Raw genomic sequence first — 115343 nt, 5'->3', positions numbered from 1 at the left:
ACCAGTCGGCATCATCCTTGCGCTGTTCCATCTTATCGCGATAGATGCTCCCATCTGCGCCGGCTTCCTGCCAGAACTCCTTGTCGGAGCCGAAACTGCAGACGAAGGAATCCAGCCTGAATTTCAGCGCCCGCTCGAAATGACCGTTCAGGTCGATTTTCTTATAATGGATATCCATGGGTTTCGGCTTTCTGTGGCCAGATCTTGAACCAGCCATGGCAACAGATTACCCCTGGCTGCGGATTCGGTAAAGAGTAAGGCTCAGAAGAACGGATCGGGAATATGGCCGGTCGACCGGTAGGCATGCCGCATCTGGCTCCTGGTCAACGCTTCATCGATCATTGCTCTGACGAGCACGAAATCCTGCCATCGTCCCAGCGCCACGTAGTGGATATCGTCCAGTCTCCTGAACACCAGCCCCAGGATCTCCTTGAAATCATTGGCCTTGCGCACTTTCCCGGCAAGGGCGACCACCTTCGACGCCAGATGCGCGTGCATGGCGGCGGCGCTGGCGCCGCGCAGATACGCCACCCTTGCAATGGTCTCCGCCACCTTGCCATGGAATGCCAGGTTGCCGTTGATCGGCGAAAATAATCCCTTGACGAAAAATGTCGCCGACTGCTGCAAAGCCTCGCTGCGTGCGTGATCGAAGGCTTCGGAAAATCGGCATTTGACAGCGGATCCGCAAAAAAAGACATTCTGGTCAGCCGAGCTCAGCACCGCCAGCACAAAGGGCAACCGGTCATCCGTGGTGTAGTAGGAAATGTAATAACCGTTGTCCAGGTATTCCGTCGCATCCAGCTGCACCAGCGGCCGTTCTGCGTACCACATCGACAGCAATACATGCTGTTCCACCAGTTCCAGGGCGGCGTGCTCGACGGCGGTCGTGAGATCGCGATGCAGCCCGAGGCCACTGGCGGCTGCTTCCGTATCTTTTTCTTTCAACAATAATTGTTGCGCAAAATAAGGGCCAGCCTGGCCCTGGCGAAACAGATAGTGCCCCATGAAACCGCCGGCAATTTGCTTTTCGCTGAATAGTGAGTGCGCTGCCAGCATTCTTTCGAGTATTTCGCAGCACGAGACAAACACGGCGGCATCCATGTCGTTCCTTGCCGAATGCCCGAAATAGGCATGTTCTTCATGGCCGAAGCTGGTGAACCTGACGGCGCTTTCCACACAATGCAATTGCATATCAAGAGGATGCGGGAAGGAGGTGCTGTGCACAGGTATGCCGAAGAACTCATGTTGCAGGACTTCAAAGCGGGATTCGGTCAACTCAGGCAGCATATTATTCGATGACTCCCGAATCGTTCAGCAATTTCCATGCGGGCGCGCCGCATGAGGCCGACTTGTCTTTCTAGTCACGTAGGGGTATCTAAAACAGAATATCAGCCACGCTTTCATGAAACAACTGGCAATTTTGATAGTTGTACGCAGCGTGCAATTCTCAAATCGACCGATGAATCTGAGGACAATGAAAAAAGGGCCTACTTTGGATAGGCCCTTTTTGCTGCAGCATGTTGTCTCACCCGCCCGTCGCAGGCGCGGTTGCGGTTACCCCTGCCCGGTTCAGGTCAGCGCCATCGCCGGATCGCTGACGCTGTGGGCGCCGGTTTCCATACGACCGGCAAAGCGCCGGACGAAGCCGCCAACAGGCACTGTCGCGGTGAAGTCATACCAGCAACCCTGGCTACCGACCGGCCAGTGCTGGTCAAGCTGCATGCCAGCTGGAACGTGGAAGGTCCATGGTCCGGCCTGGCGGTATGCATTGGGCTTGACTGTCACGACGCAGGATTTTTCGCCGCGGTTCATCATGGTCAGGCAGATCCGCTTGCTGAACAGGTCGTAGCTCAGTTTGACTTCCGGTACGGCCGTGTCTTCCGCATCCAGCACGGAGAGATTGCCCTGGAAGGCGCGGTGGAAGCCGTTCGGTCCGAGCACCCACAAATCGTAAGCGCCGCGATCCGCGCTCAGATCCCAGTTGTCCTGCCATTCCTTGCCTGCTTCCAGCGCGTAGCGGCGCGGCACACGGTCGAGGTGCAGGCGGTCGTAGACATGGAATACCGCTGCCGCTCTGCCGGTGTTACGGAAAGTCAGCACGATATCGTTGCGCCGGACGTGGGTGCGGGCATTGACGTGCAACTCATAAGGCAAGGCACGCGACGGCCGCACGCCTGCAGCCTGCATCGGCCACACCTGGGTGCCTTCGGACGGCAACGCCACTTGTTTCAGCTTCTCCTGCGCAGCGCGCACGGCATCTGCTTCTGCCTTGCTGCGTTTCGGCAGCGTCGGCAACACTTCATTGTTAGGATTGATAAAGTTGAAGGCAGACAGCAAGTCGCCGCAGACCGCTTTGCGGTAAGGACTGATGTTTTCTTCCCTGACGTGAAAGCGTGCTTCCAGGAAGCGCAGGATCGAGGTATGGTCGAACACTTGCGAGTTGACCCAGCCGCCGCGGCTCCACGGCGACACGACATACATCGGCACCCGCGGACCCGGGCCGTAGGGACGATTCTCGAACGTGGCGGACGCCTTGCTTGAAAAATATTCGCCGTCTGTGGAGATGGTGGAATGGCCTGCCAGTTCGCCATCCTGGTAACCAGGTGCGCATGGTGGCGGCACGTGATCGAAGAAGCCGTCGTTTTCATCGAAATTGATCAGCAGGACGGTCTTGCTCCATACCGCCGGATTGGCCGTCAGCGCATTCAACACTTCCTGCACATACCAGCCGCCTTGCACCGGGCTGGACGGTCCGGGATGTTCGCTATAGGTGGCGGGCGCCACGATCCAGGATACCTGCGGCAAGGTGCCGGCGCCGATGTCTTCCTTCAACGACGCCAGGAAGCCGCCATCCGGCATGGTGTTGCCGATACCCTTGAACAGCGGATTCGTGCTGTCGTCGCTCGCCTGCCAGGCCGGATAAGGCGCACCTGCGTTGTCGCCGCTGGCGACGTTGCCGCGCAGTTCATTGGCCTTGCGATAAGCGACGAAACCGGCCAGCGGATTGTCTGTGAAGTTGTCCGGCATGTTTTGGTAAACCTTCCACGACACGCCTTGCTTTTGCAGCCGTTCCGGATAGGTTTTCCAGCTATAGCTGGTTGGCGCGGTCGACACATCCAGTTGCTCTTGCGAGTTGTCGATGGCAGGACCACCCTTGTCGCCCGCAGGATTGTTGGTGCCTGACCAGTGGAACAGCCGATTGGTATTGGTGCCGCCGTGGAACGAGCAATGGTAGGCGTCGCACACTGTGAAGGCATTCGCCAGCGCAAACTGGAAATCCAGTTCGACCGATGTGTAATAACCCATCGACTGCGTCTGCTTGTAAGTCGGCCAGCTGTTCATGCGCCCCAGATCCCATGCTTCTTGCGCATTGTCATAGGTATGCGGCGTGCCGTTGACGCGCTGGGCGTTACCGAGCTTGCTATCCAGATGGTAAGGCAGGATCACCCGCGATTGCTTGCTGCTGTTGGTATAGGTCTGCTGCATCACGTTGCGATTGCCGGCCAGCGGAATCGGAAAGCGATCGGCAAAACCGCGCACGCCATGCAATGTGCCGAAGTAGTGATCGAAAGAACGGTTTTCCTGCATCAGGATGACCACGTGCTCGACGTCGCGGATCGTGCCGGTCTTGTTGTTGGCTGGGATCGCCAGCGCCTTGCGGATGGCTTCCGGAAAGGCCGCATTGGCGCCGGCAGAGTAAGCAGTGGCGGCAATGGTGGCGCCGGCGGTGCGTAAGAAATGGCGGCGGTTCTTGATGGTCATGGTTGTCCTGTTCTTTCCTGATATACGTATCTCTGGGTAGGGAATTGACGAGGCAATGCGGTGCTCGCTACTACTGTTGGTGCTGCTGAACGGTGATGCGGATGGAAAAACACATGCGATCTTCAGCGGCTTTTCCTGTTTCAAACATGCGATTGGCACTGGAGCAATTTTTGGATGGACGAAGTATCACGTTCAAATATGTCAGGCGTATGAAGGTTCTGTGACCGTTTTGTCACGATACTTGCCAGGTAACCGGAACAATCGCCGTTGCAGCGGCGAGACAGATATGGAAATTTGGTATCGCTACCGCCGAATCACGCGGGATCAGGCCGGAGCATGCAGCCAGGCAGGCATGCATCAATCCGCTGCAAGCCAGCAATGGCGGGGCTTGGCGCGGTGCTGGCGGAAGCACAAGAGCGATGCAGGATTCAATACCTGTGATACGGGATCACAGGATTTTTTGTCGTCTTATATAAGCAGCTGCTTATGTATAGCATTCAACTTTCCCAGGCAGGCGACGACACGCCGGTCCGGAACTGGAGAGCTTCGGACGACGGCCAGCAGCCAGATGCTTGAATCTTTCCCCTTCCCTTTCCCATAAAACAATTAGAAAACCTATCCATGACACCTTCAATCATGCCGATCAATATCGGCAATACGGCATTCATGCTTCTTTGCTCCAGCCTGGTGATGCTGATGACACCTGGACTGGCGTTCTTCTACGGCGGCCTGGTCGGACGCAAGAACGTGCTGGCGATCATGATGCAAAGCTTCATCTCGCTCGGCTGGACCACCGTACTGTGGTTCGCCTTCGGTTACTCGATGTGTTTCGGTCCTTCCTGGCACGGCATCGTCGGCGACCCGACCTACTATGCTTTCCTGCACGGGATCACGCTGTCCAGTATGTACACCGGTAACGATGCCGGTATCCCGCTGATTGTCCATGTCGCCTACCAGATGATGTTCGCGATCATCACGCCGGCGCTGATTACCGGCGCCTTCGCCAACCGCGTCACTTTCAAGGCGTATTTCCTGTTCCTCACCGGCTGGCTGATATTCGTCTACTTCCCGTTTGTCCATATGGTGTGGAGTCCGGACGGTTTGTTTGCGAAATGGGGCGTGCTGGATTATGCCGGCGGCATCGTGGTGCATAACACTGCCGGCTTTGCCGCGCTGGCGTCGGTACTGTATGTCGGCCGCCGTCAGAAAGTCGAACTGAAGCCGCACAACGTACCGCTGATCGCGCTTGGCTCCGGCTTGCTGTGGTTTGGCTGGTACGGTTTCAATGCCGGCTCGGAATTCCGGGTCGATGCGGTCACGGCATCGGCCTTCCTGAACACCGACGTCGCTGCCTCGTTCGGCGCCATTACCTGGTTGTTCATTGAATGGTTCTATCACAAGAAACCGAAATTCATCGGCCTGCTCACCGGCGGCGTCGCCGGCCTGGCGACGATCACACCGGCTGCCGGCTACGTCTCGCTCAGCACCGCCGCCATCATCGGCATTTGCGCTGGCCTGATTTGCTTCTACGCGGTGGCGCTCAAGAACCGGCTCGGCTGGGACGACGCGCTCGACGTCTGGGGCGTGCATGGGGTCGGCGGCATGGCCGGCACTATCCTGCTAGGTGTGTTTGCTTCCAAGGCGTGGAACGCCAACGGCGCGGACGGCCTGCTGCTGGGGAATACCTCATTTTTCTTCGCCCAGTGCGGCGCAGTGATCGTCTCCGGCGTCTGGGCCTTTGCCTTCACCTACGGCATGCTGTGGCTGATCAACCTGTTCACGCCAGTCAAGGTCGGCGCTGAAACACAGGACCGGATGGATGAAGACCTGCATGGCGAGGATGCTTACCTGCACGCCTGAGATTCACGGCTATTAACGAAAAAGCGGCATCCGAATGTTTCCGGATGCCGCTTTTTTTTGGGGAAGAACAGTGATTGCAGCTATTTCAGACGAATGCTACAGACCGGTTTCCAATGCGATCAATTCCGCCACAGTCTGGCGACGCCGTATCAAACGGTGCGCACCGCCCTCGATCAAGACTTCCGCCAGCAAAGGCCGGCTATTGTAGTTGGATGACATGGAAGCGCCGTAAGCACCTGCATCGTGAAACACCAGATAGTCGCCTACCCGCGCTTCCGGCATCGGACGCGGAGCGACAACGCCGCCGTCATGCTGGGTGAAGATATCTCCCGATTCGCACAGCGGACCGGCGACCACCGTCGGCCGCAACGCCGCCGCATCGCTTGAGCGTACGCTTTGCTCAATCACCGAGATGCCATGATAGCTACCGTACATGGCGGGCCGCATCAAATCGTTGAAACCGGCGTCAGCCAGCACGAAATGATTGCCGCCATTGTCCTTGACCGCACGCACTTCGGCGAGCAGAGCGCCCGCTTCTGCAACAAGGAAACGGCCTGGTTCGATTTCCAGCCGGACCGCGTGTCCCAGATGCGCCTCGATCTCTTTGCGCGCAGCGTCCCATAACGAGAAATAGTGCGCGCAATCGATGGGCTGCTCGCCCTCCTTGTAGGGAATCGACAGGCCGCCGCCGGCCGACACCGCCTCCAGCTCGCAGCCAAGCCGCTTGACGGTATCGACCATGGCGCCGCAGACCTGCTTCAGATGGCTGTAGTCGACGCCGGAACCGATATGCATGTGCAGACCGACCAGTTGCAGGCCGTGGTGCTGGATCACCTGCAAGGCGCGCTCCAGGTCTGTATGCCAGATGCCATGTTTGCTGTTCTCGCCGCCAGTGTTGGTTTTGGCGCTGTGGCCGTGGCCGAAACCCGGGTTGATGCGCAACCAGACGCGGTGGCCGGATTTGACTGCGCCAATCTGTTCCAGCATGTCGATCGAGCCTGCGTTGACTTCGATGCCGAGTTCGGTGACGCGCGCCAGGGTCGCCGCATCCAGCAAGTCTGCGGTAAACACCAGCCCCGCAGGCTCTCCCTGCGGGCTATAACCGGCTTGCAAGGCACGCTCGATCTCGCCCAATGACACGGCATCGACCATGACGCCCTGCTCGCGCATCAGCTTCAGGATATGTATATTCGAACAAGCCTTTTGCGCGAAGCGGATAACGTCAAACGCTTTCAGCTGTTGTATGCGGTCGCTGATCATCTGGGCGTCGTAGACCCAGAGCGGCGTGCCATATTGGCGGGCGAGGTCGGGAAACGTCTCTAGCAAAGCGGTATTCATGCCGGTTCTCCAAAAGCAATGAGGAATATGACCGAATGATCCGTTAAAATCATCATTCAATAAAATATCATTTATTTACCTATCTATTCATATTCGATATAGGATGAATATCCAGGGGGTAAGCAAAAATGTCCATCACGCTCAGGCACATCGAAGTATTCCGCGCAGTCATGACCACCGGCAGCGTCACCGCCGCCGCGGCGCTGCTGCGGACATCGCAACCGACTGTCAGCAGGGAACTGGCGCGTTTCGAATCGCTGGTCCGGATCAAATTGTTTGACCGCGTGCGCGGCCGCCTGGTGGCAACCGCCCCTGCGTTGACGCTGTATGAAGAAGTCCGCCGCTCCTACCTCGGACTGGAACGTATCGTCAGCATGGCGGGTTCGATACGGCAATTCGAACATGGCCAGCTGTCCGTGATCTGCCTGCCAACCTTTGCCCAAACGCTGCTGCCGGCCGCCTGCCGCCGCTTCCTGGACAAATTTCCCACAGTCGGACTGAGCATCACGCCCCAGGAATCGCCCTTGCTGGAGGAATCGCTCACCTCCCAGCGCTACGATATCGGCATCACGGAAACCGTCACGGCACCTGCCGCCACCCTGCAGACATTGTTGTTTTCAGGCGATATGGTGTGCGTGCTGCCGGACGGCCATCCGCTCTTGGCCAAACAAAAACTGACGCCCAGGGACTTTTCAGGGCAAAGCTTCATCAACCTGTCGCTGTTCGACGTCTATCGGCAGCAGCTGGACGAGGTATTCGAACGGCATGGCGTCGAGCGCCGCATGGTGATTGAAACCGCGAGTGCGGCATCGGTATGCGCCATGGTGCGGCAAGGCCTGGGGGTCGCCATCGTCAATCCGTTGACCGCCATGGATGAAACTGGCCGAGGCCTTCATTTGCGGCGCTTCTCCGAATCGATACCTTTCAACGTCAGTCTGGTAAGACCGGAACACAGGCCTTCTTCTATGCTGGCAGACGCCTTTGCAGACGCCATACAACAGCACTGCCGATTGCTGGCTGATGCTTTGAAGCGGGTGTTGCGAAAATCAGAATAAATCGGACTTTGATATCATCGCATCTATCAAAGTATCTAAGGCACGCAGCCGTCTAATCCCGCTCACTGACATTATGAAAATTTCATTGCTCTCCGATTTGCATCTGTCCGTGCATCCCATGGCCCCGCCGCAAACCGACGCCGACGTGGTGGTGCTGGCCGGCGATATCTGGCGGCCGGCGGAAGCCGTTGAATGGGCCAGGCAGTTCTCGGCGCCAACGCTTTTTGTCGCCGGCAATCATGAATTCTATGGACGCGACTTGACCGGCGCCGTGGCTGAGCTGCGCACCGCCGCCGCGGCAAGCAACGTGCATATCTTGCAGCAACAGAGCGTTGTGCTGGATGGCGTGCGTTTCCTGGGGTGCACGTTATGGAGCGATTTCAGGTTCTTCAGCAGCGAAGAACAGCGCCAGCTCGGCTTGCAGCAGGCAGTCGAACTGGTCAGGGATTTTTCGCGGATACGGGTAACGCCGGACTCGCCGGAGCCATTCACGCCAGCCGTTTCGCAACGCCTGTTCGACGACAGCGTAACCTGGCTGGAGCAGCAATTTTCACAACCGCACGACGGCCCCACCGTGGTCATCAGCCACCATGCGCCGAGTCCGCAAAGCGTGCATCCGAAATATGCCGGCTCGGCGTTGAATGCGTGCTTCGTTTCCGACCTTGAACAACAGATACTCAAATGGCAGCCGGCGCTCTGGCTGCATGGCCATCTGCACGACAGTTTCGACTATCGCATCGGCGCCACCCGTGTAGTGTGCAATCCGCGCGGTTATGCGCGGGCAGGCAAGCAGGAAAATCCTCTGTTTGATCCCTATCTGTCACTGACTGTCTGACCCCATTCCTCAATCCGAAACTCCCCCTAGCTGCACTGCAACTATTGACAGTAGTTAAATTCTCCGACGTCGGTAGAGTCGATGACAGCTAGGTGTTGCACTTGCCTGGCCAGTCTATCAACTAACTTTTGGAGTTTATGATGGCAGACATTCTTAAATATGGCGACAAGGTCCACCTCCTGAATGGCTATGACAATTGGGATGGCGGTTATCTGGACAGTTACGGCCATGCCGACCTTCCGGGCGCTAAATACGGCGTACTCACCGCTGCTTCGCCGACACGCGGCGAAGGTACTGGAACATGGCGGATAGAATCAGCGGAAGGAAAAGCGATCGGTAGCGAAGTGCTCAGCTGCGACTCTATCTATCTTTTCAATCTGTACCTCGGTGACGGCGGCTATCTTGGCACCTATGGGAATGCTGCAGCGCCTGAGCAATATGGCGTAGTTACTGCCAACAAGGCAGACCGGCCAGATGACGTGTTGACCTGGCGCGTATTTGCCGACTCCACTGACTCATATGACGGCAAGGTCAGAGTAGGCGACGTCGTGCACTTTCTGAACGACTACAACCGGACGCACGGCGGTTTTCTCGATACCTGCAACAAGGCAGGAAAACCTGATACAAAATACAGCGTGTATACCTCGCGCCTGCTAAACCGTGGCCTGAGCAGCGGCGCGACTTATGCCACCGGCGCCTGGAAATTTTCCAAAGCCTGACTTATCGATACGCGATATCGATATCCGATAATCTGACGGTAGAAAAGCGCACTTGCCGCTTGACTGGCCGCTGACGAAAGCTGAACTGGTTCAGGTACAAATAGTAGAAATATTAGCTCAGAAGATGACGTAACAGACTCTCATCCTCTGAGCTATTTAAGTGATCTTTTCGACCGCAATGTCGACCGTGCCTCATTCCTGCGATAGTCCTTCCTGGCTTATTTAGCGATTTCAATCACCACCTTGCCAAAGTGCCCGGCCTGCTCCAGAAGGCTGTAGGCTTCGCGCGTTTTCTGGAACCAAAATACCAGGCCCACCACCAGCCGTATCGCCACGACTTCCAGGAAACAGCTGAGATCTTCAAGCATGCTGCTGCTACCGACAGAAATCCGACAGGCGCTTTTGCAACGGCCGCCTGCGAAAACGGCCGCAGATGAAAGAAAGCTATTTTCCAAGTACGCCGAATTGCCAGGCAAAAAACACCGCCAATCCAACCATGATGGTCAGCAGCTGGCGGCGGGTCGTCGCACACACCACAACAGCGGCAATGGCGGCGATCAATTGCGGATTGCGCCAAGTCAGCTCAAGACCCTTCCCATGCGGCGCCAGCACCATTGGTACGATGATCGCCGTCAGCACTGTCACCGGGACAAAGGCCAGCGCTTCTTTCAGCCAGATTGGAAAAGCAGCACGGTCACCCAGCATAAAAATCGCGGCCTTGATGAAGACGGTGATCAGCGCCATGCCGACGATCATCAATGTGTACATCATGCTTTGCTCCCTTTCTTTGCAGCACTCCTGAGCGCCTGCCAGTGCGATATTCCCAGTCCGACGGCGACGCCGGCCAGGATCGCGGCCATCAAGCCGAGCTTGTACGGCAGATCGCGCAGGAACCAGGCGCACGCGCCGGCAGAGATGGCTGCCGCCAGTTGCGGAAAACGAAACAGCTGCGGCACCACGATGGCGATGAAGGTCGCCACCATGGCAAAGTCCAGGCCCAGCGTTTGCAGTTGCGGAAACGCCTCGCCGAACACCAGGCCGATCAACGTCCATAGCTGCCAGTTGCCATACATGGCCAGGCCGGACCCCAGGAAATACCAATGGCCTTGCGGCGTATGCCCGTGCTTGAGATAGTAGGCGTTCATCACGGCGAAGGTTTCATCGGTCAGCAGGAAACCAAGCAGGAAGCGCCAGCGCGCCGGCAAATGGCTGACATGCGGCAGCAGCGTTGCTGCATAGAGCATGTGGCGTAAGTTGACGATGAAGGTCGCCATCCAGATCACCAGGATTCCGGTCTGCGCCGCCGCCAAGCCCACCGCAATGAACTGGCTGGAGCCGGCGAACACGCTCAGCGACATGAATTGCCCCTGCCATGCCGCCAGCGGGCCGGCGGCGATCAGTGCCCCGAAAATGACGCCGAATGGCGCAGCGCCAACCAGCATGGGAAGACTATCGCGGGCGCCGGCGGAGAAACTTGAAAATCGCTTGGCAGGAGAAGACAGATGCGGCATGGACGATTCCTTTGACAAGCAGGCATCTTAATGTCAAGCGCCACTTTAGGCTAGTATGTTATTGCTACGTAGATGGCGATTGCATCAACCTTCACTATCAGGGAGTTTTCTTGAAAATCATCGGTCTCATTGGCGGTATGAGCTGGGAATCGACCGTTCCCTACTATCGCCAGATCAACGAAACCATCAAAGAGCAGCTAGGCGGCTTGCATTCCGCGAAAATCATCATGTATAGCGTCGATTTCCATGAGATTGAGCGCCTGCAGCATAGCGGCGACTGGGATGCCGCGGGAGCGCTGTTGGCCGATGTCGCGCGCGCACTGGAACGGGCTGGCGCAGATTTCCTGGTGCTGTGCACAAACACCATGCATAAGCTGGCGTCTGAGATTGAAGCTGCAGTTAGCATCCCCTTGTTCCATATCGCCGATCCTACTGCTGACGAAATCAAACAAGCCGGGTTTACCAAGGTGGGTGTACTCGGCACGCGCTTCACCATGGAGCAGGATTTTTACAAGGAACGGCTGCGCGAACGCCACGGCCTGCAAGTGGTGGTGCCAACGCCACAAGATCGTGAGATCGTGCATCGCATCATCTACGAAGAACTATGCCTGGGGAAAATACGCGAGGAATCGCGCGCCGAATATCGTCGTGTAATGACGCAATTGATCACACAAGGTGCGCAGGCAATCATCCTGGGTTGCACCGAGATATCGCTGTTGGTGGGCCCGCAAGATTGCGCGGCACCTCTGTTTGACACTACCAGAATTCATGCTCGCAGGGCGGCGCTTTGGGCGCTTGCCGATACCTGATGCCGGTCGCTGGCGCGCCTGCCTGAATGCAAGATTAGTTGCAAACAGAATCAGTTTTGTGCGCCAGCCAACTTAGCGACGATTTTCGCACAATCGCTGCCCGGCCCCTCCCTGTAAGGCTTTCCAGGCGTTAGCCAGCACTTCGCAGAGGTTTTGTGTGATTGTTGCAAGCGATTGAAACTTTACATTCGCGCTTTTTTGAACAAAAATAAAAACCGTCAGTAATTCACTTTTTAATTTTGATAGTGGTGGTTTTGACATGCTGCTGCTGTCTGACGGAGAAAATATGTTACTCAGACATACACTGATGGTTACAGCATTTACAATGATCGCAGTCGCGGGCTGCAAGAAAGCCGATGATCAGAATGCACCAGCGGCAGCGCCGGCAACACCACCGGCGATGGCGCCGGCACCAGCGCCAGCCCCCGCCCCTTCCACCCCGGCACCTGCGGCGTCAACGCCAGATACCACCGCTCCGGCTGCCAGCAGCTCCGGCAGTTCGGGCAGCTGATGATCCCAATGCGACGGCCGCCTTGTGCGGCCATCGTTGTATTTGCAATTTTGCCATCGCAGAAAAACACCGGCCCGTGTAAGAAATTATTTTTATAGCAATGCATAACTGCGGTGTCAGTGGAATCCTACAGCAGAAGAAGGAATCCGCCGATGCCATAAGCCGCTTTCAGCTGCGACTATGAGTACGTGGAATCACCACCACATCCTCGAAGGAGATGGCGATGGCTTACGTATTGAATAGTTATGTCCGCAGTGAAAAAAGCACTGCAAACAAGAAGGCAGCGGTCATCACCGGCATGCGCGGCGAGAGCAAAGGCGACGTTATCCGGCTTGGCACGCAAAACCTTACCTCCCTCAGAATTGCTGGCCTATATGGCCACAACCCTCTGCAAAACCAACTACTCGCGTCTCTCCCCGCTGACGATTTCAGGCGCTTGCAAGCACATCTCGAATTTGTCGCGATGCCGTTTGGGATAACCGTCTGCGAGGCCGAGAGTCAGATGCGGCATATCTATTTCTTGACCAGCAGCATCGTCTCCTTATTTCACGACATGAAAGACGGTAGCTCTGCAGAAACCGCAATCATCGGCAACGAAGGCGTACTGGGCGTCGCGCTGTTCATGGGCGACGGCAAGAGCATAAACCGGGCGTCCGTAAAGAGCGCCGGATATGGATTCCGTCTGAAGGCAAGCATGCTGATGGAAGAATTCGCACGCGGCGGCGCCTTGCAACTGCAACTGCTGCGCTACACTCAAACGTTGCTTACGCAAATGTCGCAGACCGCCGTCTGCAATCGCCATCACAGCGTGCCGCAGCAATTATGCCGTAGCCTGTTGCTGACGCTGGACCGTTTGCCGGGCAATGAAATCAGCGTTACCCAGAATGCGATTGCCGCCATGCTGGGAGTACGCCGTGAATCGGTCGCAGAAGCGGCCGGCAAGCTGCAGGAAGAAGGATTGATCCAATATACGCGGGGACACCTGACGGTGCTCGACAGAAGCGGCCTCGAAGCCAGGGCATGCGAGTGCTATCACAACCTCAAACATGCTCCTCATGAGATGTTGGCTGAGAAGCAGGCATCGTAAACAGTCTCCGCTCCGGCTTGAAAAAATATTGCCTCGAGAACCCATGAGCCGATAAGACGATGAGCCGATGCGACCGGCATATCAGACTCAGATAATAAAAATCCAGCGGACCTGTCAAGCCGCTGGATTTTTTTAATCGCGCTTATTGCACCAGGCTAGATCGCTGGATCAATTCGCTTCGGGCTTTGTGACGTCGCCGGCAACTGCTTCACCGTCCGGTCCTACATGCATATCCAATACCTTGGTTAGGAATCCCCAGCGATCAGCCACCTCTTCTATCTGTTTCGTGGTCGGCTTGCCTGCGCCATGTCCGGCCTTGGTATCGATCCGTATCAGCACCGGCGCCGCGCCAGCCTGATCGGCCTGCTCGGTCGCGACGAACTTGAAGCTGTGCGCCGGCACCACGCGGTCATCGTGATCGGCAGTAGTCACCAGCGTCGCCGGATAACATGTGCCAGGTTTCAGGTTATGCAACGGCGAATAGGCATACAAGGCCTTGAACTCATCGGCGTTGTCGGACGAACCGTAGTCGGAAGTCCAGCCCCAGCCGATGGTGAATTTATGGAAGCGCAGCATGTCCATCACACCGACTTGCGGAATCGCCGCGGCAAACAGATCCGGCCGTTGCACCATGGTGGCGCCCACCAGCAAACCGCCATTGCTGCCGCCGCCGATGGCCAGCTTTTGCGGCGATGTGTATTTGTTGGCGATAAGCCATTGCGCTGCGCCGATGAAATCATCGAACACATTTTGCTTGTGCAGCTTGGTGCCGGCTTCATGCCAGGCTTTGCCGTACTCGCCTCCACCGCGCAGGTTCGGCAAGGCGTAGACGCCGCCCATTTCCATCCATGCTAGGTTAGCGACGGAAAATGCCGGCGTTAGCGAAATATTGAAGCCGCCGTAACCATACAGATAGGTCGGGTTGCTGCCATCCAGCTTGATGCCTTTTTTCGAGACGATGAACATCGGCACTTTAGTGCCATCCTTGCTGCTGTAGAACACCTGGCGCGTTTCAAAGGCACTCGGATCGAAATCGACTTTCGGCTGGCGGTACAAGCTGCTCTTGCCGCTGGCCAGGTCGTAGCGATAGATGGCCGCAGGCGTGGTGAAACCGGTAAACGAATAGAAGGTTTCCTTGTCGCTACGCTTGCCGCCGAAACCACTGGCCGAACCGATGCCTGGTAAAACGACCTCGCGTATCAGCTTGCCGTCCAAAGAAAATACCTTGATCTGGCTACGTGCGTCTTTCAGGTAATCCAGCACCAGACGCTGGTCGACCAGGTTTGCGCCCTGCAAGGTTTGCTCCGCTTCCGGCACGATCACTTTCCATTTGGCGGCTTGCGGCTGGCGCGTATCGATCGCAATCACACTGCCCTTGGGCGCATCTTTGTTGGAGTTAAAGAAAAACACCGGGCCATCGTTGTCGATGAAATCGTAGGATGCGTCGAAATCGTCGAGCAGCGGCTGCATGGCTGCATTTTTTTTGCTCAGGTCTTTGTAGTACACCCGGTTCTTTTGCTCAGTGCCTTGCGAGATGCTGACGATCAGGTATTTGCCGTCGTCGGTAACATGCCCGGCAAAACCCCATTCCTTCTGGTCCGGTCGGTCATAAACGAGGACGTCGTCGGATTGCGGCGTGCCCATTTTATGAAAATACAATTTCTGGAAATAGTTGACGTCGGCCAGTTTGGTGGCCTCTTTCGGTGCGTCATAGCGACTGTAGAAAAAACCGGAACTATCGTGGGCCCAAGAGGCGCCGGAGAATTTCACCCATTGCAAATGATCGGCCGTATCCTTGCCGCTCTCGATGTCGCGCACCTTCCATTCGTTCCAGTCGGAACCCGAAGCGGCAGTGCCGTAAGCCAGGTATTTACCGTTCGGGCTGACCGCAATGCCGGCCAGCGCCACGGTGCCGTCGGCTGCCAGCTTGTTGGGATCCAGCAGCAGACGCGGCTCGTCGTTGATCTGTTTGACGGTATATAACACTGCCTGGTTTTGCAGGCCGTCGTTACGGCTGTAGAAATAGCGGCCACCTTCTTTGAAAGGCACGCTGAAACGCTCATAGTTCCACAGTTTGGTGAGGCGATCACGGATCGCCTTGCGCGCCGGAATCGTCTCCAGATAACTTTGCGTCAGCTTATTCTGCGCATCGACCCAGGCCTTCGTATCGTCGCCGTTGGCGTTTTCCAGCCAACGATAAGGGTCCGCTACCTTGACGCCATGATAGTCGTCTGTCTGATCGATTTTTTTGCTGGTTGGGTAAGTAAGAGTCTGGGCGCTGGCGGGGCATTGCTGGGCGATACTGGCGCCGCTGGCGAGGAAGGCGGATAAGGCAAGTGCGTGTTTGAGATACATGTTTTGTCCGTTGTGATTTGGGGTGAAATCAGGCTAGCAAAGGGTCATGCCGTTATCAGGGCCTGCTGGTAAGCGGGCGATGATTTTTTTGTACAATTTAAACTTTTCCAAAAGCAACTATGCTATCTTGCAACACCAGTATGTAACATACTGTAGTGCATGTCGATCCGTATTCAACAGACAGTCGTACCTAAACCTTTAGAGACAAAGAAAATACGCCATGAAAACACTGCTGATTTGCTCCCTGATCCTACCTCTTGTAGCCGCTTGCGCCACCGGCCCGGATCAAGACAGCGCCGCCGATGCGAGACAAGAAACTGTGTATAGAACCGGTAGCCTGATACCAACCAAGAAAAATCCGAATCTCGCGGTTGACACGCTTAACAATGAGCAAGCACGCGACATGATTGGCCCGCCCAATGTACCTAAGGCACCTGGCCAGTAAGGACCCTGCTCCAGCGATATGACAAATGCTGGATAACAAAAAAACCGCTCATCGAATGAGCGGTTTTTTTAATCAACATGCCCGTTCAATTTTCCCGCTCACATCAATTGATTGGGTGATTCACTTGCATCACCCATAAGCGCGCCAAGTCGGCGACGCCATCCGTACCTTGCACCGATTTGAAAGTTTGGATCGCCTTGTCTTTCTGTCCGGCCATCTGATAGGCAATTCCCAGATGCAGCTTGGCGTCCTCGCCATGCTTGACGCCGCTCTTCTTGAGCCCGTCTTCCATCAACCCCAGGCCTTTGTCAAACTGACCTGTCGTAACCAATGCATAGCCGAGATTAATCTGGCCTGTACCCTCCTTCGATGCGGATACCGAAGCTTCGCTTTGCGCCATAGTTTTCAAGTCGTCGGCGGCAGCCTTGTTGGCCTGATCGCGCAGACGCTTTTGCTTGGCCGCGTCTGGACCACTTCCCAGCAATCCTGCCTGATAGCCTTGATCCAGAACCCTCTTGGCCTCGGCAGGGAAACCCGCCAGCAGCGCCAGTTGCGCCATATCGGTGTACTCGGTGCTTGTCTGCAGTTGCGTGGTAGCGGCTTTCAGACGATAGACATCGAGTATCAGACGATCAGAAAATCCAGGTTTACTTTGGACGCGGTTAAGTAAATCAGCCCAGTATTCCTTCTTCGGATAATAGGTATTCAGTTTTTCCAAGACCGTAAGATAAGCTGCCTTGTCGTTGGTCTTCAGTGCACAGCTGATCAGTAATTTCAGGTTCAGTTCGCTCGGCGTACGGCCAGCGCTTTCATCTGCGGCAATGTCTGCCTGCAACTCGCTGGTGGCGCGTGGGATGTCGTTGCTCAGATAGTAGGACTGAATCAATAATGTCCGGGTCTGAGGATTGCTGCCGCCTTCTTTCAGCGAGCGCGATAGCCAGGTAATAGCCTTCGGATAATTTTGCGCATCGTAATACATGCTGCCCAGGGCAAGTACGATCTTGGCCTGATCGGCGGGCGCCAGGCGTCCCGAGGCAATCACGGCATTAAAGGATTTCTCAGCAAGATCACCATCTCCGGCGCTTGCTGCGGCCGCGCCGCGCATACGGTCGATAGTGAAGGTTTCAAACGGCGTTTTATCGCCGACAGCATCTGTTTCCGCTATTTTTGCCAGCGCTTCTTTGTATTTTTGCTCTTTGAGCAAGGCCTGCGCCGCCTGCAATGGCAAACCTATCTCAGGACGTACGGTTTCGGCTTTCGCTTTATCTGCATCATCTGCGGCATAAGCCGCCGAAGTCAGTCCGACAACAGGAAGCATGGTGTTGAGCCCGACTGCGGCCAACAGTACCAGCATAGGGGCAAAGCGTAATTTGGACATAGCTATTCTTTCAATCGAAAACGAAAATAGGCAGGTGGAAACCTGCCTATTTTCTATTGCGGAAAACAAGTACTATTTATTACTCCATGAACTGCTCGTTACCGACGATGCCGATCTTGGTGACGCCCAGGCGTTGCGCCGATGCCATCACGGCAGCGACCGACTTGTACTCCACCAGTTTGTTCGGACGCAGGTGGACTTCATCGATATTGCCGCCAGCGACGACTTGCTTCAGCTTGCCTTCCAGCTCGGCCCGGCTTGCCATCGGCGTACCGTTCCACATCACCGTGCCGGTTGGATCGATATCCACCGTATCGACCACTGGCAAAGCCAGTGGCGGCGGCGGATTACCGGTCGGCATGTTCAGCTTGATCGCGTGATTCTGGATCGGAATCGTGATGATCAGCATGATGATCAGCACCAGCATGACGTCAATCAGCGGCGTCATGTTCATTTCCATCATCGGTTCCGGATCATTGGCGTTGCCGCCGGATGAGCCTACATTCATACCCATTTGATGCTCCTCATGTTTGAGACTTCCTGCATGGTCAGTCGGGGACAGCGCATCCATCGCTCTTCAGCGCTTGATGAACTGTCCCGCAATTGATCAGTTGCGTGCAGGCGGTTCGGTAATGAACCCGATCTTGGCGATCCCTGCCCGCTGCGCAGTCAGGATCACCTTGCCGATATATTCATACTTGGTTTGCTGGTCGCCGCGGATATGCAGCTCCGGTTGTGGCACGATAACTGCCACTTCCTTCAGTTTCGCCAGCAACGTCGTGGTGTTCGGCACCAGCTGCTCGTTCCAGAACATGTCGCCTTGCTTATTGACCGCCAGATTGATGTTCTCCGGCTTGGTCTTATAAGGTTCGTCAAATTCGTTCGGCAACTTCACTGGAATCGTATGGGTCACCACCGGGATCGTAATCAGGAAGATGATCAGCAAGACCAGCATGACGTCGACCAGCGGCGTCGTGTTGATCGTGCCGATCACTTCGTCTTCGTCCCCATCAGAGCCGAGTGACATCGCCATGATTAGCCAACCTTTTTATTGATATGCGAAACCTGGACCGCCGAGCTCGAGGACATCACGCCGCTCAGCAGCACCGAGTGCAGGTCGGCGCTGAACGAACGGATTTCTTCCATTGCGCTCTTGTTGCGGCGAACCAGCCAGTTGTAACCCAACACCGCAGGCACAGCCACTGCCAGACCGATTGCGGTCATGATCAGCGCTTCACCCACTGGACCGGCAACTTTGTCGATCGATGCCTGGCCGGCGATACCGATCGCTGTCAGCGCGTGGTAAATACCCCAGACGGTACCGAACAGACCGACGAACGGTGCAGTTGAACCGACGGTTGCCAGGAAGGCCAGGCCGTCTTGCAGGCGGCTTTGTACTTTCTCAACCGAGCGCTGGATCGACATGGTGACCCAGGTGTTCAGGTCGATTTGTTCCAGCAGGGCGCCGTCGTGGTGTTCGGTCGAATTCAAACCGTTTTGCGCGATGAAGCGGTAGGCGCTGTTTGGCTTGAGGCCGTCAACACCGGCTGCAACCGTAGCGGCTTTCCAGAATGTCTTTTTAGCGTTGCTGGCTTGACCCATCAACTTCACTTGCTCGAGCAGCTTGGTGATGATGATGTACCAGCTACCCATCGACATCAGCACCAGGATGATCAGGGTACCGCGGGCAACGAAGTCGCCACCTTTCCACAGGGCGTCCAGGCCGTATGGGTTATTGACTGTTTCGTGATCGGCGGGAGCCGGTGGCGGAACTGGGGTATCTACCAGCGATGCTGCTGCAGCGTCTGCAGCTTTAGGTGCATCGGCGGCCGGTGCGGAGGTAGCGGCAGCAGGTGCAGATGCTGCGGCAGGAGTTTGGGCGATTGCTGCCAGCGGCGAGATCGTCATTGCAGAGATCATCAGGGCTGCAGCCAGGGCGGATAAGCGATTACGAGTGGTAGACATACTAATACTCCAAATTTTATAAATTAGATTGCTAGGATAACGAATAAGGTAGTGGTTCTACACTTTGATTATTCCAGCTTCCAGACATACTGCATCTTTGTCGTTGACTGCACAGGTTTACCGTCGGCCATGGCCGGGGTGAAATGACACAGGCTCCAGGCTTTCACCGTGGCTCTGTCCAGTTCCTTGAAACCACTGCCCTTTTCAACCGAAGAATCAACCACGTTACCATCAGCGCCGATAGTCAGCTTGACAGTTACTGTGCCCTCTTCTTCATTGCGCAATGAAGTTCTTGGATACTCCGGTTTTTCGCAATTTCCAGCAATTTTTGCACTGGTATGCGAAGGTCCTGCCTCACCGGTAGTTGATGGTTGCGCTACGGAAGTAGGCAGATCATTGGTGGGTGGTTTGACGTTTGTGACAGCTGCAATCACATTGTCTGTTGGCGGCGGCGTTACCTTGACCTCTGGTGGAGGTACGAACGGCGGTGGCGGCGCGACCGATTTTGGCGGTGGCGGCACAACCTGCTTCGGTGGTGGTGGTGGCGGTGGCGGCGGTTTGATCTCCTCGATGATCTTGGTTTCGACCGGTTGCTGAATCACTTCAACAACTTTACGGGCGAGCCCAGTAACCAACGCATAAACGAGAGCTACATGCAGAAGAACAACCACGCTGATACCAACCACATTCTTGGAAGGGTTTCTCCCATCCTGCGTGAAATCCATGCCTCTTTCCTCCGATACTACATTATTCAATTGCCAAAACCACATGCAATTCGATGAATGATACTGGCTGGTCAAAGCACTCGCAAAAATCGTGCCCTGGCCCTTTATAGTGCAAATTGGCACGGAAGCAATTTAAGCCTCCGCGCCAGTTTGCGATCACTATATTACAAGCATCGCGACCAAATTAGAACTTATAAGAACCAGTTAAATACAACTGACGTCCAAGTGGGTCGGTATAGCGGGCATCGTAACCAACCTGGTTACCGCCGCCGGCATTGATCAAAGACAATGGTGGGGTACGATCAAACAGGTTTTTGATACCTGCAGTAATCACGAAACCCTTTTTCACTGTCATCTTGGTTTGCCAGTCAAACGTAGTGTAAGACGCCACGTCATGGTTAGGCATCGCCACAAACGCACCGTATGAACCATCAGGATTGACGATACGAACTGCCGCATTGTCAGCTGTATAGCGCTGGTCATGGTAACCGGAACGGTAGTTGACGGCCAGGGAATGGGTCCATGTATCGGACTGTTTCCACGAAGCTGCCAGGCGCGAGATGATGCGGAACACAACCTGTTGATCCGAACCGTACTTGCCGACGTCACTTTGAATACCATTACCTGGGATATTCTGTTCGGCCTTCAGCATATAAGTACCGGTCCATTGCAGGCTCATATCGCCAACCGGCGTTTTGGTCCTGTAGCTATGATCCCAGTCGATACCTTGGTACGAAGCACTGGCCAAGTTGACCGGCGTTTGCAGCAGGGCAACTGTTGGTCCGATAGCTGGATCGTTGTATAGCGTCAGGTAGTTCGAATACGCAGCTGGATTAGCGAACGGCAACGACTCCGGCAGGAACACGATTTGGTTCTTGATATTGACGCGCCACAGATCGAAACCGATCGACAGATTGCGGATCGGCTCCAGACGGAAACCAATCGTGCTCTGAGTCGATGTTTCTGGCTTCAAACCAGCAGAACCAGTTTGGCCATTACCACCTTGCAGCACATCGTACTGAGACGTGCCTTGGCAACCTGCCGCACGTGGGTCAGGTGGGGAAAATGGGCAGTTGTAGGTGCCTGCAGTAACACCAAAAGGCGACAGCGGGTTAGTGATTTGCGACAGGTTAGGAGCCCTGAAGCCTGTGCCGTAGGAACCGCGCAGCAGGAAGGAATCTACAGGCTGCCAACGTGCCGAAATTTTGTACGTGGCTTTGCTTGCAGAGTTGCCTTGCGTTGCCGAAGCAATCGGATTGCCGTTGATATCAAAGTTCGCATTGTTTTTCGCCGCATCATAACTGTCGTAACGCAGCGCGCCTGTCAGGTCCAGGTTCTTCGCCACCGGCACCAGCAATTCGGTGAAGGCGCCGTAGTTCTTGCGGCTTGCATCGATTGGCAGCTGGCCGGCGTTACCGCCAATCATGAAGTCGGTGTAATTAGGCTGGAGCGCATTCGTCCCCATCAAAATCGCACTTGGGCTCAGGCTATACTGCTCTCTTGCAACTTCAGCGCCTAGACCAATCTGCGCTGTGCCTGCCGGCAATGTGAACAAGTCATGCGAAGCATGCAGGTTCAACACATCCAGCTTGGTGGTCGATTTGTTCAGTTCCTGGTGCAGAACGGCTGGGGCCAGTACGCCCGCAGATGATCCGGGAGCCGCGAAAGGATCGAAATTACCTGCCGCAACGATGTTGTTGAACGCATTGTTGCTGAGGTAACCGCCGGTCGCCGTGTCGGTCCAGGTATTTTGCGAATGGGTAAAGGACGCATTGTAATCCCATCCGTAGGCATTACCATCCACCCCGAACGCCATGTGCAAGGCATTTGTCTTGTACTCGTCGGTACGACCGCCAGCATCGACCAGGCGCATGTTCATCGTTGCACCAGTCACATCACCCGGATTGATTCCCAGCTGTCCCAGATAAGGCGTGACGTATTTGTTGTACAAAGCGCTGCCAGGCGTCAGCTGCAAGCCTTGGGCTGCCGGTGCGTATTGCGGATCGATCTTGAAGCTCGAGGCCACCAATTCACCGAACAGTGTGGTATTGCTATTGAGCTTGAAATTACCGGATGCCACAAAGCTGTCGCGTGTCGATTTCGGAATCAGCTCCACTGTCGACGCGTAATTGTATTTGCAATACTGGCCGGACAGGAAAGTGTTCGGCGCGCAATGGCCGGTTTGCAGATAATTGGGCGAGAACTGCGTTACGGTGTTGCCGCCGTTACTTTTCAGCGTCACGCCAGCTGGTGCCGTGTAGCTGCTCAGCTGGTATAGCGAGTATTGCTGGCCGCCTACGCTGAACGGTACCAGGCCGGAATTGGAAAAACTGCGCTGGCTCGCCTCCAGGTTGGCCTGTTCGTCGTGGCTGTAAGACAGCATGACGTTGTAGCCATCCTTGTCCAGATCACCAAAACCTTTGGTAATGCCGACGTTATAGCTCTTGCCGCCAGACTTGAGGGGCGAATTGTAGCCGCCTGTGACTGTAAGGTCGGTCGAGTTCTTTTTCAAAATGAAGTTGACCACGCCGCCAATCGCATCGGAACCGTATAGTGCGGAAGCGCCGTCGGTCAGGATTTCAACACGTTCGACAGCAGACAGCGGGATGCTGGCCAGATTGACCGCGGAATCCTGCGAGCGCGCGATTCGGCGGCCGTTCAGCAGCACCAATGTGTACGCTGAGCCAATGCCGTGGATGGAAGCTGTTTCCAAGCCACCACCGCTACCGTTGACCGAACTCGATTGCGGGACGAAGCCCTGCATCGAAGGTAAAGCCTGGACCAGATCGGCAACGCTGGTGGCGCCAGTCTTTGCGATATCGTCCTGGGTCAGTGTCTGCACTGGCAGCGCACCTTCCTTGTTGATTCGTTTGATTGACGAGCCAGTAATTTCGACCCGTTGTATTTGCTGCGGTGAATCGTCCGTCTTTGTCTCCTGCGCCTGCACTGAGTGGGCCAACAGACCTAGCCCCACAGCTACGCCGCCTGAAAACATCAGTCGCAGCGAACGTGGCAATCCCCGTTCCTTCATCATAACCAAACTCCCTATGGGTAAAAGTTAGAGTTGAAATTTAAGTTTTTGTAGTAAATCTAAGTACGATTTGTTAATCGCCTTCTGAGCGATGCGTCAAAAATCTTTTGCACAACAACGACCAAAAAGCAGATTTTTTTCGCGTGTAAAACATTACTGCACGAGCGTTTCCCTGAACCCAATTTGTGATTGTTTGCCAAGAATATTCTCGCGAACAGCTACAAGCAAAAAATATGCCACAAGTTTTAATGCAGCTAAAATAGTGTATCCTAAAAAAAATAAAAACAGCATTTAATTTGGGCAACGCCTGCGAACTGTTGCTTATATACGCCAAATAACAAATACGCATATGGGTATAAGCAAATACATAGAGGTCGATTTAGCGCGGTATCCAAGCCATTTTCGGCCTAAAATGCGAAACCTTTAGCTGCCGAGAGGCAAGAAAATAGAGACGGGATTATGTGGAACTTTAAGCAAATAAAGCAATCGTGCATTGCACCAATAATGCTCATTAGTTGTATCGCAGGTGCAGCATTTCCTGCTCAAGCTGGCAACAATCCGGCGGATCCGTCCAAAGTGGTGCGTGTGGCGTTGCAGGCTGCGGATGATGGTTTTGATATGGTGCGCACGTATAACGCCTATTCCGCCTGGATAAGCGAAGCCATTTTCGAGCGCTTGCTGACCTATGATTATCTTGCCCGTCCGGCCAAGCTGGTACCAGGAACTGCGGAGGCTATGCCGGAAGTCAGCGATGGCGGCAAGACCTATGTCTTCCACATTAAAAAGGGAATTTATTTCGCTCCTGATCCTGCATTCAAGGGCATTCGTAGAGAGCTGACCGCTCAGGATTACGCCTACACTTTCAAGCGCTTCCTCGATCCAAAGAATCGATCGCCCTCAGCCAACGTCTTGCAAGGCAAGATTCTTGGCATGGATGAATTAATCGCAGCGGCTATGAAAAGCGGCCATTTTGACTACGATGCGCCGCTGGCGGGTTTGAAGACTCCCGACCGCTACACCTTACAGATCACGCTCAAGGAGCCCGACTACAACTTCCTGTACATCATGGCGTTTATTTCATTAGGCGCTCAGGCACACGAAGTCATCGACACCTACGGTGATCGCACACCGGCGCATCCGGTCGGCACCGGCCCTTACATGCTGCAGGAATATGTACCACGCAGTAAAATCGTGCTGGTCGCCAATCCTGAGTACCGCGGCTATATCTGGGATTTCAAATCGTCTGGATCCGCATGGGACGATCAGCTGGTACACGACATGAAGGGCAAGAAAATGCCACAGGTCGGCCGCGTTGAAATCAACATCATCGAAGAAGAACAATCGCGCTGGCTAGCCTTCCAGGGTAAACAACTGGACTTTGACTTCCTGCCGCAGGCTGCGGCGCCAACAGTTTTGGACGGGAACAAACTCAAGCAGTCCTTTATCGATGAAGGCATTCGCCTGGACACCGTGACCGAACCTGGCGTCGTCTATACCTTCTTGAACTTCAAAGATCCCCTGATCGGCGGCACCAGTCTTGAAAAAATTGCTCTGAGGCGCGCAATCGCGATGTCTTACAGCATCAAGGATGAGATAACCCAGGCGCGCCTCGGCTTGGCGGTAAAAGCCGAAATGGCGATCCCGGAAGGCGTCATTGGACATGATCCAAACTACCGCAACAGCATCTCCTACGATCCGGTGCTGGCAAACAAATTGCTAGACCACTTTGGCTATAAGCGTGGCGCCGATGGTTACCGTACCCTGCCAGATGGCAAACCTCTGACCTTGGATATCGCAACAGAAGCAAGCGCGATCAGTACGGTTTTCTCGGAAATATGGAAGCGCGGACTCGACAAGATCGGCATTCGCGCCAATTTCAAGGTAAGCAATTTTGCCGACAACCTGAAGGCGGCAACTGAATGCAAACTGATGATGTGGAACGGATCATGGACAGCGGACTATCCGGAAGGGGATAACTTCATGCAACTGCTTTACGGCCCCAATGTGGGACAGGGGAATAACGGTTGTTATAGTTCGCCCGCTTACGATGCCCTGTACGTCAAGGCTAAGGCTTTGCCGCCAGGACCGGAACGCAACCAGCTATACATTGACATGAGTCGCCAGATGGAAGCCGATACTGCCTGGGTGCTATCAACGTCGCGTTTGCGCAACTGGATGATCCGGCCTTGGATCAAGGGTTTCAAGCGTCATCCAATCCTGCAGGCCGACTGGGAATATCTCGATGTTGAAAAACACTGATAGATTATCTAACGGCGTATCTATCTTTTTGCACGGGATTCTGTAGTATGCCGCCTTAACCTGGAACACAAGGCCGTCAACGGCCGTAAAAGTAGCTAAAACAGGAGACAACCCACATGAACAGGTTTCAATTAGACAGAGCAGGCATACACTATTCAATCTTAATGGATAGCCAAGTATTACCCAGTTAAAAAAGTAAAAGTCGCACATTCGCTACCCGCCATAATGTACGACGTCATTGGAAATGACACTATTTTGAGCTAAAGATAAGCCATCTTAGGCACATATAGAGAATAACTACCTGCTCAAAAGGCAATAAAAAATGCACCGACAATTATCGAATTTAGTCAGCATCAAAAAAGTATTGATAGGACAAATGCTGGTTCTTGCAGCATTTGCGGGCTCCGTCCCCAGCGCGCATGCCGGCACAAATCCAGCAGATCCGACAAAAGTGATACGCAACGCATTTGAAGCTGCCGACGATGGCTTCGACATGGTACGTACACAGAACTTCTATTCGGGCTGGGTCAGCGAAGTCATATTTGAAACCCTGCTTACCTATGACTACCTGGCGCGGCCAGCCAAATTGGTCACCGAGACAGCGGAAGCGATGCCGGAGATCAGCGAGGATGGCAAGACCTATACCTTCCACATCAAAAAGGGCATTTACTTCTCGCCAGATCTTGCTTTCAAGGGCGTACGCAGGGAGCTGACTGCAGAAGATTATATTTACACCTTTAAGCGTGTTCTTGACCCTAAAAACCGCTCTCCGTCTGCGAATTTTATTGCCGGGAAAATAGTCGGACTTGACGAACTGGCCGCACAGGCTCAAAAAACCGGCCATTTCAACTATGAAACCCCGATCGCAGGCCTGCAAGCCCCCGACCGATACACACTGAAAGTGGTCCTGAACGCCAAGGACTACAACTTCTTGAACGTTGTCGCCTACTCCGCCTTCGGCGCAGTAGCCCACGAGGCGATCGATGCTTATGGCCAGCAAACCGGCCAACATCCTGTCGGTACCGGCCCATACATGCTGGAGAAGTATGTCCCGCGCAGCAAAATCATTCTGGCTGCTAATCCGGAGTACCGCGGCTTTACCTGGGACTTCAAATCTTCCGGCGACGCTATCGACCAGAAAATCATCAAAGACATGCAGGGCAAGAGAATGCCGCAGGTGGGTCGGGTCGAAATCAGCATCATCGAAGAGAACCAGTCACGCTGGCTGGCATTCCAAGGCAAGCAGATCGATTTCGATAAAATACCTGAAGTCGCAGCGTTCAGCGCAATAGACGGCGAAAAGCTCAAGCCCGACTATGCCGAGCAAGGCATACAGTTACAACGGGTTATCGACGCCGGCATCACCTACACCGTTCTGAATATGAAAGATCCGGTCATTGGCGGTTATACCAATGACAAAATCGCACTGCGGCGTGCAATAACGATGGCGTATAACAACAAAGAAGAAGCAACGCTGCTGCGCAGCGGGCAGGCTACCAAACTGGAAATGATCATTGCGCCGGGAGTTGGCGGTTACGATCCAAAGTATCGCAGCAGCATTGATTACAATCCCGCGCTCGCAAACAAATTACTTGATCACTTCGGTTACAAACGCGGCGCCGACGGCTATCGGACCATGCCTGACGGTTCGCCCCTGCTCCTGAAATACACCAGCAATCAAGGTGGAATTAACCAGGAAGTATCAGAATTATGGAAACGCGGACTGGACCTGATCGGGATCAAGACAAAATTCATCGTCAGTAATTTTGCAGACAATCTGAAAGCCGCCACCTCCTGCGAACTCATGATGTGGGGTGCGGCTTGGAATGCAGACTACCCTGAAGCGGAAAATTTCCTGCAATTGCTATATGGTCCAAATGCCGGCCACGGCAACCACGGCTGCTATCAATCGCCCGCATATGATGCGCTCTATGTAAAAGCCATGGCCCTACCCCTCGGCCCGGAACGCAATCAGATTTACCAGCAAATGAATCGGCAAGTCGAAGCGGATACCGCCTGGGCATTGAACACCGGCAGAATTCGTAACTGGCTGGTTCGGCCATGGGTCAAGGGTTTCAAGAAGCACCCGATCCTGCACGCCGAATGGCAGTACATCGACGTCGACAAACATTAAGCCGCCTATTTAGCAATTAACAAGACACCCTGCTCCGGCAAGCCCGATCGGCCTGCCGCAGTTCCGATTTAGCTAGAGATTGATGAAGGAGACAAATGGTATGAACTCGCTTTGGTTACGCGGGATATTGGTTGCCTGTTTGACGTGCGCCTTGCCGATGCATGCATCGGCTGCGGCAGCGCCGATTTCGCCAGCTGATCCCGACAAGGTATTGCGCTTTGTGTTCGTGGCGCCGGAAACCGGTTTTGATCCGGCCGTGACGCGCGACCTGTATTCGCAGTTGGTGAATCAATCGGTATTTGAAACACTGTTCGCCTACGAATACCTGGCCCGTCCGGCCAAGCTGATGCCTTCGGCAGCGGCAGCCCTGCCGGAAGTCAGCACCGACGGCATGACTTACACGATCCGCCTGAAAAAAGGCATCTACTTCGCCGATGATCCTGTGTTCAACGGCAAGAAGCGCGAACTGACCATGGCCGATTTCGTCTATTCGTGGAAACGCCTGTTCGACCCGCAACTCGCCTCGCCGCAAACCTGGCTGCTGGAAGGCAAAGTCGTCGGTCTCGACGAAGTAGCGGAGCAAGCCAAGAAAACCGGCCATTTCAACTACGACGCCAATGTCTCCGGCTTCGAACTGCTGGACCGCTACACCTTGCGCATCCATTTGAAGCAGCCTGACTTCAATCTCGGCATGATCCTGGCGCATCAGCCAACCAGCGCAGTGGCTCGTGAAGTGATCGAGAAATACCGCGACGCCCAAGGTACCGTGATGGGCCATCCGGTCGGCACCGGTCCTTACATCCTGAGCCAATGGATTCGCGGCTCGCGCATGGTGTTGACCGCCAATCCCGATTACCGCGGCTATACCTGGGATTTCGCGCCTAGCACCGATCCTGGCGATGCCGCCATCGTCGCCAAGATGAAGGGCAAGCGCATGCCGCAAATCGGCCGCGTTGAAATCAGCGTGATGGTCGAAGACCAGTCGCGCCTGCTGGCGTTCGAAGGCGATGAAGTCGACATCACCGAATTGCAAGGTCCGCTGGCGCCGCAAGTCCTGTCCGGCGGCAAACTGAAACCTGAGTTCGTTAAAAAAGGCGTGCAACTGTCGCGCATCGTCGATCCTGAAATCAGCTATTTCTACTGGAACATGCAAGACCCGATACTGGGCGGCATGAGTAAAGAGAAAATCGCCCTGCGCCGCGCCATCGCCATGGCGCACAATGTCCGCGAAGAACTCAAGGTCGTCTGGAACGACGAAGGCATCCCGCTGGAATACCCGATCCCGCCTGGCGTAGTCGGCTATGACCCGGACTACAAGAGCAGCATCCAGTACGAACCGGAAGTCGCCAACGCCCTGCTCGACAAGTTCGGCTACAAGATCGGCAAGGACGGCTACCGCACCCTGCCGGACGGCAAACCGCTGACGATACGCTACTCGGCCCGCGCCGACTCCAACGGCCAGCAGCAATCGGAAATGTGGAAAAAGACTTACGACACGATCCACATCCGCATGGTCGGCGACCTGAAGACTTTCCCCGACCTGCTCAAGGCGGAAAAAGAGTGCCAGCTGCAAACCCGCACCGCACCATGGATTGCCGACTATCCGGACGGCGACAACTTCATGCAACTGTTCTACGGCCCGAACGTCGGCCAGAACAACAATGGCTGCGTCAAGATTCCTGAATACGACAAGCTCTACGCCGCCTCGCAGAAATTGCCGGCCGGCCCCGAACGCGACCTGCTGTATCACAAGATGGCGCGCATCCTGGAAGTCGACTCACCCTCGCGCATCGGCTATGCCCGCTATCGCAACATGATCGCGCAACCACGTGTCATCGGCTACAAGAAGCATCCGGTCATGCCTACCGAATGGATGTATTTCGATATCGAAAAACGTACTGCAAAATAAAACACAGCGAAAACACTGCGGGGCGGGACAGTCGCCCGCCCGCTTATCCGATAACCGTTAATTTTTACCGAGCCCCTATTTGAGGTAATGCATGAAAACATCATCACTTTTCTTGCCGGTCACCACAGCGTTCTTCACGCTGATGATGAACCAGGCAATCGCCCAAGGTACGCAACGACCGTTGATTCCGCTGCTCAAGGCAGATGAAATCCCTACTCTCTGCAGCAGCACCCTGGACGGCCTGCGCAAGCGTGTCACCATGCTGGAGAAGTTACCGCCGGCGCATGCCAAAGACAGCAAGAAAGTGCTGACCGAATGGAACGACCTGCAAATCGCACTGGAAGACCTGCAAGGCCCGGTCGACATCCTCAACAACGTTTCGCCTGATGCAAAAGTCCGCAGCACCACCGAAGCCTGCCTGATCGAAACCAACAAGTTCGCCACCGACCTGCTGCAAAGCGAAAAGCTGTACGCCCGCTTCAAAGCCATCCAGCCGACCGACCCGATCGAACAAAAACTGCGCCAGGATATCCTCTACAGCTTTGACGACACCGGCGTTTCCCTGCCGCCGGAAAAGCGTGCGCGCATGAAGGAAATCCTCGACAAGCTGGGCGAGCTGAGCCAGGAATTCGCGCGCAACATCCGCGACAACAACCAGAAACTCACATTCACTCCGGCTGAACTGCAAGGCATGCCTGCCGCTTATCTGGCCCGCGCCAAGCGCGACGATAAAGGCAACTACCTGCTCGGATTCGAATACCCGGATTACAAGCCGTTCATGGAATCTGCCGACAACAGCGACGCCCGCCGCCGCTACCAGATTGCCTTCACCAACCACGGTACGCCAAAGAACCTGGACATCCTGAAACAGGCGATGGACCTGCGCCACGAAATGGCCGGCCTGTTCGGCTTGCCAAGCTATGCCGACCTAGTGACCCGACGACGAATGGTCAAGAATCCGCAAACCGTGGAAAAATTCCTGACGGAAGTGCAAACCGCTGTCACCCAGCTGGAACGCAAGGAAATAGAAGAGCTGCGCGTCTTCAAATCCGAAACCCTGAAAACGCCGCTGGCCGATACCAAGCTGGACCGCTGGGATGCAGAATACTGGCAGCAGAAGATCAAGCAGGCACGTTACAACGTCGACCAGGAAGCACTGCGTAAATACTTCCCTAGCGAAGCCGCCGTCCCTTGGATCCTGCATGTCTCCGGCGCCTTGTACGGCGTTGAATTCAAGCGCGTCGAAGTACCGGTCTGGGATCCGGAAGTCCAGTACTACGATGTGATCGATAGCAAGAGCAAAGAACGCATCGCCGGCATCTATCTCGACCTCTATCCGCGCGAAGGCAAATACGGCCACGCCGCTGCCTGGGGCACCCGTGGCGTCAGCACCTTCGCCCACCGCACGCCGATCTCTACCCTGGTCACCAACCTGGATCGCAACGGCTTGAACAGCGACGAACTGGAAACCCTGGTGCATGAATTCGGCCACGTCTTGCACGGCGTGTTGTCGCACACCAAATATGTGGCGCAAGCCGGCACCAACGTCGAACTCGACTTCGTCGAAGCACCTTCGCAAATGTACGAAGAATGGGCTCGCCGCAAAGAATCGCTGACCCTGCTGGCCGGCTTCTGCAAGACCGCCTGCCCAACGATCGACGACGCCTTGCTGGCGCGCCTGACCGCTGCCCACAACTATGGCCGCGGCATACGCTATGCGCGCCAGTTGCTGTACGCGAGCTACGACATGACCATCCACAACGACAAAGCCGACAAGGAACAACCGTTGGCAGTCTGGCAGCAAATGGAAGGCGCAACGCCGCTGGGCTATGTACCCGGTACTGAATTCCCGGGCCAGTTCGGCCATCTGATGGGTGGCTACGCAGCCGGCTACTATGGCTACATGTGGTCGGAAGTGCTGGCGCTGGATATGCTGTCGCGTTATAACGGTAAGCTGATGAACCCTGAAGTCGGCCATCTGTATCGCCAGGACATCTTGTCGCGCGGTGCTGAAAAGCCAGCTGGCGAAATGGTCAGCAGCTTCCTCGGCCGCGAGCCGAACAGCAAGGCATTCTTTGACGAAATCTCAGGCCAGCGCCTGCATTAAGCCTGACTAAGGAACCATCATGACCGCTTATATCCTGCGCCGACTCTGGCAAATGCTGCCGACCATGCTCGGCGTTATCGTACTGGTATTTTTCCTGTTCAACTGGGTCGGGGGCGACCCGGCCTACATCCTGGCCGGGAAGATGTCCAACCCGCAACAGATTGCCAATATCCGTACCCAGCTGGGTATCGACCAGCCGTACTACATCCAGCTGTGGATCTTCATCAAGCAGATCGTCACCTTCAACTTCGGCAACAGCTGGAGTACCGGTGAATCGGTGGCCAACGTCATCCTGACCCGCCTCGGTCCTTCCATGACCGTGCTGATCCCGCTGACCATCCTGGAAACCCTGATCGCGGTGGCGCTGGCGCTGGCCGTGGCCTTCGTGCGCGGCTCCAAGACTGACCGCATGGTGATGGTGGCTTGCACCGTCGGCATGTCGATCAGTATCCTGGTCTACATCATCCTGTTCCAATACTGGTTCGCCTACAAACTTGGCATGTTCCCGGTGCAAGGCTGGGGTAACCATTTCACCGAAAACCTGTTCCACTACTCTCTCCTGCCGATCCTGATCATGCTGGCGGTGAGTATCGCGCCTAGTCTGCGCCTGTACCGCACCTTCGTGCTGGATGAAGTCAACCAGGACTACGTCCGCACCGCACGCGCCAAGGGTGTCAAGGAACGTCGCATCCTGTGGGTGCATGTACTGCGTAATGCTGCGATTCCTATCATCACCAACGTCATGTCGAACCTGCCTGCCTTGCTGATCGGCGCCTTCCTGATCGAGCGCTTCTTCTCGATTCCTGGCATCGGCCGCGAAGTGATTCTTGCTGTTGAACGCAGCGATTTCCCGGTGATCAAGGCGATCACGATTTATGTCGCCGCCGCCACCATGATATTCAACCTGTTGACTGACTTGCTGTACCAAGCTGTCGACCCACGCGTTCAACTGAAGTAGGAGCCGACATGACTCAAAGTATCCATTCGGCCCCTACCCAAGCGGCGCCGGCAACCACAGTAGCACTCAATACCGCCGCAACCGGCGCCCATTCACCCGGCCTGTGGGCCCTGGCCTGGCGCCGTTTGCGCGCCGATCATGTAGCGATGGCGGCGCTGGCCGTAGTCGGCCTGTACCTGGTCATGCTGGCGCTGTCTGCCAGCGGCCTGATCGCCAGCGACTGGTCGAAGGAAGTCGGCGTCAACTATGCGCCGCCAACCTTCATGGGAGCGCAAACCGACGCCGAACGCGGCTTCTCCGACAACGATGCTGTAGTCGAAGCACCCCCGCCTGAAAATCCGGTCGATCCGCTGCGCGACATCCTGCGCGACCTGCGCAAGAGCGGCACCGCGGCAGCGCCACCGCCGGTAGTCGCCAACGACTACGGCATTGCCGATCCACTGGCCGCTGAAATGGCGGAAATCCGCGCCGAGCTGGCAAAGAAAGGCGCCAGCGCCACCCTGATCCGCAAACAGACGCTGCCGTTCGGCGCCGACAAATGGGGACATGACATCATCAAGAAAACCATCAAGGGCGCGGAGACTTCCATCATCGTCGGCCTGGTTTCCGCTTTGCTGGCAGTCGCCTTGGGCACCATTTTCGGCGCAGTATCCGGTTACTTCGGCGGCTGGATCGATGATGCTTTCAACTGGTTCTACAGCATCTTCACCTCGATTCCTTACTTGTTGCTGATCCTGGCGGTGGCCGCAGTGCTGCAGCAAAAGGGCGTGACGGCAATCGTGCTGATTCTCGGCCTGACCGGCTGGACCGGCACCTACCGCCTGATCCGCGCCGAATACATGAAACACAAGTCGCGTGAATACGTGATGGCGGCGGATGCCATTGGCGCCAGCCACTGGAGCAAGATGTTCGGCCATATCTTCCCTAACGTCAGTCACGTCTCGCTGGTGCAGTTGTCGATTTCGGTGGTCGGCTTCATCAAGTCGGAAGTGATCTTGAGCTTCCTCGGTTTCGGCGTGCCGGTCGGCGTCGTCTCCTGGGGCAGCATGCTGAACGAAGCACAAAACGAATTAATTCTGGGCAAATGGTGGCAGCTGGCTGCTGCGAGTATCGCCATGGCGATCCTGGTGACGGCCTTCTCGCTGTTCACCGATGCGCTGCGCGACGCCCTTGATCCGAAGCTGAAATAGGAAACATCATGGATTCTACTAACCAAAACCAACAAGACAACGCACAGCCGCTACTGCGCGTGCGCGACCTGCGCGTCAGTTTCCGCAGCGACAAAAAAACCATGGTGGAAACCGTCAAGGGCATCTCCTTCGACATTCCGCGCAACACCACCGTGGCGCTGGTCGGCGAATCCGGCAGCGGCAAGTCGGTCAGCTCGCTGGCGGTGATGGGTCTGCTGCCAAAGGATAACTCCAGCATCGCGCCTACCAGCGTGATCGAGTTCGAAGGCCGCAACCTGCTAGCCATGTCGCTGGAAGAACGGCGCGACATGTGCGGCAAGGAAATCTCGATGATTTTCCAGGAGCCGATGACCTCGCTCAATCCAGTCTTCACGGTCGGCTTCCAGATCGGCGAAGTGCTGCAACTGCATATGGGCATGAACCCCAAGCAGGCACGGGCCCGCGCGATTGCGCTGCTGGAGGAAGTCGGAATTCCTTCGCCGGCCACCAAGATCGATGCCTACCCAAGCCAAATGTCGGGCGGCCAGCAGCAACGCGTGATGATCGCCATGGCGATCGCTTGCGAGCCGAAGCTGCTGATTGCCGATGAACCAACCACCGCGCTCGACGTCACGATCCAGAAGCAGATCATCGACCTCATCGAAGCGCTGCGCAAACGCCACAAGATGTCGGTGCTGTTCATTACCCATGACCTGGCGCTGGTGGGCGAAATCGCGGACGAAGTCATCGTGATGCGTCATGGCGAAGTGCGTGAAAAAGGCGACGTGCGGCAAATCTTTGAAGCACCGCAAGACCCGTACACCAAGGCCCTGCTGATGTGCCGTCCTTCACTCGATACACGCCCATGGCGCTTGCCGGTCATCAGCGATTACATGAACGGTCATAACGGCGCCGACCTCGATCTGCGCGAGCGCACCCGCGGTTGCAGCGGCCAGGAAGATACCTTGCTGGACGTGCGCAATCTGGGCAAAAGCTTTTACTTCCGGGAAGGCTTGTTCGGCCGCAAGGAATTCAAGGCGGTGCAAGACGTCTCGTTCAAGCTGGCGCGCGGCAAAACCCTGGGCGTGGTCGGCGAATCCGGCTCCGGCAAGACCACCGTCGGCCTGACCCTGATGCGCTTGCACCAGGCCACGGCAGGACAGGCGCTGTTCGAGGGCAAGGACATCATCGGCATGTCCAACAAGGATTTCATGGCCTACAAGCGCCGCATCCAGATCATTTTCCAGAACCCGTACGCGTCGCTCAATCCGCGTTTCACCATCGGCCAGATCTTGCTGGAACCGATGCGGATTCACCAGATCGGCAGCAACGATGAAGAGCGCACCGAAATGGCGATGCAATTGCTGCAAAAGGTCGGCTTGCCGCAACAGGCCTATCATCGCTATCCGCACGAATTCTCCGGCGGCCAGCGGCAACGGATCGCGATTGCCCGTTGCCTGACCTTGCGTCCGGAAATCCTGGTGTGCGACGAGTCGGTATCGGCGCTGGACGTTTCTGTCCAGGCGCAGGTGCTGAACCTGCTGCAAGACTTGCAGGAAGAATTCGGCATGAGCTACGTCTTCATCTCGCATGATTTGTCGGTAGTCAAATACCTGGCCGATCAGGTGATGGTGATGCATCAGGGTAAAGTGGTGGAATTGGCCAACTCGGATGAGCTGTATCACAACCCTACCCATGCCTACACGCGCCAGTTGCTGAGTGCAATTCCGCGCGGTTTGCAGAACTAGGTAAAACCAACCTCTGCCTGAGGCCAAAAAACGGGATACAAGAAGCGCTGCGAAGCGCAACTTGTATCCCGTTCTCGTTTTTACAGCTGCGGCTGCGGTCAGGCTTGACCGCTACCGACCTTGCGCACCTCAGTATCTTCCGGCCCAAGCAAACGGCCATCGTGCGAATGCAACTCCATGTTCTGGACCGGTTTTCCGCTACGACTCTCTACCAACATGGAGTGCGCTTCGCCTTTGCTGAACAGATATTGTTCACCCCACTGCCGCAAACCCACCACCACCATGAATAGTCCCTCGCCTTTGGCAGTCAGCAGATATTCTTGGTAGGACGTGCCGTCAGAGGCCGGAGCAACTTCAAGAATGTTCTCGGCCACCAAGGTTTGCAAACGGTCGGCCAGGATATTGCGCGCCACACCAAGGCTCTTCTGGAATTCGCCGAAGCGGCGCATGCCGTCGAACGCATCGCGGATGATCAATAGCGACCAACGGTCGCCGACTACGTCCAGCGACCTGGCTACCGGACAATTGTCGCCTTTTAAACTCTTTCTCTTGGCCATGGCTTCCTTGCGTGCAGTCCCGTTGATATTTCGGTTGCATTTTAAAACCAGAAAACATAAACTTCAATTGGTTTTAATTTGCAACTAGCTTCAAAAAGGGACTAATTATGGCGCACCAGATACTTCATCGGCGTTCCGGCCAGCACGACAGCCTGGAGCCGAGCTTGGCGGGAATCCCAGCCGTCAACCATGCTTTGCCGCCAACGCTGAATAACGGGCTGGTGCTGCTGTTTGCCATCGCCTGTGCCTTGAGCGTGGCGAACATTTACTATGCACAGCCGCTGCTGGATATGCTGGCTACAGACTTCGGCTTTAACCAGGCCTCGATAGGCTTCGTCATTACTGCGACCCAGATCGGCTGCGCGCTGGCATTGCTATTTATCGTTCCGTTGGGCGACCTGATGAACCGACGCCGCCTGATCATTGCGCAACTTATCCTGCTGTGTACCGTATTGATAGCAATAGCCATGAGCTCCTCTCCTGCCGCTCTGCTGGCAGGCATGCTGGGTGTGGGCTTGCTTGGAACCGCCATGACGCAAGGTTTGATTGCCTATGCGGCAAGCGCGGCAGCACCGACAGAGCGCGGTCGCGTGGTCGGTGTAGCGCAAAGCGGCGTGGTCATCGGATTGTTGTTGGGGCGAACCGTAGCCGGGGTGGCGGCGGATTTGTCCGGCTGGCGCGCCATCTATTTTGCATCTGCGGCCATAACATCGTTGATGCTGCTGGTTTTGTGGCGAGTATTGCCCCTGTCGGCAACGCCAAGCCAGCGCATTCCCTATTTCAGGCTGCTGGGCTCCATGTTTGTCATGCTGGCAAATGAACGCGTGCTGCAAATCCGCGGCGTGATCGCCATGTTGATGTTTGCCGCTTTCAGCATCTTCTGGAGCGCGCTGGTATTACCTTTGAGCGCCCCGCCCTATTCTTTCTCTCATACCGCGATCGGCGCCTTTGGCCTGGTCGGCGTGCTTGGCGCGCTGGCTGCGGCGCGCGCGGGCCAGTGGGCGGATCGCGGCCATGGCCAGCGCACCACCGGCGCCGCCCTGGCGCTAATGCTGCTGTCGTGGCTGGCGCTGGCGTTGCTGCCTTACAGCTTGTGGATGCTGGTACTGGGCATCGTGCTGCTGGACCTGGGCGGACAAGCAATCCATGTCACCAATCAAAGCATGATTTTCCAGAGCCAGCCTGCAGCACATAGCCGCCTGGTTGCCTGCTATATGCTGTTTTATACAGTCGGCAGCGGCGCTGGGGCAATCCTGTCGACCAGCATGTACGCTGCGGCGGGCTGGACCGGCGTCTGCCTGCTCGGTGCGGCTGTCAGCCTTGTCGCAATGATATTCTGGCGACTGACCTTACGCCACGCGAGCGCAATCCAAAGCCGCCAGCCGTAACATCATTCCGCAACAGGTTCCGGCTGTTCTCTAAACAACGCGATGGCAACCAGGATGGTCCAGATAGCCTGCGCAAGAATGATCAGACCGAATCCGTGCGCGCTCATTTGAATGTGCCCGCTTAGCAGGACGATCAAGCTGCACAAGCCGACGACGCCACCGGCAATTCCCAGGTTTCTCGTGGGTTTTCCGAGATGGACCAGCGCGATCGACCACAAGATAAACGCACATGAAGAAGCGGCAACATATACTTTCGCCAGGGCCTGGTTCAGCTGGAAGTTGTAATGCAGCGCCATCATCAGTATCTGCCGCTGGCTGTCGTCGAGCTTGACGGCTTCCTGCACCAGGCTGGGACCGATCAGGCCGTCGGCGACCGCAGCCAGCATGACGGCTATCGCCGCAAAACAATAAATGATGAACGCACTCAGGCCATGGATATTCTTCCAGCCGATCCGGCTGGATATCCCGAACACTCCCAGCACCGTGACGGGAATGCTTGCTAGTCCGAGTACATGGGTCGCGATATTGATATGGTTGATCCGGGTAATGGCTGCTGCCGATGCGTGCAGGTCGATGCCGGTCGGATGGATCGACATGGTGACGATTCCCGCCAGCATGCCGGTCATCAGGGCCAGCGCATGAATACGTTGATTGGTCATGTTTGGCTTTCCAGTTGAACAAAAGAGAACGATGAGATTGCTTTGCGATAACATAGGAGCCACGAGTATTTCGTTAACGCGGCGCGACTTCAATGGACAAAACCAAATTCATGTCGGATACCGAACAGAAATCTGCTTCTGTTCAGGAATCGGTCGATTTACGCTCGCGCCGTACCCGCCACCATATCGATCACGCGCTCACCAAGTTGTTGCTGCGCCGTTCCTATGACGCAATCCGCGTCAGCGATATTACAAAGAAGGCGGAAATAGGCCGCGGTACGTTTTACGCGCATTTTGACAACAAGGACGAACTGCTGCGCAAGCAATTGACAGATGTGTTGAGCCGCTTCATTTCGGTATCGACCGATCAGCTATGCCTGCTCGACGCGACCATGCTGTTCACGCATCTGCGTGACGTGCCGCAGATGTATCAATCGCTGATGAGCGGCGCTTCCGGTCCCGGGGTATTGCGCATGGCGCAGGAAATACTGGAGCAACGGCTACATGCCATCCTGGAAGCCCGCGAGGAACTGCCGCCGAGCCTGCATGCACACTTCGTCTCGGCTTCCTTGTTCACTGTATTGGCATGGTGGACCGAAAACGGCATGCAGCAGTCACCGTCGGAAATGCAGTCTATTTTTGCTGAACTTTCGATATCTGCATTCACAAAAAACCGCGCGTAAGCCGACTCCGCCCCTAACGCGACAGCAGCGACAAGGATTCAACCATGACCCAGTATCTGATTTTTTTACTAGCCTTCGCTGCCTCGGCGGCCTTGCCGGGACCAGAAATCGCCGCCCTGCTTTCTCGCTCCATTTCCGGCGGCCTGCGCAGCAGTTTGCCGCTGGCGACAGGCATCATTATCGGCAAGCTGATCATGCTGAGCGCTGCCGTCATCGGCCTGAGCGCTTTGCTGGCGATCCTCGGACCGGCGTTCGTTACGCTGAAATATGCGGGGGCGGCCTATCTGGTGTGGCTGGGCATAAAGAAATGGCATAAGGCCGGCGAGGCGCTGGCAAACGCAACCGATACACCCGCCGCAAGTATCGGCATCGAAATCGGACTGGGGCTGGCGATGACCATCACCAATCCGCTGGCCATCGCTTTTTACATGGCGCTGTTGCCGGGCGTGATCAATGTCGCCGGCGTCCCCCTCTCCAGCTACCTGATCTTGTGCGCCATCATCGTCGGCGTCATGCTGGCGATCGTCATCGCGTATGGCTTGCTGGCCGAGCTGGCGCGCAAACTGTTCCGCTCTTCCCGCGCCAAAGCCAATCTCGACCGCGTCTCAGGCGGCATGATGGTCGGCGTAGGCGTCATCCTGGCGGCACGCTAAACGTCGGCTGGCACAGATAATGGGCTCCCAGGAAAACCAGGCAATCTATGCCCGCCGCATGCATAAGGTCCAGGAACACATCGACCAGCATCTGGATCAGGTTCTCGAACTGAGCACGCTCGCCGAAGTCGCCCATTTTTCCTCGTTTCACTTCCATCGCCTGTTCGCCGCCTGGATGGGTGAAACCTTCGGCGACTACCTGCGCCGTCGCCGGCTCGAAATGGCCGCAATGCGGCTCATCGCACAGCCGGGCGCGCCAGTCCTGGAGATTGCATTGTCGGTTGGCTTCGGCTCGGCTGAGGCATTTGCACGCGCCTTCAAAAGCCGCTTTGGTTGCACCGCCACCGAGTGGCGCCAAGGTCAGGCCGATCGCTGGGCGAGCCGGCTTGAAGAGATCAGCAAGAAGGAAATTGCACAGAAAAGCAATCCTGGTCAGTCGTTTAGCAAGCAGGATCAGGAAGCCGATGCAGGCTTGGCCGATCATGAGAACTCCCCATCATCCTTTATGGAGATTCCCATGAAAGTCAAAGTCATTCAACGGCCGCCGGTCAAGATCGCCTACATGCGCTACACCGGCCCCTACGGCCAGCCGATCTCGGAGTTCTGGCACAAGGTGGTCAGTCCATGGATGGAAACCAACGACCTGTTCGGCAAACCGCGCTACGGCATCAGCCACGATGATCCGGGCATTACCAGCGCCGACAAATGCCGCTACGATGCCTGCATCGAAGTACCTGCCGATTTTACCGCCACCGGCCCTTGCTTCACCACCGTCATTCCCGGCGGCAGCTACGCGGCGACACGCTACTGCGGCACCGGCGGCGACATCGGCGATAGCTGGACTTACCTGTTGCGCGACTGGCTACCTGCCAGCGGCATGCAACTCGATGCCCGCCCCTGCTTCGAGTATTACCCCATAGACGGCAGCTACGATGCGAAAACCGGCGCCTTCGAGTGCGATCTCTGCATCCCGGTGGTGCCGCTTTAAGGTACATTCCTCAGGGCTGCATGCTTCGCCAGGCATCGAAGCATGCAGGTTGATTTAGAGCCTATACTGTGGATACGGCAAGCCGCAATCGCTGCGGTCACGCTGCCAAACCACAGGAGCCACAGGCATGTCAGCGCAACCGAACATATCCTCTGTCGCCTTCCTCATTGCCGATCCGGCGCGCGCCGCCATGCTGATGACTTTGATCGACGGCTGCGCGTTGCCTGCCGGCGAACTGGCGCGAGCGGCCGGTGTGACGGCGCAAACCGCAAGCGCCCATCTGGCCAAGTTGCTCAACGGAGGCTTGCTCAGCTGCGAGCAGCAAGGCCGGCATCGCTATTATCGCTTGATGGATGGACAGGTCGCAGAAGCAATCGAGCGTCTGGCCGCGATCTGTTCTGCGACAACAGTCAGGCGCAGGCCGTTGAACCGCGCAGCACAGGACCTGCGCTTTGCCCGTTGCTGCTACGATCACCTGGCAGGACAACTCGGCGTTGCAGTGACCCAGGCCTTGCAAGAAAAAAAATTCATCGCGGCTGGCATGGACAAGCAGTATGCCTTGTCAGCGGCCGGCAATCTCTGGTTCACGGCAATCGGCGTCGATATCGCCGCGCTCAAACCGACCCGCCACGGGCTCGCCCGCCAATGCCTGGATTGGACCGAACGCACGCATCATCTCGCCGGTCCGCTTGGGGTGCAGTTGCTAAGTGCACTGTGCGCTGCAGGATGGCTGCGGCGCATCAAGTCATCGCGTGCAATCCAGGTCACGCCGAAGGGATGGGCGGGCCTGAAAACGCAGCTCGGTATCGATGAAAATACGCTTGCGGTGGAAACCACCGGCACGTAACACGATATATAGATCAGATAGTCAGATAGTCAGATAGAAAAGCCTATGCAAAAGGAATACCACATCCGTCCTGCGTTGGAAACCGATGGTCCTATTTTGTGCGCGGCGGAACAGCGCATCGCCGCGATCCCCGGCCGCCTCGTTTCACATCCCGATGAATTGAGAGTTGCCGCATTTGCCGAAAGAATACGCTTGCTCGACGAAATCGGCTGTTATCTGGTGGCAGAAAAAGACGGCGTCATAGTTGGCCACGCGGTGCTGGAACCAGTCGGCTCGCGTAAGGCGCTGGCGCATGTCTTCACGCTCGCCAGCATGGTGGTTCACCCAGGCTCCCAAGGCCAGGGAGTCGGAACCGCGTTGATGCAGGAACTGATGCGATGGGCGCAACAACGGCCGCATGTAGAAAGAATCGAACTGCGCGTACGCGAGCAGAATACGGTGGCCAGGCAGCTATATGAAAAATTCGGCTTTGTGCTCGAAGGCCGCTTCGACAAGCGCGTCAAGCTGGCGGACGGCAGCTATCTGGTCGACCTGATGATGGCCTGGCTGGCGTCAGGGACAGCGTCGGCATCAACACAAGCATCAACGTAAATCACGCCATCGTCACACGCTTGACCGCTTCTTGCACAGCTTGCAACAGCAATTCCTCCAGGCGATTCACCGCTGGTCCAGCTATCGTCTGCGCCCGGTACAACGACAAGCCGATCGACGGCAAGCGCGGCAAGCCCGCTTCTTGCGGATCGATAATGCGCAAGCTGGCAGGCATGCCGATCGGCGTGCGCACTGTCAGGCCCAAGCCGGCCGCCGAGGCAGCCCACAGCGCCGACAAGCTGGCGCTGGTGAACGCATGACGCCAGGCGATGCCAGCGGCGTCCAGGGCATTCGACGCCATATCGCGCAGCAAGCACGGCGCGTCCAACAGTACTAGTGAAACCGGCGCGCCGGCTGCCGTCGCCAGCTCCTGCTCGTCGGCCGGCAGATTCCAGCTGCCGCTGTTGTGCACAGGGCCTATCCAGCACAAGGGCAGATCCGCGACCCTTTCGCCATTCAACGTCGGCGCGACGCATTCCCATAGCAAGGCGAGATCGATACGACCCATCGTCACCCGCTCCCGCAAATCCGTGCTGCGCGCCACGCAGACCTCAATCCGCACCTTCGGATGGGCGCGCATGAAACGTCCCAGCACCGAAGAGAGCAAGGCTTCGCCGAAATCTTCCTGCAAACCCAGCCGGACCTCCCCTTCAAGTTCAACCCCGCGCACAGCGCTGGCGGTTTCGTCGTTCAGTTCCAGCAAGCGCCGGGCATAACCCAGCAAGGTATGGCCAGCCTCCGTCAGCGCCAGGCCGCGTCCGGCTTTACGGAAAATCGGCGCGCCCGCCTGCTCTTCCAGCTTCTTTAACTGCGCACTCACTGCCGACGTAGAACGTCCCAGCCTGTCGGCCGCCTTGGCAAAGCTGCCAAGGTCGATGCCGGTGGTGAAGGTGCGCAGAACATCCAGGTCAAAGCTGATTTGCCGCATGATAATCGTCCTGTTTTTCAAAACTGTTAGTTCAAAACTATCTGATATTCAAAAGTATCGTGCAAAGCGATACTTGTTGCAAGCAGTAAAAACAAATGCCCTTTTTGATGTGCTTGTTGCCTTGCCAGCCCATACCCTTACAGGAGAACTTCGATGTCTCAATCAAGCGCTTTGAGCAATAACCGCCGCCACCGCTGGAAAGTGCTGGGCGTTGGCGTCGCCGCCAACGCCAGTTTTTCAGCCGCTTTCAGTGGCATTCCGACAACTGCCGTCCTGATACGCTCCGGTTACCATTTAGGCAATGCTGAACTGGGCCTGGTATTGGGCCTGATGGGCCTGGGCATCGCGATCAGTGAATTGCCCTGGGGCCTGCTGACCGACCGCTGGGGTGACCGGCCGGTGTTGTTGACCGGCCTTGCCGCCACCGCGGCAGCACTGGCGCTGATGGCGCTTTTCGTCGCGCCGGTCGCCGGCTACGTTCCGGATTTGCCGCTACTCGCCGCCGGCTTGCTGGTGGTCGGCCTGCTGGGCGGCAGCGTCAACGGCTCCAGCGGCCGCGCAGTGATGACCTGGTTCGGCGAAAGCGAACGCGGCATGGCCATGAGCATACGGCAGACCGCCGTGCCGCTGGGCGGCGCCACCGGCGCCCTGATCCTGCCAAGCCTCGCCGCCCATCTCGGCTTTGCCGCGGTGTATGGCGTGCTTGCCCTGTTCTGCATGGTGACCTTGTTTTTCACCTGGCTTTGGCTGCATGAACCCTCTCCAACAATGCTAGATAAAACACCAAGCCACGCAAGCAAACCGCTGCTCCCAGGACCAGCCCCGTTAAAAGATCGCCAGCTGTGGAGTATCGTCATCGCTATCGGCATCCTTTGCGCACCGCAGTTTGCGATACTGTCCTTCGGCACGGTGTTTCTGCACGATTTCAGTCATGCCGGCATCGCCGCCATCACCACCGCCATGGCGACATTGCAAGGCGGCGCGATGATCATGCGAGTCTGGAGCGGCCGCTGGACCGACCGCAACCGTAACCGCCGCGAATTCCTGCGTTTCTGCACCATCTCAGTTGCGGTTGCTTTCGCTGCACTCGCCGCACTAGTAGCGGCAGCTGGCCAGTTGCCTGCGGTTTCTCCGCTCATGGCGACGTTGCTGATCGTGATGCTGGTAATTACCGGCGTTAGCGTGTCTGCCTGGCATGGCGTCGCATATACCGAGCTGGCAACGATAGCCGGCGCCCGCAACGCCGGCACTGCGCTCGGCATGGCGAACACCAGCGTATTTGTCATGTGCTTCCTGACCCCGCTGACGATCCCGCATATCCTGACGCTCGCCAGTTGGTCGGGGGTGTGGTTATTGGGAAGCGTGCTAGCGATGATTGCGCTGCCGTTTTTTCCGAAACCGGTGCAAGCGACGCTGGTTTGCCAGCAGGTTGCTTGAGGAAAAAGCGCAGTCGAGAAATACAGAGGTTGTTTAATTCGGGCTGTATTTCTCAAACGGTACAGGCGGCTTCACCTTACCGCTTTCAACGCGCCGGTTTCCCAAGACAAGCGCATCGGCATTGGGATCATTGCTATTGTTCATGACCCAGTTTTCGCTGATGCGCTTGTAAAAAATCCAGTCATGCATTTTGGGTTCGTAGCGGAATGTTATGTAGTCGGTCCAATGCGCGCCGCAAGCGACGCTGTTTTGTACAGTGAAATAATGATTCTTGATTGCCAGGCCATCTTCGCCATCTTCAAACGGATCGCACTGCCCTCCGTCGTTAACGGCGAAAATGACGTGATCGTTACGCTTGGCTAGCGTGTAGCTGCCATCGGCATTCTGGACAAACAACATGAGCGGGCGACGCGGGGCTTTGCCTGTTTTATCGGCGATGGCTTTTTCATCGGCTTTATGTACCGCCACCAGGAAGTCTTCCAGCTTATCGTCATTCAGCTCCCCACCCTTGAAAGAAAGCACGGAATATCCAGTCGGGATTTGCTTGAGGATGTTGTCCGGCAAAGATCCGGCCCGGGCAGTGGCTAGCACCACAAATAGCGCGGCGAAAAGAAAAGCATGTTTTGTGCAAGTCATGAGCAAGAGCCTAGCTTTCGTTGATATTGATAACCGCCTCGATCCTATGGCCATCCGGATCCACCAGGAAAGCCGCATAGTAGTTGTCGCCATATTCCGGGCGCAAACCGGGCGCACCGTTATCAAACCCGCCAGCCCGCAATGCAGCAGCATGAAAAACATCGACGGCGGAGCGTGACGACGCGGAAAACGCCAGGTGAAAGCCTGGCCCTGGAGGCGCAGCATCTGGGTGAAGCTTGAGGCAAAGCAGATCCTGGCCATCGATCAGGCCATAACCTACAGCGGTCTCATCCTCGAACACGCGGCGGAAACCCAGCGCGCTAAGGGCTGCGTCATAGAATGCGCTTGCATGCGCAAGATCGCGAACGCCCAGTGAAATATGATGAAGCATGTTTGGCCCATGTAAAATATGCAAGCTCGATTTGTGTGCTTGCCTGCACGATGATCTTAACCTGCCGCGCCTACTAATATTTGATTCATATCGTGATATCCATCCGCCCGTCCCGACCAAGCGATTTCCCGCGTACCTTCGACATCTGGCATAGCGCCGTCAAAGCTACGCACGACTTTCTTTCTGAGGCAGATTTTCGGGCACTGGCCGTCATTGTCAGAGACAGATATCTTCCCGAGGCCGAGCTCTGGATTGCTACGAACGACCAAGATCAGGCTATGGGTTTTATGGGAATAACAGAAAAGAATATCGATACATTATTTGTTCACGCCGAAGGACGCGGAGCGGGGTTTGGAAAGGCGCTAATACAACATGCTATTTCTCTGCAACCGGAACTGACCGTCGATGTCAATGAACAAAACAGTGCGGCACGCGGTTTCTATCTGCACATGGGTTTTGTTCAGATGGGCCGGTCGGACCTTGACAGCGAAGGCCGCCCCTATCCGTTGTTGCATCTTCGCAGCTCTGCGTCAAAGAATTATTGATGTTGCACTCGCAGCCAATGAGAGAAGCTACGCAGGCGCTTAACAAATTCATCAGGAATACCATGCGTACCGTTCGCTTCAGCTAGAAAATAGCTGATGGAATCCGCCATGGCCGGATACGACTTCAAAAATAAATCCACATAACTGTTCAAATTCTGCGGCCAGGATTGTTCGCTGTCTGATCGTAAGATATTCGTCGCTCGAATCAGCTTTCGTGCTGCAGCCCGCTTCAAATGTTGAACTTCGATCTGATCGGACGCGTTTTCAATTTGCCCGGCGTAGCCATTCAGCACTTCATCGAAATCGCCATTGACAGCCAATGCAATCGCTTTGGACGGCTTGAATAGCGCGAAGCTGGATGCCAGATCGGTTCCCCAAATGCAGCGGCAATGATGTTTGAGCCAGTATCCCCAGCTATCCGCCATATGGGGAGCAGTAACGTTTGCCAGAACGCCTATGTCGAAATCTATTTTGACGACCTCGGGATGGACATCTTGCAGAATTCGACGCATGGATTTGATCAGCCGATCCTCGTCGACTGACGCCGCCTGAAACAGCACTATTGTCACGTCAAGATCGGCGCTGCGAATAACCGCGTCGCCATGGGCAATGCTGCCGTACAAATAGATGCTATGGATTGAATTTCCGATTTGGCTACTTAGCGTCGCGATCACATCGTCGACCAAAGCCTGGAACTCTGGCTGGACCGTCTCATTCCTCACAGTCAGGATGAACCCGAGTTCGTCAACGCCCTCATGCTTCAACACTTGACACCTCCGACGCGACAAAAGCTCAGTGTGCCAAGATTATCAATATCTGCCAAGGGCAGCTTTACCGTTTTCAGCTAGCTTGCGGACCTGTTTTGTGCCGATGATAAGTAAGCGCCGCAGCGATACATAGCTCCAGTACGTCAACCGGAACGACATCATTTTCTTCGAAGTAGATACAGCGGTTTCCTTCGAACTTGAAATCGTCCGGGAACGCTGTACGAAACGAAGCAATCAGATCAGTCTGGCAGTGGAAGTAGATCCCGTATTGCGTTGGGTTGGATTTTTTCCAGGCAAGCCGAATCGTAGTCCCGCTCTTGCTCTGGCTGGTGAGATAGGCAGGCTCGCCCCACCTAAGGGTCTCTTCAAGTTCGCCAACGCCTTCCGCATTTGCCGCCGTATCGAAAATAAGCTGGCGCAATGCCAAAAGTTTGCGCCGCATTATCTGTGGATAGGTATCAAAGGTCCGCGCTACAGCAACGTTCTCGATCGGCTTCATGGGTATCCCAGAATTCCAGATACAAATAGTTTAACGACAGGCAGACAACAAGTCGGCCAGCTGCTGTTAAAGCACCGCAGCACCCACCAAACCGCTCACCACGCCTACCAGCACAGTCAGCAACGCCACCACCACCAACACCTTGCCATCAAAGTCCTTGCGCAGCATCAGCAGCGACGGCAGGCTGACGCTCGGCAAGGTCATCAGCAATGCCACTGCAGGCGCCATCCCCATGCCCAGCGAGAGCATGGTCTGCACGATAGGAATTTCAGCCGCCGTCGGAATCACGAACAGCATGCCGACAATCGCCATCGGCACTAGCCAGAGCAAGCCGTTGCCCATGGTGCCGTCGACATGGGGGAACAACCAGACCCGCGCTGCGCCCAGCACCAGCACCGCCAAGACATAAACCGGAATCGTGCTCCAGAACAGTTGCCACAAGGTGCGCGTCCAGCGTGTCAGAAAATCTGTCTGATCCGTTACACTCGCAGCGGCCACGGCGTCCAAAGCTGCCTCAGGTACTTGCTCCGGACGGGAAATGCGCTGGGCGATCATGGAAACGCCTAGCACCAGCACAACGCCTGAGACCAGGCGCAAGGCGACGAACCCCCAACCCAGGACGAAGCCCATGAACAGCAGCGTCGCCGGGTTCAGCACCGGATTGGCGATCCAGAAGGCCAGCGCGGCGCCTACCGAAACCTGCTGGCGCCGCATGCCGGCGGCTAGCGGCGCGGCGCAGCAGGTGCACATCATTCCGGGCAAGGCAAACAGGCCGCCGCGCAAGACCGAACCGAAGCTACTGCCGCCGAACAGGCGCAGCAGCCAGTCGCGCGGGATCAGCACTTGCAGCAGTGAACCCAGGATCACGCCCAGCACCGCAGCTTTCCATATCGCCAGGAAATATACTTTGGAGTAGCTCAGCGCGGCAGTGAGCGGCGCGCCGGGACTATCGTTAAGAATCGAGGCACCTATACTGTGCTTATCGGCGGCGACAAAAGACTTTAAATAGTACGGCGACCATTTGACGTAATACAGGCCGACAACAGCGACCAGTACAAACAAGGCCGGCTTCCACCAGAACGACCAGCCTCTTGCGGGTGATGGAGAAGAAAGAGTGTTCATGGCGAAGTCATGGGTAGTTGAAAATAACAGCGCATCATAACTCAAGGTAACTATACCCAGCATAACTATGCCAGGCTTCCGTTTGCAACCAGTATCGCCTCCCCGGCCGAACGGTTCAAGCGGCGCACAAGGCCGTGACGAACTCCAGGAATGCAACCACCTTGGCTGGCGGCAAATGACGCGATGGATACAAGGCGTACAGAGGGAACTGTTCATCGCGCCAATCCGGGAACAGTTCGACCAGCCGCCCTTCCTGCAAAGAGCGCTCGACCCCGAGTTCAAACACCTGCGCAATCCCGTGCCCTGCTTCGCACACGCTATACAGCGTTCCGGCATCGTTGACGGTGAGCCGGCCTTTGCCGGCGAGCGTGATGCGTGCGGCGCCGCGATGGAACTCCCAGGGAAACGGGCGGCCCGATATAGAATCGCGGAATTGAATGCAAACGTGCTGGCCACCATCCAGTTCAGCCGGCGTCTGCGGCCGGCCATGCCGTTGCAGATAAGCCGGCGCGGCAACCGTCACCACCCGAGTCTGCAGCAACTTCCGGGCGACCAGCGACGACGAGGCCGGATGGCCGAATCGCAACGCCAGATCGACGCCATCCGCAACCAGGTCACCGAGCTGGTTGCTGGTGAACAATTCCAGTTGCAGATCTGGATAGCGCGTCATGAACCGGTCCAGCGCGGGACCGAGGATGAGGCGGGAGAAATACGGATCGATATTCACCCGCAAGCGCCCGCGCACCGATTTGGCGCTACCGGCAGCGTCATCGGCAGCCTGCTCCAGACTGGCCAGCAAAGGCGCAATCTCTTGATACAGACGACGCCCTTCGTCAGTGAGCGTGACCGAGCGCGTAGTGCGGTCGAACAGGCGGATGCCCAAGCGTTTTTCCAGACGGCTAATCGCGCGGCTGACGCCAGAGGGCGTCATGGCCAGCGTCTCGGCGGCTTGCACGAAACTGCCACCATCCACCACCGCCGACAACACCGCCATGCCGCCGACCAGATGTCCATCGAAACTCATTGATGACTCCGCGTCATTTATCCAGTGATACTCATGCTATCGGAGAATGACATCCCGCGCTGCATAATTCTCCTCAACACGACAAACGTCGTCTTCACCATGAAACAGGAGAGAGAACATGTATGCAATCACCGGTATCAGCGGCCAGGTCGGCGGCGCGGTAGCCCGTACTTTATTAGCAGGGGAACATGCCGTACGCGCCGTGGTGCGTAACGCCGACAAGAGTGCGCCTTGGGCAGAACGTGGCTGTGCGGTCGCATTGGCGGATATGCACGATGCAGCGGCGCTGCAAGCGGCGTTCACCGGCGTCGAGGGAGTATTCGTCCTGTTGCCGCCGAACTTTGCGCCCACGCCCGGATTTCCGGAGGTGCGCCGCATCCTGACCGCCGTGCAGCAAGCGCTGGCGGCGGCCCGGCCCGCCAAGGTGGTGTGTCTGTCGACTATCGGGGCTCAGGCAAGCCAGCCAAACTTGCTGAACCAACTGCAAATCATGGAACAGGAATTGAGCCAACTGGACCTTCCCATGACATTCCTGCGACCAGCCTGGTTCATGGAAAACTCCTTGTGGGACGTGGCCCCGGCGCGTGACAGCGGCGTAATCCCGAGCTTTTTGCAACCGCTGGACAAACCGGTGCCGATGATCGCTACTGCCGATGTGGGGCAAGTTGCAGCCGAGTTGCTGCTGGAACAATGGCAGGGCAAGCGCATCGTTGAACTGGAAGGACCGGAACGGATCACGCCAAATCAGATTGCCGCCGGCTTTGCCAAGCTCTTGGGCAAGCCGGTGCGCATGGAAGCGGTGCCGCGTGAAAATTGGCGCGCGATCTTCAGCGCCCAAAATCCTGCAGATCCTGAACCGCGTATGCAAATGCTGGACGGCTTTAATGAGGGCTGGATCGAGTTCGCCGGAACTGCGCGCAAAGGCACGGTAAGGCTGGAGACAGTTTTGAAGGATTTGCTGGCTGCACAAGCCGGATAAATTGACCGGTGATTTGCCCGGGCAAAAAAAAACCCGCCTGACCTTGCGGTAGCGGGTTGAATCCAAACCTTAGGAGGTGTTGGAGGAGACAGGTGTAACTATATGGCAGTGCAGCATCCATGTCTGCTTTATTATTTATATAACAGATATAGATTAATCACATATCTTCCAGGAAAATCAAATCGGCCCGCGATCGATCCGCTTACTGAGAATGATCGAGGTCGAAGTATGCCGCACGCCTTCCATGGTGCCGATCTGGTCCAGCAAGCGATCCAGTTCATCGGTCGACTGGCAGCGCAAGGTCAGCATATAGTCGATCACGCCGCTGACCGCGCATAAGGTCTCCACCTGCGACATTTTCTGCAACTGTTGCACCAAAAGTGGTGCATTGCGGGAATCAATCGAGATGCCGACATAAGCGCGCACCGCCGGCTGATACAGCTCAAGGTCCAGACGCACGCCGTAACCGGCAATCACGCCCTTCTTTTCCATCGCCGCCAGACGTGCTATCGCCGTAGTGCGGGCGATGCCGACGCGCTTGGCGACTGTGGCCATGGAAAGCCGCGCATCGTCCATCAGCAAGGCCAGGATTTTATGATCGACTTCGTCGAGTTTCTCTCTCATTGCGACAATCCATCTCAAATGTTCGTCAAATTGTATCGTTATTATACATTTTGACGACTATCTACACTCTATTATCTGACTTTGCTTAAATTTACAATGGTTGCAGCAGAACAGCAGCGGCATTAACCATATATGACTAGGACTTACGCAAAATTTCGCCAGCAAGGCATGCCGACGAAGATAGTACGAAGGTACAGCTAGGAGGCATAACGCCGCTGGCGGAATTTTGCGTAAGTCCTAATAACCAAGAGCGAGCGACGACATGACTACCAAACTGATACTTCTAGGCGCCGGCAAAATCGGCGATGCCATCCTCAACCTGTTGTCGCATACCGGCGACTATATCCTGACCGTCGCCGACCGCGATCCGCAACGCCTGGAATATGTAAAGCAAGCCGGCTTTCCCAACGTTACGACTATTTTGGCGGACATCTCGCACGCGCCTACCGTGACCAAACTGATCAGCGGCCATGACGTGACCCTGTCGGCCTGCCCTTACTTCTTGACCCCGGTCATCGCAGCAGCGGCAAAGGCGGCGCATTCGCACTATTTCGACCTGACCGAAGATGTCGAAAGCACCCGTTTCGTGAAGTCGATCGCCGATGATTCGACGACTGCCTTTGTACCGCAATGCGGCCTGGCGCCAGGTTTCATTTCAATCGTAGCAAACGATGTGGCGAACCGCTTCGAGACTTTGCATGATGTGAAAATGCGCGTAGGCGCCCTGCCGACCTTCCCAAGCAATGCGCTCAAATACAATCTGACCTGGAGCACCGACGGCCTGATCAATGAGTACTGCAATCCTTGCGAAGCAATTGTCGACGGCACCTTGCGCGAAACCTCACCGCTGGAAGAACTGGAGCATTTCTCGCTGGACGGCATCGATTACGAAGCCTTCAACACCTCGGGCGGCCTCGGCACCTTGTGCGAAACCTGGCAAGGCCGGATCCAGAACCTGGATTACAAGACCGTGCGTTATCCCGGGCATCGCGACATCGTCAAGATCCTGGTGCGCGACCTGCAACTGGGCAAGCTGGAACGTCGTCCGATCCTGAAGGAGGTATTGGAAACGTCGATCCCGATCACCAAGCAAGACGTGGTGTTGACTTTCGTTAGCGTCAGCGGCATGCGCGATGGTCGTCTTGAGCAAGAAACCTATGCCAAGAAGACTTACAGCCAATACGTGAACGGCCAGTTGCTGTCGGCAATCCAGCTGACCACTGCAGCAGGCATTTGCGCGATGGTGGACCTGGTAGTGACAGGCGTGTTGCCGCAAAGCGGTTTCGTGCGTCAGGAACAAGCGACCCTGGCCGATTTCCTGGGTAATCGTTTCGGCCAGTACTATGCCAGCCACGTCCCTGCACATGGCGGCTTTGCACCAGCCAGCAATACCGATTTCAAGCAATTGAAAGCGGTTGCTTAAGCTAGTCGCACATCAAGGTATTTAGTAAAAAGGCCGGTATGACTCATAAGAGTCATACCGGCCTTTCGTTTAACAGTCGGATAGATTAAAAAGCCATCCGAGCGCCAACCGAGAACACATTGTTGACCACGCCACCTTTCCCGAATTGCGCATCGTAATTGCCGTACCAACTCCACTTGTTGCTCACCGTAGTGGTCATGCCGATACCAGCCCAACCGCTATTACGCGGCAGGCCGATGCCTTGCACGGTGAATCCGGCGGTCGGCGCCGCGACGAAAGCGGCGTTGAAATCCAGGTTGCCGCTGTTGAAGCCATGCTGCCAGGCGCCGTAGGCTTGCAGGTTGCTATGGCCGCCGAACCAGTCAAACCTGGTATCGCCACGCAAACCCAGCACGCTCGCGGTTTGTTGATAGATGCTGCTGCCTGCGGTCAGGCCGAATGCGCTGCCTGCCTCGGTAAAACCACCACGCTTGAGACGATCGTAGCTGATGCCGGCAAACGGCGTCAGCGTCGATGTCGGCGACAGCTGACGCACATAACCGGTTTCGGCATAGGCGGAAATCATGTTGTCGGTGTGGCTGGCGGAGAGGCTGTCGGTTTCGCTGCCAAGGAGTGCCGTGCGATTGATTTTGCTGGTGATGCTGGCAATGCCGGCGCGGCCGGATACATAAACGCCGTCATTGGTCAGCGCATAGCGCCCATACAAGGAAAGGCTGGTGTTCTGGCTGTCAGAGGCGCCGCCAAAACGATTGAAATTGGCCTTGCTTTCCGAATAGGACATTGCCGCGCCGACGATCGCCTTGTCATTCAAATGCTTATCGAAGCCGAACTGGCCACCCCAGGTTGAGGTGTCGGCAGAAGCATAGCCGGATTGACCAAGCTTGCCGGTGGCGCCAATCACGCTGGCCCACAAACCGGCCTTGGCGCCGCTTGAAATAGGACTGCCCAGCAACGACAAGCGGTTCGACAAATCGCGATTGATTGCTTGCGATTGCTGGAAAGTCAGTGCTTGCGAAGAAGCATAGATCTGCCCGGACAAGCTATCCAGCACCTGACCGGCGGCGGCAATATCCGGAGTAGCTTGCAACGCCGCGGCGCTGTTCAGAAAGGCTGCATTATTGCCGCCGGTGTTGCCGCTGGCGACCATCGCGTCAGCCGCCTTCAACCCTTGTTCGACGTTAGCCGCACTGCTGGTGCGCGTAGGGTCGGCGGCAAAAGCTTTGGCTGCTACAGCCTGCACATTATTACGGGCAATGGTCAGGTCGACCTCGTTCGCCGTGTAGCCCAGCGTCGCGCTGAGAAAAGTACCAGGATTGAAAGCGGTGCCATCGTGTTCGAACGAAACATCCTGGAATACGCCGGTGACGCCATTGGCTGCAGTCAGCACTTTGCCTTTGACGCCGACCTGCTGCGCCACGTAGCCGGACGGATCGCTGCTGCCGGCCGGTGTTGTAGCGACCAGATGCGAATTGCCGAGCGCCGCATTGCCGCCCACAGTCAAGGTTGAATTGAACTGATTGGCCAACACCGAACTGGCGGTCGCCGTGTAATTGCCGTTGATCGTCATGCCGGCGCCTGTGTTGCTGAGACGGCCGTAGTTGAACACGCTACCGCCGACGCGGCCACCGGCGCCGGACAAGATTCCGGCGGCGTCGATGGTAACCGCAGTCGCCACCGCGCCGGTGACATTGAGCGTGCCGTTCAAAATCTCAGTGACGCCGCTGTAAGTGTTATTGCCGGCCAGGGTCAGCGTACCGGTACCGTCCTTCAGCAAGCCTGCGTTGCCGCCGATATCGTTGCCGAAGGTGGAACTGACCGCATCAAACTTGGCGGTAAAATTACCGCCCAGCGTCAGCCGGGTGTCGAACAGGGCCGGGCCGCTGGCGGCCTTGCTAGCGTTCAGCAAACCCCAACCGTAGGTCGCGGTGTCGCCCATGCTGGTGGCGGTCGACAAGATAGTTTGACGGATCTGGTCGGCGCTCATCCAAGGAAACGATTGCTGCACCAGGGCTGCCGCGCCGGTTACCGCCGGCGTCGCAAACGAGGTGCCGTAGACACGGCCGCCGGTAGTCGCCGAGATGAAATCGCCAGGCGCCGCCAGGCACCAGTTGGCAGCTTCGCCGCAACGGTTCGAATAACTGGAAATTACGCCAGGTGTGGTATCGCTGCTGCTATACCCCTGCGCACCGCCGGCGGCGTTCACCGCCACAACCGCCAGCCAGCCTTTTTGCAAATCCGGATACAAGGACGGCAAACCGGCGGTCAGACTTGGATGGGCGCTGCTGTCGTTGCCGGCGGCCCAAATGAACAAGCCGCCTTGCGATACAAAAGGCTGATAGATATTGTAGAAGGTCGGACCGTTGCCGGCCGGTGTGGCGATCGACCCGAAGGCATTCGACTGGTTGAAGATGCGTGCGCCCTTGTTGTACAAATCCTGATAAACCGGACTGGTGAAAGACACGTTATCGCCGCCGGTGCCGACTGCGGCGCCCAGCATGCTGACCGATGGCGCCACGCCATAACTGCTGCCGCCCAAGGCTTCCGCCACTTCGGTGCCATGCGGATTGCCGGCGCCACCACTGCTATATACGGTCTTTGTCAGGCGTCCACTCAAATCCGGATCCGAGGCATTGAAATCGGTATCGACTATCGCCACAGTGACGCCGGCGCCGGTGATGCCGCGCGCATGGGCTGCGCTGGCATTGCTCGGGTCACTTGGATTAAGGGGCGTCGCCGCTGCCGGCGTACTAGTCGCCGGACTTGGCGTGGTCGACACCGGCGGCTGCCCGCCGCCGGGATTACTTGAACCGCCGCCACCGCCGCCACAGGCGGATAGCATGGTCATGACGGCGATAGAAACGACCGACAAAGGAAAACGGCTTGTGTGTTTGCTTGTGTGTTTGCGATCCATGGATTTCACTCGAGGTATTAACTTACGGCAAACACAGTATGAAAACAGCCGTACTCTCAGTGTTTTGCGCCAAATTACTTGATCAAAAAGTGTTTGCACAATACCGGCGGCGCAACGTCGATACAATGCAAGGCTGGCATTAAATGCTAAAAAAATGAGCAGTCGTTACAAAAAAACAGTATGCAAGATCGTCATCTTTAGCCAAAAATAGCAAGTAGTTATCAATAAATAGATGCAACTTGGCAATTGAATGTTAATTTTGATTTTTTTACCTAGCTTGGTTATCTCTTTTACCAATAAAAAAGCCGGCGTCATTTTCAGCAATGCAGCTACCGAAAATGACGCCGACTTCTTTTCACTACTTGACCTGATGCACAGGGCCGATTTCGAACACACATCAATGCGCGCCGCGATCAACCTGTCAAAACCGCCTTCCAGGCCGCAGCCTGCCCAAGAAAATGTCCGACATCCAGCACTTCCATTTTTCCACCACGCTGCAACGCAAAAGTAGGAAAACCCTGGCCACCCATCTGGTTCAACAACGCCCGGCTGTCCGCGATATGGGCTGCAGTAGCCGCCCCACTGAGCTCTGCATACCGGCCATCGAACGCAGTTGCATCAAGGCCTGCGTCAGACGCCAGACCACGCAACACCGCAACATCAGCCACTCGCAAGCCTTGCACATAATGCGCAATCTGAATCCGATCCAGCATTTCCAAAGCCCGCCCCGCCAATGCCTCAGCCGCCAGGATCGCGGTAATCGGCGGCGCGGAATCGAATATCGCCGTGGTATCCAGCAACAGACCGTTAAAGTAGCCGTCGCCAAAAACCTGCCCGGTCATCGCCGCAATCCGGTGATCGTGCTGCATCACGTAGTCGCGCAATTGCGCGCTGACTTGCCGGCGACTGCTGCCGGTCATCATGCCACCGCCATGCAACTTGATGGCAACGCCGTCGATTTCCCGCGCCGCCTTCAGCAACGGTGCAGCGCCGTAACACCAGCCGCATAGCGGATCGTAGATGTAGTGCAGCACCGTACCGCTAGTTGCTGCCAGCGGCACGACATCTGCGCCTTCGGCAACGCCGGGAAGCGAGCAACTGGCGTCGTCGCAACCGTCGCCTTTCATCCGTTTCTCTACCATTTCATTTCACCTTTGCTGACCTTGGCGCCCAGTTCCAGCGAAGAAACGCCATCCAGATTCGGATAATGCTTTTTCATCGCGTCGATCAGCGCCGCGGAATCCTTGGCCTTGCCGGTTTCGGCTTCATAAGTTTTCAGGTAGTCCTTGGTGAAACGCACCGATTCGATGTTTTGCGGCGCACCAGCGCTGAAATGGCCTGGCACCACGACTTTCGGATGCAGGGCAGCGATCTTGTCGAGCATCTTGATCCATTGCTGACGCGAAGCCAGGGTCTGGGTATCGGCAGTCCAGACATGTTCATTGCCAACCACCAGCACGCCGCCGACCACGGCTTTCAGGGAAGGAATCCAGACAAAAGTACGGTCCGGGCTGGCGCCGTCAAGGCCGATGACTTCCAGCTTGCGGCCTTCCAGCGTCAAGGTGCTGCCCTCCAACGGCTCCGGCACGATCAGTTGCTTGGGCGCGTTTGCGCCTAGTTTAGGACCCCAGAACGCCAGCTTGCCTTCCATGGTGGCCTTGATATGGGCAACCACCGGCGCCGGCGCTAGGACCTTGGCGTCCGGATAGGCTGCCTTCAGCACTTCCAGGCCAAAGTAGTAATCAGGATCGCCATGGCTGATGTAGATAGTGGTCAGTTTCTTGCCGCTGTCTTGTACCTTCTTCAGCAATTGCTCTGCATTGGCGCGGTCGAACTGGGCATCGATAACGATGGCGTCGGTATTGCCGGTAATCAGCTCGGAAGACACAGGGAAAATACCGTTAGCGCCCGGATTGTAGATTTCAAGTTTCAAGGGCTGCGGCGCTGCGGCGGCGGCAGAGCCAGCGATCATCAGGCCAGCGGTAGTTGCCAGTAGCGAACGGATAAAAGTGCGTTTCAGCATTGCAATCTCCAGAGTGAAGTGAAAGAACCGCTACTATAGTTGCTTGAAACGATGCAAAAAACCCCATAATAGTGCATAGTTAGTTGCAAAAATCGATCGAATCGTCGATCAAATGCATTGGGGAAGCCATGGATAGATTGATCGCAATGCAAGTGTTTGTCGAGGTCGCCGATCAAGGCAGCCTGACCGCCGCCGCCGACAAACTGGACATGTCGCGCGCCATGGTGTCGCGCTATCTGGCGGAACTGGAAGAATGGATCGGCGCGCGGCTGCTACATCGCACCACGCGCAAGCTCAGCTTGACCTCGGCCGGCAGCGACACCTTGCCGCGTTGCCGCCAGATGCTGGAGATGGCCGGCGATATCCAGTCCTCGGCAGCAGCCCCCGAGAATGCGCCGCACGGAACATTGCGCCTTACTTGCAGCATGTCGCTTGGACAAACCTGCCTGGCGCCGTTGCTGACAAAATTCCTGAAGCGCTACCCGGGCACTGCCGTGGACATGCTGATGGTGGACCGTACCGTCAACCTGGTCGAAGAAAGGATCGACCTGGCGATCCGCATCACCAATGCGCTGGACCCCAACCTGATCGCGCGCAAGCTGGCAGTGTGTCGTTCGGTGGTAGTGGCCGCACCCGTCTACCTTGAGGAACATGGCACGCCGAAAACCGCGGAAGACCTGGCCTTGCATAACTGCCTGACCTATTCCTACTTCGGTAAAAGCCTGTGGGAATTCGAGAAGGACGGTGCACCGGTAGCGGTGCCGGTGGGCGGCAACATGAGCGCCAATGAATCGTCGGTATTGCTTGAAGCTGCAGTCTGCGGAGCGGGGATTGCGTTGCAACCGGTGCACGCCGCCTCAGGATTGCTGCATAGTGGTAAACTACGCGCGCTGCTCAGTGAATATCGTCCGCGCGAAATGTGTATTTATGGCGTCTACGCTTCGCGCCGCCAAATGCCCGCCATCCTGCGCGCCATGCTTGATTTTCTGGTCGAAGAATTCAGCACAAGCCCTGACTGGGAAACACCGGTCAAATAATTTCTTCAGGCAATTTTGCCCAACAACCTCGTTCGCTGACACTTCGCGTGTTGCACCGTCGCCGTTCCATCGGCATTTAGCAAGCCAGCCGCCGCGGCTTTGCGCAATACGTTCTCGCTTGCCTCACAGATGTACGCCGTTTTTATCCGCTTAACAAAAAATGCAAAAAATTTCTACGCTTACCCGCAATACCCTGATGTTCCCGCTGGCGTTGGTGCTGTTTGAGTTTTCGGTCTACATCGCCAACGACATGATCCAGCCGGGCATGCTGACCGTGACCCGGGAGTTTGGCGCCAGCGCCGCCTGGATGGCGTCCGCCATGACCGCCTTCCTGGCCGGCGGCGCAATATTCCAATGGCTGTTCGGACCGCTGTCGGACCGCATCGGCCGCCGCCCGGTGATGTTGGGCGGCACTGTCTTTTTTATCCTGGCTTGCCTGGCGACGCTATTCTCCCGCAGCATAGAAAGCTTCATCGTCCTGCGCGTGCTGCAAGGCGTGGGCTTGTGCTTTATCTCGTCGGTCGGCTACGCCGTGGTGCAAGAAGCATTTGAAGAAAAAGCGGCGATCCGGGTGACGGCGCTGATGGCCAACGTCGCCTTGATCGCGCCGCTGATCGGACCGGTTGCGGGCGCCTTCATGATTGAAGTACTGCCTTGGCGCATGGTGTTTGTGTTTATCGCTGCGATCGCTACCATTTCCCTGATCGGCCTTGCCCGCCACATGCCGGAAACCGTCAAGGAGCGCAAAGAGAAATTGCCACTGGTGCAGATCTGGCACGATTACCGCGCAGTGGTAGGTAACCGCCACTTCCTCAAAGCCAGCATGTGCATGCCTTTGCTGGCGATTCCACTGATCGGCTGGATCGCCATGTCGCCGGAGATTCTGGTCGCCGACGGCCATCTGAGCGTGGTTGAATACGGTTATTGGCAAATCCCGGTGTTCGGCTGCCTGATCGCCGGTAATCTGGTGCTGGCACGGCAAGTGGATCGCTGGCGTCTGGGCAGCTCGATCAAGCTGGCCTTGTATCCGATCGCTGCCGGGATTGCGATCATGTTGCTGGGCGCGGCTTTCCTCGACAAACCATATTTCCTGGTAGCAGCAATCAGCGTCATTGCGTTTGGCGAAGGCTTGTCAGCAGCGGTCATGATCCGTTTCACGCTGACTGAAAGCAACGTCTCCAAGGCGACGGTAGCGGCGACTATGGGCATGATCAACATGACCTTGTACGGTGTCGGCATCGAGCTATACAAGGTGTTTTACTTGCACGCCGGAATGATGGGATTTGCGCTGTTCTCGACAGCTGTGATCGCACTTTATTGGTATCTGTCGCGCAGCGTTGTAGCGCGCGCCATGCAAGCCCGGGTGACCGGCCATGCCGATCAGGATGCTACCTTGATCTGAAACCGGTACTGCGCCGGCGCCGGTGGCGGCGTCAGCGCATCTGCAAAAAACCTACAGGACTTCCGCAAAATCGTCCAGGCAAGATGCATCGACGAAAACAGTACGAATGTACGGCTAGAATGTACAGCTAGGAAATGCAACGCAGTCAGGGCGGTTTTGCGTAAGTCCTGCCCTAGACTTATTCGCTGCTTATTCGCTGCGCTTCTGGCCGATAATGCTCATGAATTCACGCCGCGTCGACGGATCATCGCGGAACGCGCCCAGCATGCGGCTGGTGACCAGGCTGGTGCCAGGCTTATGGATCCCACGCGTGGTCATGCAGCCATGTGAAGCTTCAATCACGACAGCAACCCCCTTAGGCAGCAATACCTGCTGCAACGTATCGGCGATCTGCACCGTCATTTTTTCCTGGATCTGCAAGCGCTTGGCATAGATATCGACCAGGCGCGCCAGTTTCGAAATACCCACCACACGCCGGTCCGGCAGATACGCCACATGCGCCTTGCCGATAATCGGCGCCATGTGATGTTCGCAATGACTTTCGAAACGGATATTGGTCAGCACCACCATCTCGTCATAGCCTTCTACTTCGGAAAACGTGGTGGAAAGAATTTCCACCGGATCCTTGCTGTAGCCGGCAAAAAACTCTTCGTAGGCGCGTGCTACGCGTGCCGGCGTATCCAGCAAGCCTTCGCGGTCAGGATCGTCGCCGGCCCAGCGCAGCAAGGTACGAATCGCCGACTCTGCTTCAGCTCTGCTAGGACGTTCGGACAAGGCTGGCAACGCCGCCGCTGATGATGAATCTGTTGAGGCCATCTGAGTACCTTTTTTAATAATAAATATTCACTTCCAGCTTTCTTCACCCAGGGGCGAATAAAACCGGTTAATGGGTTAATGGGTTAATGGCGACAGTTTAATTCAGCTCTTGCAATGCTGCATTGCATTCGTCAAACCAATGCTTTTCAGCATCATTGCAAGACAACCGATATTGCGCAGCGCAACATCGAAAGTTGCGCAGGTAATAGCCAGTTATTACCTGCGCAAAGCACGCTGTTCCATACTCTTCTCTCAGTAACGGCTCCCGGTAACGGAACCCGATATCAGCCTCCTCTGTCCTGCAGTAACTTCACTGAAAGATCCATCATGAGCGCAAAGAAAATCCTGATTCTCGCTGGCGACTACGTTGAAGACTATGAATTGATGGTGCCGTTCCAGGCGCTACAAATGGTCGGCCATCAAGTCGACGTGGTATGCCCTGACAAAGCGGCTGGCGCCCAGATCCGCACCGCCATCCATGACTTCGAAGGCGACCAGACCTATAGCGAAAAGCCCGGCCACAACTTCACCTTGAACGCGGCATTCAGCGATGTCGACGTCGGCCATTACGACGGCTTGCTGATCCCCGGAGGCCGCGCGCCGGAATACCTGCGCCTGAATCCGCGCGTCATCGAGATCGTCCAGCAATTCCATGCCGCCGACAAGCCTATTGCAGCAGTGTGCCACGGTCCGCAATTGCTGGCGGCGGCTGGCGTGCTGGAAGGGAAAACCTGTTCCGCCTATCCCGCCTGCGCACCGGAAGTCAGGCTGGCTGGCGGCAAGTACGCGGAAATCGATGTGACAGCTGCGCACCGTGACGGCAACCTGGTGACGGCGCCTGCATGGCCGGCCCATCCCGCATGGCTAGCCTTGTTCCTGACGGCGCTGGGCACGCGTATCGAACTGTAAGTATCGAACCGTCATGCTGCAACTATGATGTAATAGCATGCGGCCGGTAGCCAGCCGGCCGCATTCAACCCGCGAGGTATCCAATGTGCCAGATCTACGCCCAAGCCGACCCCATACTTTATGAGTCGCGCGCCCGTTCGGTGCGCATCATGGGCGTCATCACCACCATCAAGCTGGAAAACCTGTTCTGGCAAACCCTGGCAGAGCTGGCTGCGGATAACGACCTGACTACCAATCAGCTGATCGCCAAGCTGCACGATGAAGTCACCACGCACCTTGGCGAAGCCAGCAACTTTGCATCGTTCCTGCGCGTCACCTGCCTGCGTTACCAGTCGCTGAAAACCCATGCCGGATTCGCAACCAGCGCCGCCACCGCGGCCACCAAAGTCGGCGCTTCGGCGTAGATTTCATCGTCAGCTTGCGGTTGATAATTTCAAGCCGATCAACCCAAGCACAATCAAGCTGACGCTGGCGATGCGCGCCACGCTTGCCACCTCGCCCAGCAACACGATACCGGCGATGAACGATCCTACAGCGCCGATCCCGGTCCATACCGCGTAGGCGGTGCCAAGCGGCAGAGTACGCATGGCAATCGCCAGCAGCCAGATGCTGATAGCCATGCCGACGCAGGTAATGACCGAAGGCCAGGTACGGGTAAAACCTTCCGAGTATTTCAGGCCGACGGCCCAGATGACTTCAGCGATACCGGCAAGAAAGAGAATGATCCAGGCCATGCGACCTCCAGAAAATGGGGTCGTCCCCGGTTGAAATAAAATGGAATCCGGCGCCAGGTCGTCCTGAGGCCGGATGAAATGCGACAATGCCGCCAATTATAATTTTTTTCAGCCATGGCTACAGGCGCCGCCGCCTTTTCAACCAGACCTGGCTGCCTTGATATGACAAAAACCTTTGCCCTCTTCCTCCTGACCGCCATCGCCGAGCTGCTGGGCTGCTATTTGCCGATGCTGTGGCTGAATGGCAAAGGCTCTGTCTGGCTGCTACTGCCGGCGGCAGCCAGTCTGCTGGCCTTCGTCTGGCTGCTGACTTTGCATCCAGCCGCCAGCGGCCGCGTGTATGCCGCCTATGGCGCGGTCTACATCGCCACTGCCATTTTCTGGCTGTGGAGCGTCGATGGCGTCACCCCAAGGTGGAGCGATCTGCTGGGAGCCGGGCTGGCGCTTTCAGGCGCGGCGGTGATCGCCATGGGCGCGCGCGCCTGACGAACTTCACGCCGTTAGTGCACGCCTATCCATCCCAGACCTGCGGCAAACACTACGTACAACAAACCGAACAGCGCCAGGATGCGGCCGCTCAGCATGCCCTTGCGCAGCAAGGCATACAACCCGAACATCGAGAACATCGTTACTGCGGCAGCCCAGATCAGCGCCGGGCTCAGCATCCATGGCGTAAAAATCAGCACCAGCGCAGTAGGAATCGTGGCCTGGATCATCATCGCGCCGCTGATATTGCTCAAAGCCAGTATTTGCTTGCCTTGCCTGACCCAGATCACGGCGTTCAGAATTTCCGGCAACTCGGTAGCGATCGGGCTCAGCAGCAGCGCCGTCAATTGCGGCGAGATACCCAACCAGGGCGAAATTTCACCAAGCTGATGCACGAACAGTTGCGAGCTCAAGAAAATCACCACCAGCGCCACCAATGTTTGCAGCAAGGCCCAGCCCAGCCCCGGCTGCGGATCGTGCGGACGGAATTTCAATGGTTCCAGATCATGGATCTCGGCGTCGGCATCCTCTTCCTTGTGCATTTCTCCCCAGATGTACACGCCATAGGCCAACAAGAAAAACACGCCCAGCCAAGGCTTGATGGCGAACGCCACCAGCCCCAGTCCGACCTTGACCACGAATATTCCGATGAACCAGGCTTGGTCCCGGCTCAATCGCGCGGCGGCGCTGGCCGAGAGCAGGATGTTGCCAAGTTTTTTACTGTTCAGGATGAACATCAGGCCAACCACCGCATAAGCGATAGTCGCCAGCACCAGTGGTCCGCCCAATGCCGCGCCGACGCCGATTTCGCGGTGCGCTGCGTCCCGGCCGAACACTACGGCGACAAAGGTCACCACGCTTTCAGGTAACGCCGTACCAAACGCCGCCAGCACCGTACCGACCGCACTCTGGGCAATACCCAGCCGGCGTCCGACCCATTCAATACTGTTGACGAAATACTCACATGACAGGTAAATGACGATGGCCGAGCCGAGCAGCAGAGCGAAGGCGAGCATCATGGGTACGCCCCTGCCAGGAACATAGGAAAGACGAACGGGAGAGAAGCAGACTTGGCAAAACTGGCTATGGCAGCACGTTGGCGCAACCAGCGGCGGTAAATAAGCATGAGGATATCCTGAGGGCCGGGCACTGACGAATGGAGCAACGCCTTCGCCCGGCCGGGTAAAGGGAAGCACCATAGGTCTTGCCAAACCGTGCGGTCGCGCATGCCATGGCGTAAATGTGGTACAGCGCCAAGTATGTTGACATGCGCTCTTCGAAAGACTCGAAGGCGGCTACTCCCCTAAGGAGGCGCAATTTTATCATTGAAATATTACAGGCGGCAATGATCGCAGTATTGTCCTCACACATTCTCTTGTGCAATAGATCAGATTAACAATCAAGGCGAGATAACAGATATCTGGCGCAAAAGAGATAAAATGGCGGCTTATTTGTAACGGAGCACATTTTTATGAAATGGGCAGTAGTCAGTTTTTTTCTTTTGTCAGTGTTGTACGTTCACTTTCGCGGCAAGGCGCGCCTACCGTTTTTCCGGCAACTGTTCGACCATTCGTCGATCATGGCGCCGCTCAACATCTTCATGTACATGTTCTCGAAGGTGCCGACCAACACGCCTTACCTGCCGACCAGCACTTTCGCCGACCTGAAGATCCTCGAAGACAACTGGGAAACCATCCGCGATGAAGCACAAGGCCTGATCGGCCTGGAAAAAATCCGTGCTGCGGAAAAGAACGACGACGCCGGCTTCAACTCCTTCTTCAAGGCTGGCTGGAAACGGTTTTACCTGAAATGGTATGACGCCAGCCACCCGTCAGCAGAACAGTTCTGCCCGAAGACCGTGGCGCTGCTGCGCCGTACGCCTAGCGTCAAGGCAGCGATGTTTGCTGAACTGGCGCCGGGCGGCACTCTGAACCCGCACCGCGATCCGTTTGCCGGTTCGCTGCGTTATCACCTTGGATTGGTGACGCCTAACGACGATCGCTGCTTTATCGAAGTCAACCAGCAACGCTACAGCTGGCGCGACGGCCAGGGCGTGGTGTTCGATGAAACCTATATCCACTGGGCGCAAAACGGTTGCGACAGTAACCGCATCATCATCTTCTGCGACATCGAGCGGCCTATGCGTTACCGCTGGGCGCAGGCTATCAACCGCTGGCTGGGACGCCACATGATGAGCGCCGCGGCTTCGCCTAACGAAACCGGCGACGAGACCGGCGGCATCAACAAGCTGTTCCGTTTTGTCTGGGCAGCCGGCCAGTACCGGCGTCGCCTGAAGAAATTCAGCAAGCCGCTGTACATGTGTATCAAGTTCGGCTTGATTATCGGTGTCGTACTGGCGATCATTTATCTCTGATCCCCAAAAAAAGGATGCCGACGGCATCCTTTTTAATCTCCCCCTTTTGATCAGCTTCGCGCCGGCAGGATTTTCCCACTGACCACGCCGAAGCCAATCCGGTAGCCATTACCCTGGCACCAGCCGGTCATCCCCACTTCGTCGCCATCCTGGATAAAGCTGCGCTGGCTGCCATCCGCCAGCGTCAATGGATTCTTACCGTTCCAAGTCAATTCCAGCAAACTGCCGAATGCATCCGGCGTGTTGCCGCTGATGGTGCCCGAGCCCATCAGATCGCCAATGCGCGTATTGCAGCCGGATACTGTGTGATGCGCCAGCTGCTGCACCATGGTCCAGTACATCGCCTTGAAGTTGGTGCGGCAAATGGTTTGCGGCTGGGCTTTTTCACCCGGCGTCAAAGTGACTTCCAGGTTGATGTCGTAGCCGTTCTTGCCGCTTTGCTGCAAATACGGCAACGGTTGCGGCTGCTGTTCCGGGCTGGCGACACGGAACGGTTCCAGCGCATCCATCGTCACTACCCACGGCGAAATGGAAGTAGCGAACGACTTGCTGTTGAACGGGCCCAACGGCACGTATTCCCATTGCTGCAAATCGCGCGCACTCCAGTCATTCAGCAAGACCATGCCGAAGATATGCTGTTCCGCATTGGCGATATCGATAGGCTCGCCAAGGGCGTTCGGCTGGCCGATGATGAAACCGGTTTCCAGTTCGAAATCCAGTTTGCGGCATGCGCCAAATACCGGCGCGTCGGCGTCCGGCAGTTTCAGCTGGCCATTCGGCCGCTGCAACGGCGTACCGCTGACCACCACGGAACTGGCGCGGCCGTTATAACCGATCGGGATATGCAGCCAGTTTGGCAGCAGCGCATTGGCCGGATCGCGGAACATCGAACCGACATTGGTCGCATGTTCTTTCGATGAGTAGAAATCGGTATAGCCAGGAATCTCCAGCGGCAGGTGCAGCGTCACCTGGTCTTGCGCAACGAAGACCTTGTCGCGCAATGCCTGGTTGTCGCGCAGCTTCAGATTATCGTGACGCAGCAGTTCGCTAATACTGGCGCGCGTGCTGCGCCAGGTTTGCCGGCCCAGCGCGATGAAAGCGTTGAGCGTCGGCTGGCGAAATACCTCCGGACTCACGATCAGCAGGCCGGACTCGGCCAGCGCGGCCAGGTCCAGCACCTGGTCGCCGATGGCGACGCCAACGCGCAGCGCCGGGTTGGCGGCATTGCTGAACACGCCGAAAGGCAGGTTCTGGATAGGAAAATGCGACTCCGACGGAGTCGGGATAAACGATTTCAGTGCGGGATCATTTGCTTGCATCATGTTTTTCTTCCTTCGTATTCTCTTAAGGTTGTCCGTTGAAATTCTTTTTCAATCCGTGCCAGCATTGCAGATAATCCTTTTGCAGATGCGGCGTCGCCAGGGCATAGCGGGTCGGATGAATCACATAGCGGCTTTCAAACATGAAAGCCATTGTATTGTCGATACGGTGCGGCGCCAGTTCCGCATTCGATGCCTTGTCGAAAGTGGCGGCGTCCGGGCCATGGCCGCTCATGCAATTGTGCAGGCTGCCGCCGCCCGGCGTAAAGCCGTCGGCCTTGGCATCATACGCGCCATGGATCAAACCCATGTATTCGCTCATGACGTTGCGATGGAACCATGGCGGCCGGAAAGTGTGTTCGGCCACCATCCAGCGCGGCGGGAAGATCACGAAATCGACATTGGCCGTGCCAGCGGTATCCGAGGGCGACGTCAGCACCGTAAAGATGGAGGGATCGGGATGATCGAAGCTGACGGTATTGATCGTATTGAAGCGGCTCAGATCGTATTTGTAAGGCGTGTAATTGCCATGCCACGCCACCACGTCCAACGGTGAATGGTCTATGCGCGCCGCCCACAGCCGGCCGCCGAATTTGGCCAGCAGCTGGAAATCGCCTTCGCGTTCTTCATAGGTCGCAACCGGCGCCTGGAAATCGCGCACGTTGGCCAGGCCATTGGCGCCGATCGGCCCCAGTTCCGGCAATTGGAATGCTGCACCATAGTTTTCGCAGATATAGCCGCGCGCTACACCGTCCGGCAGTTCAACGCAGAAACGCACGCCGCGCGGAATCACCAGAATTTCACCGGGACTTGCTTCAAGCACGCCCAGCTCGGTCCGCGCCAGCAGACGTCCCTGCTGTGGCACGATCAGCAGTTCGCCATCGGCATCGTAGAAGAAACGGTCATGCATGGAACGGTTTGCCACATACAAATGGATGGCAATCCCAACCTGAGCCGCAGCATCGCCGTTACCCGCGACAGTGATCAGGCCATCGATAAAATCGGTGGGCTGGTCGTCGGCCGGGATCGGTTGCGGATTCCAGCGTAGCTGGTTGGGTGGCGTGTCGACCTGGTTGAACGGCCCGCTGGCCAGCAAAGGCTGATCGAGTTTTTCAAACGCATGATGCATCGCGCCGGGACGAATCCGATACAGCCAGCTACGCCGGTTGTGCGCGCGCGGCGCCGTGAAAGCGGTGCCGGACAGTTGTTCCGCATACAGGCCGTAAGGTGCTTTCTGCGGTGAATTCTGCGTAGCCGGCAAAGCGCCGGGCAAGGCTTCAGTGGCGAAATCGTTGCAGAATCCAGACTGGTAATGCAAGCCATCATTCGGCGGTGAAATTTTCATCTTTTTATCCTCGCTTGTTTCAAGCTTCGTTCTCAAGATTGATGTTGAAGTTCAATTTACTCAGTAACAGACCCAGTGACAAATGCGGATCTTAATGCACGGCGGCAGCTGCTGCGTCTTTCGGGGTGGAAGCCCCCTGCATCAACATCAGCATCGCCGCCGACACCAGCGCCGGCACCGCCAGCACTAGAAAAATACTGCTGTTGGGCCAGTTCAGGCGAATCAGCTCGCCGCCCAGCACCGGCCCTATAATCGAGCCAATCCGCCCCACCCCGAGACTCCAGCCGATGCCGGTTGAACGCAAGGTGGTCGGATAATAAGTACCCGCCAGCGCATTCACCGCCGGCTGGCCACCAACTATACAAAAACCGGCGACGAAGATGCTGGCGAACAGGAATAACAGCGATATCTCGGGTCTGCCGATCAGCGCTACCGCCACTCCGGCGATGAGAAATACTGGAATCAGCACACGACGGAAACTGGAACGGTCGATCAACTGGCCCATGATCAAGGTGCCCAGCGTGCCGCCGATCTGCAACGTGGTGCCGGCCATGACCGCCATGGCGGTCGACAGGCCGGCGTCCTTGGCGATGGTCGGCAACCAGTTGGACAGGAAATACAGGTTGACCAGGTTCATGAAATTAATGATCCACAACAGGATCGTGACCTTGGCCCGTCCCTCCTGGAACAATTGCATCACCGGTGCACCCTTGCCGGCCTTTTCGTTGACCACATAACGCGTATGCTGGTCGACCACCATTGTCGGATCTATGCGGCGTAGCCATTTACCGACCTGCTCCAGCCGCTTGCCGCGCAATACCAGGAACTGCATCGATTCCGGCAACAGGAAGAACATCAGGACGCCGATCACCAGCGGCACCGCGCCGCCGACATGAAATACCGATTGCCAGCCAAAGCGCGGAATCAGCGCCGCCGACAACAGGCCGCCAAGCACCGCACCCAGCGTAAAGCCGCAGGAAACCAGCATCATCAGGGTCACGCGCTTGCGTAGCGGACTGTATTCGCCGGCCAGCGCCATCGCATTAGGCATGATCGCACCCAGCCCGAGGCCGGTGATGAAACGTAGCGCAATCAACTGGTCCACAGTGCCTGCCAGCGGCGTCAGTAGCATGCAGGCGGCAAAGAACAGCGTGGCGGCGATCAGGACCGGACGGCGGCCGATACGGTCAGCCAGGATGCTGAAGGTCAGCGATCCCAGCAGCATGCCGAACAGGCCGGCGCCGAACACCGGACCCAGGTTGGCCTTGTCTATGCCCCACTCCTGGATGATGGCAGGCGCCACGTAGCCCATGGCCTGGACATCGAAACCGTCGATGATCAGGCAAATGCCGCACAGGATTAGCATGACCACCTGGAAAGCGCTGATGCGGCTGCGGTCGATCAGAGCTGGAATGTCTATCGGATTGTGGCTGATTGCAATGGTCATCTATCTGTGTCTCCTGACAATGATGAATGCCAAGTCTGGACTGGCTTTATGCATTATCATCCTTTTCGATAAACAGAAAAATAGGCGACAATTAAAATCATTTTTTAAATATCCTAAATAATATTAAAAAATCATCATGGATAGACTGGAATCGTTACGGGTATTTTGCCAGGTGGTGGAACTGAACAGCTTCAGCCGTGCAGCTGAGCAGCTGGAAATGTCGAACGCTACCATCACCAACCATATAGCCAGCCTGGAGCGGCATTTCGGCGTGCGGCTGCTGAACCGCACCACCCGCAAGATCTCCCTGACCGACGATGGCCATAGTTGCTACCAGCGTGCCGAGCGCCTGATCGGCGACATGACAGAACTGGAAGATGCGCTGCAAGGCCGGCGCATGACGCCGCAAGGCATCTTGCGGGTCGACGTGCCGACCGCGATCGCCCGGATCTACCTGGCGCCGGCGCTGGCGCGATTTAGTGAACTGTATCCCGAACTGTCGATCAGACTGAACGTCGGCGACCGCATGGTGGATATGGTAGAGGGCCGTGGCGATGTGTGGATCCGCATCGGCGAGTTAAAGGATTCGAGCATGATTGCACGCCGTATCTACCAGACCCGCAACCTGTGCTGCGCGTCTCCGGAATTCCTGGCGCAGCACGGCATGCCGCAAACCCCGCAAGAGCTGCAGGATTTCCGCTGCCTGGCGTTCATCCATCCGAACAGCGGCCAGAACGTGCCTTGGACCTTCAGTAAAGGCAAACAGGAATTCAGTTGGGCGCCGCCCGGAAATATCGCCATCAATCACGCCGAGACCTTGATCCATGCGGCCAATAGCGGCGCCGGCATCGTCCAGCTGTTGACCTTGTCGCTGAATCCGCAGATTCGCGCCAGCCAGCTAGTACCGGTGCTGGCGGACTGGGCTACGCCGGGGCCGCCGGTATCGGTGGTGTATCACCAGAGTCACCAGTTGTCGGCCAAGGTACGGGTATTTGTCGATTTCGTTACAGAGTTGTTCGCCGCAATCGATTAGAGTCGGCTTATCCAGCCGTATCTGTCGTAGACGTTTTGTTTATACGCGCTTTATTTGCGCGCATTTTATTTTTTAGCCGGGAGAAATCATGCATTGGGTATATCTGTTGATCGCCATTGTCGCCGAAGTCATCGCCACCAGCGCCTTGAAAGCCAGCGCCGAATTTACCCGGCTGATTCCATCGGTGGTGGTGGTGGCCGGCTACCTGACCGCCTTCTACTTCCTGTCACTGACCTTGCGCACTTTGCCGGTGGCGATTGTGTATGCGATGTGGTCCGGCATCGGGATTGCGCTGATTGCACTGGTAGGCTGGCTGTTTTTGAAGCAAAGCCTGGATGCGGCGGCCTTGATCGGCATCGGCATGATCGTGTCCGGCGTGCTGGTGCTGAATGTTTTCTCCAAGACCGTAGCGCACTAAATTTCTAGCGCCGGCGAGATTGCACAATCCCGCCGGCGCTTCATCATGACTGCCACAGCGGCGGTTCATCCATCAACGCAATCTGCTCGCGTAATTCCAACACCCGGTCCTGCCAGTAGCGCTGCGTATTGAACCAGGGAAAAGCCACGGCAAACGCCGGATCGTCCCAGCGCCGGGCGATCCACGCTGCATAGTGAATCAAACGCAAAGTGCGCAGCGCCTCGATCAGGTATAGCTCGCGCGTATCGAAATCGCAGAAATCCTCGTAGCCGGCCAACAAGGAACCCATCTGTCGCACCATGTCCCGGCGCTCACCGGACAACAGCATCCACAGATCCTGCACCGCCGGTCCCATACGGCTATCGTCGAAATCGACGAAGTGCGGCCCGGCGTCGGTCCACAAGACATTGCTGCCGTGGCAATCACCATGCAGACGCAATGTGCCAACGCTGCCGGCGCGCTCAAAGCAGCGACGCGCGCCTTCCAGCGCCTGGGTTACAGTGCTCCGGTAAGCCTCCAGCAAATCTTCCGGGATGAAGTTGTTGGCCAGCAGGAAAGCGCTGGGCTCTTCGCCGAAACTGACGATATCCAGCGTCGGCCGATGCGCGTACTTGCGCAAGCCGCCTATCGCATGGATGCGACCCAGGAAACGGCCCAGCCATTCGAGGGTGGCGTCGTCCTCCAGCTCTGGCGCACGGCCGCCATGACGCGGAAACACGGCAAAACGAAAGCCGTCGAATTGATGCAGTGTCTGTCCGTCTTGGGTAGCCCATGCCGCAACCACGGGAATTTCGCGTTCGACCAGTTCCTGCACGAAGCCGTGCTCTTCCAGGATTGCCGCATCGCTCCAGCGCTGTGGCCGGTAAAACTTGGCGACCAGCGGCGGCCCCTCTTCCATGCCGATCTGATAAACCCGGTTTTCATAGCTGTTGAGAGCCAGCAGGCGGCCGTCGCCATGCAAGCCGATGCTGTCGAGCGCGTCCAGCACGGTATCGGGGGTCAAGGTAGAGAATGATGCGGGGGGCGAAATATTCATCCGCCCATTGTAAACGCCAGCGAGTGACTTATCGGGACGATTACGTAGTTGCGACACAAATACCGTTCACTGCATGATGAGACGTTTTAAAACAGCTGCGTTCATCAAAATCCCGATAACGCATCCAGATGCGCCAACTTAGTGCGACTAACGTTCCTCCAGATACAAGGCCATCCGCTCCTCATCATGAAACTGTCCGTCTATGCACAAAGCGCGGCGGTCGATTCCGCAAGACTCAAATCCCAGTTTGGCATACAGGGACCGGGCGCGAGCATTGATCGTGTTGACTCGCAAGTCCAGCTGGATCACTTCCGGGATATTCCGGGCATGCGCAATGACCGCCTCCAGCAAGCCCTGCGCAACGCCGGCGGTACGCGCTTGCGGCGTAACATAGACTCCCACGATAGTCGCACGGTGGCAGATCTTGCTCCTTGGATCGCGTATCAAACCGACCGTGCCAACCAGGACATCCTCTTGAAACGCGCCATACGTTACTTGAAAAGGACCGGCATTCAAGCGTGTCACCATCTGGTCGTCAGGCAAACTGCCTTCTTCGTCGTAGGTCGGAACAAAGGAAGATGGCGAATCCAGGATGGATTCCATTCTTAGGCGGCGATAGGACGAAAGATCTTGCGGCGACAGAGCTCTGATTTTCATATGAGATAATCCATCCTTGATTTACATGCATAGAAGAAATATTTTACCGTAACAGCAGCCTGCGAAGATATGCTGCAATCACCATCCGTTCCTGTATCCTTTTAACAGGGTAAATGATTGCCTGCAGCCATGCAGCGTTGAATATTTTGCAGGTGAAGCGCATTTCAATCGTAAAATCCGTATCCCCATTTTTTAAGCGGTCCTCCCCATGAATCTCGACGAACCCCTCTCAGACAAAGAATTTGACGAACTGGACGATTTTTTATTGTCCGATCGTTGCGCTGAAGACAGCATGACCATGGATACCCTGCATGGCTATCTGACGGCGCTGGTGATCGGGCCGGAACAGGTGCTGCTGGGTGAATGGCTTCCGCATGTATGGGGACCGTCGCTGAAGGACGCGCCGAAATTCAAGTCCGACAAGGAATTTGAAAAAATCGTCGGCCTGATCGCCCGCTACATGAATGAAATCGCGGTCACGCTGGAAGTTGCCCCGAAAGAATATGAACCGCTGTTCTGTGAACATGAGCACGAAGGCAAGGCCTTGCTCGATGGCGAAGCCTGGGCCTGGGGTTTCTGGGAAGGCATCAATATCCGCGCCAAAGCCTGGGAGCCGATCTGGCATTCCAACCTGGCGACGGTAGTCCGGCCTATCTATCTGCTGGGTGCGGAAGAGCTGGAAGAAGAGGAAATGGCGCTGCGCGAGGATCCTGTGCAACGCCACAAGCTGGCAGTGGAAGTGGAAGCGGCAATTCCGGAAATTTACCGCTACTGGCTGCCGCATCGCAAATCAGCGATCAAGACCATGCAACGCGAGACGCCGAAAATCGGCCGCAACGACGATTGCAGCTGTGGCAGCGGCAAGAAATTCAAGAAGTGCTGCGGCCTGAATACGACGGAAGATTAATCCAAGACGCACTTGAAGCAATGACAGGCCGGGTTGGCATCATGCAACCCGGCCTGTTGTTTATTCCCCGCGATTTATTTCCTGCTATTTATTCCTTGATGAAATGCTCGCGGTAGTAGCGCAGTTCTTCAATCGATTCGAGGATATCGGCCAGCGCAGTGTGTTTCTGGTGTTTCTTGAAACCGCTCGCCAGTTCCGGCTTCCAACGGCGGCACAACTCTTTGAGGGTCGACACGTCCAGGTTGCGATAGTGGAAAAACGCTTCCAGCTTCGGCATGCCGCGCGCCATGAACCGGCGATCCTGGCAAATCGTGTTGCCGCACATCGGCGACTTGCCGTTCGGCACGTATTTCTTCAGGAATTCGATCAACGCCAGTTCAGCGTCGTTTTCAGTCACGGTCGAAGTTTTTACGCGCTCGATCAGGCCGGAACGGCCATGCGTCCCCTTGTTCCAGGCGTCCATGCCGTCCATGATCTCGTCGGCCTGGTGGATCGCAAACACCGGCCCTTCAGCCAGGATATTCAGTTGCGGATCGGTAACCACGACAGCCACCTCGATGATGCGGTCGTTATCCGGGTCGAGCCCGGTCATTTCCATGTCGACCCAAATCAGGTTGAATTCATTCGGCCGCACCGGCGCCGCCGGAACAGGCGTGGCAGCAGGAGTAGCGGAGATATCGGCGGCTTGTGACATAATTGTTCTCTTGGTTATTTAAGCAGTTTTTTTGCGGTGTTCCATTTGAAATCTGCCGCAAAGCGCCTCTAAGAACCGTAGCGAGCAAACCCAAGGTCTGGTTAAGAAGCGCAGCTGTACTTCAGTACAGCGAGCATCGCAGGCCAGAGATTGGGTTGCGCAGTAGGTTCTTGGAGGCGCCATTGGATGCTATTTTCTCACATAGGGACTACATGTCTTCATTTGCATTTTCAGTTTTGTTTGTAGTTTTCCTGGCAATTACCCTGGTAGTACGCTTTTGGCTGGGTTCCCGCCAGATTCGGCATGTGATCAGCCACCGCAGCGCTGTGCCTGCCGAATTTGCGGAAAAGATCCCCTTGGCGGCGCATCAGCGCGCTGCCGACTACACTGTTGCCAAGACCAAATTCAGCATGTTTTCGATGCTGGTCAGTTCCGCTGTCCTGATCGGCTTCACCTTGCTAGGCGGCTTGCAGTTGCTTTCCAATATCATGTTCAACTGGGCCGGTCCTGGCATGGTCTATCAATTGGGCTTGCTGGTGGCCTTCGGCGCTATTGCCGGCCTGATCGACCTGCCTTTGGACTACTACAAGCAGTTTGTACTGGAAGCGCGTTTCGGTTTTAACAAGATGACCGTCAAGCTGTTCTTCACCGACATCTTGAAAAATACCTTGATCGGCGCAGCCATCGGCTTGCCCTTGGTCTGGGTGGTGCTGTTGCTGATGGCCAAATCCGGCGATCTCTGGTGGTTCTATGCCTGGCTGGTGTTCAGCGGCTTCCAGTTGCTCATGCTAGTGCTCTACCCGACCGTGATTGCACCGCTGTTCAACAAATTCACGCCACTTACCGACGACACCCTGCGTGAGCGCATCGAAGGCTTGATGAAGCGCGTCGGCTTTGCATCCAAGGGCCTGTTCGTGATGGATGGCTCCAAGCGCAGCGCCCACGGCAATGCTTACTTTTCAGGCTTCGGCGCCGGCAAGCGCATCGTCTTTTTCGACACTTTGCTGGCACGCCTGTCGCCGCATGAAATCGAAGCAGTGCTGGCGCACGAACTGGGCCACTTCAAACTCAAGCATATCGTCAAGCGCATCGCCGTGATGTTTGCGATTTCACTCGCGTTCCTGGCGCTGCTGGGTTATCTGAAGCAACAACTGTGGTTTTACACGGGGCTGGGCGTCAATCCGCTGCTGCTGGCCGACCTGAGCAACAACGACGCCATGGCGTTGATCCTGTTCATGCTGGCGCTGCCGATCTTTACTTTCCTGTTGTCGCCGCTGTCATCGATCAGCTCGCGCAAACATGAATTCGAAGCCGATGCGTTTGCCGTCAAACATACCAACGGCGCCGACCTGGTGACTGCGCTGGTCAAGCTCTACGAGGACAACGCCTCGACCCTGACCCCCGATCCGCTGCATTCGGCATTCTACGACTCCCACCCGCCTGCCACCGTGCGTATCAACCGTTTGCTAGCAGCCCATGGTTAATCACGCCAGGCAGGAACACAAGGATCAAGCCGGCAGCGGCCTGGTGATCGCCGCGCATGGCCGCCATTACCTGGTGCAAGCCAAGATCGACGGCCAGTCTCTCAAGTTGCAATGCGTCACCCGCGGCAAGAAAAGCGATGTCGCCGTTGGCGACCGGGTCCAGCTGAAAACCACCTCCCCCAACCAGGGCGTAATCGAAGCCATCGACGAACGCAACAGCTTGCTGTACCGCTCCGATCAATACAAATCCAAGCTGCTGGCGGCGAATGTCACGCAGTTGTTCATCGTCGTGGCGACTGAACCAGGCTTCGCGGACGACCTGATTTCACGCGCCCTGGTGGCGGCTGAAGCGGCCGGCGTCAAGGCGCATATCGTGCTCAACAAGACCGATATCGTCGAAGCGCTGGAGAAAACCCGGCAGCGCCTGCAGATGTACGCAAACCTCGGCTATCCGGTGCATGAGGTATCGGCGCGCGCGTTTCCCGAAGAAACCTGCGCCACCCTGTGGCCTTTGCTGAAAGGACAGTCGACCATCCTGATCGGCCAGTCAGGCATGGGGAAATCGTCGATCATCAACCTGATCGTGCCGGATGCCGATATTGCCGTACGCGAAATCTCGGCGGCCCTCGATACCGGCAAGCACACCACCACCTTCACCCGCCTGTATGAACTCGATGCAGATGCTGGCACACCGGACGCTCAACCGGCCAGCATCATCGATTCGCCGGGATTCCAGGAGTTCGGCCTGTACCAGCTGAGCGAAGGCATGCTGGAACGCGCCTTCGTCGAATTCACGCCCTATCTGGGAAAATGTAAATTCTATAACTGCCATCACCTGATCGAGCCTAGCTGCGCGGTGCTGGAAGCGGTAAAGGACAACAAGATAGCCTCGATGCGGCACCAGCTATATGTGCAGTTGCTGCACGAATCGTCGCAAAAACTGTATTAAATACACGCTGGCGACCGGTTGTTACCAGGAAATGGCGTGCCATCTTATTAATGATAAATAAGCAATCTTTTGACGGGTATCTTTTCTAGCAAAATCCCTTATAATTGAAGCACTTATTTCATTTCTAAGCCAATCGTGAGGCGTCTTCCAAGCCCACGCCAAGCATCTACGACGGTCTGCAAAACCAGCGGTTGATTTAAAAATGGAATTCCAACTTTCGGCGGCAGTCGCCACAGCGGCCGCCGTTTTCATTTATGGCAATCAAACATTACCTGCAGTTTTCTGATTTTTCGCTGGACGAATACGAGTACGTGATCGAACGTAGCCGTCTCATCAAACGCAAATTCAAGAATTACGAACCGCACTACACGCTGCTGGACCGCACGCTGGTGATGGTGTTCGAAAAAAACTCGACCCGCACCCGCTTGTCCTTCGAAGCCGGCATGCATCAGCTGGGTGGCGCCGCCATCTACCTGAACACGCGCGACAGCCAGCTGGGCCGCGGCGAGCCGGTGGAAGATGCGGCGCAGGTCATGTCGCGCATGTGCGACGTCATCATGATCCGCACATTCGGCCAGGAAATCATCGAGCGCTTCGCCTCCCATTCGCGGGTGCCGGTAATCAACGGCCTGACCAATGAGCAGCATCCCTGCCAGGTATTGGCCGATGTTTTCACCTACATCGAGCACCGCGGCTCCATCGCCGGCAAGAAAGTCGCGTGGATCGGCGACGCCAACAATATGCTGTATTCGTGGCTGCAGGCGGCGCAGGTGTTTGGTTTCCACGTCAACGTATCGACCCCTAAGGGCTACGACCTCGATCCGACACAAGTAGCGGCCGACAACCAGCGCTATACCTTGTTCGCCAACCCGTCCGATGCCTGCGAGGGCGTTGACCTGGTCACCACCGATGTCTGGACCAGCATGGGTTACGAAGATGAAAACGCCGCGCGCCTGAAAGCGTTCGACGGCTGGATCGTCGACCAGGCCAAGATGCAACGCGCCAACGCCGATGCCTTGTTCATGCATTGCCTGCCGGCGCATCGCGGCGAGGAAGTATCAGCCGAAGTGATCGACGGCCCGCAATCGGTGGTCTGGGACGAAGCGGAAAATCGCCTGCATGTGCAGAAGGCCCTGCTCGAATATCTCGTGCTGGGTAAAGTTGCGGAGTAAGCAAACCATGATCGATCATACCGGCGTCACCGTTAGCGACTATCACAAGAGCAAGGCGTTTTATAACGCCGCCTTGGGTGCTATCGGCTACCAGCTGCTGCTGGAATTCCCGGCAGAAGTGGCGGGCACCGACGTCGCCGGTTTCGGCGAAGCGCCCAAACCCGATTTCTGGATCTCCCGGGCGACGGCAGAAAAGCCGGCCCATCAACAAACGATTCATTTCGCTTTCAGGGTGGCCAGCCGGGCTCAGGTGGACGCCTTTTATCAAGCAGGACTCGAAGCGGGCGGCGCCGACAATGGCGCACCCGGTCCACGGCCGCACTATCACCAAAATTATTATAGTGCGTTCGTGAAAGACCCCGACGGCCACAACATCGAAGCCGTTTGCCACGATCCTCAGTAACCATTTCAACCTATATAGAAATATCATGTCCAACATCCTGCAATCCGTTCCAGTCAATCAAAAAGTCGGCATCGCCTTTTCCGGCGGCCTCGATACCAGCGCTGCGCTGCACTGGATGCGCCAGAAAGGCGCCATTCCTTACGCCTATACCGCCAACCTGGGCCAGCCTGACGAGCCGGACTACAACGAGATCCCGAAAAAAGCCAAGGCCTATGGCGCTGAACTGGCGCGCCTGGTCGATTGCCGCGAACAGCTGGTGGCCGAAGGTATCGCCGCGCTGCAAAGCGGCGCCTTCCACATCTCCACGGCTGGCGTAACTTACTTCAACACCACACCGCTCGGACGCGCTGTCACTGGCACCATGCTGGTGGCCGCCATGCGCGAAGACAATGTCGACATCTGGGGCGACGGCAGCACCTTCAAGGGCAACGATATCGAGCGTTTCTATCGCTACGGCTTGCTGGTCAACCCTAACCTGAGAATCTACAAGCCCTGGCTTGACGATCGCTTCATCCAGGAACTGGGCGGCCGCAAGGAAATGTCGGAATTCATGATCGCTTCCGGTTTCGACTACAAGATGTCGGTTGAAAAAGCCTATTCGACCGATTCCAACATGCTGGGCGCAACGCATGAAGCGAAAGACCTCGAGCACCTGAATTGCGGCATGAAGATCGTAGAACCAATTATGGGCGTTGCTTTCTGGCGCGACGACGTTGAAGTCAAGCGCGAGGAAGTCACTGTGCGCTTTGAACAAGGCCAGCCGGTCGCACTCAACGGCGTCGTGTACGCCAACCCGGTTGATTTGCTGATGGAAGCCAACCGCATCGGCGGACGCCACGGCCTGGGTATGAGCGACCAGATCGAAAACCGCATTATCGAAGCCAAGAGCCGCGGCATCTATGAAGCGCCTGGTCTGGCCCTGCTGTTCATCGCCTACGAGCGTCTGGTGACCGGCATCCACAATGAAGACACCATCGAGCAATACCGCGAAAACGGCCGCAAACTGGGCCGCCTGCTGTATCAAGGCCGCTGGTTCGACTCGCAGGCGATCATGCTGCGCGAATCGGCGCAACGCTGGGTGGCGCGCGCCATCACAGGCGAAGTCACAATCGAGCTGCGTCGCGGCAACGACTATTCGATTCTCAACACGGAATCGGCCAACCTGACCTACCAGCCGGAACGCCTGACCATGGAAAAGGGCGAAGGCGCGTTCTCGCCGCAAGACCGTATCGGCCAGCTGACCATGCGTAACCTCGATATCAGCGATACGCGCCAAAAACTGGCGATTTATCAAAGCACCGGCCTGCTCGCTTCCAGCAACGCCGTCTCGCTGCCGTTGCTCGACAAAGACGCCGACTGATATTCTTCCAAAAGAAAAAAAACCGACAACATGACTGTCCAATTCGACCACGTATCCGTACTCAAACAAGCTAGCGTCTACTTTGACGGCAAATGCATCTCACATACCGTTGTTTTCCCTAACGGTAGCAAAAAGACACTCGGCGTCATTTTGCCGTCTTCGCTGACATTCGGCACCGGCGTTGCCGAAGTGATGGAAATCACTAGCGGCGTCTGTCGCGTGCGCCAGCAAGGTCAGCAGCTGTGGACCAAGTACACAGGCGGCGGACGTTTTGAGATTCCGGCGAATTCCAGTTTCGATATCGAGACGCTGGAAACTGTGAACTACGTTTGTCATTACGGTTAAAACTGTCAAAAAAAAGCCCGTGGTGCTGATGCACACGGGCTAAAGATCCATTACTTTAGGGAGTGTTGGATATGAGACAGGTTGAAGCATAGGCGCTCAGTGTGACTTGATTGTGACAAAAAACGCCTGCAACAACATACATTCCCTAAACAAAAATCGGCTCAGGCTCCAGCGCCACGCCAAATTTCCCCATCACGTCGGCCTGCACCGCTTGCGCCAGCCGCACCACATCCTGGCCAGTGGCCGCCCCCCTGTTCACCAGCACCAGTGCCTGTTTTTCATAGACGCCTGCGGCGCCCAGGTTCTTTCCTTTCCAACCACACTGATCTATCAGCCAGCCTGCAGCCAGCTTGTAACTGCCGTCCGGCTGCGCATAGTTCACCAGTTGCGGATACTGCTCGAGCAGCGCGTTGCGTTGTTGTTCCGACACAAGCGGATTCTTGAAAAAACTGCCGGCATTACCGATCGCGGCAGGATCGGGCAATTTACGGGTGCGAATCGCTATCACCGCGTCGCTGATATCGCGTGCGCCTGGTTGCGACAATTTGCGCGCATCAAGTTCTTGCGCTACATCGGCATAACGCAGATTTGGTTGCCAGCGCTTGGGCAAGGCAAACGTCACGTCCAGCACCACCGCGCGGTCCCGCAGACCGTGCTTGAAGATGCTGTCGCGATAGGCAAAAGCGCAGGCCGCACGGTCCAAGGCCAGAATCTCGCCGCTCTCCATATCGATCGCGGTCAACGCATGAAAGCGCTCTTGCAACTCGACGCCGTAGGCGCCTATATTCTGGATCGGTGAAGCACCGACGCTGCCGGGGATCAGGGACAGATTCTCCAGGCCGCCTAGCCCCTGCTCCAGCGTCCATTGCACCAGGCCATGCCAGTTCTCGCCAGCCGCCGCACGTACATAAATGGCATCATCGTCTTCACCGATAATTTCCCTGCCGCGGCTGCGCATATGCAATACCAGGCCAGGGAAATCCTGCGTCAGGACCAGATTGCTGCCGCCTCCCAGCACCAGGCGCGGCAAAGCGGCGGTCTGGACATCCGACCTCAGCGCATGCAGGGTCTCGACAGAAGTAACCGGCAGATAGGCATGCGCCTTGGCGTCAATACCGAACGTATTGTGCTGGCGTAGTGAGAAGTCGAATTCGAGCGGAAGCGGGGAGATAGTCATAGCACCGGGATTATAAACGCAAGCGGCTAGCACCCAGCGGGCGAAAAGCGGCAACTGGCCTCAATACGTCGGAAAGATAACCACGCAGCAAGAAATCGGCTAACAATTCGACTAACGACTAACAATTGCATAACATTCGACCAACCAGCCCACACCGCAGGTTTTTTGTCCGATAAAATGCGCATAGTCAGACGGCCGCGCTGCAACCAGCCGGCCAGTTTTATTTGAACATACTGAAGGAATACCACCATGCCATCATTCGATACCGTATCGGAAGCCAATCTGGTCGAAGTAAAAAACGCCAACGACCAGGCCAACAAGGAAATTGCGACCCGCTTCGACTTCAAGGGCAGCGACGCCCGCATCGAGTTGAAAGAGCGTGACCTGACCGCCTACGCCGACTCGGAATTCCAGCTGAGCCAAGTGCGCGACGTGCTGACCGCGAAACTGGTCAAGCGCAATGTCGATACCCGCTTCCTCGACATCGGTAAAATCGAAAAAATCGGCGGCGACAAGGTCAAGCAAGTGATCAAGATCAAGAATGGCATTGAATCCGAGGCCGCCAAGAAGATCGTGCGTATCGTCAAAGATAGCAAGATGAAGGTCCAGGCCAGCATCCAGGGGGACGCCGTACGCATCACCGGCGCCAAGCGCGACGACTTGCAGGCAGCGATGGCGATGCTGCGCAAGGAAGTGGCAGATCTGCCGCTGGAATTCAATAATTTCCGTGACTAAATAGTGGCAATTGGCAACAGACAGGGTTACCATCGTCTGCTGTTGCCAACGGTTCAAGTTGCTTGAATGGTACGACAACGCTATCTCAACCTCTTGCCCGGAAAGTCGGCTCCTCATGCGCCAATTCGCTTTAGCCTCCAGCCTGTTTTTGCTCACCACCTTTTCCGGCGTAGTCCAAGCCTCCGATATCGGCGTAGTCGGTCTGTTTCCCGGAAAGGCCGTCTTGGTGATCGACGGTTCCTCGCCCAAGACTTTTTCGGTGGGAAGCAAGGTTGCCGATGACGCCAAGCTGGTCGAAGCCAATAGCACCACCGCAACGCTGGAGATCAAAGGCAAACGGCAAGTCATCGGCATCGGCGAATACGTCAGCCGTAGTGCGCCTGGCGCTTCCTCCAGCGTCACCCTGAAGGTCAATCCGGATGGCCACTTCGTGGCGCAAACCCAGGTTAACGGCAGCATGATGACCATGCTGGTCGATACCGGGGCGACCATGATTGCGCTGCCGGCATCGGAGGCCTCAAGGCTGGGCGTCGATTACAAAAAAGGCCAGATGGTCATGGTCAATACCGCCAACGGCCCGGCGCCGGCGTACCGGGTCAAGCTGAATACGGTGAAAGTCGGCGATATTGAAATGAACCAGGTTGATGCCCTGGTGCAAGAAGCCGGGCTACCGTTTGCCCTGCTCGGAATGTCGTTCCTGAACCGCACCGAGATGCGGCGCGAAGGCGAGATGATGGTGCTGACCAAGCGCTTCTGATACAGTTTGGCAGCCAAGATTGCAGGCCGGACCAATTCGATTGGTCCGGCCTGTTTTCAATTACGCCGGGCTGGCGTTCAGCAAACGACGTTGCTTGACCGCTGCTGCCAGACCTTCCAGCACCGCCACGCTTTCTTCCCAATTGATGCAGCCGTCTGTCACTGACTGGCCGTAGACCAGCTCCTTGCCTGGCACCAGATCCTGGCGACCAGCAATCAGGTGCGACTCAATCATGACGCCGACAATTCGTCCGTCCCCGGCCGCTACCTGGTTGCCAATATCGGCGCAGACCGGAATCTGGTTCTCCGGTTTCTTCGAACTGTTGGCATGCGAAGCATCGATCATCAGGCGCGATGCCAAGCCGCTGGTCGCGATATCCTTGCAAGCTGCATCCACGCTGGCTGCATCATAGTTCGGCGCTTTACCGCCGCGCAGAATGATGTGGCAGTCTTCATTGCCGTTGGTCGAAACGATCGCAGAGTGACCGCCCTTGGTCACCGACAGGAAATGGTGCGGCTGCGAGGCCGCCTTGATGGCGTCCACTGCAATCTTGATGTTGCCGTCGGTGCCGTTCTTGAAACCAACTGGGCAAGACAGGCCGGACGCCAGCTCGCGATGCACTTGCGATTCTGTGGTGCGGGCGCCGATGGCGCCCCAGCTGATCAGGTCGGCGATGTATTGCGGACTGATCACATCCAGGAATTCAGTACCCGCCGGCAGGCCTAGTTCGTTGATGTTCAACAGCAGCTCGCGCGCCATGCGCAGACCGTCGTTGATGCGGAAGCTGTTGTCCATGTAAGGATCGTTGATCAGTCCCTTCCAGCCGACCGTGGTGCGCGGCTTTTCGAAATACACGCGCATGATGATTTCCAGCTCGCCCTTGAAGCGCTCGCGCTCGCCGATCAGGCGGCCTGCATATTCCATCGCAGCCTTGGTATCGTGGATCGAGCACGGTCCGATCACCACCATCAGGCGGTCGTCCTGACCATGCAGGATGCGATGCAGCGCAATCCGCGAATTGGCGGCGGTTTCAGCCACTTTCTCGGAGCAGCCGAATTCGCGGATCAGATGTGACGGTGGAACTAGTTCTTTCATTTCTCGTATGCGCAGATCGTCGGTGCGTAGCATGCTTTTCTCCTGGCTCAAAAGTGACTGGGTATAAAAAAACCGCCATCGCTGGCGGTTTTTTAGAAATTTCGGTTTGCTCTTTACTTACGAACGCTTACCGCTTTTCACCGCCGTGGGGCTGGAATAGCTAAAGTAAAAAAAGAAATAAGCGCGTGCGAATGACATAAAACGATGTTTTTCAGTAAAGGATTATTAAAATCAAGATCTATAGTGCAGGATTTCCAGAAGTTTGGCAAGGCCAGTATTACCACATTACTTATGTATAGCGAGACAATACTGGCCGGCAAAAATAAGTTAATGCATAGCGATTGCGTGCCCTGAACCAATCACGGGAGCAATACCGTCACGCCGGTCCAACCGCCCTGCCAGCGTGGTCAAGCCAAGTGCCGCCAGAACCACGATAGCGCCGATCCATGGCGTCGCCATCAAACCAAAATGACTCACAATCAGACCTCCGCCCCAGGCGCCGAGGGCAATGCCGATGTTGAACGCGGCGATATTCAAGCCAGAGGCGACATCCACTGCACGCGGCGCATGCCGTTCAGCCTGTTGCACCACATACACTTGCAAGCCAGGCACATTACCGAAGGCGAAAGCGCCCCACGCCAATACCGTCAAGACTGCCAGCCACGGATTCGACGCCGTGAAAGTCAGCGCAAACAAGACCACCGCTAGCATGGCAAACACAATTTGCAAGGCCCGTATCGGCCCCTTCTTGTCGGCCAGCTTACCGCCCCAGATATTCCCGAACGCTACGGAGACACCGTACACCAGCATCACCAGGCTGACTGTGGCAGCCGAAAATCCGGAGATTTCCTGCAGAATTGGCGCCAGGTAGGTAAAGGCGATAAAAGTACCGCCGTAGCCCAGCGCCGTGATCGCATACACCAGCAGCAGTCGTGGTTTCTTCAATACGGAAGCCTGGGTCAGCAACGATGCCGGCTTGCTGCCCTTGATATCGTCAGGCACGAGTATCAAGCTGCCGACAAAGGCAATCACGCCCAGCAGCGAAACGGCCAGGAAAGTCGTTTGCCAGCCCCAGGTCTGGCCGATCCAGGTTCCCAGCGGTACGCCGGTGACCAACGCCACGGTCAGGCCGGTGAACATGATGGCGATTGCGCTAGCCGCCTTTTCCTTCGGCACCAGGCTGGTAGCGATGGTCGAACCGATGGAAAAGAACACGCCGTGCGCCAGGCCGGTCAGCACGCGCGCCGCCATCAAGGCTTCATAGCCCGGCGCCATCCAGGCCACCAGGTTACCGACGGTAAACAGCGCCATCAGGCCCAGCAACAGATGCTTACGTGGCACGCGGCCGGTCAACGCGGTGAGTACCGGCGCGCCGACGGCGACGCCCAAGGCATACAGGCTGACCAGCAGGCCGGCCGAAGGTACTGAGACGCCAAGATTGGCGGCGATGGTAGGAATCAGACCGACAATCACGAATTCGGTGGTTCCTATGGCAAAAGCGCTGAGTGTGAGCGCCCAGAGTGCGAGTGGCATGATGGTTTCCTGTTGTCATTTAACGCCATGCAGTTTGACGCCTGCAAAGACAAAGAAAAACCGCTGTGACCACAATACATATTTGATTAAAAATCAAAAATAGATAACATTTAGTGCCAATTACGCAGCAATTTCAGCTTCGGGAATTTGACCGCAAGAGTCGGGGTGCAACCTCAAGATGGCCCGTCTACACTTGGCGTAGCCATAGTCAAACCCGTCTGGAAAAACAATGAATATAGTGCACACCACAGTTGGCAGTGACGCGTCAATCGCAATGAGGATCTGCGGCGTTGACTGGGACGGCGTCGCAAGGGATCTGGACAGTTACGGTAGCGCCGTGCTAGCCCAACTGCTTACACCGCAGGAATGCCAGGCCTTGATCGCGCTGTATGCTCAGAAAGAATTGTTTCGCAGCCGAATCGTGATGGAGCGCCATGGATTCGGTCGTGGCGAATATCAATATTTCAGCTATCCGCTGCCGGATCTGGTCGGCGATTTGCGCAATATGCTCTACCCGCAACTGGTCGCGATTGCCAACCGCTGGAATGCCACAATGAACATTGACGTCCGTTTTCCTGCGCAGCATGCCGATTTCATCGCCCGCTGCCATGCAGCCGGCCAGCAGCGGCCAACGCCGCTCATACTGCAATACGGCGCCAGCGACTACAACTGCCTGCATCAAGATTTATACGGCGAACATGTATTTCCATTGCAAGCAGCGATCCTGCTGTCAGAACCGGGGCGAGATTTCAGTGGCGGGGAATTTGTCATGACCGAACAACGCCCACGCATGCAATCGCGGCCGGAAGTCGTCCCGCTCACCAGAGGCGATGCCGTCATCTTTGCAGTTAACAATCGCCCGGTGCAAGGTCAACGCGGCCCATATAGGGTAAATTTACGGCATGGCGTCAGTCGCATCCGTTCCGGCGCACGGCATACCCTAGGTGTAATTTTTCACGACGCGCAATAAAAGCTGATCATGACTTTCGATTTATTTGACGCACTAGAAGCAACCGAGCAAAGCCAGGAACAGCTGGCGCCAGGCGCCTTTGTCTTGCGCGCTTTTGCCCTGCCTTACGTGCAGCAGTTGTTACCCGCGCTGGCAGCTATCGAGCAAGCCTCGCCCTTCCGGCATCTGATTACGCCTGGCGGCTTTCGCATGTCGGTGGCGATGACCTGCTGCGGCGAACTCGGCTGGACCAGCGATCGCCGCGGCTACCGCTACAGCGCCATCGATCCGGATACCGGCAGGCACTGGCCGCCACTACCCACTGTTTTTTTGCAACTGGCGCAAAGCGCCGCCGCGCAAGCCGGCTTTGATGGTTTTATGCCCGAAGCCTGCCTGATCAATCGCTATGAACCCGGCACCCGATTGACGCTGCATCAAGACAAGGACGAACTGGATTATGGCGCACCGATCGTCTCGGTATCGCTGGGCATTCCCGCGATGTTTCTGTTTGGCGGGAACGCGCGCAACGACAAGGCCGCACGCGTGCCGCTGTTCCATGGCGATGTGGTGGTATGGGGCGGGCCGGACCGGCTACGCTTTCATGGCATCTTGCCGCTGAAGGAAGCAGAACATTCCTTGCTCGGCCGGCAGCGCATCAACCTCACTTTTCGGAAGGTGGCATAAATGAAGAGTGCGAAGATTGCCGCGGATATTTCCCAAGCCGCTTATCGCAAGGCTGAGATTTTCCTGTCGGCACTGGATCATGACTGGGCGCGTCACATCGCAAGCATCGGCCCCTGCCTGCATGCCGCCAAACCGGCCCGCGAGCCGTATCAGGCGCTGGTGCGCGCCATCGCCTATCAACAATTGCACGTACGCGCCGGCGACGCCATCCTGGGCCGTATGCTGGCATTGTATGGGGACAATGGCGAAAGCAATTTTCCGACAGCACGGCAATTGCTCGATACCGACGTCGCCACGCTGCGTGGTTGCGGCTTTTCGGCCAGCAAGATCGCCACCATTCACGGCATTGCGCAAGCGGCGCTGGACGGCGTGGTTCCCTTGCGCAAAGAAGCGCTGGCCATGAGCGATGCGGCGCTGATCGAACGGCTGGTGACGCTGCGCGGCGTCGGCCAGTGGACTGTCGAGATGCTGCTGATTTATACGCTGGAACGTTCAGACATCTTGCCGGCCGACGATTTCGGCGTACGCGAAGGTTATCGTCGCTTGAAGAACCTGGCGCAGACGCCAACTAGAAAACAGATCGGTGAAATCGGCCTGGCCTGGAGCCCCTATCGCACGGTGGCCTCCTGGTATCTGTGGCGCTTGCCGAAGACGCCTGCCGCCAATGAAGTTATTTGAATTTGAAAGCAAGACCCGGAGTGTAAGCGGCCAGATGAGTGGCTAAAGTAGAGCTACACTAATCCAACTGGAAGCCGACATGCGAACCCTCACACCGCAACAACATACTTTGGGACAGAGCGCAGAACACGACCCGCGCTGGACTGCCGTACTGGCCAGGGATCCCTCTGCCGACAAACTGTTTGTGTATGCAGTCAAAACCACCGGCGTGTATTGCCGCCCAAGCAGCCCGACACGCCTGCCGCGCCCGGAAAACGTCGAGTTTTTCGACACGCCGGCCGCCGCCGAAGCCGCCGGCTACCGCGCCAGCAAACGCAGCGCGGACCAGACCACGATCGCAGCCCAGCATGCCGAACTGGTGGCGGCCGCCTGCAGAAATATCGAGACCGCGCTGGAACTACCGAGCCTGGAAACCCTGGCAGCCGATGCCGGTCTTAGCGTCTACCATTTCCACCGCGTCTTCAAAGCAGTCACCGGATTGACGCCGAAAGGCTACGCCGACGCCAACCGGGCAAAGAAAGTACGCGACCACCTGAGCCGTAGCCACTCGGTTACCGAAGCCATCTACGATGCCGGCTTCAACTCGAACAGCCGCTTCTACGAAGCCTCCGGCAAAGTACTCGGCATGACGCCGACCGATTATCGCGCCGGCGGCGCCAACACCGAGATTCGCTTCGCTATCGGCGAGTGCTCACTGGGCGCGATCCTGGTCGCACAAAGCGATCGCGGCGTGTGCGCAATCCTGCTGGGCGATGATCCGAACGCACTGGCGCACGATCTGCAAGACAAATTCCCGCGCGCCCACCTGATCGGCGCCGACCACGATTTCGAGCAACTAGTGGCGCAAGTGGTTGGCTTCATCGAGGCTCCCGCCCTCGGCCTCGACTTGCCGCTGGATGTACGCGGCACGGCTTTCCAACAGCGCGTGTGGCAAGCGCTGCGTGAGATTCCCGTCGGCAGCACCGCGAGCTACGCAGAAATAGCAGCCCGTATCGGTTCGCCCAAGGCAGTCCGCGCAGTAGCGCAAGCCTGCGCCGCCAACACGCTGGCGGTAGCGATTCCCTGCCATCGGGTGATACGTAGCGATGGCAGCGGCTCCGGCTATCGCTGGGGCGTAGAACGCAAGCGCGCCCTGCTGGAACGGGAAAGCCGGGATTGAATATCATGCCTGGCGATATCAACAGAACATGGAAACTGATCGGCGCCGATGGCAAGACTTATGACAGCACGCAAGCAGGCAGTCTTGGCGGCCATCGCCGCAGCCGCATCTACGGCCGTCTCGACTGCCGTTCGGCACTGCAAGCCATCGCCAAAGGCGGCTATGTGATGAACCGGGTATTTTTTCTCGACAGGGCCGATGCCGAAGGCGCAGGTTATCGGCCGTGCGCAGTCTGTTTGCCGCAAGATTACGCGCGCTGGAAAATCAGGAAAATCTAAGCGGCATTTGATGTCGGTTTGAAGCCAGTTATTAATCGACTATTGCATTGCGACTATTGCATTGCAACTATTACACCGCGATTATTACACCGGCCGTAACTGCTCCGCCAGCGAGCGTGTTTTCTCGCTGACCACGTCGCCGGTGTGCAGGGTCGATTTACGTTCAATCAGCATGATGTGGCACTCTTCCTCCGCCACCGGATTATGTCGTACGCCCTTGGGGACGATAAACATCTCGCCTTCAGCAAGTTCGACCGCGCCGTCTTCCATTTCAATCCGCAAATGGCCTTTGAGAATCAGGAACAATTCATCTTCGTTGTCGTGGCTATGCCAGGCCAGTGAACCTTTGACTTTGGCCACCTTGATATACGCATCGTCAACCTCACCCACTACCCGGGGCGACCAGTGTTCTGTCAGTGACGCGGCTATTTTCTTTGGTGATGAAACGTTAGTCATGATGATCTCGCAGGTTGAAGTTCAATTGAATTTTAACTCACCGACCTTTTAACTTATTTGCTAGATAATTTCTTACCTGCTGCTCCTGTTCGACTGACATTTCCCCCAGAATCCCATGCCGATGCGCCGGGATATGCGTGGCGACGTCATCGTTTTCATCGAAAACATAATGATTGAAGACGGCCGCCCAGGCCTGCCGGTATGCGGGTGCGCGGCGCTTCAGATTGAGCAGTGCCAGCATCAGGCTGTCAAAACCTGAATGCGCCGAATCCGCAGTGCCGACTGCACCACCCCACCAGTAATTGACAAGGATATTGCAGGCTTGCAGCGACTCCACGTGGTGCCACCATAAGGGCGGTATGTAGAGCGCGTCGCCGGGTTCCAGTTCGGCGACTTGCGCTGCCGCGAGTGCATTTTTGAATTTGGGGTATTTATCGAAATCCGGCTCGCTCAACGACACCATGCTGATCGGCGCGCCTGTAGGCGCAAAATCCACCGGCCCGATATACAGGTTGCCAATCTGCTCCGGCGGAAATAAGGTAAAGCGGCGCTTGCCGCTGACCACACACGCGATATTGTGGGCATCGTCGAAATGTGCGGGCGTGGTGACGGCATTGCCTATCCATATTCTTGGTATGACTTCCGGGCCGAGCACCGGCAATTTATTATCGTCCAAAAAACCCGGCAGGCAATTTGCAATCAACGCGCTTTGCGCGGCGACGGCAGGAGGATTGGGGAAGGAACGATAACGCGCCAACTGGTCGATAATCGCCGAGACCGGCAAGCGGTTGCGCACGTAATTGAAACCGTTCATGGCCTCATCGTAAAAGATGCGGCCCTTGGCTTCCGGCCGCGTCATGATCGCATCGACATCGCTGCCGTTGTCCAGCTTCTTCAGATAGTTACATACCGCTTCGGTCGAAGTCTTTGCCAATTTCACTGCCGGCCAGTCGTTGACATAACCGCGCAATACCACGGGCTTGTATTGTGCGGCGATCTCTTCCATGAACGTTCTGTCATCGACACCGAATCGTTCGGGAATGGATTGCAATGCTTGGCTCATTCAACATCCTTGTGGTTGGAAGATCTGCGTCGACTAGCCCTTTCAGGATAACCCGATTTCCGCAAAATTTGGGACGGCTCAGTTGAAAATGACAGATGTGAACAAGGCAAGACCCGCACAGCATCGGTGCAGCGCGCCATTGTGAGGGCAATGATAAAATCACAGTACGAATACAGGGATAAAGAAGCAAATCTATTAGTGAGGATGCAATGCCCGTAATCGGAATAGACCATGTGCAACTGGCAATGCCAGCCGCCCATGAAGATGCCGCGCGCCGCTTTTACGGCGACATTCTAGGACTCAAGGAATTGCCAAAACCCGCCGACCTGGCGACCAGGGGCGGAGTCTGGTTTTCCTGCGGCGCGGTGCAGCTGCACCTGGGTGTGGAAAAGGAATTCAGGCCGGCGTTAAAAGCCCATCCCGGTCTGGTGGTGGACCGATTGGCACCTCTTGTAGCAGCATTGACCGAGGCTGGTCATAACGTGAAGCATGATGTACCGATTGCGGGATTTACCAGAATCTTTACTGATGATCCTTTTGGCAACCGGATTGAGTTGTTGGAGCCAAACCGCTGAATACATCTGCGGCCGGACTATCCCCGCTATTTCACATCGACACTGTCGATCGAGATAAAGGCGGCGCAATCATGTGGATGTGCGCAATACCATCTTCGTCATACAACTCCCCCACCGGCTCAAACCCGAAGCGGGCATAGAATCGCTGCAAATGCGCTTGCGCGCCAATCTTGATTTGATGCCCCGGAAATAATCTGATGGTGTGCAGCATCGCCTGCTGCATCAGTTCATATCCACCGCCGCTGCCGCGCAATTCAGGCGCAGTCACTACCCGCCCGATCGACGGATAGTCAAAGGCCTTGCCCGGCGGGACGATGCGCGCGTAAGCACCCAATTCGCCGTTTGGCAAATATCCCAGGCCATGCCAGGAATGCTGATCAATACCGTCGGCATCCAGGAATACGCAGGTTTGTTCGACCACAAACACGCGCTGCCGCAATTGCATCGCCGCATACAATTGCGCAGCACTCAAGTCCTGGAATGGCAGCCAGCGCCATTCCATCATCGCGGGTTCCGTCATTCCCCTTGCCATCTTAAGCGGTGCCCCCGACAGTCACGCCATCAATGCGCAAAGTCGGCTGGCCGACGCCTACCGGCACGCTCTGGCCTTCTTTGCCGCACACGCCGACGCCCGGATCGAGCTGCATGTCGTTGCCGATCATGGAAACCCGGTTCAAGACGTCAGGGCCGTTGCCGATCAGGGTTGCACCCTTGACCGGATAGGTGACTTTACCGTTTTCGATCATGTAGGCTTCGCTCGCTGAAAACACGAACTTGCCGTTGGTGATATCGACCTGGCCGCCGCCAAAATTGACCGCATACAAGCCATTTTTTACCGATGCGAGAATCTCTGCCGGATCTTTGTCGCCAGCTAGCATGTAGGTATTGGTCATGCGCGGCATCGGCAGATGGGCAAACGATTCACGGCGAGCATTGCCGGTGACCGGCATCTTCATCAAGCGCGCGTTCATGGTGTCCTGTATGTAGCCCTTGAGAATACCGTCTTCAATCAGGGTCGTGCACTGGCTAGGATTGCCTTCATCGTCGATATTGAGCGAACCGCGGCGATCGGCAATGGTGCCGTCATCCACCACGGTGACGCCCTTGGCCGCGACGCGCTCGCCGATGCGGCCGGAGAATGTGCTCGAGCCCTTGCGGTTGAAGTCGCCTTCCAGGCCGTGGCCGATTGCCTCGTGCAACAAAATGCCCGGCCAACCAGGGCCCAACACCACAGTCATAGGACCGGCCGGCGCCGGACGCGCATCCAGGTTGACCAATGCCGAAGCCACCGCATCGGCAGCATATTGTTCCATCAAGGCGTCGGTGAAATAGCCGTAGCTATAGCGGCCACCGCCGCCACTGCTGCCGGTTTCGCGTCGACCGTTCTGTTCAACGATCACCGTCACCGACAAACGCACCAACGGCCGGATATCGGCGGCAATCACGCCGTCGCTACGCGCCACAAGCACCACGTCGTATTCTGCCGCCAGGCCTGCCATCACTTGCACTACGCGTGGGTCTTTGGCGCGCGCCATGCGCTCTACGCGTTCCAGCAACTTGACCTTCTCGGTGGCGTCCAGCGACACCAGCGGATCGTTCGGCAGATACAGCGAGCGGCCACCGCTTTGCTGCATGCCGGCGGCGATCTTGATCTTGCCTGCGCCCTGGCGCGCGATGGTGCGCGTCGCTACTGCTGCGTCGAGCAATGCGCGTTCGGAAATTTCATCGGAATACGAAAATGCAGTCTTGTCGCCGGAAACGGCGCGCACGCCGACACCCTGGTCGATGGAAAAGCTGCCGGTCTTGACGATGCCTTCTTCCAGGCTCCAGCCTTCGCTCTTGGTAAACTGAAAATACAGGTCGGCGTAATCGACCTTATGCGTGAACATGGTCCCGAGCGCTTTGAGCAGGCTCGATTCGTCCAGCCCGAACGGCGTCAGTAAAATGTCGCGAGCAATAGCTAAAGTGCCCAGATTTGGTTCGAATGGTTTCATTGATGTTCCGGTTTTACTGTGATCTTGGTATGGATTGTAGAGCATCCCAGGCCGAACGGGCTTCGGCAACGCATTCAATCATGTCGCATTGCTAATTATTTCTGTGATTTACGAAGCGGCAACGCTGGCAAACCAGGCGTACCCACTATAGGAAATGGGGATCAATGCTATCGCTCACAAGCCCCTTTCCTCGCACCGGCTCCAATTTAGGCTGGGAACCGGCCCGGCGGCTTTGCGCCAAGCAACCAAACTCCTGGCATCAACGCCCGGATGTCAGGTCCGGCGTCGTGGCTACCGGAGTTTCGCCCTTGTGGTCAAGCTTGGTCACCACCGGATCGCTCCAGCCGCCGGTAATATTATATTCAAAGGTGAACGCGCGCATCAGCGGGTCGCGCAGGAACAGTTGCGCCAGGAAAGTACCGATGCCGATCACCGGGTTGATCGCCAGCGCCACCACCGACGCCGTGCCGGCATTAATTTCCGGCAACACCGCTACGTGCAGGTCCTGGGTTTCGCGAGCAATGTCGGCGACGCCATCCATTAGCACGGTAGCACTGACGCCGCGCATCTTGAAATTATCGGTATGCGCCTTGCCTTGCGCGATAGACGCTGTGCCGACCACGCTGTCGAAAGCAAATCCTTCGGAGAAAATATCGCGGAAATCCAGCGTAAGACGGCGCGGCAAGGACTGCAGGCTCAACACGCCCAGCAGTTTGGCGGCGCCTGGGTCGACTTTCAGGAACTGGCCGGCGGCCATGTCCAGGTTGATCTGCCCCGAGAGCGATGGAATATCCATGGTAAACGGCAAACCCTTCCAGCTGACCTCGCCGTCCATCCGTCCTTTCGTGGCGCGCAATACGTGGGCAAAGCCAAAACGGTCCAGCAATTTGCCAGCGTCAGCGATATCCATGGCATAGGTCAGGCTGGTGGTGTTGTCGCCGTCGACCGTAGTCCATTTGCCGTCGGCCTTCAGTTCGGCATCAGGATTTTTGATCGATAATTTATGGATACGCCACTCGCTGCCGACATTGGCGCGGACGTTGTTGGCGCTCAGCTCAAGCCGACCGAGTTTCTTGCCGAGCAACTGGAAGTCGTCGGCGATGATATCCAAACCGGGAATCTGGGTAGATCCGCCCTTGCCTTCCAACACCTCGCCGACATCCGACTCGCCGCCTTGCGGAATGATCAGTGACGACAAACGCGCAGTCACCTTGCCCAAGCCACGGCCTGAAGGCGATTCGCTCCAGGTGACATAACCCGAGGCTTGCTTGGAATCGACATTCACTTGCCAGGCGTTTTTCTGATGCGACGCGCCCAACACCACGTTATCCATCGTCTTGCCCAGCAAGATCAGTTGATTGGCGCGGACCGATACTACGTTTGGCGAAGCATACTGGGCCATACCGGCCAATGACGACTCTTCGCCGGTCTTGCCGGCGGCGCCGTCATTCAAGCCACCGGTCAGGTTGTTCCAGGCATCCAGGTTCAAGGTCTTGGCGTTAAGGTTGATCGCCAGTCCGCTATCAGGTTCCGGCGCCGCCGTATTGATGCCGATACCTCCACGCATCACCTTCCAGTCGGCGGCGGCGACAACACCGTTTTCGGCTTTGACGACCGGCTTCTGGCGCTGATATCGGGCGACGATGCCGGATCCCAATGCCAGCTTGAGCTCATCGCGAACAATCGCGGCATCGTCGGAAGGCACTCCCAGCCACTCGAATTTAAGCGGCATGGCATCGTTGGCGCTCTTGCGCAAAGGCTCCGGAAAGTCCAGGCCTATGCCTTGCAAACTCGATTCAACCAACAATTCGGGATGATGCTCATGGATCGAAACGGTTGCGGTATAGCGGCTGCTGCCGCTGGCGCGGGACAGCAGTTTTTGCATCGGCGGGCTGGGGTACATCGCCCGCAAGCCGTCGATGCCGGCAGTGCCTTCGATCTTGATCACGGTCTGGCGATCTGCCTGCGTGCCGCCACTGGCCTGCACCGGGCCGCCCAGCAAGTTGCCCTTGATACCGTTCAGGTTGAAGCCTTTTTCGTTGAACTCAAGCTGACCGCTGGCATTCGCGATAGGCGGGATGATTTTTTGCAAGACCACATCATTGTTAAGGAACTGCAAGGCCCCGGTCACTTTGGTATCGATCGCATGCGCCAGCGGTATTTGCAGGTTCAGTTGCAACTTGGCGTTGCCCTTGCCTTGCGACTCGCTGGTGAAGCCATCGATCCAGTGCAGCACCGGACTGTTGTTGGTGAACTGCAGAAAATTCTGCAAGGCGCCGGCGGCGCTGCCGTCGATCAGCAGCATCTCGTCGTGCGAGGACAAATCCGGCACCGTGGCGGTCACGTCGCTGACGCCGACCCCCGAGGTTTGCCCGCTCGCAGCTTTAATTTGCAAGCGCGTGCGGTCCAGCGCAAACGTGCCGTCTATTTTTTCCAACAGCGGCCACAAAGGCTGTTTGCCATCCGCGCCGAAATGGCCAGGCTCATATTCCAGAGTACCGTTGTCGATTTTTCCCGTGACCGTGAATTCACCTTTCGGCTTGGCGTTCGGGCTGTCGGTCTTGAACGGGAAATCGGCCAGGTCGCCCTTGAGCCTGATCGCCACATTCTTGGCCGTGCCGTCCTGCAACGCGCCTACCAGCCAGTTACGCAAATGCTCCGGCGTGTGAACCGGCAGATAGCGGCCGATTTTCTTGAGGTCGAACTCACTAAGCGTGGCGTTCATGTCGACCACCCCTGCCGCCGCACCATGGCGGTCTTGCAGCGGCAGCAAATGGCTGCCCGACAATGTTCCTGCCAGCCCATCCTGGATGAAATTCATACTGTCGATTTTCAGCAGCAGATCCTTTTGCTGGAAGTTCCAGCTTGCCACCATGTCCAGCTTATCGAAAGGCATCACCGGATCATCAAAGAAGCCCGGCAAGTTCAGCTGCATTTTTTCCGATGCCAGATTCACGCTGCCGCCATCCTGGTTGGCGTTGATGCTGCCGCTCAGATTATCAACTCCGGGAATGCCCGGCACCGCAGCTTGCGCCGCCTGGCTTGCGGTCTTCGCCTGGGCCGCGCGCGGCAACTGCGGGTTGATGGTCAGGCCCTCAAACTGCCCCTTTGCGCTATAAGACGTAATGGCTGGATAGGCGCCCTGCCATTGGGCGGCAAAGTCACGCAATTGGCCGCGCGGCGCAAAATCGTCGATCATCTTGATCTGCGCCGGCGTCAGGGGCAGGCGTTGGGCAAAGCTGGCCAGGGTCTGCAAATCCAGCTGCTTGGCTTGCAGGGTATATTTTTCTCCCAGCTTGCCCTGCCCCGGCACATACGACTCGCTGATGGTAGTGCGCGGCAGCGTCAGGCCGTCTGCCGTTTTCAGGGAAAAATCGGTAAGTTCGATCACATGGCCATTGGTGCCGAAGGCCGGTGTACTGTCTTGTTGTAAAGATAGCGGCCCGAACACCTCGTGGGCGGAAACGCGTCCGCTGACATTGTCCAGCGCCAGTGGCTCCAGATCGCGCCGCAGCCGCATCGACAAACCGGTAAGTTGCAGGTCGGCGGTAAAGTTGCGGACCTTGGCGTGATCCAGATCGAGCCAGGCTTGCAGCGCGCCCTTGCCCCGCGTCAGTTCCAGCGGATAGTCGAAATAGGGTTTCCAGACCGTCAGATCGGCATCGTGCAGATTGGCGTACAGGGTTCCGGTCCAGCGCTTGAAGTCCGCCGTCTTCTGCGCGAATACCGGATGGACGAAATTGGCGCGGACATCCAGCGGCGCGGCAAAAGCGGCAGGCGGCGTCGCCCGCACTGACAATTGATGGCGACGCCAGCGGCTTTGCAACAGCAGATCGATATTAGTGAGAGTCAGTTCGGGCGCCTTGCGTAAATCATCGCGCCAGCGTACTTGTCCATTGCGAATGACGATGCGATGCTGCGCCAGCAGCCATTCGGCGCCGGCGCCGTCACTCTTGTCCTTGGCGTTGACCAGGATACCGCCGACGAACAGGTTGCCCTGCGGATCGCGTTCGATTTGCAGATCCGGTTTATCGATCTCCAGCGAAGCCAGCCGGACGCTGCCCACCAACACAGAGCGCCAGGAAATGGTGGCCGCGACTTGCGGCAATGTCAGCGCGGCCTGGCCACTTTTATCGTGAATGACAACGTTATCAAATATCAGATGCGGTTGCAGACCGTGCCAGGATGCCTGCAACGTGCCGATCGAAATCGGGTTACCCGCAGCCTTGCTGGCGATTTGCTCGACCTCTGCCTTGTAATAGCCGATATTTGGCAATACCACATAGCGCAAGCCCAGAAACAGTCCGCAAAACAGAAAATAAGCCACGATCAGCAACGTCAGCAAAGCGCCAAGCAAATGGTGCGTTACCAGGTTCGCGTGCCTATAAGCGGTCATTCCGGCGCGCCAGCAGATCGCGAGGCGAGTGGCTGGGGGCGGCAATTTTGGTTGTTGTTCCAACATCAATCAGAATCGGTAAAATAAGGAGCTCAAGGTAGAATAAAATGGCACAGCGTCTGATTGATTCCAATACGGCCAGTTGTTGAAGTTCGACAAGCAGCCAGACCATATGTTCGCATGGATCAGCGGTCAGAAAACAAAAAGGCTGGAGATAGCTTCCTTTTTTCCTTCAATTTCGCCTTATTACTCTTTAAATTTACTCTTCGAACCCGTGACGCCATCCTTATTAAGCAGCACCGCCGCCTCTCGCTACTATACGCGCTGGGTCAATGCCGAAGCCGGACGTGCCGGACGGATCGAGGAACTGTCCAAATCAACAACAAGGTTAACCCTCAGTCCGGTGCTGCTCAGGCAGTTATTACAAAATGAAACAGATTCCGGCATGCCGTTACCGCGCGCAATGCGCCGGCTGCGCAATTTGCTGGTCTGTACGCTGATCGAACGCGATCTGCGCGGCGTCACCGACCTGGATGAAGTAGTCAGCGCTGTCACCGCTTTCGCCGAGTTTGCGGTGCAAACCCATCTGGCGGCGCTGACTGCCGATATGGTGGCGCTGCACGGCGTGCCGCACGGCGAAGAGTCTGGCCAGCCGCAGGAGCTGATCGTACTGGGCATGGGCAAGCTGGGCGGTTGCGAGCTGAATGTCTCCTCCGATATCGACCTGATCTTCGCCTATCCGGAAGATGGCGATACGCAGCCGGCCAGCGCCGACCAGCGCAGCTTGTCGAATCACGAGTTTTTTACCCGGTTGGGCAAGAAGCTGATCGGCGCCTTGTCCGAAATTACCGAGGACGGCTTTACTTTCAGGGTCGACATGGCGTTGCGGCCAAACGGCGCCTCGGGGCCGCTGGTGGCTAGCTTCAACATGGTGGAAACCTATCTGGTGACCCAGGGCCGTGAATGGGAGCGCTACGCCTGGTGCAAGGCGCGCGCGCTTACCGGCCGCGCAGAAGATATCGCCGCCCTGGAAAACATCAGCCGCCCTTTCGTCTTCCGGCGCTACCTGGATTACGGCTCGATCGACGCCATGCGCTCCATGCATGCGCAAATCCACACCGAGGTAAAGCGCCTGGAAGCCCTGCATCCGGAACGCAGCAACAACGTCAAGTTGGGCCGCGGCGGCATTCGCGAGATCGAATTCCTGGCTCAGGTATTCCAGCTGATCCGCGGCGGCCGCGATGCCGAATTGCGCGACCGCTCCACCCGCGCCACCTTGCGCACCCTGGCCAGCAAGAACCTGCTGGACGCCGAGGTGGTCGACAAGCTGCTGGCCGCCTATGAATTCCTGCGCAACCTGGAACACCGCCTGCAATACCTGGACGACGCGCAAACCCATACCTTCCCTACCAACGATGCGGATTGCCTGATCATCGCCCAGGCCATGGGTTTCAACGACGTACCCGCATTGATGCAGGAGCTGGACCAGCACCGGAGCCTGGTCGATGCCCAGTTCGCCGACATCTTCAATGACAAGCAACAGGACGGCAGCAAACAGAAAGACTGGGATGACGCCGACAACGTATTGCACACGCTGAGTGAAACCGACAATCGCGAAACCATCACCATCGTCCTCACGCACTGCGGCTTTTCCGACGCATCGGCAGCGGCGCAGCGCCTTATGACCACCTGGCAATCGACGCGCGTGCAAAACCTGCCGGTAGCCAGCCGTACCCGGCTGCTGGCGCTGGTCAATGCCGCATTGCCGGTAGTAGCCGCGATCCCCGAGCCCGAGCGCCACCTGCCGACCTTGAACCGTTTGCTGGATTTCCTCGAAGCGATTGCACGCCGCGCCGCCTACCTGGCGCTGCTGACCGAATATCCGGCCACCCTGCACCGCGTGATCCGCATGATCAGCGCCAGCGACTGGGCCGCCAAATACCTGACCCAGCATCCGATCCTGCTGGATGAGCTGCTTGATCCGCGCAGCCTGAATGCGGCTCCTGACTGGCCGGCTTTCGCCCTCGAATGCCGCCGCCAACTGGAAACCGCGCACGGCGATACCGAGCGCCAGATGGACCTCCTGCGTGAAATGCATCACGCCCAGCAATTCCGCCTGCTGGCGCAAGACCTGGAAGGCATGCTCAGCATCGAGGCCCTGGCCGACCACCTGTCTAGCCTGGCCGATGCGCTGGTGGCGGCCACTGTACAAGCTATCTGGAACATGATGCCGGGCCGCCATCGGGAAACGCCATTGTTCACCGTCATCGCCTACGGCAAGCTGGGCGGCAAGGAACTCGGCTATGTCTCCGACCTCGACGTGGTGTTCCTGTATGAAGATGAAGACCAGGACGGCCCCGCACTGTACGCCAAACTGGCGCAGCGCTTCATTACCTGGATGACCAGTCATACGTCGGCCGGGATCCTGTTCGATATCGACATCGCCTTGCGCCCTGACGGCGCCAGCGGCCTGCTGGTGTCGTCGTTTGGCAAATTTGAAAAATACCAGCGTGAGTCCGCCTGGCTATGGGAGCATCAGGCCCTGACCCGGGCACGCTATTGCGCTGGCGACAGCGCCATCGGCGAACGCTTTGAAACCCTGCGCGTGGAAGTTCTGCGGCAAGTCCGCGACCCTGTTCTGCTGCAACGCGAAGTGCAAGAGATGCGCCAGAAAATGCGCGATGCCCATCCCAACCGCAGCGACCGTTTCGATCTCAAACACGACGCCGGCGGCATGATCGATATCGAATTCCTGATGCAATTCCTGATATTGCGCCACGCCGCCGACTATCCGCAACTGACCGCCGATATCGGCAATATCGCTCTGTTGAAACTATGTGGCGCACTAGGTCTGATCGATCCGATCCTGGCAAATGCCGTAGCTGATGCCTACCGAACCTTCCGTAAATTGCAGCACCAAGGGCGTTTGCAGGGAGAAGAAAGAGCGCGCGTAGCAGCAAGCCGCATCGCCACGGAAATATCGGTAGTGAAACAATTGTGGGCGGAGGTTTTCAGTGCCGACGGTTCATGACAGACAAGGACTCAAGCAATACCCAGTAGCTTCATGAACATGATGGCGAGAGCCCGGCCTCTGCGCTTGTCAGGCATCGCCTGACTCTTCGCCGATCACCTCATCGTCCAGCGTCAGTTGCCCGCTCTCGAAAGCCGCGAGTATCTGCCGGGCAGCGTTCGCGTGTTCGGAGGCTACTTGCAAGCGCGCGCCGCCGGTGGCGACTGCCAACAGGGAATACACCTGGTTGATGCCACCATCTAAAACAAACGCGGGGATTCTCTCAGACTCCAGCAAGGCCCTCATGACTTCCAGGTCCGACGGCGTCATTGAACGGGCAATCGTCTCGAAATTGTCCTGGCTACCTGCACTGCGGCTGTCTGTATTGCGCCTGTCTGTACCGCCGCTGTCTGCATTGCTTGTCATGCCAGCTCCCGGATCAGGTTAATTTATTCCCAACAGAAGTTACTATAGCGCATTGCGTTCACCCAAAGAAAACGCCCCGGTTGACGGGGCGTTTTTACCATGCAAAAAAAGCCAGGTATCGGGTCTTACTTGGCGTTCACCAGTGCAACCGTGGTGTCCAGCATACGGTTCGAGAAGCCCCACTCATTGTCGTACCAGCTCGATACTTTCACCAGGCGACCGGAAACCTTGGTCAACGTAGCGTCGAAGTTCGACGAAGCCGGATTGTGGTTGAAGTCAATCGATACCAGCGGATCGGTATTGTAGGTCAGCACGCCCTTCAAGGCGCCTTCCGACGCTTCTTTCATGATGGCGTTGACTTCTTCCGCAGTCGTATCGCGGGCTGCGATGAACGACAGGTCGACCAGCGAAACGTTGATGGTCGGCACACGGATCGCGAAACCGTCCAGCTTGCCATTCAGTTCCGGCAATACCAGGCCAACTGCGGCAGCAGCGCCAGTCTTGGCTGGAATCATGTTCATGGTGGCGGAACGGGCGCGACGCAGGTCTTCGTGATAGACGTCTGTCAGCACCTGGTCGTTGGTGTAGGCGTGGATGGTGGTCATCAAGCCGTTCAACAGGCCGACTTTGTCATTCAGCGGCTTGACCAGCGGCGCCAGGCAGTTTGTTGTGCAGGAAGCATTGGAAATCACGGTGTCGCTAGCTTTCAGAACGCCATGGTTGACGCCGAAAACAACAGTGGCGTCGACATCCTTGCCACCTGGTGCGGAGATGATGACTTTCTTGGCGCCGCCCTTGATGTGCGCGCTGGCTTTTTCCTTGGTGGTGAAGAAGCCGGTGCATTCCAGCACGACGTCAACGCCCAGCTCGCCCCATGGCAACTCGGCAGGATTACGTTGCGCCAGTACCTTGATGCGGTCGCCGTTGACTACGATCGAATCGCCGTCGACTGTCACTGTGCCAGGGAATTTGCCGTGAGCAGTATCGTATTGAGTCAGGTGAGCATTGGTTTTTGGATCGCCGAGGTCGTTGATGGCAACGATCTCGATGTCATGCTTTTTGCCGCCTTCGTAATGGGCGCGAAGGATGTTGCGGCCGATGCGGCCATAGCCATTGATGGCGACGCGAATAGTCATGGTTTTCTCCTAAGGTATTAACATTAACAATAAACTTGTGCTGCAATCAATGCCACATCAATCCGGCTTCAATTCACTCTTATCTGATAGTACGCCAGCCGTAGCCGACTTCCTGCAAATCCAGTCCATCCCAGCTGAAGGCCTGCTCCACCAGCAATTCGCCGCCCAGCGTTTCGTAGAACTGCCGCGCCTGGGTATTCTGCGTCAGCACCCACACCAGCATATTCTGAGCGCCCGCGCTGGCCAAAGTGGCCGCGACATGCGCCACCAGCTTGCGGCCGATGCCGGCGCGCTGCACCGATGGTTCCAGATAGATCGCCGTCAACTCGGAGTCGAAGCCGAGCTTGGATTCCTTGAGCGTCATGCCGGCGGCAAAACCGAGCACTTCGCCATCGACCTCGGCCACGAACACATTGGCGGCGCTGGAGGTCGCCGACAGGATGCGGCTCCAGATTGCCGTGCTGTCTTCAATCTTCATGCCGTCCAGATACTCGTCCGGAATGATCCCGCGATAGGTGGCGCGCCAACTGTCGATACGCACCGCCGCGATCACCGAAGCATCGGCAATCGTAGCGCGGCGGATAACGACATCACCGACAACGTTGGTGATGTCTTGCTTCTTGAAGCTTTTTACACTCATGCCAGGACCAGCTTGGTCTTGGCTACGACGTTTTCAACAGTGAAGCCAAAATGCTTGAACAATACCGGAGCCGGGGCCGATTCGCCGAATGTATCGATACCGACCACAGCGCCTTCCAGGCCGACATACTTGTGCCAGAACGCTGTCACGCCGGCTTCAATCGCTACGCGCGGCAAACCGCGCTGCAAGACGCTGGCTTTGTAAGCGCCTTCCTGGCGATCAAAGACATCGGCGCAAGGCATCGACACCACGCGTACTGCAATGCCTTCTTGCGCCAACGCGACGGCGGCTTGCATCGCCAGTTCCACTTCCGAGCCGGTAGCGATCAGGATCGCCTTGGCGTTCGGCGCATCTTTCAGGATGTAGGCGCCGCGCTGGATGCTGGCGATTTGCGCCGCGTCGCGTTCTTGGTATTGCAGGTTCTGGCGCGAGAAAATCAGCGTGCTCGGGCCATGCTGGCGCTTTACCGCTTGCTCCCACGCCACTGCCGATTCGACCGTGTCGCATGGACGCCAGTTGTCCAGTTGCGGGATCAAACGCAGGCTGGAAACGTGTTCCACCGATTGGTGGGTCGGACCGTCTTCACCGAGGCCGATAGAGTCATGGGTGAACACGAAGATCGAACGGATCTTCATCAGCGCAGCCATGCGCAAGGCATTGCGGCTGTAGTCGGAGAAAGTCAGGAAAGTCGCGCCGAACGGGATATAGCCGCCGTGCAGGGCGATACCGTTCATCATCGCGCTCATGCCGAACTCGCGCACGCCGTAGTTGATGTGATTACCTGGCTGGTCGGCGCGCACAGCGACGGACTCTTTCCAGTTGGTCAGGTTCGAACCGGTCAAATCGGCTGAACCACCGAGGAATTCCGGCAGTACCTGCGCCAGGGCCTGGATCGCGTTCTGGCTGGCTTTACGGGTGGCGATGGTTTCTTTTTTCTCGACGCAAGTAGCGATGTAAGCGCTCGCTGTCTCTTCGAAATTACCAGGCAGTTCGCCCTTCATGCGGCGGGTGAATTCGATGGCCAGTTGCGGGAACTCTGCCGCGTAAGTAGCGAACAGTGCGTTCCAGTCGCCTTCGAACTGCTGGCCTTGCGCCTTGGCGTCCCATGCTGCGTAAACGTCGGCAGGAATTTCAAACGGCGCAGAAGTCCAGCCCAGCGCCTCGCGCACGGCAGCGATTTCCTTGTCGCCCAATGCCGCGCCGTGGACCTTGTCGGTGCCGGCCAGGTTCGGCGAACCCTTGCCGATCACGGTCTTGCAGCAGATCAGGGTTGGCTTGTCGGACAGTTTGGCTTGATGAATTGCAGCGCTGACAGCTTCCACATTGTGGCCGTCGACGGCACGGATCACGTTCCAGCCGTAGGCTTCGAAACGCTTCGGGGTGTCGTCCTTGAACCAGCCTTCGACATGGCCATCGATCGAGATACCGTTATCATCGTACAGTGCGATCAGTTTCGACAGGCGCAGCGTGCCGGCCAGCGAGCAGGCTTCATGCGAAATACCTTCCATCAGGCAGCCGTCGCCGACGAAGGTATAGGTGTAGTGATCAACGATTGCCAGCTCGCCACGGTTGAATTCCGCCGCCAGCAGTTTTTCCGCCAGCGCCATGCCGACCGCATTGGTCAGACCCTGGCCCAGCGGACCGGTAGTGGTTTCAATCCCTGGGGTAACGTCGACTTCAGGATGACCCGGAGTCTTCGAATGCATCTGGCGGAAATTACGGATCTCATCCATTGGCAGATCGTAACCGGTCAGGTGCAACAAAGCGTACTGCAGCATCGAACCATGACCATTCGACAAGACAAAACGGTCACGATTGAACCAATGCGGATTGGCTGGATTGTGACGGTAGTGCTTGGCCCACAAGGCGACTGCGATTTCCGCCATGCCCATTGGCATGCCGGGATGGCCGGAATTAGCTTTTTGGACAGCGTCCATTGCCAGTGCGCGGATTGCATTGGCCATCTTGGTAGTCGGGAGTGTGGAAGTCATGGTTTGAGCGGTAGGCAACGGTTGAGAATTGGTTAGCGAGCAAAATTCAGTCATTCGGAACGGCGCCTGAGCGCGCTGGCTCCGGATATCAGAACAGCCACAAAGGCCGATATTTTACCAAAATGCAGTCGATACCGGTTCAAATCCGCGCATTTCTCACCTTACGGGGCAGTAAAATGCTGCCGCAGCGCCGCTAGCGAGCACATTGCATCAAATCTGGATTGCGTTGCACACTTATCACTTAGTTACCATTTAATTGGCATTTTTATCTCGATTTTGCCCCCTGAACCAATTTTTCACTGAACAGACCATGCAAGGCTTACATCTGACTGCCGATTGCTACGACTGCCGCTGCGCCCCCGGCTTGCTGCTCGACCCGGCGCAACTACGGCAATTTGTGGTGGAACAAACCATCCGTTCCAGCCTCACCATCGTGGGTGAGAAATTTCACCCGTTCCAGGCCGCCGACGGCAGCGCCGCCGGTGTTACCTGTGCCCTGCTGCTGGCTGAATCACACCTGGCAATCCATACCTGGCCAGAGCGCCAGGCAGTTACCTTGGACGTATACGTCTGCAATTTCACGGAAGACAACAGCGCCAAGGCCAGCGGTTTGCTAGATGCCCTGATCGCCAGTTTTGCGCCTGCGCGCTGGCAAACCAACCGCTTGCAACGCGGTAGCGGCGCCAACGACCAGACCCTGGCGCTGGAACAGCTGACCCAGCATACCGCCTACGGCACCCAGCTGGCGCCGCCGCTTGTGCAAGTGCAATCGCAGTTTCAGCGTATAGAAATTGCTAATTCAGCGGAATTCGGCAAGGTAATGCGGCTGGATGGCGCTTTCATGACCTCCGAACGCGACGAGTTCTTCTACCATGAGTGCCTGGTGCACCCGACTGCGCTCAGCCATCCTCAACCGCGACGGGCGCTGATCGTCGGCGGCGGCGATGGCGGCAGCAGCGAGGAATTGCTCAAGCATCCGTCGATCGAACACATCACCTTGTGTGAAATCGATCCGCTGGTCATCCGGCTGGCACGCGAACATCTGCGGCAAATCCATCGTGGCGCGCTGAATGATCCGCGGGTGCAGCATGTAGCCGAGGATGGCTTTGCCTTTGTCAAGCAAGCAGCGCGCGCCGCCAATGCCAGTCAGTTATACGACCTGATCTTGCTGGACCTGACCGATCCGCAAAACGCCAACGGCAGCGCACTGGCAGCAGACTGCTATGGCGAGGAATTCCTGCAGGCCTGCCGCGCTTTGCTCAATACCGGCGGCGCACTGGTGATGCATCTGGGCAGCCCATTCCACCATCCGCAGCGTTTCGGCCAGTTACGCCAGCGTCTTGGCAATATCTTCACGCATGTCAGTCCTTACACCGTCTATGTGCCTTTGTACGGCGCACTGTGGGGCATGGCGGTGGCTAGCGATACGCTAGATCCGCGACGGCTGGACAGCCATGCCATCTCGGCCCGGCTAGAAGAAAGAGCGCTGGGCGTTCTTCAGTATTACAACGAAAATGTCCATCAGGCACTATTCGCGCTACCCAATTTCGTGCAGAATCTGGGCGCTTAGAGGCGGTTTCAAAATTAAACTGGCTAGGCACGCCGACGAAGACAGTACGAGTAGTACGGCTAGGAGGGTGTAGCAGAGGTTTCGGACGACACTGTCGTCTGCCTGCGGAACAACCCGGGCTTGCAAGCCCGGGCGCGCCCTGCAAGGGCAACAACGCCAGGTTAATTTTGAAGCCGCCTCTTAGTTTGTTGTTGCAATTTCATCGTTCGTCGTTGCATTCTATGGAGAGCGTCTTGCCAACCACCGGCCTTTTGAAACAAACCTTGCAACCTGCCGGCCTGTCGTACAGGAAGAGCCGCGCCGTGCCACTTGTATTGGCGGCGTCGACCTTGCTGGCGGGCTGCAGCCCGCGCCAGGCGCGCGACGAATATGCCAGCCAGGAAGACTGTAAAAAGGACTGGTCCCGCCCCGAGCTATGCCAACCGGCATCCAGCAGCGGCTCCGGCAGCAGCACGCATACCACTTATTACGGCGGCCGCTACTATGGCCCCAGCTACGATGAAGGCGAGCGTGAAAGCGCGCAGCGCAGTGCGCGCAGTGGCGGCAATAGCTTCGGCCTGGCAGGCGGCGAAAGCAGCAACCACGCGATCGGCCGCAGCGTGTCGCGTGGCGGCTTCGGCGGTGCGCATATATCTTCAGCAGGCGGCTAACCATGATTCGTGAGAGCTTGACGCCGCGCGCCAACTGGCAAGAACAATTCGAATCGCTCGGCTTTACCTATCACTCGATTGACGATCTGTACTGGGATGAACGCTATGCCTATCGTTTCACGGCGGCGCAGATCGATGCAGTAGAAGACGCCACCAGCGAATTGCACCAGATGGCGTTGCAGGCGGTCGAGCACGTGATCGCCAAGGAACGCCTGGGACAATTTGCCATTCCGGAGCCGTTCTGGGCGCTGGTGGAAGAAAGCTGGCGCGAAAAAGAATTTTCGCTGTATGGCCGCTTCGACCTGTCCTGGAACGGCCAAGGCGCGCCGAAAATGCTCGAATATAACGCCGATACGCCGACTGGCCTGGTGGAATCCAGCGTCGCGCAATGGTATTGGCTGCAAGATGTATTTCCGCAGGCCGACCAGTTCAACTCGCTGCATGAAAAACTGATCGCCCAATGGCAAACCCTGGCCAGCCGCCATCAATGCAAAGGTTTGCTGCACTTCGCCTGCATCGGCGGCCACGAGGAGGACGAAGGCAACCTGGCCTATCTGCGCGACACCGCGATCCAGGCTGGCTTCGCCACCAAACAGCTGGCGATAGAAAACATCGGCTGGGATGACAAACATGCCGAATTCGTCGACGATTTCGATTCCAGGATCGACAACCTGTTCAAGCTGTATCCCTGGGAGTGGCTATGCCGTGAAGCGTTTGCCGAACATCTGTTGGCGCGGCCGCTGCGGCTAATCGAACCGGCGTGGAAAATGGTGCTGTCCAACAAGGCCATCCTGCCAGTGCTGTGGGAGCTATTCCCCGGCCATCCGAATCTGCTGCCGGCGTTTTTCGACGCCTGGCGCATCAGCGGCGATTTCGTCAAGAAGCCGCTGTATTCGCGCGAGGGCGAAAACATCACGATCTACGCCGGCGGAGAAGTCCACCATCAGCCCGGACAATATGGCGCCGAAGGCTATATCTACCAAGCGTTTGCAGCGCAGCCGAAGTTCGACGACGGCATTACGCCGGCCTACACCTCGATTGGTTCCTGGATAGTGGGCGACGCCCCGGCGGGTATCGGCATTCGGGAAGATGTTTCGCTGATTACCAAAGATACAAGCCGTTTTGTGCCGCATTATTTTGTTGATTAATCTTTTGTTGATTAACCGTTAGCCGCCGCCCTGTCAGGAGCACAACCCAATGAACCTTGCCTTTCTCCCCGTCGGCTTGCCGGCCTTCTTGTCCCACTTCGGCCTGGCGCTTATACTGGTCGCAGTGTTTTTTGTCGTGTATATATTTATCACGCCCTATCACGAACTGGCGTTGATCCGCGCCGGCAATCATTCCGCCGCGGCCAGCTTGGCGGGTGCTTTGCTCGGCTATATCGTGGCGCTATCCTCCGCCATTTCGAATAGCGTCAACCTGTTGGACATGCTGGTATGGGGCGTGGTGGCGCTGGTGGTGCAACTGCTGGCGTTCCTGATTGTCAGGCTGCTATTGCCGACCCTGATTGCGGATATCCCCGAAAACAAGATTGCATCCGGCATCTTTCTTGGTACAGTCAGCCTTGGGCTAGGCCTGTTGAATGCTGCCTGCATGACTTATTGACAACAAATCAACAATTTAAGAATTCCTCGACATGCCCCGCTTCTACGTCTCAACTCCACTCGAAATCGGCCAGGTACTGGCGCTGCCGGATGCGGTCGCGCATCACTTGCTGGTATTGCGACTGGGGCTGGCTGCGCCCATCACCCTTTTTAATGGCGAAGGCGGCGAATACACTGCGACCATCAGCAGCATCGAAAAAAAACGCGTCAGCGCAGAGATCAAGACTTTCTCTCCGCGCGAAGTCGAACTGCCCTACGCGATTACCCTGGCGCAAGCATTACCGGAATCGTCGAAACTGGACTGGATTATCGAAAAGGCTGTCGAGCTCGGCGTCGCAGCGATCCAGCCGCTGGCGGCGCAACGCTGCGTGGTGCGCCTCAACAGCGAACGTGCCGAGAAAAAACAAAGCCATTGGCAGGGCGTGATCGTCTCCGCAGCAGAGCAAAGCGGGCGCAACCGCATGCCGACCCTGTCTACCCTCACTCCGTTCAACGACTGGGTCCAGCAGCAGGATCTGCACAAGCGGATCTTGTTGTCGCCGCGTGGCGAGCAATCGCTGTCAGACTGGGCCCGCCATCAACCGCCACAAGCGCTGGCGCTGTTGATTGGACCGGAAGGCGGCTTCACCGATGCGGAAGAAAACCTGGCCTGCAGCCAAGGCGCTTTGATGTTATCGATGGGACCACGGATTTTGCGTACCGAAACCGCCGGCCTGGCAGCGCTGGCGGCCATCAATGCGATCTGGGGCGAAATGTAGGGTCACCGTCGCGGCTTTTCTATGCTTGCTATAAATTGATCTAAGCAAAGATCAAAACTCTGGCTAGAATGGAAAAGGATGCCAAGACACAATCGTTTTCTTTGTCCAGCTACTCAAATTTCTTGCCGCGTTGTAGTATCACTCTGCTTATTTGCTTTGTAGCTAACTTGTGTTTCCCACAAGTTAGAAAATAGCCTTGACGGCTTATCGCATTATTTACTCTGGAGAATATTATGGGACTACTGGATTCGGTACTTGGAGCAATTGGCGGCGGCGGCCAGCAGCAATCGAATGATCCGAAAGCCCTGTTGATCGCGGCTGCAGTGCCAATGCTGCTAAAGGCGCTGCAAAGCGGCGGTGCGGGCGCAGGCCAGGCTGCAGGCGCTGGCGGCCTCCTCAGCGCATTCGAAGGTGCAGGCCTGGGCTCGGTTGTGCAGTCTTGGATCGGCAACGGCCAGAACCAGGCGATTTCGCCGGATCAGGTGCAACAAGCGCTGGGCGGAGGTCATTTGCAAGAACTGGCGACGGCGGCCGGGATTTCGCCGAATGAAGCTGCTGGCCATCTGTCGGAAATCCTGCCGGAACTGGTCAACAAGCTGACGCCAAACGGCCAGGCAACGGCACCTGCCGGCGGCCTGGATTTGGGCGGCTTGCTGGGTGGACTGCTGGGCGGCAACAAGCAAGCCTGAAGCAGCTAGCCAGTTTGACAAGAAATCGCCCTGCGGGGCGATTTTTTTATGGGCGGACCGAGTGTAAAATGGTTGATTTACTAACCTCAACGCATTCAATCCGCCACTGATCGACTTCTTGGCAAGGGTAAAGTCCCGAATGCATTTATAATCCAAGGTTTTGCAATAAACACTCCAGTCACTTCAATGAAGGTATTTCGCGGACTTCCCAACGCCGAATCGCGCGCCCCTTGTGCGCTTACAATCGGCAACTTCGATGGCGTTCATCGCGGCCATCAGGTATTGCTCGCGCACGTCCGCAAGGCGGCTACCGAACTAGGGCTGGATGCTGCGGTGATGACGTTCGAACCACATCCGCGTGAATTCTTTGCACAACGCGCTGGCCAGCCCGGCAACATGCCGACCCGCGTCGCCAATTTGCGCGACAAACTGCAATCGCTGTCGCAGGCCGGCATCGACCGTGTGATCGTCGAGCACTTCAACGCCAGCTTTGCAGCGATGTCGCCGCAAGACTTCATCGAAAAAGTGCTAGTAGAGGGCTTGCATGTGAAATGGCTGATGGTGGGCGAGGATTTCTGCTTCGGTTCACGCCGCGCCGGCAATATCGCCACCCTGATCGAAGCCGGCAAGAAATACGGCTTCCATGTCGAAACCTTGCCAACCGTAATGAATGAAGGCACGCGCGTGTCCTCGTCAGCGGTCAGGGCCGCGCTGGCCGCGGGCGATTTCAGCCATGCCCGGGCGCTGCTGGGTCATCCCTATGCGATCTCAGGCCACGTGGTGCACGGCAAGAAACTCGGCCGCACCATCGGCTTCCCTACCCTCAATCTGCGCGTCAGCCACAAACTGCCGGCGCTGTCCGGCATTTTCGTGGTGAAAGTGCATGGCCTGGCGGAACAGCCGTTGCCTGGAGTTGCCAGTATCGGCGTGCGTCCCACCGTAGACGACAGCGGCCGGATACTCCTGGAAACCTACCTGCTCGACTATAGCGGCGATTGCTACGGCAAGGTAATCCAGGTTGAATTCTTGCAAAAACTGCGCGATGAAGAGAAGTATGTCGACCTGCCGACGCTGACCACTGCGATTGAACGCGACGTCGCCAATGCACGGGCTTATTTTCACCAGCATGACAGCATAACCACGCGTGCGCCCACTGCGGCCACGGATCGAATTTGACGCTGCTTGTCGTTGCCGCTTGTTGCCTCGCTTATGCAGGCCCTACTGAATTCCATTGAAGAAAATTATGTCCGATCAGACCAGCAAACCAGAAAACACCAAGGCGGCGAAGCAAGCCAAGCCGCAAAGCAAATACCCGGTCAATATGACCGAGACGCCGTTCCCGATGCGCGGCGATCTCGCCAAGCGTGAGCCGCAATGGGTCAAGCAGTGGCAGGAAAAGAAGGTCTACGAGCGGATCCGCAAAGCCTCCAAAGGCCGGCCGAAATTCATCTTGCATGACGGTCCGCCATACGCCAACGGCGAAATCCATCTGGGACACGCCGTCAACAAGATCCTCAAGGACATGATCGTCAAGGCCCGCAACATGGCCGGTTTCGATGCGCCTTACGTGCCGGGCTGGGATTGCCACGGTATGCCGATCGAAATCCAGATCGAAAAGAAGTACGGCAAGAACCTGCCTGTGGCCGAAGTACAGTCCAAGGCACGTGCTTACGCCAACGAACAGATCGACCTGCAACGCAAAGACTTCATCCGTCTCGGCGTCTTGGGTGAATGGGACAATCCGTATTTGACCATGGCCTTCGGCAATGAAGCCGATGAGTTGCGCGCACTCGGCACCATCCTGGAAAAGGGATATGTGTACCGTGGCCTGAAACCGGTCAACTGGTGCTTCGATTGCGGATCCGCGCTGGCGGAAGCGGAAGTCGAGTATCAAGACAAGCGTGATCCGTCGATTGATGTCGGTTTCCCGTTTGCCGAGTCGGAAAAACTGGCCGCCGCGTTTGGTTTGCCTTCGTTGCCGACAGATAAAGGTTATGTCGTCATCTGGACCACTACGCCATGGACCATCCCGTCCAACCAGGCGCTCAATGTGCATCCTGAAATCGACTACGCGCTGGTGCAGACTACCCGCAACGGCGAGCCATTGCTGCTGATCCTTGCGCAAGACCTGGTGGAAGATTCACTGCAACGCTTTGGCCTCGAAGGCAAAGTGATCGCCAGCTGCAAAGGCGAAGCGCTGTCGCTGATCAATTTCAAACATCCACTGGCCGACATGGATCCGGGCTATAACCGCCTTTCGCCGGTCTATCTGGGCGACTACGTCACTACCGAGAGCGGCACCGGTATCGTCCACTCGGCGCCAGCCTACGGTATCGAAGACTTTATCTCCTGCAAAGCGCATGGAATGAAGGATGACGACATCCTCAGCCCGGTAATGGGCGACGGCAAGTTTGCCTCATGGCTGCCGTTCTTTGCCGGCATGACCATCTGGGAAGCCTCCAAACCGATCTGCAGCAAGCTGGAAGAAGCAGGCGCGCTGTTCAAAGTGGTCATGTTCGATCACAGTTACATGCATTGCTGGCGTCATAAAACGCCGATCATTTATCGCGCCACGTCGCAGTGGTTCGCCAGCATGGACAAAGCGCCGAACGACGGCCACGCCAACCTGCGCACCACCGCACTGCAAGCGATTGAAGAAACCGCATTTTTCCCGAGCTGGGGCAAGGCGCGCCTGCATGGCATGATCGCCAACCGTCCTGACTGGACTCTGTCGCGCCAACGCCAATGGGGCGTGCCGATGGCGTTCTTCGTCCATAAGGAAAGCGGCCAGCTGCATCCACGCACACCGGAACTGCTAGAGCAAATCGCCCAGCGTATCGAACAGCACGGCATCGAAGCCTGGCAGGCGCTGGATCCGAGAGAGTTACTGGGCGATGACGCCGACAACTATCTCAAGAACAAAGACACGCTGGATGTGTGGTTCGACTCCGGTTCGACGCATCAGACCGTATTGCGCGGCTCCCATGCGCAACAATTGCAATTCCCGGCAGACCTTTACCTGGAAGGCTCGGACCAGCATCGCGGCTGGTTCCACTCTTCCCTGCTGACCTCGGCCATGCTGAACGGCCGCGCGCCTTACAACGCCTTGCTGACGCATGGCTTCGTGGTGGATGGCGAAGGCCGCAAGATGTCGAAGTCGCTGAAGAACGGCGTAGAGCCGCAAAAAGTGGCGGACTCGCTGGGCGCGGAAATCCTGCGCTTGTGGGTGGCGTCCAGCGATTACTCGGGCGAAATCACGATCTCCGAAGAGATCCTGAAACGCGTCACGGAATCGTATCGCCGCATCCGCAACACCTTGCGCTTCCTGCTGGCGAACACCTCGGACTTCGATCCTGCCAAAGACGCAGTGGCGATCGGCGACCTGCTGGAAATCGACCGCTATGCCATCGCCAGCATGGCGCAGCTGCAAGCCGATATCCTGTCGCATTACGAAACGTATGAGTTCCATCCGGTGATTTCGAAATTGCAGATGTACTGCTCGGAAGACCTGGGCGGCTTCTATCTGGATATCCTGAAAGACCGCCTGTACACCAGCGGCGTCACCTCGCAGGCCCGGCGTTCGGCGCAAACCGCAATCTGGCATATCACCCAGGCGCTGTTGCGGGTGATGGCGCCGACGCTGTCGTTCACAGCGGAAGAGGCCTGGTCGTTCTTTGCCAGCCCGGAGGCATTTGCGGCCAGCGATGAGACCATTTTCACCCAGACCTACTACGCGCTGCCGGAAATCAACGACGCTGCGGCATTGATCGAGAAATTCAATGCAGTGCGTGCAGTGCGCGCCGACGTCACCAAGCAATTGGAAGAAGTTCGCGTCGCCGGTGGCATCGGCTCGTCGTTGCAAGCGGAAGTCGAGATCAAGGCCAGCGCCGGAAAATATGCGTTGCTGACCAGCCTCGGCGACGACCTCAAGTTTGTGCTGATCACCTCTAGCGCCAGCGTGTCGGAAGTTGCCACGGAAGCGGAAGAAACGATCCTGGTAACGCCGTCGACCCAGCAGAAATGTGAGCGTTGCTGGCACTATCGCGCCGATGTCGGCAGCCATCCGGAACATTCGGGGCTGTGCGGACGTTGCGTGGCCAATTTGTTTGGCGGCGGCGAACAACGGCGTGTTGCCTGAGCCACAGTTGCATTGATACCTTGATAGATAGCTAGTTGAATTAATCCTGCGCGGTTCGCACCGATCTGCTTTCGTTCCTGTGAACTGCGCACTTTACCGCCACACTGCTGAGAACCGACAAATCACCTATGGCCACCAAAAAGCGCTCCTCTATTTCGACTTCTTCCTCCAAATACGGCCTGGCGCCATGGCTGGCGATTGCCGCCCTGATCCTGGTGATCGACCAGCTCACCAAAATCACCATCGTGCGCCTGTTCAGCTACGGCGAATCGCTGGCCGTCACGCCCTTCTTCAACCTGGTGCTGGTATATAACAAGGGCGCGGCATTCAGCTTCCTGTCATCCGAATCCGGCTGGCAGCGCTACCTGTTCACCGCGCTTGGGATTGCTGCAGCCTTGTTCATTACTTTCTTGCTGAAACGGCATGCTGGCCAGCGCATGTTCTGCACCGCGCTGGCGCTGATCCTGGGCGGCGCCATCGGCAATGTCGTCGACCGCATCGCCTATGGCCACGTAATCGATTTTCTCGATTTCTATATGCGTAACTGGCATTGGCCGGCTTTCAACATCGCCGATAGCGCGATCTGCGTCGGTGCGGTATTGTTCGTTATTGATGAGTTGCGTCGCGTAAATAAGTAAATAAGTTAGTAAGCAAGAAAATAATAAGCAAAGAATGTTGACGCATTACTCCAGGAGCTGACATGGATCTCGCTGGTAAAAAAATTGTGCTGGGACTGACCGGCGGTATCGCCTGCTACAAGGCGGCCGAATTTGCGCGGGCGCTGATCAAGGCCGGCGCTTCAGTGCAAGTCGTGATGACCGCGGCAGCGACGCACTTCATTACTGCCGTCACCATGCAGGGCTTGACCGGTAAAACCGTATTTACCGATCAGTGGGACGCCCGCATCGGCAACAACATGCCGCATATCGATCTCACCCGCGATGCTGATGCGATTGTCATCGTGCCCTGCTCCGCCGATTTCATTTTCAAGCTGGCGCATGGTGCCTGCGATGACTTGCTATCGACCTTGTGTGTGGCGCGCCCCGCCACTTTGCCCTTGCTGGTGGCGCCGGCGATGAACGTCGAAATGTGGCAAAACCCGGCGACCCAACGCAACCTGGCGCAATTGCTGGCCGACGGCATCCAATTGCTTGGTCCTGATGCCGGCGAACAGGCTTGCGGCGAAGTCGGCATGGGTCGCATGCTGGAAGCCGATCAATTACTGGAAGAAGTGATCGCCTCGTTCCAGCCCAAACTGCTCAAGGGCAAGCGCGTACTGATTACTGCCGGCCCGACCTTCGAGCCGATTGATCCAGTGCGCGGCATCACTAACCTGTCGTCCGGAAAAATGGGTTATGCAGTGGCCCGCGCGGCTTATGAAGCCGGCGCCGAAGTCACCCTGGTATCCGGTCCTACCGCCCTCACCACGCCGTATGGCGTGCGGCGCATCGGCATCCAGACCGCGCAGCAGATGCACGATATTGTGATGGCACAGCTGACCGCCAACAGCGCCGCCAATGCAACCGATAT

General features: G+C 56.8%; 109 protein-coding genes and 1 riboswitch (2 of these 110 only partly in view). Of the genes, 59 read left to right on the top strand and 50 right to left on the bottom strand.

What is annotated here, in order from left to right; translation table 11 throughout:
- The 4 genes from LT85_RS06765 to LT85_RS26465 all read right to left on the bottom strand — a co-directional run.
- A protein-coding gene (locus LT85_RS06765) for a GNAT family N-acetyltransferase (protein ID WP_038486849.1) crosses the window boundary here: on the bottom strand, window positions 1-178 show its beginning. It extends 311 nt beyond the left edge of the window; the window shows 178 of its 489 coding nt (coding positions 1-178); it begins with the start codon at window positions 176-178; its stop codon lies off the left edge, out of view.
- A gap of 83 nt (window positions 179-261) precedes the next feature.
- The gene (locus LT85_RS06760; RefSeq protein ID WP_038486847.1) at window positions 262-1287 is read right to left on the bottom strand and encodes a YcaO-like family protein; all 1026 of its coding nucleotides are present in this window, start codon (window positions 1285-1287) and stop codon (window positions 262-264) included.
- A 282-nt stretch (window positions 1288-1569) separates the two neighbouring features.
- Window positions 1570-3762 carry a phosphocholine-specific phospholipase C gene (locus tag LT85_RS06755; RefSeq protein WP_038486845.1) on the bottom strand — a complete coding sequence of 731 codons (2193 nt, stop codon included), beginning with the start codon at window positions 3760-3762 and terminating at the stop codon, window positions 1570-1572.
- Between the two features lie 232 nt (window positions 3763-3994).
- Entirely contained in the window at window positions 3995-4174 is a 180-nt protein-coding gene (locus LT85_RS26465) for a hypothetical protein (protein ID WP_156117456.1), read from the bottom strand.
- Window positions 4175-4383: 209 nt separating this feature from the next.
- On the opposite strand from LT85_RS26465, the gene LT85_RS06750 reads away from it, so the two are divergent.
- On the top strand, window positions 4384-5622 hold the full coding sequence (locus tag LT85_RS06750; protein WP_216595046.1) for an ammonium transporter: 1239 nt from the start codon (window positions 4384-4386) through the stop codon (window positions 5620-5622).
- 96 nt (window positions 5623-5718) lie between these two features.
- On the opposite strand, the gene lysA is transcribed toward LT85_RS06750, so the two are convergent.
- Entirely contained in the window at window positions 5719-6960 is a 1242-nt protein-coding gene (lysA, locus tag LT85_RS06745; protein ID WP_038486839.1) for a diaminopimelate decarboxylase, read from the bottom strand.
- Window positions 6961-7088: 128 nt separating this feature from the next.
- Between lysA and LT85_RS06740 the strand changes: the two genes are divergently transcribed.
- The 3 genes from LT85_RS06740 to LT85_RS06730 all read left to right on the top strand — a co-directional run bounded on the left by LT85_RS06740 (window position 7089) and on the right by LT85_RS06730 (window position 9569).
- The gene (locus LT85_RS06740) at window positions 7089-8015 is read left to right on the top strand and encodes a LysR family transcriptional regulator (protein WP_038486834.1); all 927 of its coding nucleotides are present in this window, start codon (window positions 7089-7091) and stop codon (window positions 8013-8015) included.
- Between the two features lie 73 nt (window positions 8016-8088).
- Window positions 8089-8850, top strand: coding sequence for a metallophosphoesterase (locus LT85_RS06735; RefSeq protein WP_038486831.1), 762 nt, complete (start codon window positions 8089-8091; stop codon window positions 8848-8850).
- 137 nt (window positions 8851-8987) lie between these two features.
- A complete protein-coding gene (locus LT85_RS06730; RefSeq protein ID WP_216595045.1) occupies window positions 8988-9569 on the top strand; it encodes a hypothetical protein in 582 nt (193 codons plus the stop codon).
- A gap of 218 nt (window positions 9570-9787) precedes the next feature.
- Here LT85_RS06730 and LT85_RS26460 read toward each other — a convergent pair whose 3' ends face one another.
- The 3 genes from LT85_RS26460 to LT85_RS06715 form a co-directional block, all read right to left on the bottom strand.
- On the bottom strand, window positions 9788-9937 hold the full coding sequence (locus LT85_RS26460) for a zinc-binding dehydrogenase (RefSeq protein WP_156117455.1): 150 nt from the start codon (window positions 9935-9937) through the stop codon (window positions 9788-9790).
- Window positions 9938-10013: 76 nt separating this feature from the next.
- Window positions 10014-10340 (bottom strand): AzlD domain-containing protein, encoded by a 327-nt coding sequence (locus LT85_RS06720; RefSeq protein ID WP_038486822.1) that lies wholly within the window; start codon window positions 10338-10340, stop codon window positions 10014-10016.
- The gene (locus tag LT85_RS06715; RefSeq protein ID WP_038486819.1) at window positions 10337-11080 is read right to left on the bottom strand and encodes an AzlC family ABC transporter permease; all 744 of its coding nucleotides are present in this window, start codon (window positions 11078-11080) and stop codon (window positions 10337-10339) included. The genes LT85_RS06720 and LT85_RS06715 overlap by 4 nt, the downstream gene beginning before the upstream one ends.
- 110 nt (window positions 11081-11190) lie before the next feature.
- Here LT85_RS06715 and LT85_RS06710 point away from each other — a divergent pair, with 110 nt between their 5' ends.
- Window positions 11191-11889 carry an aspartate/glutamate racemase family protein gene (locus LT85_RS06710; RefSeq protein ID WP_038486816.1) on the top strand — a complete coding sequence of 233 codons (699 nt, stop codon included), beginning with the start codon at window positions 11191-11193 and terminating at the stop codon, window positions 11887-11889.
- Between the two features lie 72 nt (window positions 11890-11961).
- Here the strand turns inward: LT85_RS06710 and LT85_RS26455 are convergent, their stop codons facing one another.
- Window positions 11962-12150, bottom strand: a complete 189-nt coding sequence (locus tag LT85_RS26455) for a hypothetical protein (protein WP_156117454.1) — start codon at window positions 12148-12150, stop codon at window positions 11962-11964.
- Window positions 12151-12214: 64 nt separating this feature from the next.
- Here LT85_RS26455 and LT85_RS25845 point away from each other — a divergent pair, with 64 nt between their 5' ends.
- Entirely contained in the window at window positions 12215-12400 is a 186-nt protein-coding gene (locus LT85_RS25845) for a hypothetical protein (protein WP_253273685.1), read from the top strand.
- 223 nt (window positions 12401-12623) lie between these two features.
- Window positions 12624-13487 carry a Crp/Fnr family transcriptional regulator gene (locus LT85_RS06700; protein ID WP_437177284.1) on the top strand — a complete coding sequence of 288 codons (864 nt, stop codon included), beginning with the start codon at window positions 12624-12626 and terminating at the stop codon, window positions 13485-13487.
- A 168-nt stretch (window positions 13488-13655) separates the two neighbouring features.
- On the opposite strand, the gene LT85_RS06695 is transcribed toward LT85_RS06700, so the two are convergent.
- The gene (locus tag LT85_RS06695) at window positions 13656-15842 is read right to left on the bottom strand and encodes a prolyl oligopeptidase family serine peptidase (RefSeq protein ID WP_172656951.1); all 2187 of its coding nucleotides are present in this window, start codon (window positions 15840-15842) and stop codon (window positions 13656-13658) included.
- A gap of 220 nt (window positions 15843-16062) precedes the next feature.
- Between LT85_RS06695 and LT85_RS06690 the strand changes: the two genes are divergently transcribed.
- Window positions 16063-16287 carry a hypothetical protein gene (locus LT85_RS06690; RefSeq protein WP_038486810.1) on the top strand — a complete coding sequence of 75 codons (225 nt, stop codon included), beginning with the start codon at window positions 16063-16065 and terminating at the stop codon, window positions 16285-16287.
- A 103-nt stretch (window positions 16288-16390) separates the two neighbouring features.
- Here the strand turns inward: LT85_RS06690 and LT85_RS06685 are convergent, their stop codons facing one another.
- The 6 genes from LT85_RS06685 to LT85_RS06660 all read right to left on the bottom strand — a co-directional run bounded on the left by LT85_RS06685 (window position 16391) and on the right by LT85_RS06660 (window position 23389).
- Window positions 16391-17665 (bottom strand): tetratricopeptide repeat protein, encoded by a 1275-nt coding sequence (locus tag LT85_RS06685; protein WP_038486807.1) that lies wholly within the window; start codon window positions 17663-17665, stop codon window positions 16391-16393.
- Window positions 17666-17744: 79 nt separating this feature from the next.
- The gene (locus tag LT85_RS06680) at window positions 17745-18179 is read right to left on the bottom strand and encodes an ExbD/TolR family protein (protein WP_156117452.1); all 435 of its coding nucleotides are present in this window, start codon (window positions 18177-18179) and stop codon (window positions 17745-17747) included.
- A 93-nt stretch (window positions 18180-18272) separates the two neighbouring features.
- Window positions 18273-18698, bottom strand: coding sequence for an ExbD/TolR family protein (locus LT85_RS06675; protein WP_038486804.1), 426 nt, complete (start codon window positions 18696-18698; stop codon window positions 18273-18275).
- 2 nt (window positions 18699-18700) lie between these two features.
- A complete protein-coding gene (locus LT85_RS06670) occupies window positions 18701-19630 on the bottom strand; it encodes a MotA/TolQ/ExbB proton channel family protein (protein ID WP_038486801.1) in 930 nt (309 codons plus the stop codon).
- Window positions 19631-19698: 68 nt separating this feature from the next.
- The gene (locus LT85_RS06665) at window positions 19699-20355 is read right to left on the bottom strand and encodes an energy transducer TonB (protein WP_038486799.1); all 657 of its coding nucleotides are present in this window, start codon (window positions 20353-20355) and stop codon (window positions 19699-19701) included.
- A gap of 184 nt (window positions 20356-20539) precedes the next feature.
- Complete coding sequence (locus tag LT85_RS06660; protein ID WP_038486796.1) at window positions 20540-23389, bottom strand: TonB-dependent receptor domain-containing protein; 2850 nt, start codon at window positions 23387-23389, stop codon at window positions 20540-20542.
- A gap of 501 nt (window positions 23390-23890) precedes the next feature.
- Between LT85_RS06660 and LT85_RS06655 the strand changes: the two genes are divergently transcribed.
- The 7 genes from LT85_RS06655 (at window position 23891) to LT85_RS06625 (ending at window position 35670) form a co-directional block, all read left to right on the top strand.
- Window positions 23891-25645, top strand: coding sequence for an ABC transporter substrate-binding protein (locus LT85_RS06655; protein ID WP_253273684.1), 1755 nt, complete (start codon window positions 23891-23893; stop codon window positions 25643-25645).
- A gap of 376 nt (window positions 25646-26021) precedes the next feature.
- Entirely contained in the window at window positions 26022-27779 is a 1758-nt protein-coding gene (locus LT85_RS06650; protein WP_038495282.1) for an ABC transporter substrate-binding protein, read from the top strand.
- A gap of 100 nt (window positions 27780-27879) precedes the next feature.
- Complete coding sequence (locus tag LT85_RS06645) at window positions 27880-29688, top strand: ABC transporter substrate-binding protein (RefSeq protein ID WP_038486790.1); 1809 nt, start codon at window positions 27880-27882, stop codon at window positions 29686-29688.
- 91 nt (window positions 29689-29779) lie between these two features.
- Window positions 29780-31795, top strand: a complete 2016-nt coding sequence (locus tag LT85_RS06640; RefSeq protein ID WP_038486786.1) for a M3 family metallopeptidase — start codon at window positions 29780-29782, stop codon at window positions 31793-31795.
- A gap of 19 nt (window positions 31796-31814) precedes the next feature.
- On the top strand, window positions 31815-32753 hold the full coding sequence (locus LT85_RS06635) for an ABC transporter permease (protein WP_038486783.1): 939 nt from the start codon (window positions 31815-31817) through the stop codon (window positions 32751-32753).
- Between the two features lie 8 nt (window positions 32754-32761).
- Entirely contained in the window at window positions 32762-33943 is a 1182-nt protein-coding gene (locus tag LT85_RS06630) for an ABC transporter permease (RefSeq protein ID WP_156117451.1), read from the top strand.
- 8 nt (window positions 33944-33951) lie between these two features.
- A complete protein-coding gene (locus tag LT85_RS06625; RefSeq protein ID WP_052134777.1) occupies window positions 33952-35670 on the top strand; it encodes an ABC transporter ATP-binding protein in 1719 nt (572 codons plus the stop codon).
- A 98-nt stretch (window positions 35671-35768) separates the two neighbouring features.
- Here the strand turns inward: LT85_RS06625 and LT85_RS06620 are convergent, their stop codons facing one another.
- Window positions 35769-36227, bottom strand: a complete 459-nt coding sequence (locus LT85_RS06620; RefSeq protein WP_038486780.1) for a winged helix-turn-helix transcriptional regulator — start codon at window positions 36225-36227, stop codon at window positions 35769-35771.
- A 107-nt stretch (window positions 36228-36334) separates the two neighbouring features.
- Between LT85_RS06620 and LT85_RS06615 the strand changes: the two genes are divergently transcribed.
- Complete coding sequence (locus LT85_RS06615) at window positions 36335-37615, top strand: MFS transporter (RefSeq protein WP_081992109.1); 1281 nt, start codon at window positions 36335-36337, stop codon at window positions 37613-37615.
- Window positions 37616-37617: 2 nt separating this feature from the next.
- On the opposite strand, the gene LT85_RS06610 is transcribed toward LT85_RS06615, so the two are convergent.
- Entirely contained in the window at window positions 37618-38274 is a 657-nt protein-coding gene (locus tag LT85_RS06610; RefSeq protein ID WP_038486777.1) for a hypothetical protein, read from the bottom strand.
- 92 nt (window positions 38275-38366) lie between these two features.
- Between LT85_RS06610 and LT85_RS25270 the strand changes: the two genes are divergently transcribed.
- The 5 genes from LT85_RS25270 (at window position 38367) to LT85_RS25265 (ending at window position 42036) form a co-directional block, all read left to right on the top strand.
- On the top strand, window positions 38367-38957 hold the full coding sequence (locus tag LT85_RS25270) for a TetR/AcrR family transcriptional regulator (RefSeq protein ID WP_052134776.1): 591 nt from the start codon (window positions 38367-38369) through the stop codon (window positions 38955-38957).
- A gap of 44 nt (window positions 38958-39001) precedes the next feature.
- Window positions 39002-39610: a LysE family translocator gene (locus tag LT85_RS06600; protein WP_038486775.1), complete on the top strand. Its 609-nt coding sequence runs from the start codon at window positions 39002-39004 to the stop codon at window positions 39608-39610.
- A 19-nt stretch (window positions 39611-39629) separates the two neighbouring features.
- Window positions 39630-40598 (top strand): AraC family transcriptional regulator, encoded by a 969-nt coding sequence (locus tag LT85_RS06595; protein WP_052134775.1) that lies wholly within the window; start codon window positions 39630-39632, stop codon window positions 40596-40598.
- A 127-nt stretch (window positions 40599-40725) separates the two neighbouring features.
- Window positions 40726-41445 (top strand): ArsR/SmtB family transcription factor, encoded by a 720-nt coding sequence (locus LT85_RS06590; RefSeq protein WP_038486772.1) that lies wholly within the window; start codon window positions 40726-40728, stop codon window positions 41443-41445.
- 45 nt (window positions 41446-41490) lie between these two features.
- Window positions 41491-42036 carry a GNAT family N-acetyltransferase gene (locus tag LT85_RS25265; RefSeq protein ID WP_052134774.1) on the top strand — a complete coding sequence of 182 codons (546 nt, stop codon included), beginning with the start codon at window positions 41491-41493 and terminating at the stop codon, window positions 42034-42036.
- 1 nt (window position 42037) lies between these two features.
- Here the strand turns inward: LT85_RS25265 and LT85_RS06580 are convergent, their stop codons facing one another.
- A complete protein-coding gene (locus tag LT85_RS06580; RefSeq protein ID WP_038486769.1) occupies window positions 42038-42964 on the bottom strand; it encodes a LysR substrate-binding domain-containing protein in 927 nt (308 codons plus the stop codon).
- Window positions 42965-43117: 153 nt separating this feature from the next.
- Here LT85_RS06580 and LT85_RS06575 point away from each other — a divergent pair, with 153 nt between their 5' ends.
- Window positions 43118-44401, top strand: a complete 1284-nt coding sequence (locus LT85_RS06575; RefSeq protein ID WP_038486766.1) for an MFS transporter — start codon at window positions 43118-43120, stop codon at window positions 44399-44401.
- Window positions 44402-44434: 33 nt separating this feature from the next.
- Here the strand turns inward: LT85_RS06575 and LT85_RS06570 are convergent, their stop codons facing one another.
- Window positions 44435-45091, bottom strand: a complete 657-nt coding sequence (locus tag LT85_RS06570; RefSeq protein WP_156117450.1) for a hypothetical protein — start codon at window positions 45089-45091, stop codon at window positions 44435-44437.
- Window positions 45048-45428 (bottom strand): VOC family protein, encoded by a 381-nt coding sequence (locus LT85_RS06565; protein ID WP_038486762.1) that lies wholly within the window; start codon window positions 45426-45428, stop codon window positions 45048-45050. The genes LT85_RS06570 and LT85_RS06565 overlap by 44 nt, the downstream gene beginning before the upstream one ends.
- 92 nt (window positions 45429-45520) lie before the next feature.
- On the opposite strand from LT85_RS06565, the gene LT85_RS06560 reads away from it, so the two are divergent.
- The gene (locus LT85_RS06560) at window positions 45521-45973 is read left to right on the top strand and encodes an acetyltransferase (RefSeq protein ID WP_038495262.1); all 453 of its coding nucleotides are present in this window, start codon (window positions 45521-45523) and stop codon (window positions 45971-45973) included.
- On the opposite strand, the gene LT85_RS06555 is transcribed toward LT85_RS06560, so the two are convergent.
- The 4 genes from LT85_RS06555 to LT85_RS06540 form a co-directional block, all read right to left on the bottom strand.
- Window positions 45967-46740, bottom strand: a complete 774-nt coding sequence (locus LT85_RS06555) for a nucleotidyltransferase domain-containing protein (protein WP_038486759.1) — start codon at window positions 46738-46740, stop codon at window positions 45967-45969. The genes LT85_RS06560 and LT85_RS06555 overlap by 7 nt on opposite strands.
- 73 nt (window positions 46741-46813) lie before the next feature.
- On the bottom strand, window positions 46814-47239 hold the full coding sequence (locus tag LT85_RS06550) for a DUF1801 domain-containing protein (protein WP_038486756.1): 426 nt from the start codon (window positions 47237-47239) through the stop codon (window positions 46814-46816).
- Window positions 47240-47305: 66 nt separating this feature from the next.
- On the bottom strand, window positions 47306-48361 hold the full coding sequence (locus LT85_RS06545; RefSeq protein ID WP_038495259.1) for a permease: 1056 nt from the start codon (window positions 48359-48361) through the stop codon (window positions 47306-47308).
- A 115-nt stretch (window positions 48362-48476) separates the two neighbouring features.
- On the bottom strand, window positions 48477-49385 hold the full coding sequence (locus tag LT85_RS06540) for a LysR family transcriptional regulator (protein ID WP_038486753.1): 909 nt from the start codon (window positions 49383-49385) through the stop codon (window positions 48477-48479).
- A 118-nt stretch (window positions 49386-49503) separates the two neighbouring features.
- On the opposite strand from LT85_RS06540, the gene LT85_RS06535 reads away from it, so the two are divergent.
- Window positions 49504-50364, top strand: coding sequence for an NmrA family NAD(P)-binding protein (locus LT85_RS06535; protein WP_038486751.1), 861 nt, complete (start codon window positions 49504-49506; stop codon window positions 50362-50364).
- Window positions 50365-50541: 177 nt separating this feature from the next.
- On the opposite strand, the gene LT85_RS06530 is transcribed toward LT85_RS06535, so the two are convergent.
- Entirely contained in the window at window positions 50542-50988 is a 447-nt protein-coding gene (locus tag LT85_RS06530; RefSeq protein WP_038486747.1) for an Lrp/AsnC family transcriptional regulator, read from the bottom strand.
- Window positions 50989-51250: 262 nt separating this feature from the next.
- On the opposite strand from LT85_RS06530, the gene LT85_RS06525 reads away from it, so the two are divergent.
- Window positions 51251-52411: a saccharopine dehydrogenase family protein gene (locus LT85_RS06525; RefSeq protein WP_038486744.1), complete on the top strand. Its 1161-nt coding sequence runs from the start codon at window positions 51251-51253 to the stop codon at window positions 52409-52411.
- Between the two features lie 85 nt (window positions 52412-52496).
- Here the strand turns inward: LT85_RS06525 and LT85_RS06520 are convergent, their stop codons facing one another.
- From LT85_RS06520 to LT85_RS06510, 3 genes are all read right to left on the bottom strand, one after another.
- Window positions 52497-55322, bottom strand: coding sequence for an autotransporter serine protease (locus tag LT85_RS06520; RefSeq protein ID WP_038486740.1), 2826 nt, complete (start codon window positions 55320-55322; stop codon window positions 52497-52499).
- Window positions 55323-55735: 413 nt separating this feature from the next.
- Window positions 55736-56464 (bottom strand): DsbA family protein, encoded by a 729-nt coding sequence (locus tag LT85_RS06515; RefSeq protein WP_253273683.1) that lies wholly within the window; start codon window positions 56462-56464, stop codon window positions 55736-55738.
- Window positions 56458-57345: an MBL fold metallo-hydrolase gene (locus LT85_RS06510; protein ID WP_038486737.1), complete on the bottom strand. Its 888-nt coding sequence runs from the start codon at window positions 57343-57345 to the stop codon at window positions 56458-56460. Before LT85_RS06510 ends, LT85_RS06515 begins: the two co-directional genes overlap by 7 nt.
- A 128-nt stretch (window positions 57346-57473) precedes the next feature.
- On the opposite strand from LT85_RS06510, the gene LT85_RS06505 reads away from it, so the two are divergent.
- Window positions 57474-58382, top strand: coding sequence for a LysR family transcriptional regulator (locus tag LT85_RS06505; RefSeq protein WP_038495253.1), 909 nt, complete (start codon window positions 57474-57476; stop codon window positions 58380-58382).
- Window positions 58383-58542: 160 nt separating this feature from the next.
- Window positions 58543-59784, top strand: a complete 1242-nt coding sequence (locus LT85_RS06500) for an MFS transporter (RefSeq protein ID WP_038486734.1) — start codon at window positions 58543-58545, stop codon at window positions 59782-59784.
- Window positions 59785-59973: 189 nt separating this feature from the next.
- Here the strand turns inward: LT85_RS06500 and folE are convergent, their stop codons facing one another.
- Window positions 59974-60600: a GTP cyclohydrolase I FolE gene (gene folE / locus LT85_RS06495; protein WP_052134773.1), complete on the bottom strand. Its 627-nt coding sequence runs from the start codon at window positions 60598-60600 to the stop codon at window positions 59974-59976.
- Window positions 60601-60927: 327 nt separating this feature from the next.
- Between folE and LT85_RS06490 the strand changes: the two genes are divergently transcribed.
- Both LT85_RS06490 and LT85_RS06485 read left to right on the top strand, forming a co-directional pair.
- Window positions 60928-61509, top strand: coding sequence for a DJ-1/PfpI family protein (locus LT85_RS06490; RefSeq protein WP_038486731.1), 582 nt, complete (start codon window positions 60928-60930; stop codon window positions 61507-61509).
- Between the two features lie 83 nt (window positions 61510-61592).
- The gene (locus LT85_RS06485; RefSeq protein ID WP_038486728.1) at window positions 61593-61913 is read left to right on the top strand and encodes a ribbon-helix-helix domain-containing protein; all 321 of its coding nucleotides are present in this window, start codon (window positions 61593-61595) and stop codon (window positions 61911-61913) included.
- A gap of 9 nt (window positions 61914-61922) precedes the next feature.
- On the opposite strand, the gene sugE is transcribed toward LT85_RS06485, so the two are convergent.
- A complete protein-coding gene (sugE, locus tag LT85_RS06480) occupies window positions 61923-62243 on the bottom strand; it encodes a quaternary ammonium compound efflux SMR transporter SugE (protein ID WP_038486725.1) in 321 nt (106 codons plus the stop codon).
- A gap of 162 nt (window positions 62244-62405) precedes the next feature.
- Here sugE and LT85_RS06475 point away from each other — a divergent pair, with 162 nt between their 5' ends.
- Entirely contained in the window at window positions 62406-62729 is a 324-nt protein-coding gene (locus LT85_RS06475) for a YnfA family protein (protein WP_038486722.1), read from the top strand.
- A 14-nt stretch (window positions 62730-62743) separates the two neighbouring features.
- Here LT85_RS06475 and LT85_RS06470 read toward each other — a convergent pair whose 3' ends face one another.
- On the bottom strand, window positions 62744-63748 hold the full coding sequence (locus tag LT85_RS06470; protein WP_038486719.1) for a sodium:calcium antiporter: 1005 nt from the start codon (window positions 63746-63748) through the stop codon (window positions 62744-62746).
- 118 nt (window positions 63749-63866) lie between these two features.
- Window positions 63867-64041, bottom strand: a riboswitch (yybP-ykoY riboswitch).
- Between the two features lie 159 nt (window positions 64042-64200).
- On the opposite strand from LT85_RS06470, the gene lpxO reads away from it, so the two are divergent.
- Window positions 64201-65103 carry a lipid A hydroxylase LpxO gene (lpxO, locus tag LT85_RS06465; protein ID WP_038486716.1) on the top strand — a complete coding sequence of 301 codons (903 nt, stop codon included), beginning with the start codon at window positions 64201-64203 and terminating at the stop codon, window positions 65101-65103.
- 50 nt (window positions 65104-65153) lie between these two features.
- On the opposite strand, the gene fahA is transcribed toward lpxO, so the two are convergent.
- From fahA to LT85_RS06450, 3 genes are all read right to left on the bottom strand, one after another.
- Complete coding sequence (fahA, locus tag LT85_RS06460) at window positions 65154-66425, bottom strand: fumarylacetoacetase (protein WP_038486714.1); 1272 nt, start codon at window positions 66423-66425, stop codon at window positions 65154-65156.
- Between the two features lie 22 nt (window positions 66426-66447).
- Window positions 66448-67767, bottom strand: a complete 1320-nt coding sequence (gene hmgA / locus LT85_RS06455; RefSeq protein ID WP_038486711.1) for a homogentisate 1,2-dioxygenase — start codon at window positions 67765-67767, stop codon at window positions 66448-66450.
- 91 nt (window positions 67768-67858) lie between these two features.
- Window positions 67859-69208 carry an MFS transporter gene (locus LT85_RS06450; RefSeq protein WP_172657027.1) on the bottom strand — a complete coding sequence of 450 codons (1350 nt, stop codon included), beginning with the start codon at window positions 69206-69208 and terminating at the stop codon, window positions 67859-67861.
- 142 nt (window positions 69209-69350) lie between these two features.
- Here LT85_RS06450 and LT85_RS06445 point away from each other — a divergent pair, with 142 nt between their 5' ends.
- A complete protein-coding gene (locus LT85_RS06445) occupies window positions 69351-70247 on the top strand; it encodes a LysR family transcriptional regulator (protein WP_038486705.1) in 897 nt (298 codons plus the stop codon).
- A gap of 85 nt (window positions 70248-70332) precedes the next feature.
- Window positions 70333-70665: a DMT family transporter gene (locus LT85_RS06440; protein ID WP_172657026.1), complete on the top strand. Its 333-nt coding sequence runs from the start codon at window positions 70333-70335 to the stop codon at window positions 70663-70665.
- A gap of 43 nt (window positions 70666-70708) precedes the next feature.
- Here LT85_RS06440 and LT85_RS06435 read toward each other — a convergent pair whose 3' ends face one another.
- A complete protein-coding gene (locus tag LT85_RS06435; RefSeq protein ID WP_038486700.1) occupies window positions 70709-71701 on the bottom strand; it encodes a serine/threonine protein kinase in 993 nt (330 codons plus the stop codon).
- A 147-nt stretch (window positions 71702-71848) separates the two neighbouring features.
- Window positions 71849-72358 carry a GNAT family N-acetyltransferase gene (locus LT85_RS06430; RefSeq protein WP_038486697.1) on the bottom strand — a complete coding sequence of 170 codons (510 nt, stop codon included), beginning with the start codon at window positions 72356-72358 and terminating at the stop codon, window positions 71849-71851.
- Window positions 72359-72566: 208 nt separating this feature from the next.
- Here LT85_RS06430 and LT85_RS06425 point away from each other — a divergent pair, with 208 nt between their 5' ends.
- Window positions 72567-73265: a UPF0149 family protein gene (locus LT85_RS06425; RefSeq protein WP_038486694.1), complete on the top strand. Its 699-nt coding sequence runs from the start codon at window positions 72567-72569 to the stop codon at window positions 73263-73265.
- A gap of 88 nt (window positions 73266-73353) precedes the next feature.
- On the opposite strand, the gene orn is transcribed toward LT85_RS06425, so the two are convergent.
- Window positions 73354-73959, bottom strand: a complete 606-nt coding sequence (gene orn / locus LT85_RS06420) for an oligoribonuclease (protein WP_052134771.1) — start codon at window positions 73957-73959, stop codon at window positions 73354-73356.
- A 212-nt stretch (window positions 73960-74171) separates the two neighbouring features.
- Here orn and LT85_RS06415 point away from each other — a divergent pair, with 212 nt between their 5' ends.
- From LT85_RS06415 to LT85_RS06390, 6 genes are all read left to right on the top strand, one after another.
- Window positions 74172-75443, top strand: a complete 1272-nt coding sequence (locus tag LT85_RS06415; protein ID WP_038486691.1) for a M48 family metallopeptidase — start codon at window positions 74172-74174, stop codon at window positions 75441-75443.
- Window positions 75436-76392, top strand: a complete 957-nt coding sequence (rsgA, locus tag LT85_RS06410; protein ID WP_038486688.1) for a ribosome small subunit-dependent GTPase A — start codon at window positions 75436-75438, stop codon at window positions 76390-76392. The genes LT85_RS06415 and rsgA overlap by 8 nt, the downstream gene beginning before the upstream one ends.
- A 254-nt stretch (window positions 76393-76646) precedes the next feature.
- Window positions 76647-77564, top strand: coding sequence for an ornithine carbamoyltransferase (gene argF / locus LT85_RS06405; RefSeq protein WP_038486685.1), 918 nt, complete (start codon window positions 76647-76649; stop codon window positions 77562-77564).
- A 7-nt stretch (window positions 77565-77571) separates the two neighbouring features.
- Window positions 77572-77967, top strand: coding sequence for a VOC family protein (locus LT85_RS06400; protein ID WP_038486680.1), 396 nt, complete (start codon window positions 77572-77574; stop codon window positions 77965-77967).
- A gap of 25 nt (window positions 77968-77992) precedes the next feature.
- On the top strand, window positions 77993-79327 hold the full coding sequence (argG, locus tag LT85_RS06395; protein ID WP_038486677.1) for an argininosuccinate synthase: 1335 nt from the start codon (window positions 77993-77995) through the stop codon (window positions 79325-79327).
- A gap of 30 nt (window positions 79328-79357) precedes the next feature.
- Entirely contained in the window at window positions 79358-79672 is a 315-nt protein-coding gene (locus tag LT85_RS06390) for a pyrimidine/purine nucleoside phosphorylase (protein ID WP_038486674.1), read from the top strand.
- Between the two features lie 145 nt (window positions 79673-79817).
- Here LT85_RS06390 and murB read toward each other — a convergent pair whose 3' ends face one another.
- A complete protein-coding gene (gene murB / locus LT85_RS06385; RefSeq protein WP_172656950.1) occupies window positions 79818-80849 on the bottom strand; it encodes a UDP-N-acetylmuramate dehydrogenase in 1032 nt (343 codons plus the stop codon).
- A gap of 249 nt (window positions 80850-81098) precedes the next feature.
- Here murB and LT85_RS06380 point away from each other — a divergent pair, with 249 nt between their 5' ends.
- Together LT85_RS06380 and LT85_RS06375 are read left to right on the top strand one after the other, a co-directional pair.
- Window positions 81099-81584, top strand: coding sequence for a YajQ family cyclic di-GMP-binding protein (locus tag LT85_RS06380; RefSeq protein WP_038486671.1), 486 nt, complete (start codon window positions 81099-81101; stop codon window positions 81582-81584).
- A gap of 115 nt (window positions 81585-81699) precedes the next feature.
- Window positions 81700-82341, top strand: coding sequence for a retropepsin-like aspartic protease family protein (locus LT85_RS06375; protein ID WP_038486668.1), 642 nt, complete (start codon window positions 81700-81702; stop codon window positions 82339-82341).
- A 60-nt stretch (window positions 82342-82401) separates the two neighbouring features.
- On the opposite strand, the gene aroG is transcribed toward LT85_RS06375, so the two are convergent.
- Together aroG and LT85_RS06365 are read right to left on the bottom strand one after the other, a co-directional pair.
- Window positions 82402-83469: a 3-deoxy-7-phosphoheptulonate synthase AroG gene (aroG, locus tag LT85_RS06370; RefSeq protein WP_038486665.1), complete on the bottom strand. Its 1068-nt coding sequence runs from the start codon at window positions 83467-83469 to the stop codon at window positions 82402-82404.
- A 294-nt stretch (window positions 83470-83763) separates the two neighbouring features.
- Window positions 83764-84969, bottom strand: a complete 1206-nt coding sequence (locus tag LT85_RS06365) for an MFS transporter (RefSeq protein ID WP_038486663.1) — start codon at window positions 84967-84969, stop codon at window positions 83764-83766.
- A 274-nt stretch (window positions 84970-85243) separates the two neighbouring features.
- Between LT85_RS06365 and LT85_RS06360 the strand changes: the two genes are divergently transcribed.
- The 5 genes from LT85_RS06360 to LT85_RS06340 all read left to right on the top strand — a co-directional run bounded on the left by LT85_RS06360 (window position 85244) and on the right by LT85_RS06340 (window position 88717).
- The gene (locus LT85_RS06360; protein WP_437177291.1) at window positions 85244-85939 is read left to right on the top strand and encodes a 2OG-Fe(II) oxygenase; all 696 of its coding nucleotides are present in this window, start codon (window positions 85244-85246) and stop codon (window positions 85937-85939) included.
- 6 nt (window positions 85940-85945) lie between these two features.
- Entirely contained in the window at window positions 85946-86602 is a 657-nt protein-coding gene (gene alkB / locus LT85_RS06355; RefSeq protein ID WP_437177290.1) for a DNA oxidative demethylase AlkB, read from the top strand.
- A complete protein-coding gene (locus LT85_RS06350; protein WP_038486654.1) occupies window positions 86603-87280 on the top strand; it encodes a DNA-3-methyladenine glycosylase family protein in 678 nt (225 codons plus the stop codon).
- Between the two features lie 79 nt (window positions 87281-87359).
- Window positions 87360-88439, top strand: coding sequence for a bifunctional DNA-binding transcriptional regulator/O6-methylguanine-DNA methyltransferase Ada (ada, locus tag LT85_RS06345; RefSeq protein ID WP_052134770.1), 1080 nt, complete (start codon window positions 87360-87362; stop codon window positions 88437-88439).
- 5 nt (window positions 88440-88444) lie between these two features.
- A complete protein-coding gene (locus LT85_RS06340; protein WP_038495237.1) occupies window positions 88445-88717 on the top strand; it encodes an Ada metal-binding domain-containing protein in 273 nt (90 codons plus the stop codon).
- 84 nt (window positions 88718-88801) lie between these two features.
- On the opposite strand, the gene LT85_RS06335 is transcribed toward LT85_RS06340, so the two are convergent.
- Window positions 88802-89173, bottom strand: a complete 372-nt coding sequence (locus LT85_RS06335; RefSeq protein ID WP_038486652.1) for a cupin domain-containing protein — start codon at window positions 89171-89173, stop codon at window positions 88802-88804.
- A 37-nt stretch (window positions 89174-89210) separates the two neighbouring features.
- Window positions 89211-90236: a cupin-like domain-containing protein gene (locus LT85_RS06330; RefSeq protein ID WP_038486649.1), complete on the bottom strand. Its 1026-nt coding sequence runs from the start codon at window positions 90234-90236 to the stop codon at window positions 89211-89213.
- Window positions 90237-90469: 233 nt separating this feature from the next.
- Between LT85_RS06330 and LT85_RS06325 the strand changes: the two genes are divergently transcribed.
- Window positions 90470-90811: a VOC family protein gene (locus LT85_RS06325; protein WP_253273682.1), complete on the top strand. Its 342-nt coding sequence runs from the start codon at window positions 90470-90472 to the stop codon at window positions 90809-90811.
- A gap of 31 nt (window positions 90812-90842) precedes the next feature.
- Here LT85_RS06325 and LT85_RS06320 read toward each other — a convergent pair whose 3' ends face one another.
- The 3 genes from LT85_RS06320 to LT85_RS06310 form a co-directional block, all read right to left on the bottom strand.
- A complete protein-coding gene (locus LT85_RS06320) occupies window positions 90843-91331 on the bottom strand; it encodes a GNAT family N-acetyltransferase (RefSeq protein ID WP_253273681.1) in 489 nt (162 codons plus the stop codon).
- 13 nt (window positions 91332-91344) lie between these two features.
- The gene (gene tldD / locus LT85_RS06315; RefSeq protein ID WP_038486643.1) at window positions 91345-92805 is read right to left on the bottom strand and encodes a metalloprotease TldD; all 1461 of its coding nucleotides are present in this window, start codon (window positions 92803-92805) and stop codon (window positions 91345-91347) included.
- A gap of 259 nt (window positions 92806-93064) precedes the next feature.
- On the bottom strand, window positions 93065-97201 hold the full coding sequence (locus LT85_RS06310) for a YhdP family protein (RefSeq protein ID WP_253273680.1): 4137 nt from the start codon (window positions 97199-97201) through the stop codon (window positions 93065-93067).
- 274 nt (window positions 97202-97475) lie between these two features.
- On the opposite strand from LT85_RS06310, the gene glnE reads away from it, so the two are divergent.
- On the top strand, window positions 97476-100232 hold the full coding sequence (gene glnE, locus LT85_RS06305) for a bifunctional [glutamate--ammonia ligase]-adenylyl-L-tyrosine phosphorylase/[glutamate--ammonia-ligase] adenylyltransferase (protein ID WP_038495231.1): 2757 nt from the start codon (window positions 97476-97478) through the stop codon (window positions 100230-100232).
- A 69-nt stretch (window positions 100233-100301) separates the two neighbouring features.
- Here glnE and LT85_RS06300 read toward each other — a convergent pair whose 3' ends face one another.
- The 4 genes from LT85_RS06300 to tkt all read right to left on the bottom strand — a co-directional run bounded on the left by LT85_RS06300 (window position 100302) and on the right by tkt (window position 104404).
- Window positions 100302-100637, bottom strand: a complete 336-nt coding sequence (locus LT85_RS06300) for a putative signal transducing protein (RefSeq protein ID WP_038486637.1) — start codon at window positions 100635-100637, stop codon at window positions 100302-100304.
- 125 nt (window positions 100638-100762) lie between these two features.
- Window positions 100763-101773 carry a type I glyceraldehyde-3-phosphate dehydrogenase gene (gap, locus tag LT85_RS06295; protein ID WP_038486632.1) on the bottom strand — a complete coding sequence of 337 codons (1011 nt, stop codon included), beginning with the start codon at window positions 101771-101773 and terminating at the stop codon, window positions 100763-100765.
- Between the two features lie 79 nt (window positions 101774-101852).
- Window positions 101853-102413 carry a GNAT family N-acetyltransferase gene (locus LT85_RS06290; protein WP_038486629.1) on the bottom strand — a complete coding sequence of 187 codons (561 nt, stop codon included), beginning with the start codon at window positions 102411-102413 and terminating at the stop codon, window positions 101853-101855.
- Window positions 102410-104404, bottom strand: a complete 1995-nt coding sequence (gene tkt / locus LT85_RS06285) for a transketolase (protein WP_038486626.1) — start codon at window positions 104402-104404, stop codon at window positions 102410-102412. The genes LT85_RS06290 and tkt overlap by 4 nt, the downstream gene beginning before the upstream one ends.
- Window positions 104405-104714: 310 nt before the next feature.
- Here tkt and speE point away from each other — a divergent pair, with 310 nt between their 5' ends.
- The 10 genes from speE to coaBC all read left to right on the top strand — a co-directional run.
- Window positions 104715-105974 (top strand): polyamine aminopropyltransferase, encoded by a 1260-nt coding sequence (gene speE, locus LT85_RS06280; protein ID WP_038486623.1) that lies wholly within the window; start codon window positions 104715-104717, stop codon window positions 105972-105974.
- Window positions 105975-106207: 233 nt separating this feature from the next.
- Window positions 106208-106624, top strand: coding sequence for a hypothetical protein (locus tag LT85_RS06275; protein ID WP_156117449.1), 417 nt, complete (start codon window positions 106208-106210; stop codon window positions 106622-106624).
- 2 nt (window positions 106625-106626) lie between these two features.
- Complete coding sequence (locus tag LT85_RS06270; protein ID WP_038486617.1) at window positions 106627-107772, top strand: glutathionylspermidine synthase family protein; 1146 nt, start codon at window positions 106627-106629, stop codon at window positions 107770-107772.
- Between the two features lie 49 nt (window positions 107773-107821).
- Complete coding sequence (locus tag LT85_RS06265) at window positions 107822-108229, top strand: DUF350 domain-containing protein (RefSeq protein WP_038486614.1); 408 nt, start codon at window positions 107822-107824, stop codon at window positions 108227-108229.
- Window positions 108230-108260: 31 nt separating this feature from the next.
- The gene (locus tag LT85_RS06260) at window positions 108261-108986 is read left to right on the top strand and encodes a 16S rRNA (uracil(1498)-N(3))-methyltransferase (protein WP_038486611.1); all 726 of its coding nucleotides are present in this window, start codon (window positions 108261-108263) and stop codon (window positions 108984-108986) included.
- A gap of 233 nt (window positions 108987-109219) precedes the next feature.
- The gene (locus LT85_RS06255) at window positions 109220-109675 is read left to right on the top strand and encodes a YidB family protein (RefSeq protein WP_038486607.1); all 456 of its coding nucleotides are present in this window, start codon (window positions 109220-109222) and stop codon (window positions 109673-109675) included.
- A 186-nt stretch (window positions 109676-109861) separates the two neighbouring features.
- Window positions 109862-110851 carry a bifunctional riboflavin kinase/FAD synthetase gene (locus LT85_RS06250; protein WP_038486604.1) on the top strand — a complete coding sequence of 330 codons (990 nt, stop codon included), beginning with the start codon at window positions 109862-109864 and terminating at the stop codon, window positions 110849-110851.
- Window positions 110852-110918: 67 nt separating this feature from the next.
- The gene (gene ileS / locus LT85_RS06245; protein ID WP_038486601.1) at window positions 110919-113813 is read left to right on the top strand and encodes an isoleucine--tRNA ligase; all 2895 of its coding nucleotides are present in this window, start codon (window positions 110919-110921) and stop codon (window positions 113811-113813) included.
- Between the two features lie 128 nt (window positions 113814-113941).
- Window positions 113942-114451, top strand: a complete 510-nt coding sequence (gene lspA / locus LT85_RS06240; RefSeq protein WP_038486598.1) for a signal peptidase II — start codon at window positions 113942-113944, stop codon at window positions 114449-114451.
- A gap of 62 nt (window positions 114452-114513) precedes the next feature.
- Window positions 114514-115343, top strand: the 5' portion of a protein-coding gene (gene coaBC, locus LT85_RS06235) for a bifunctional phosphopantothenoylcysteine decarboxylase/phosphopantothenate--cysteine ligase CoaBC (RefSeq protein WP_038486595.1). Its footprint extends 397 nt past the window's final position; only the first 830 of its 1227 coding nucleotides appear in the window; the start codon lies at window positions 114514-114516; the stop codon falls past the right edge of the window.

Origin of the sequence: Collimonas arenae, assembly GCF_000786695.1 — a bacterium.
GTDB classification, from domain to species: Bacteria; Pseudomonadota; Gammaproteobacteria; order Burkholderiales; family Burkholderiaceae_D; genus Collimonas; species Collimonas arenae_A.
This window is presented reverse-complemented; position numbering and strand designations above follow the sequence as displayed.

What these genes read in the sequence shown, in the direction of transcription:
- LT85_RS06760 (WP_038486847.1), bottom strand. Translation starts at nt 1,287, where the DNA reads ATGCTGCCTGAGTTGACCGAATCCCGCTTTGAAGTCCTGCAACATGAG.
- LT85_RS06755 (WP_038486845.1), bottom strand. Translation starts at nt 3,762, where the DNA reads ATGACCATCAAGAACCGCCGCCATTTCTTACGCACCGCCGGCGCCACC.
- LT85_RS06750 (WP_216595046.1), top strand. Translation starts at nt 4,384, where the DNA reads ATGACACCTTCAATCATGCCGATCAATATCGGCAATACGGCATTCATG.
- lysA (WP_038486839.1), bottom strand. Translation starts at nt 6,960, where the DNA reads ATGAATACCGCTTTGCTAGAGACGTTTCCCGACCTCGCCCGCCAATAT.
- LT85_RS06740 (WP_038486834.1), top strand. Translation starts at nt 7,089, where the DNA reads ATGTCCATCACGCTCAGGCACATCGAAGTATTCCGCGCAGTCATGACC.
- LT85_RS06735 (WP_038486831.1), top strand. Translation starts at nt 8,089, where the DNA reads ATGAAAATTTCATTGCTCTCCGATTTGCATCTGTCCGTGCATCCCATG.
- LT85_RS06730 (WP_216595045.1), top strand. Translation starts at nt 8,988, where the DNA reads ATGATGGCAGACATTCTTAAATATGGCGACAAGGTCCACCTCCTGAAT.
- LT85_RS26460 (WP_156117455.1), bottom strand. Translation starts at nt 9,937, where the DNA reads ATGCTTGAAGATCTCAGCTGTTTCCTGGAAGTCGTGGCGATACGGCTG.
- LT85_RS06720 (WP_038486822.1), bottom strand. Translation starts at nt 10,340, where the DNA reads ATGATGTACACATTGATGATCGTCGGCATGGCGCTGATCACCGTCTTC.
- LT85_RS06715 (WP_038486819.1), bottom strand. Translation starts at nt 11,080, where the DNA reads ATGCCGCATCTGTCTTCTCCTGCCAAGCGATTTTCAAGTTTCTCCGCC.
- LT85_RS26455 (WP_156117454.1), bottom strand. Translation starts at nt 12,150, where the DNA reads ATGTCAAAACCACCACTATCAAAATTAAAAAGTGAATTACTGACGGTT.
- LT85_RS25845 (WP_253273685.1), top strand. Translation starts at nt 12,215, where the DNA reads ATGATCGCAGTCGCGGGCTGCAAGAAAGCCGATGATCAGAATGCACCA.
- LT85_RS06700 (WP_437177284.1), top strand. Translation starts at nt 12,624, where the DNA reads ATGGCTTACGTATTGAATAGTTATGTCCGCAGTGAAAAAAGCACTGCA.
- LT85_RS06695 (WP_172656951.1), bottom strand. Translation starts at nt 15,842, where the DNA reads ATGTATCTCAAACACGCACTTGCCTTATCCGCCTTCCTCGCCAGCGGC.
- LT85_RS06690 (WP_038486810.1), top strand. Translation starts at nt 16,063, where the DNA reads ATGAAAACACTGCTGATTTGCTCCCTGATCCTACCTCTTGTAGCCGCT.
- LT85_RS06685 (WP_038486807.1), bottom strand. Translation starts at nt 17,665, where the DNA reads ATGTCCAAATTACGCTTTGCCCCTATGCTGGTACTGTTGGCCGCAGTC.
- LT85_RS06680 (WP_156117452.1), bottom strand. Translation starts at nt 18,179, where the DNA reads ATGGGTATGAATGTAGGCTCATCCGGCGGCAACGCCAATGATCCGGAA.
- LT85_RS06675 (WP_038486804.1), bottom strand. Translation starts at nt 18,698, where the DNA reads ATGGCGATGTCACTCGGCTCTGATGGGGACGAAGACGAAGTGATCGGC.
- LT85_RS06670 (WP_038486801.1), bottom strand. Translation starts at nt 19,630, where the DNA reads ATGTCTACCACTCGTAATCGCTTATCCGCCCTGGCTGCAGCCCTGATG.
- LT85_RS06665 (WP_038486799.1), bottom strand. Translation starts at nt 20,355, where the DNA reads ATGGATTTCACGCAGGATGGGAGAAACCCTTCCAAGAATGTGGTTGGT.
- LT85_RS06660 (WP_038486796.1), bottom strand. Translation starts at nt 23,389, where the DNA reads ATGATGAAGGAACGGGGATTGCCACGTTCGCTGCGACTGATGTTTTCA.
- LT85_RS06655 (WP_253273684.1), top strand. Translation starts at nt 23,891, where the DNA reads ATGCTCATTAGTTGTATCGCAGGTGCAGCATTTCCTGCTCAAGCTGGC.
- LT85_RS06650 (WP_038495282.1), top strand. Translation starts at nt 26,022, where the DNA reads ATGCTGGTTCTTGCAGCATTTGCGGGCTCCGTCCCCAGCGCGCATGCC.
- LT85_RS06645 (WP_038486790.1), top strand. Translation starts at nt 27,880, where the DNA reads ATGAACTCGCTTTGGTTACGCGGGATATTGGTTGCCTGTTTGACGTGC.
- LT85_RS06640 (WP_038486786.1), top strand. Translation starts at nt 29,780, where the DNA reads ATGAAAACATCATCACTTTTCTTGCCGGTCACCACAGCGTTCTTCACG.
- LT85_RS06635 (WP_038486783.1), top strand. Translation starts at nt 31,815, where the DNA reads ATGACCGCTTATATCCTGCGCCGACTCTGGCAAATGCTGCCGACCATG.
- LT85_RS06630 (WP_156117451.1), top strand. Translation starts at nt 32,762, where the DNA reads ATGACTCAAAGTATCCATTCGGCCCCTACCCAAGCGGCGCCGGCAACC.
- LT85_RS06625 (WP_052134777.1), top strand. Translation starts at nt 33,952, where the DNA reads ATGGATTCTACTAACCAAAACCAACAAGACAACGCACAGCCGCTACTG.
- LT85_RS06620 (WP_038486780.1), bottom strand. Translation starts at nt 36,227, where the DNA reads ATGGCCAAGAGAAAGAGTTTAAAAGGCGACAATTGTCCGGTAGCCAGG.
- LT85_RS06615 (WP_081992109.1), top strand. Translation starts at nt 36,335, where the DNA reads ATGGCGCACCAGATACTTCATCGGCGTTCCGGCCAGCACGACAGCCTG.
- LT85_RS06610 (WP_038486777.1), bottom strand. Translation starts at nt 38,274, where the DNA reads ATGACCAATCAACGTATTCATGCGCTGGCCCTGATGACCGGCATGCTG.
- LT85_RS25270 (WP_052134776.1), top strand. Translation starts at nt 38,367, where the DNA reads ATGGACAAAACCAAATTCATGTCGGATACCGAACAGAAATCTGCTTCT.
- LT85_RS06600 (WP_038486775.1), top strand. Translation starts at nt 39,002, where the DNA reads ATGACCCAGTATCTGATTTTTTTACTAGCCTTCGCTGCCTCGGCGGCC.
- LT85_RS06595 (WP_052134775.1), top strand. Translation starts at nt 39,630, where the DNA reads ATGGGCTCCCAGGAAAACCAGGCAATCTATGCCCGCCGCATGCATAAG.
- LT85_RS06590 (WP_038486772.1), top strand. Translation starts at nt 40,726, where the DNA reads ATGTCAGCGCAACCGAACATATCCTCTGTCGCCTTCCTCATTGCCGAT.
- LT85_RS25265 (WP_052134774.1), top strand. Translation starts at nt 41,491, where the DNA reads ATGCAAAAGGAATACCACATCCGTCCTGCGTTGGAAACCGATGGTCCT.
- LT85_RS06580 (WP_038486769.1), bottom strand. Translation starts at nt 42,964, where the DNA reads ATGCGGCAAATCAGCTTTGACCTGGATGTTCTGCGCACCTTCACCACC.
- LT85_RS06575 (WP_038486766.1), top strand. Translation starts at nt 43,118, where the DNA reads ATGTCTCAATCAAGCGCTTTGAGCAATAACCGCCGCCACCGCTGGAAA.
- LT85_RS06570 (WP_156117450.1), bottom strand. Translation starts at nt 45,091, where the DNA reads ATGGCCATAGGATCGAGGCGGTTATCAATATCAACGAAAGCTAGGCTC.
- LT85_RS06565 (WP_038486762.1), bottom strand. Translation starts at nt 45,428, where the DNA reads ATGCTTCATCATATTTCACTGGGCGTTCGCGATCTTGCGCATGCAAGC.
- LT85_RS06550 (WP_038486756.1), bottom strand. Translation starts at nt 47,239, where the DNA reads ATGAAGCCGATCGAGAACGTTGCTGTAGCGCGGACCTTTGATACCTAT.
- LT85_RS06545 (WP_038495259.1), bottom strand. Translation starts at nt 48,361, where the DNA reads ATGAACACTCTTTCTTCTCCATCACCCGCAAGAGGCTGGTCGTTCTGG.
- LT85_RS06540 (WP_038486753.1), bottom strand. Translation starts at nt 49,385, where the DNA reads ATGAGTTTCGATGGACATCTGGTCGGCGGCATGGCGGTGTTGTCGGCG.
- LT85_RS06535 (WP_038486751.1), top strand. Translation starts at nt 49,504, where the DNA reads ATGTATGCAATCACCGGTATCAGCGGCCAGGTCGGCGGCGCGGTAGCC.
- LT85_RS06530 (WP_038486747.1), bottom strand. Translation starts at nt 50,988, where the DNA reads ATGAGAGAGAAACTCGACGAAGTCGATCATAAAATCCTGGCCTTGCTG.
- LT85_RS06525 (WP_038486744.1), top strand. Translation starts at nt 51,251, where the DNA reads ATGACTACCAAACTGATACTTCTAGGCGCCGGCAAAATCGGCGATGCC.
- LT85_RS06520 (WP_038486740.1), bottom strand. Translation starts at nt 55,322, where the DNA reads ATGGATCGCAAACACACAAGCAAACACACAAGCCGTTTTCCTTTGTCG.
- LT85_RS06515 (WP_253273683.1), bottom strand. Translation starts at nt 56,464, where the DNA reads ATGGTAGAGAAACGGATGAAAGGCGACGGTTGCGACGACGCCAGTTGC.
- LT85_RS06510 (WP_038486737.1), bottom strand. Translation starts at nt 57,345, where the DNA reads ATGCTGAAACGCACTTTTATCCGTTCGCTACTGGCAACTACCGCTGGC.
- LT85_RS06505 (WP_038495253.1), top strand. Translation starts at nt 57,474, where the DNA reads ATGGATAGATTGATCGCAATGCAAGTGTTTGTCGAGGTCGCCGATCAA.
- LT85_RS06500 (WP_038486734.1), top strand. Translation starts at nt 58,543, where the DNA reads ATGCAAAAAATTTCTACGCTTACCCGCAATACCCTGATGTTCCCGCTG.
- folE (WP_052134773.1), bottom strand. Translation starts at nt 60,600, where the DNA reads ATGGCCTCAACAGATTCATCATCAGCGGCGGCGTTGCCAGCCTTGTCC.
- LT85_RS06490 (WP_038486731.1), top strand. Translation starts at nt 60,928, where the DNA reads ATGAGCGCAAAGAAAATCCTGATTCTCGCTGGCGACTACGTTGAAGAC.
- LT85_RS06485 (WP_038486728.1), top strand. Translation starts at nt 61,593, where the DNA reads ATGTGCCAGATCTACGCCCAAGCCGACCCCATACTTTATGAGTCGCGC.
- sugE (WP_038486725.1), bottom strand. Translation starts at nt 62,243, where the DNA reads ATGGCCTGGATCATTCTCTTTCTTGCCGGTATCGCTGAAGTCATCTGG.
- LT85_RS06475 (WP_038486722.1), top strand. Translation starts at nt 62,406, where the DNA reads ATGACAAAAACCTTTGCCCTCTTCCTCCTGACCGCCATCGCCGAGCTG.
- LT85_RS06470 (WP_038486719.1), bottom strand. Translation starts at nt 63,748, where the DNA reads ATGATGCTCGCCTTCGCTCTGCTGCTCGGCTCGGCCATCGTCATTTAC.
- lpxO (WP_038486716.1), top strand. Translation starts at nt 64,201, where the DNA reads ATGAAATGGGCAGTAGTCAGTTTTTTTCTTTTGTCAGTGTTGTACGTT.
- fahA (WP_038486714.1), bottom strand. Translation starts at nt 66,425, where the DNA reads ATGATGCAAGCAAATGATCCCGCACTGAAATCGTTTATCCCGACTCCG.
- hmgA (WP_038486711.1), bottom strand. Translation starts at nt 67,767, where the DNA reads ATGAAAATTTCACCGCCGAATGATGGCTTGCATTACCAGTCTGGATTC.
- LT85_RS06445 (WP_038486705.1), top strand. Translation starts at nt 69,351, where the DNA reads ATGGATAGACTGGAATCGTTACGGGTATTTTGCCAGGTGGTGGAACTG.
- LT85_RS06435 (WP_038486700.1), bottom strand. Translation starts at nt 71,701, where the DNA reads ATGAATATTTCGCCCCCCGCATCATTCTCTACCTTGACCCCCGATACC.
- LT85_RS06430 (WP_038486697.1), bottom strand. Translation starts at nt 72,358, where the DNA reads ATGAAAATCAGAGCTCTGTCGCCGCAAGATCTTTCGTCCTATCGCCGC.
- LT85_RS06425 (WP_038486694.1), top strand. Translation starts at nt 72,567, where the DNA reads ATGAATCTCGACGAACCCCTCTCAGACAAAGAATTTGACGAACTGGAC.
- orn (WP_052134771.1), bottom strand. Translation starts at nt 73,959, where the DNA reads ATGTCACAAGCCGCCGATATCTCCGCTACTCCTGCTGCCACGCCTGTT.
- LT85_RS06415 (WP_038486691.1), top strand. Translation starts at nt 74,172, where the DNA reads ATGTCTTCATTTGCATTTTCAGTTTTGTTTGTAGTTTTCCTGGCAATT.
- rsgA (WP_038486688.1), top strand. Translation starts at nt 75,436, where the DNA reads ATGGTTAATCACGCCAGGCAGGAACACAAGGATCAAGCCGGCAGCGGC.
- argF (WP_038486685.1), top strand. Translation starts at nt 76,647, where the DNA reads ATGGCAATCAAACATTACCTGCAGTTTTCTGATTTTTCGCTGGACGAA.
- LT85_RS06400 (WP_038486680.1), top strand. Translation starts at nt 77,572, where the DNA reads ATGATCGATCATACCGGCGTCACCGTTAGCGACTATCACAAGAGCAAG.
- argG (WP_038486677.1), top strand. Translation starts at nt 77,993, where the DNA reads ATGTCCAACATCCTGCAATCCGTTCCAGTCAATCAAAAAGTCGGCATC.
- LT85_RS06390 (WP_038486674.1), top strand. Translation starts at nt 79,358, where the DNA reads ATGACTGTCCAATTCGACCACGTATCCGTACTCAAACAAGCTAGCGTC.
- murB (WP_172656950.1), bottom strand. Translation starts at nt 80,849, where the DNA reads ATGACTATCTCCCCGCTTCCGCTCGAATTCGACTTCTCACTACGCCAG.
- LT85_RS06380 (WP_038486671.1), top strand. Translation starts at nt 81,099, where the DNA reads ATGCCATCATTCGATACCGTATCGGAAGCCAATCTGGTCGAAGTAAAA.
- LT85_RS06375 (WP_038486668.1), top strand. Translation starts at nt 81,700, where the DNA reads ATGCGCCAATTCGCTTTAGCCTCCAGCCTGTTTTTGCTCACCACCTTT.
- aroG (WP_038486665.1), bottom strand. Translation starts at nt 83,469, where the DNA reads ATGCTACGCACCGACGATCTGCGCATACGAGAAATGAAAGAACTAGTT.
- LT85_RS06365 (WP_038486663.1), bottom strand. Translation starts at nt 84,969, where the DNA reads ATGCCACTCGCACTCTGGGCGCTCACACTCAGCGCTTTTGCCATAGGA.
- LT85_RS06360 (WP_437177291.1), top strand. Translation starts at nt 85,244, where the DNA reads ATGAGGATCTGCGGCGTTGACTGGGACGGCGTCGCAAGGGATCTGGAC.
- LT85_RS06350 (WP_038486654.1), top strand. Translation starts at nt 86,603, where the DNA reads ATGAAGAGTGCGAAGATTGCCGCGGATATTTCCCAAGCCGCTTATCGC.
- ada (WP_052134770.1), top strand. Translation starts at nt 87,360, where the DNA reads ATGCGAACCCTCACACCGCAACAACATACTTTGGGACAGAGCGCAGAA.
- LT85_RS06340 (WP_038495237.1), top strand. Translation starts at nt 88,445, where the DNA reads ATGCCTGGCGATATCAACAGAACATGGAAACTGATCGGCGCCGATGGC.
- LT85_RS06335 (WP_038486652.1), bottom strand. Translation starts at nt 89,173, where the DNA reads ATGACTAACGTTTCATCACCAAAGAAAATAGCCGCGTCACTGACAGAA.
- LT85_RS06330 (WP_038486649.1), bottom strand. Translation starts at nt 90,236, where the DNA reads ATGAGCCAAGCATTGCAATCCATTCCCGAACGATTCGGTGTCGATGAC.
- LT85_RS06320 (WP_253273681.1), bottom strand. Translation starts at nt 91,331, where the DNA reads ATGACGGAACCCGCGATGATGGAATGGCGCTGGCTGCCATTCCAGGAC.
- tldD (WP_038486643.1), bottom strand. Translation starts at nt 92,805, where the DNA reads ATGAAACCATTCGAACCAAATCTGGGCACTTTAGCTATTGCTCGCGAC.
- LT85_RS06310 (WP_253273680.1), bottom strand. Translation starts at nt 97,201, where the DNA reads ATGACCGCTTATAGGCACGCGAACCTGGTAACGCACCATTTGCTTGGC.
- LT85_RS06300 (WP_038486637.1), bottom strand. Translation starts at nt 100,637, where the DNA reads ATGACAAGCAATGCAGACAGCGGCGGTACAGACAGGCGCAATACAGAC.
- gap (WP_038486632.1), bottom strand. Translation starts at nt 101,773, where the DNA reads ATGACTATTCGCGTCGCCATCAATGGCTATGGCCGCATCGGCCGCAAC.
- LT85_RS06290 (WP_038486629.1), bottom strand. Translation starts at nt 102,413, where the DNA reads ATGAGTGTAAAAAGCTTCAAGAAGCAAGACATCACCAACGTTGTCGGT.
- tkt (WP_038486626.1), bottom strand. Translation starts at nt 104,404, where the DNA reads ATGACTTCCACACTCCCGACTACCAAGATGGCCAATGCAATCCGCGCA.
- speE (WP_038486623.1), top strand. Translation starts at nt 104,715, where the DNA reads ATGCAAGGCTTACATCTGACTGCCGATTGCTACGACTGCCGCTGCGCC.
- LT85_RS06270 (WP_038486617.1), top strand. Translation starts at nt 106,627, where the DNA reads ATGATTCGTGAGAGCTTGACGCCGCGCGCCAACTGGCAAGAACAATTC.
- LT85_RS06265 (WP_038486614.1), top strand. Translation starts at nt 107,822, where the DNA reads ATGAACCTTGCCTTTCTCCCCGTCGGCTTGCCGGCCTTCTTGTCCCAC.
- LT85_RS06260 (WP_038486611.1), top strand. Translation starts at nt 108,261, where the DNA reads ATGCCCCGCTTCTACGTCTCAACTCCACTCGAAATCGGCCAGGTACTG.
- LT85_RS06255 (WP_038486607.1), top strand. Translation starts at nt 109,220, where the DNA reads ATGGGACTACTGGATTCGGTACTTGGAGCAATTGGCGGCGGCGGCCAG.
- LT85_RS06250 (WP_038486604.1), top strand. Translation starts at nt 109,862, where the DNA reads ATGAAGGTATTTCGCGGACTTCCCAACGCCGAATCGCGCGCCCCTTGT.
- ileS (WP_038486601.1), top strand. Translation starts at nt 110,919, where the DNA reads ATGTCCGATCAGACCAGCAAACCAGAAAACACCAAGGCGGCGAAGCAA.
- lspA (WP_038486598.1), top strand. Translation starts at nt 113,942, where the DNA reads ATGGCCACCAAAAAGCGCTCCTCTATTTCGACTTCTTCCTCCAAATAC.